We start from the raw sequence: 87,635 nt of genomic DNA, 5'->3' as shown, positions 1-87,635 counted from the left end.
CGCCCGGCGTTGTACCGCGGACCTGTGCCGTGCCCGGCCTTGTACCGCTCTCGGCTGCTCGGCCTGACCTGCCTGCGGAGACACGCCACTCGTCGCCGACCGGGGTGTCGCTGTCGCTCAGCGGTGCCGTCGGCCTCCGGCCGGTTCGCGCCCGGCGTTGTACCGCGGACCTGTGCCGTGCCCGGCCTTGTACCGCTCTCGGCTGCTCGGCCTGACCTGCCTGCGGAGACACGCCACTCGTCGCCCACCGACCGGGGCGCCGCCGTCGCCCAGCGGTGCCGTCGTCCTCCGGCCGGTTCGCGCCCGGCCTCGTACCGCCGACCTGTGGCGCGCCCGGCATCGCGCCGCCGTACCCGTGCCGCGCCCCGCCGAGGGCCGGCGTCCCGATTGCCGTCGGGCCAAGCCTGACCGCCGGGTCCACCGCCCTACCAGGCGGTCGACCGCCGGTCCCCCGCCCGGAGCCGGTACACGACGGAGCGGCGCAGCGGGCCCTCGGGGACCCCGGGGTCGTCGAAGTCCGCGCCCGGGTCGTGGGACATGCCGAGGCGGTCCATCACCGCCCGGGAGCGCAGATTGCCGGCCGCGGTCACCGCGAGCACCTCCGCCAGGCCCAGGCTCTCGAAGCCGTACGCCACCACCGCCCGCGCGGCCTCGGTGGCGTAGCCATGCCCCCAGGCTGGGCGGGCCAGCCGCCAGCCCGCCTCCACGCCGGTGAACGGCATGCCGTCCTCCACGGGATCCAGCCCGGCGAACCCGATGAACTCACCGGTAGCGGTGGTCTCCACCGCCCACCACCCCCAGCCCCGCCGGTCCAGGTCGGCCTGGAAACCGGCCACGGACGCCTCGCTCTGCTCCCGTGTCAGCACGTCCGGAAAGTACGCGCGGACCACCGGGTCGGCGTTCATGGCCGTCCACGGGACCAGGTCGGACGCCCGCCAGCCGCGGAGCACGAGACGCTCTGTTCGCAGTTCGGACATCACGCGAACGTACCGGGGAGCGGCCGGCCGGAGCGAGCCGTTTACGCGACCCGGTCCGCCTGCCCTCCGGCGTGTGGAGCGGTTCATCCGCGCCCGCCGGGGGAACCTGGCGGGATGGACGCAATCGGAAGGCCGGGAGGGTCGTGACGTCACGCCGGGCGGGCCACCGGGACGGCGAGGAACCAGGGAACGACGAGGCGGCCGGCACACCGGTACCCGCGGAGCCCGACTTCCCCGCCGCCGTCCTGCGCGCCCTCGGCGCAGGCGTGCTCACCCTCGGTCCCACCGCCCGGATCACCTCGGTGAACCCCTGGGCCGAGCAACTGCTGGGACGGTCGGAACAGGAGATGCTCGGCCACGACGCGCACGACCTCCTGCACCGGCACGCCGACGGCAGCCCCGTGCCGCGCGAGCGGTGCGCACTGCGCAGCCCCCTGCACGGAGTCGCCGCCGAGGAGGGCAGCGACGAGTTCTTCCAGCGGGCCGACGGCACCACGGTCCCCATCATCTGGGCCGCCACCCCCCTCGTCCGCGAGGGACGGCAGGAAGGGCTGGTCCTGGTCTTCCACGACTTCAGCCTCCACCGCAGCGCCGCCGAGGAGACCACGGCGCGGACCACCGCCCTGGAGGCCCTCACTGCCCAGCTGCACCTGGTCGCCGAGATCTCCACCGTGCTGGTCCCCACCGAGCGGACCTCCACCACCCTCCGGCGTCTCGTACGGCTGCTGGTGCCGGAACTGGGCCAGTGGGCGGCGGTCGACGTCTACCCGGGTCAGTCGGACGTCCTGGAACGGGTGGCCGTGCGCAGCAGCACCCAGCCGGACCGGGCCAGACCACTGCGCGGGCCGATGACCTCGCTGCCGGACCAGGCCCGCGCCGCGCTGACCCTGCTGATCAAGGGCGACCGGCCCGTCCCGCTGAGGGCCGAGGAACTGTGCCGGGACCCGGAGCACCCGCTCGCCGCCACCCACCGGGTGCTCTTCGAACGGCTCGGCGGCCACGCGGCCGTCGCCATCCCCCTGCGCACCCGGCAGCGGTCCTACGGAATCCTGACCGTGGCCCGCGCCGGGGAGCGCCCCGCGCACACCGAGGCGGAGGTCGCCCTGCTGGCCGACATCGGCCGCCGCGTCGGACTGGTCCTGGACAATGCCCGCCTCTACCACGAGCAGCAGAACGTCGCCGAGACCATGCAGCGCCAGCTCCTGACCCCTCTTCCACAGGTCGACCACCTCAGAATGGCTGCCCGCTACTGGCCCGCCGAGAGCGCCATGGAGGTCGGCGGCGACTGGTACGACGCCTTCCTGCTCGGTGACGGTGTCATGGCCCTGGTCATCGGGGACGTCGTCGGGCACGACCTGCAGGCCGCCGCCCACATGGCCGAGGTCCGCAACATGCTGCGCGCCCTCGCCTGGGACCACCAGGAGCCGCCCAGCGTGATCATGCGACGCCTGGACGAGGCCGTGACCAATACCAGCGACGCGCCGATGGCCACCCTCGTCTTCGCGCGTGTCGAAGGCGCCGAGGGCGGCCCCTGGCGGCTGCACTGGGTCAACGCCGGTCACCCGCCGCCCCTGCTGATCACGAAGGACGGCGGGACCCGCTTCCTGGAGGGCGGCCACGGCCCGCTCATCGGCATGAGCGCCACCCTGCGCCTCGGCCTGGACTGGCCCGACACCCGCGAGGAACTGCCGCCCGAGAGCATCCTCCTGCTCTACACCGACGGTCTGGTCGAGAGCCGCGAGCGCCCGATCGACGTGGGCATGGACCAGCTCCGCCACCACGCCGGCGTGCTGGCCCGGCGGCTGGACAGGTGGAGCGCCGACGACTTCTGCGACGAGCTGCTCGCGCGCATCGCGCCCCGCGGTGACGACGTCGCCCTGCTCGCCCTGCGCCTGCCCGCCGTCGGCATGGGCGCCCCCGGCGACACCGAACCGCCCCCGCCGCCCCAGTCCGGGCACAGCGAGGCCACCCCCGACCGTGCCGCGCCCGGTTCCCGCCGCCAGGAGGCCGAGGTGCGGGACCCGACCCAAACGGATCCCGAGGAGTAGCGGCTCAGGCGGGCGGGCGGGCGCGGGTGACGGGCCGTCGCAGGACGACACCGGGTCCGCACCGGCCCAACTGCACTGCCGCCGGAGCCCGTTCGCGCCGCACGGAAGAGCATCCGCGACACCCGAACGGACGGGGCGTTCACCCGGCTGAGCGGCCCCAGTGGTGCGAGACGGACGGCAGGCTGACGGTGATTCACGTCGGGGCCGGGTCACCTCAGCTGACGAAGCACCAGCTGCCCGGTCGTGACGGAAGGAACCTCAGATGCGCTCTGCTCGCATTCTCCTGACCACGGCGGCGGCCTCGGCCGTCTTCGTCCTCGGCGCTCCCGGCGCCTACGCCGCGGTCGGTGGCGACTGGGACCACGACGACTCTTCGTACAGCAAGGAGCACGACAACGGAAGCAAGCAGGACGGGCCGCGCGGCGGAATGCACACCGGCGGTGGCGCGCTGGCCGCGGTGAGCGAGGGCGACTGGAACCACGACGACTCCGGTAAGGAGCACGACAAGGGAAGCAAGCACGAGGAGCCCCGCGGCGGCATGCACACCGGTGGCGGTGCGCTGGCCGCGGTGAACGAGGGCGACTGGGACGGCGGCGGCCGCGAGTCCAAGGAAGGCGGCTCGCAGACCTACAAGCAGAACGAGGGCGAGAGCTCCAGGGGCGGCGGCGACCACGAGAAGCCGCACGGCGGGATGCACACCGGCGGCGGCGGACTGGCCACCCCGACCACGACCGCGGGCGGGCTGGCCGTCCTGGCCGTCGCCGCGACCGGTCTGTACGCCGTCCGACGCAAGAAGTCGGCCAACGGAGTGGCGTAAGCCGTGCCGGGCGCGATAGCAGCCGGGCCGCCACCCAGGAACCACGGGGCGGCCCGGCTCGCCCGCGCCCACCTGTCCGCCCTGCCGCCGTGCCCCAGTGAGGTCGTCCCCATGCCCCTCCCCCCTTCCGCCCCCGTCCCCACCCCCACCGACGACGAGACGACGGCCAATCAGGGTTCCCGCTCCGGCTGGATGGTGCTGTGCGCCGTGGCCCTGCTGATCCTGGCCGTGAGCCTGGTCGGCGGCAACGACACGTCCGCCGACTCCTCCCGCCCTCCGCTGCCCGCCCAGCCCGGCACGACCGCCTCCTCCGCCGCACCCGCGACCGGCGCGGCCGTTTCCGCCCTGCCCCGGTCGAAGCCCGTACGTCTGCTCATCCCGGAGATCTCCGTCGACGCGCCCTTCACCGACCTCGCCATCGATGCCAAGGGCCAGCTCCAGCCGCCGCCCGCCGGCGACACCAACCTCGTCGGCTGGTACGCCAAGGGCGTCTCCCCGGGCGAGAAGGGGACCTCGATCATCGCCGGGCACGTGGACACGAAGACGTCGGCCGCCGTCTTCGCCCGCCTCGACCAGCTGGACAAGGGCGACAAGTTCCAGGTGGAGCGCGCGGACGGACGCGAGGCGACCTTCGTGGTCGACAGCCTGGAGACCTTCGCCAAGGACGAGTTCCCCAGCGAGCGCGTCTACGGCGACGCCGACCGGCCCGAGGTACGGCTCATCACCTGCGCGGGCGACTACGACCACAAGGTCAAGGACTACACCGACAACCTGGTCGTCTTCGCACACCTCACCTGAGACCGCGCGAACCGGCCGTCCGGGGCGCCGGTCACCCGCGCAACGCACACGAGTCGCGCGCCGTCGGGGCCGGGCACAGGATCGAGGCAAGCCGGCGTCGCATCACCGCGGCCGACGTACAGTTCCGCCCCCGCGAAGGAGATGTGCGCAGGATGACCACCACGCCCACCCCTGCTTCCGAACCGCTTGCCTCCGAACAGCTGACGCGACAGCTGTCCCACCAGGTCTCCCAGTCCGTGTTCGACGGCTCCCGACTGCGGGTCGTCCTGCTGGTGGAGGTCTACGACGGAGCCCAGCAGCAGTTCCTCGAGACGTACGAGAACCTGCGCAGCCACGTCGAGTCCGTCCCCGGGCACATCGGCGAGCAGCTCTGCCAGTCCATCGAGAACCCCTCCCAGTGGCTGATCACCAGCGAGTGGGAGAGCGCGCCGCCGTTCCTGAACTGGGTGAGCAGCGAAGAGCACGTGCGGATGGTCAAGCCGCTGCACAGCTGTGTGCGGGACACCAGGTCGCTCCGCTTCCACGTGGTCCGCGAGACCGGCCACCAGGCCAGCGGTGCCGAACCCGCCCGGGGCGGGCTGCAGGCGTCGCCCCGCGTCGGCGACGGCGTCATCCGGCACGCGCTCACCTTCACGGTGAAGCCGGGCAGCGAGGAGTCGGTCGGCAAGATCCTCGCCGACTACGCCTCGCCCGAGCCGCGGGTGGACGACACCACCCGGCTGTGCCGCACGTCCCTGTTCCTGCACGGCAACCGGGTGGTCCGGGCCATCGAGGTGCGCGGCGACCTGCTCGCGGCCCTGCGGCACGTGGCGGAGCAGCCCGAGGTGCGGGCCGTCGAGGAGGCCATCAACCCGTACCTGGAGCAGGACCGCGACCTCGCCGACCCGGAGTCCGCCCGGGTGTTCTACACGCGGGCGGCGCTGCCCGCCGTCCACCACGTGACCGCGGGGGAGCAGCGGGGCGACGCACAGCGGCACGCGCTGTCGTACCCGGCCCGGCCGGGCTGCGGCATGCGGCTGGCCGAGCTGCTCGCCGAGCGCGACGAGGCGGCGGCCAAGGATCCGGCCAGCCCCGTCCTGTGCAGCACGATCTTCCAGCGCGACGACGTGGTGGTACGGCTGGTCGACGTGCGCGGGGATCTGCACGGGGGCGATCCCGCGGTGACCCTCGGTCTCCCGGACCCCGGCCGGGTGTCCGAGCTGACGACCCTCCTGGACGGCTTCACGGACGCCGGTTTCCCGACCGGCGGCGGACTGGTCCGCGCCCTCGAAGGGGCCCGGATGGAGCTGGTCACCGACCGGCGCGCGCCGGACGCCTGACCGGCCCGCACTCACGCGTCGGCCGCCGGACCGCAGCACAGCGGTCCGGCGGCCGACGCGTGCGCGCCCGCTGGTCAGCTCACTCAGGCACGGTGCAGTCGAAGGCGTGCAGGTACGGGTTGACCGGGCGGATGTCGTCGATGACGAGGCCCGCGTCGGTCAGCCGGCCGACCATGCTGTCGGTGGTGTGCTTGGCACCGCCGACGTTGAGGAGGAGCAGCAGGTCCATGGCGGTGCTGAACCGCATCGACGGGGTGTCGTCGACGAGGTTCTCGATGACGACGACCCGCGCACCGGGGCCGCCGGCCGCCATGACGTTGCGCAGGGCGCGGGCGGTGCTGTCGTCGTCCCACTCCAGGATGTTCTTGATGACGTACACGTCGGCCCGCACCGGGACGGCCTCGCGGCAGTCGCCCGGCACGACGCGCACGCGGTCCGCGAGCGAACCGCCCTCGCGCAGCCGGGGGTCGGCGTTCTCCACCACCCGCGGCAGGTCGAGCAGGGTGCCCCGCATGGCCGGGTACTTCTCCAGCAGGCTCGCCACCACGTGCCCCTGGCCGCCGCCGATGTCGGCGACCGAGCCGCTGGCCGACAGGTCGAGGAGCGCGGCGACGTCCTGGGCCGACTGCCGGCTGGACGTCGTCATGGCACGGTTGAAGACCTCGGCCGACTGGGGCGCGTCCTCGTTGAGGTAGGTGAAGAACTCCTTGCCGTACAGACCCTCGACGACGTTGGAGCCGGTGCGCACCGCCTCGTCGAGCAGGGGCCAGGCGTCCCAGGTCCACGGTTCGGTGCACCACAGGGTGATGTTGCGCAGGCTGTGCGGGTCGTCCTCGCGCAGCAGGCGGGACATGTCGGTGTGCGCGAACGTCCCGTTCCTGTGCTCGGTGAAGACGCCGTAGCAGGTCAGGGCGCGCAGCAGCCGGCGCAGCGGCTTGGGCTCGGTCTTCACGGCGGCCGCGAGGTCCTCCACGGCCATGGGGCTGTCGCCGAGCGCGTCGGCGACGCCGAGCCGTGCGGCCGCGCGGAGGGCGGCGGCACATGCCGCCCCGAACACGAGCTCCCTCAGCCGCATGGGCGGGGGCGGGGCAGTCTGTGCGGTCGTCATGCGCCGCTTTCCTTCCTTCTTCGGTCCACGGGTGGTTACGGCCGGCTCAGCACAGGCCCGCGGGCTTGGAGGCGCCGCAGGTGTTGCCAGTGAAGGTGTTGCTCTTGGCGGTGTCGCCGGTCCCGGCGTCGACCAGGTCGGCGGGGGAGTTCTTGCTCAGCCGGTTGCCGTTGACCTCGTTCTTCGCGTTGGCGGTGCCCACCATGCTGGCGGCCAGGACGATGCCGCCCGACATCGACGACTTGCCCGCGTTGCCCGCGACCGTGTTGTCGGCGACCAGGACCTTCTCGACGCCGGTCAGGACGATGCCGGAGCCCTGGAGGGCCTCCAGCCGGTCGGTCTTCGGGCAGGACTTGTTGTTGCGCACGACCTGGTTGTCGCGCACGACCAGGTCGCCGGCCTTGGGGGTGTTCTCGTCGCCGACGACGAACACGCCCGCGCAGTTGCCGGTGATGTGGTTGTCCGCGACGGCGAGGTTGCGCAGGCGCCGGACGGTGACGCCGATGCGGTTGCCCTCGAGCCGGTTGTGCGCGACGAGGGTGCCCTCGGTGTCGGCGGCGCCTTCCTCGGCCTTGATGTTGTTGGCGAGGAAGATGCCCGCGTCACCGTTGTCGCGGGCGGTGTTGCCGCGGATGATGCCGTGCACGGACCGCTCCTGGGCGATGCCCCAGACGCCGTTCTTCACCGCGTTCACGTTGCGCACCGTCAGCCCGTCGGTGGCCATGGAGAACACACCGGTACGGGTGAACCCGGTCACCGTGAGGTCGGAGACCGTGATGCCCATGACGTTCTTGTCCTTCGTGCCGATCACACAGATGCCGTTGCCGCCCTCGGCACACGTGTTGTCGGCCGCCTTCTCGGTGCTGGGCTCGATGACCGTGCCGCGGCCCATGCCCCGCAGGGTGAGACCGGGGGTGCTCACCTTGACGCTCTCGCGATAGGTGCCGGTGGTGACGAGGACGGTGTCGCCCGACTTGGCGGCGTCCACCGCCTTCTGGATCGACTCTCCGGGGTGGACCAGGTGGGTCATGGGAACGGAGGAGGCCGGAGCCGCACCGAGTCCCGTTCCGATCATCGCTGCGGTGCACACGAGGTACACGACATGGCATTTCTTCATATTCCGAAAGGTATGCCTGAAATATTCCCCGACGGCTGGGATGAGCCATCCGACGGCGTGTCATGAGCGGGCGCTGAACCGGTGGTTGCCGGGCACAAGGCGTACGTGATCTTCATGTCGGCCACCCGGGGAGGAACCACCGTGACCGTGCCCGAACGCCGTGTCCGCGCCAGACGCGCAGGGCGTCGCTTCGACCTCCGGGCGACCACCGTGACGTTCGGTCTCGCCGCCATCGCCCTGGTCCTGGTGGGGTGGGTGGTGCGCATGGCGTTCGACGTGGCGCAGCGGCGGCCGGCCTGGCTGTTCGTCCTGGTGCTCGGTGGGGTCGCGGCCGTCCTCCTGCGCCGGCGCGCGCGGAGCCGGCATCTCGCCGGGCGGACGGTGCTCCGTACCACCGACGCCCTGGCGGCGGCCACGGCGACGGCACTGGACGAACTGGAGGAGGGGCACGCGGCGCAATGCGTGGAGTACGTGCACGGCGAGGAGAGCACCGAAGTCGTCCCCGTCGAGCACGAGAAGTTGGACCCTTACGAGTTCGAGGAGGCGATAGCCGGCCTGTGCCGGCGGGACGGCTGTGCCGGCGTCGAGGTCGTGGGCGGGGCGGGCGACCTGGGCGCCGACGTGCTGGCGGTGGCGCCCGACGGCCGGCGGGTCGTCATCCAGTGCAAGCGCTACAGCGAGGACAACAAGGTCGGCTCCCAGGACCTCCAGCGCTTCGGCGGCACCTGCTTCACCGTGCACGAGGCCGACCTGGCCGTCCTCGTCACCAGCACCGACTTCACCGCACCGGCGGCCGAGTACGCCGAGCGGTGCGGAATAGTCTGCGTGGACGGAGCGTGGCTGCGCGACTGGTGCGAGGGGAGCGGACCGGCGCCCTGGGAGCTGCCCGGGACCGGGCAGGACGGGACGGAGCCGTCCGGACGGGCGTCGTTGTGAGCCGGGCGGCCCACCCGCCCCCGGTCGGCGGGTGGCGCCGGGTTTCCGCGCCGCGCGGTGGCAACCTGAATGGCATGGGCAAGACCGCGCTGATCGTCATCGACATGATCAACACCTACGATCACCAGGACGCCGACTCCCTGATCCCGGCCGTGGAATCCGTACTGCCCCAGGTGACCGGCCTGCTGGAGCGGGCGCGGCGGCAGGGCGTCCCCGTGATCTACGTCAACGACAACTTCGGGGAGTGGCGCTCGCACCACGGCGAGATCCTCGACAAGGCCCTCTCGGGCCCGCACTCCCGGCTCGTCGAGCCGCTGAAGCCGGACGAGTCCTCCCTCTTCGTGGTCAAGGCACGCCACTCGATCTTCTACGAGACCCCGCTGACCTATCTGCTCCACCAGCAGGGAATCGACCGGCTCGTGCTGTGCGGGCAGGTGACCGAACAGTGCGTGCTCTACTCGGCGCTGGACGCGCACATCCGCCATCTGCAGGTCATCGTGGCGCGTGACGCGGTCGCCCACATCCACGCCGACCTGGCGGACGCGGCGCTGCGGATGATGGAGCGGAACATGGGCGCCCGGGTGTGCGACAGCGGCGAGTTGTGGACGTGAGCAGACCCGCCGCCATGGCGTGAGCCGGCCCGCCGCCACACCGTGAGCGGGACGCGCGCCCGCCGTCAGGTCCGCAGGCTGCGCACGGGCAGGACGACCTGCGCCGCCGTGGAGAGCGTGTCCTCGTGGTTGGCGAAGGCGGCGACCGCCGCGGCGTCGCCGGGCTCGCCGCCGGACCAGGGGCGGGTGGCGAAGACGAGGCAGGCGTACCCCCGCTCGTCCACCGCCGCCCGCCACTGCGGGGTGGGGACGAACTGGGCGTTGACGCCCGGCATGGTGAGGGCCGCCGCACCCGGTACGACGAGCAGGCCGACCGGCAGGTCGGGCAGGACGGTGCCGTCGAGGACGGTGTCGCCGCCCACCGCGATTCCGGAACGGCTCAGCAGCCCCTCGACGGCGGCCGGGGTCGCGTCCGGGCCGCCCTCCCCGTCGCCGAGGGAGCAGGCGAGGAGGAAGGGGACGTCGCCGTCGGGCGTCTCACGGCTCCAGGACATGATGACGAGCGTGCCGAGGTCGGCGGTTCGCAGGGGGCGCGGGTCAGCGGAGATCGAAGTCACCGCGAAACCGTAAGCGCGCGCGGGGACGCACCCGCCCGGCCGTCACCCGACTGGACGACACCCTCGCGTTTCTTCACACGAACGAGGGGCGTTCGACGGCCGGTCGGTGCCGCGACAGCCGGCCACGCGCGCCGCCGAACGCGGGTGCGCGCACCTCTCCTCCTCCGCGTGATCTCCACGGTCTCCGCGGCCCGCGAGTCGCCCACGCGCACGGCGGGCGGGGTGAGTCGGTGCCCCGACTGGCCCAAGACGGGGTGGTCTTGGGCGGCAACGGCCGATCACGTGGTGTAACAGTCGTCTTATGATCTGTAGACGAAACGATCGTCAGAGCGACGTGCGCGGTTCGCGTGGCCGCAGGATCCGCACCGCGGCGCTGGCCCTGGTCGCCGCCACCGCCCTCGGCGCGACCGGCCAGGCGGTCGCCGCGCCGTCGGCGCCCTCGCGCACCGACTGGGACGCCATCGCCGCGTGCGAGTCCAGCGGCAACTGGCAGGCGAACACCGGCAACGGCTACTACGGCGGCCTGCAGTTCGCGCGGTCCAGCTGGATCGCGGCCGGCGGCCTCGAGTACGCCCCGCGCGCGGACCTCGCCAGCCGCGCCGAGCAGATCGCCGTGGCGGAACGCCTGGCCCGGATTCAGGGGATGGGCGCCTGGGGCTGCGCCTGAGGACGACCGCCGTCCGCGCCGCGTTGACCGGGGTAACCCGTGGGCGTGCACTTGCGGCCGATCACCGCCGCCCCCGTTTCCCCCGGGCGGTGGACGGGCAGTGCCCCGGCGGGGGAGCCGAGTGGCGGCCCCGGACCTCGCGTACTCCGATACGCCCGGGGCCGCACTCGCCCCCTCGACCCCCGGCCGACGGTGGGCCGTTCGCGGGCGGTGACGTCCAGGGCGGGCCACCGTCGCGGCCGTGTCATGTTCCGGAAACGCGCCGCCCCGAATAGGCCGACCAGCGGCCGTCGCGCCGGGCCACCGTGATGTCCCGGCCGAAGCATTCGGTCAGCAGGGAGTCGGTGAGGACCTCGTCCACCGCCCCCCGGGACAGAATCCGGCCCTCGCGCAGCAGCAGCGCGTGGCTGACCGCCGGGAACAGTTCCTCCAGATGGTGGGTGACCGTCACCGTGGCCAGCTGCGGCCGCCCCTCGGCCAGTTGGTGCATCGCCTCGACGAGGTCCTCGCGGGAGGGCAGGTCCAGCGCGTTGAACGGCTCGTCCAGGAGCAGCAGGGCCGGGTCGGCCATCAGCGCCCTGGCGATCAGGACCCGCGCCCGCTGCCCGCCCGAGCACACCCCGTAGGGCCGGTCGGCCAGTTCCTTGACGCCCAGCTCGGTCAGCAGTTCGCGCGCCCGGACGCGGACCTCGTCGTCGTACGTCCGCCACAGGGGCTGGACGGTGCCGCTGTGGCCGGTGAGCACCACCGCGTGGGCGGTGAGGTCCTGCGGCACCCGCTGGGCCGAGTTCACGTGGCCGATGCGCGCGCGCAGCTCACGGACGTCCACCCGGCCGAGCCTGCTGCCGAGGACCTCGACCGTGCCCGTGGTGGGGTGCATGAGCGCGCCGAGCAGCCGCAGCAGGGTCGTCTTCCCCGCGCCGTTGGCCCCCAGCAGCGCCCAGTGCTCGCCCGGCCGGACCGTCCACTCGACGCCGTCGAGGATCAGCTGGTCCGTGGTGAAGCGGCGCACGCTCACGTCCTGGAGCCGCAGCACGGCCGCCGCGTCCTCGTCGGCCTGGGAGCTGGCTGTCTGGACGGTCATGCGGTGACTCCTTCACGCGCGGGGCACCTCTCGGTCACGCCGAACACTAGATGTACTCACCACGCTCCCGCCGGACCGTCCGCTTCCTGGACGGTGGGCCGGCACTCAGGACGCGGATGAGTTCCCGTACTCATCCACGGCGCCGGGCCCGGCTCCTATCGTGGCGTCGTCGGTGGGACACGAGGGGGAGCCATGGGGCGTCGGTGCCTTGAGCGGGGGAGCGGACGGCGGCGGACGGGACGCGTCGGCGGCGGGCTCGTCGCCGTGCTGGTGGGGCTGCTCGTCACCGGCTGCTCGGCGTTCGACACCGACGACGACGTACGGCGGGCCCGGGAACTCGCCGAGGAGTCGTACCCCGGGGAACTCGAGGTCGTCGACGCCCGGATCCTGTTCCCGGAGACCACCGGCTCGGAGGTCACCCTGTCGGTCGCCGACGACCCGGACGCGGCCGTCAGGTTCCGGGTGGACGCTGCGAAGGACCGCTGCGACGGCGCCCCCGACTGCACGGACGCCCTGCGCAAGGCGGTGGACCGGGCCAGGCGGGAGGCCGGACAGCTGCGCGCGATGCGCGACGCCTTCGACGGCTGCGGGCATCCGGTCCTCGCCACGGACGAGAGGCTGACGGCCCCGTGGATCGAGGCACGGTTGACCGAGCAGACGGTGGACGACGTCCTGGCCCGCGTCGGTGCCTGCGTGCAGCGCTGGGTCACCGCCCGCGCGGAGCGGGATCCCAGTGCGGCGCCGACGTGGGTCACCGTCGACATCGCGGCCCCGGGCACGGCGCGGGACCTCCCGGCGGCGAAGAGCACGTTGCCCGCCGTCCTGCGGTTCACCCATGGCCCCCGGCTCGCCGCCCTGGCGCACGATCCCTACTACGTGGCGTCCTACCCGGTCGGCAGGGACGCGGACCGCACCGTCGACACCGCCTCGGCCGGCCTGCGGATCGTCTCGCCCTTCGAGGAGAGGCAGGCCTTCTCCCGGCGGATCGACGCGTCGGTCCTGTCAGCGCTGCGCGCCACGTACCCGGACGCCGTGACGAGCGGCGGGGCGGGCATGGGGGTGTGGCGACTGGAGCCGGGGACCATCCGCCGTATCCGCGGGTACGTGCTGTTCTGCGAACGGCCGCCCGCCGACGGCAAGCAGTGCCTCGGGGACCTGGCGGCTCTGGTCACCTCGGATCCCAGGGGCCGCGACGCCGAGGTCGTCCGGGTGCTCACGGACATCAGGGACGAGCACGGGGTCCTGCGCCTGCCTCCGCGGTGAGGGGGTGGGCGCAGGACCGGCGCCGCAGGGCGGGAGGCGTCAGACGCCCGCCACCGACTGGATCCAGGAGCGGTAGGCGGTCACGTTGGTGTACGCCGTGGTGGACTGCCGGTCGCTGGTCGAGGCGACACCCACCTGGACGCCGCCGGCCGTCATCGGGCCGCCGGAGTCGCCGCCCGCGGTGATGCCGTTTATGGGACGGGCGCATATCGCCTGGCCGTAGTAGGCGTCGTAACAGCCCTGGGTGACGCTCACGTCGGCGACCTTGAGGTACTGGGACTGGCAGTTGATCTCCGAGCCGCACCGGGAGGTCGCCCCCCAGCCGTAGACCTGCACGGTCTGGCCGACCCGCACCGTGCCGGGCCGGCCGAGCTGTGCGTAGGTCGCGGAGACGGAGCGGTCGAGCCGGACCAGCGCGAGGTCCGCCGAGGGGCTGGTGACGGTCTGTACGCCATTGGCGACCGTGCCGCCGGAGCCCTGGTCGAGACTGCCGATGCGGAAGGCGACGTTGCCGCCGCTGACGCAGTGCTTGGCGGTGAGGATCCAGGTGGGGGAGATGATGGTCGAGGTGCAGGTCTGGGCGCCGTTGGAGAACAGCCTGGCCGCCCAGGGCGCGTTCTGCGCGTAGCCGCCGCCGATGATCGGCTGGGGGCCGCCGTCACCGGGCCGGGGTTCCACCGCCGAGGCGGTGGGGGCGAGCGCCAGGGCGGACAGCAGCGCGGCCACGAGAGCGGCCAGCACGGCGGGGACGAGTCTCGTTGTTCGCAAGGCTCCTCGATTCCGACGACACGCGTCTGGAGGCGTGATGATGTGGGGGGGCGCCCACAGCATGTCGGGCCCGGTGCCCGGCCGAACAATCCCGGCTTCGCATAACGTCGTGTTATGCCCGGGGCGGGGCCGGCCGGTCGTACCGCGGTGTTCCGTGGAGCGAACAGGTCCTAGCGGAGCAGCAGTTGTACGAGGGCGACGGTGCCGACCGTGACGACCAGTGTCCGCAGGACCGCGGGGCTGAAGCGGCGGCCCACCTTGGCGCCGACGTAACCGCCGAGGCCCGAGCCGACCGCGAGGAGCCCGACGGCGGCCCACTCGAAGTCCGCGGCGAAGAGGAAGAAGACCGCGGCGACGGTGTTGACGAGGGCGGAGAGGACGTTCTTGACGCCGTTGAGACGTTGCAGGGGTTCGTCCAGGAGCATGCCCATCAGGGACAGGTAGATGATCCCCTGGGCGGCGGTGAAGTAGCCGCCGTAGACGCTGGCCAGCGTCAGGCCGATCAGGAGCAGCGGACCGCCGTCCCGGCGGGGCGAAGTGCCGGTGCGGGCCCGGCGGCGCTGGACCAGCCTGCCGATCTGCGGCTGGAACGCCACCAGCAGCAGGGCCAGGCCCACCAGGACCGGCACGATCGTCTCGAAGGCGTCGGCGGGCAGCATCAGCAGGAGTGTGGCGCCCGCGAGGCCGCCCAGCAGCGCTCCGCAGCCCAGTTTCAGGACGCGCCGGCGCTGCCCGCGCAGCTCCTCTCGGTAGCCGATGGCCCCGCTGATGGAGCCGGGAATCAGGCCGAGCGCGTTGGAGACGGTGGCGGTGACCGGCGCGAGCCCCGTGGCCAGCAGCACGGGAAAGGTGATCAGGGTGCCGGAGCCGACGACGCTGTTGATGGCGCCGGCCCCCACGCCGGCCGCGAACACCGCGGCCATGGCCTCCGGTGTCACCCCGTGCCGCCCCGAGCCGACCCCGTACTCGGCCGGAAGGTGTCTTGTGCATCTTTCACGTGGCCGACTGTACCCACCGGTCCGATCCACGTGTTTGCCGGTCCCAACCGGTCCTGTTCGGGCACTTCTTGACGTCAATTCACCTGATCATGCGGTGATACGATCACCGCGTTTGCGGAGCGGGCGGATGGGTGAAAGACGGCATCCCCGACGTAAAGGGCAGCCCGGACAGCTGCCCCGGTGCGGGCAGTCCACCGGACCGCCCGCACGGACGGGAATTCAGCAAGCCGGCTGTCAGTCGCCTGAAGAGAGTCTTATGACGGAATACACAGGGAACCCCTTGCTCTGGGTCGCCCTCGTCGCCCTCGTCGCCGCCGCCGTGCTCATCAACCGCCAGCGCAGGGCGGCACGGGCGTTGCGGCAGCAGATCCAGGGGCTCAGGGATCACTACACCGAGCTGGAAAGCGATTACGGGAAGTCCGTGCAGGCCGCCCAGGAGCGGGCCGAGGACGAGACGAAGACGGTGCTGAAGTCCGCCATGCGGACCCTTCAGGGCCTCGCCGCGGAGCAGCAGCTGGTGCTCTCCCGGCTGCAGACCAAGTACGGCGACTCGGCCCTCCTCCAGGACCTGCTGGAGATCGACCACACCAACTCGCAGTTCGGCCGGCGGGCCCAGTCCATCGCCGTGCTGTGCGACGGCTGGCTCGGCGGACGGCGCGACACCGCATCGGTCTACGACGTGGTGCGCAGCGCCCAGGGACGCATCCGGCACTTCCGCCGGGTGGACATCCTCTCCCAGGTCGACTTCGGCATCACCAGCCGGGCCGTCGAGCCCGTCGCCCTGGCCCTCGCCGAACTGCTCGACAACGCCACCAGCTACTCCAGCCCGGACACCGTCGTCGAGATCAACATCCGGACGGTGCCCAAGGGCATCTGCGTCGTGGTCGACGACGCCGGTGTCGGCATGAGCGACGAGGAGCGGGCCCGCGCCGACAAACTGCTCGCCACCGAGCGCGCCTCGGGTGTGGCGGGGCTCGGCAACCCGCCGCAGTTCGGTTTCGCCGTCATCGGCCTGCTGTGCGAACGATTCGGTTTCGAGGTGTCGGTGGACTCCTCCTCCCCCTACGGAGGTGTACGGGCGGTGGTCCTGCTGCCGCACGAACTGCTCACCGCGATGCCGGAGAAGAAGGCTCCCGCCCCCGCCCCGGCCGCCCGCGGTACGGCCCGGCCGGTCCCGGACGGCGGGCCGGAGGCCGCGCTCGCCTCCTCCGAGACCGGCGACGGCCTGCCCCGGCGCCGCCGCAAGCGGCCGATGGCCATCGTGCCCGGCAGCGCGTCCACCCCGCGCGCGGCGGGCCGCTCGGACTCCGAACAGGCACAGGTCATGGGTGCCTTCCAGCGCGGAACGCAGTCCGGCCGGGGCACCGAGCCGGGCAGCCCGGACGACGCCGGCCGGACGAGCGAAACACCTGGTGCAAGCAGCGAAGGACATGAGGTCTCGTGAACGACGATCTGTCATGGATGCTCGACAGCGCCCTGGAGATTCCAGGCGCCCTGCACGCGGTCCTGATATCCGCCGACGGCCTGCTGATGGCCCGGACGCAGGACTTCGACAAGGACGACGCCGACCGGGTCGCCGCGGCGATGAGCGGCGTGCAGTCGCTCAGCCGCACCCTCGCCTTCTTCTGTGAGGACCCCGGCCACACCTGGCGGCAGACCCTGGTCGAGTTCGACGGTGGCTGGGTCTTCCTGATCTCCGCCGGCGAGGGCGCCTACCTCGGTGTCTCCGCGTCCCCGGAGGTGGACATGGCCGACATCACCTTCCGGATGCAGCAACTCGTCGCCCAGCTCGGCAAGCGGCTGACGACACCGCCTCGCGAGAACCTGGGCGCCCGCTCGTGACCGGCCACGACGGCTGGCAGCCCGAGGCGCCGGAATTAGTACGGCCGTACGTCATCACCAAGGGGCGCGGCCTGCCCGACGAGGACGACCTCTCCCTCATCACCCTGGTCACCGCCTCCGCCGACCCGCAGCAGCGGCCGGCCCGGCTGTCCCCCGAGGAGCAGAGCCTGCTCGACCTCTGCTCCGCCGGCTACCTCTCGGTCGCCGAGATCGCCGGACACACCCACTTCCCGCTGGGCGTCGTACGCATCCTGCTGGCCTCCCTGATGGAGGGCGGGCACCTCACGACCCGTCCGCCGGTGGCCCGCGCCCGCCTCGCGGACCGAGAGATCCTGGAGGAGGTGCTCAATGGGCTCCGCGCCAAGTTTGGGTGAGCGCGACTACGTACGCGAGGGAGCGACCCAGACGGCGGTCAAGATCCTCGTCGTCGGCCACTTCGCGGTGGGCAAGACCACCCTCATCGGCTCCATCTCCGAGATCGAGCCGCTGTCCACCGAGGAGACGATGACGCAGGCCGCCGAGCCGGTCGACGACCTCAAGGGCGTCCAGGGCAAGACCACCACCACGGTCGCCATGGACTTCGGCCGCCTGACCATCAGCGACCGCGTCGTGCTCTACCTCTTCGGCACCCCCGGCCAGCAGCGCTTCGTGCAGATGTGGGAGGACATGGCCCGCGGCGCGCTCGGCGCCCTGGTCCTGGTCGACCCCGAGCGGCTGGCGGACTCCTTCCCCGTGATCGACCTCATCGAGCACTACGGGCTCGACTACGCCATCGCCGTCAACCACTTCGACGGCACACCGCTGCGCGACGAGCGGGCGCTGCGCGAGGCGCTCGACCTGCTCGATGACACCCCCGTCGTCACCTGCGACGCCCGCGACGAGAAGTCCTCGGCCGCCGCACTGACCACCCTCGTCCGCTACTTGCTGGACCGCACCCGCTAGGAGCTGGGAGCAGACATGAACGCCCACGACACCGCCCCGGTGCCGCCGCCCGGCTGCCCGGCCCACGGCTCCGGTGCCCGGGTGCCGCTGCACGGGCCGGAGTTCGCCGCCGACCCGCAGGCGTACTACGACTACCTGCGCCACTACGGGGCCGCGGCCCCCGTCGAACTCGCCCCGGGGGTCGAGGCGACCCTCGTCACGGACTACGCGGCAGCACTCCAACTGCTGCAGGACTCCGGCACCTTCCGCAAGGACGCGCGCCGCTGGCGGGCCTTCAACGAGGGCAAGGTCAGCCCGGACAGCCCGGTGGCGCCGCTCCTGGCCCACCGGCCCAACTGCATGTTCGCCGACGGAGCCGACCACCTCAGGCTGCGCCAGGCGGTCACCGACAGCATGGCGCGGGTGGACACCCGCCGGCTGAGCCGCAGCACCGAGCAGATCTCGGGCTACCTCATCTCCCAGTTCGCCGCCCGCGGTTCGGCCGACCTGCTCGGGGACTACGCCAAGCAGCTCCCGCTGTTCGTGTTCAACGAACTCTTCGGCTGCCCCGCCGACATCGGCGACCGCGTGCTGTTCGGCATCTCCGGCATGTTCGACGGCGTCAACGCCGAGAAGGCCACCGCGGTCCTCTTCCAGGCGGTGGGGGAGCTGGTCGCGCTCAAGCGGCGCAAGCCCGGCGACGACGTCACCTCCTGGCTGATGCGGCACGAGGCCGCCCTCGACGACGAGGAGATGGTCCACCAGCTGGCCCTGCTGCTCGGCGCGGGAGCCGAGCCCCTGCGCAACCTCCTCGGCAACACCCTGCACCGGCTGCTCACCCACGAGCGGTACGCGCGAGAGGGCGGTCTGATCGACGAGGCGCTCGACGACACGCTGTGGGAGAACCCGCCCATGGCCAACTACGCCCCGCACTACCCGGCCGCCGACACCGAACTGGCCGGACAGCAGCTGCAGGCGGGCGACCTCGTGCTGGTCAGCTTCGCCGCGGCCAACACCGGCCCCACCCTCAGGGCGTCCCGCCAGGCGGGCAGCAACCGGGCGCACCTCGCCTGGAGCGCGGGCCCGCACGCCTGCCCGTCCAAGGAACCGGCCCGGCACATCACCGTCACGGCCGTCGAGCACCTGCTCAACGAGCTGCCCGACGTCGAACTCGCCGTTCCCGAGGACAGCCTGACGTGGCGTCCGGGGCCCTTCAACCGGGCGCTGGCCACGCTGCCGGCCAAGTTCACCCCGATGCGCCCCGCACGGCGTGCCGAACCGGGACAGGCCGCCGCGGCGGCCGAGCGGGAGAAGACGGCGAACGAGGCCCGCCCGGCCGAACACAAGGGCATGTGGAGCCAGTTCCTCAACTGGCTCACACGGTGATCTGCGCAACACCTCCCCAACCCGCCCCATTCGCATGAAGATTGAACGGCACGGGTAGTGAGCAACGCGGTACTCACGTTGCTTACGAGTCAAAGGAGGTGTCGTGGACCACATATCCACGAACGCCGCATTCCCGGCGCCGGACCCCCTGATACCCGCCCCCCGAGGCGGGTATCGCTTTGTGCGGCTCAGGCCGGGGACGGGCCGCCGGTGACCGCCGCACCGACGGGCACGGGCCCGCGGCGGACACCGACGCTCGGTTCCCTCACGGGTGGTCAACTGCGAAGACTCGGGGCGGTCGCCGGCCTGTCCCGGGCCGATGTCGAGACCTACGCACAGGTCCTGACCGAGTCACTGGGCGGGGTGGCCGACCGGCCGCTGAGCCTGCCGCCGCCCACCCGCACCTTCCTGTCCGACGACCACACCCCCGTGGAGTTCTCCCTCTCCTTCCGACCGGACGCGGCACCCTCCATGCGGGTGCTCGTGGAACCGGGCTGCGGCGCAGACAGCCTGGCTCACAACGGCCGGGTCGGACTCGAGGCGATCCGGACCATGGCGCGGCGCTGGCACTTCGCCACCGACGTGCTCGACGAACTCCGCGACCTGTTCCTGCCGGCCGCTCCGCAGGGCCCCCTCGCCCTGTGGTGCGCTCTGGAGCTGAGGCCCGGCGGCGTACCCGGGGTCAAGGTCTATCTGAACCCGGCGGCAGGCGGGAAGGAACGTTCCGCCGCGACGGTGCGCGAGGCCCTGCACCGGCTCGGGCACCGGCAGGCCTTCGACAGCCTGCCCCGGGGCGCCGGACACCCGTTCCTCGCCCTGGACCTCGGGGACTGGGCGGAGCCCCGCGCGAAGGTCTACGTGCGGCACGACAACCTCACCGCCGGCCAGGCCGGGCGCCTGTCCCGGATGGACTCGGGTCCCGGGCCCGCGGCGGTCGAGGGATTCTTCCGCACGGCGGCGGGACTGGGCCCGGACGCGACGGGGCTCGGCGGGCGGCCCGGCCTGTCCTGCCACTCCTTCACCGACACCGGCACCGCACGGCCGAGCGGGTTCACCCTGCACATCCCGGTCAGGGACTACGTCCGGCACGACGGGGAGGCCCTGGCCCGGGCGTCGAGAGTGCTGCGCCACCACGGCATGGACGCCTCCGTGCTCGACCGCGCCCTGGCGGCCCTCACCGAGCGGCGGCCCGAGGACGGGGTGGGCCTGATCGCCTACCTGGCCCTGGCCCACCAGCGGGACCAGCCGCCGCGCGTGACGGCGTACCTCTCCTCGGAGGCGTACGCGGTGCGGCCGCCGGCCGTGGAGACCGCCCGCCAACCGCTGCCGGTGCCCTGACCGGACCGTCCGCACACGACAGGGCTCCCGGTGCGATCCACCGGGAGCCCCTGGTCACGGTCGTGGCCGGGCGCCGTCGCGGACTGCGCGAGGCGCCCGGCGGGACACTTACACGGGCAGCGACTCCCGGAACTCGGCCAGGTACGGGCCCACGTCGACCTGGATCGAGGCACCCTCCGTCCGGCCGTAGCGCTGGACGATGCCGGTGAGGTACGCGCCGATCTCCTCACGCATCTCCTGGACCGGGGGCAGTGCGGCGACGCCGTCGACGATCCGGGCCACCCACTGGGCCTGGGCCTCCACCAGGCGGGTGATCGCGCCCACCGGCCGCACCAGTCCGACGAAGTACAGACCGGGCCGGTCCGCCGGGACGACCCGTCGGTACAGCTCCACCGAGCCGTCCGCCGCCACCGGGCAGCCGGCGGGCAGGAACGGGAAGGTCATGTGGAAGCCGGTGCAGTAGACGACCGCGTCGGCGGTCTCCGCACTGCCGTCGGTGAACACGACCCGGTCGCCGTCGAACGAGGCGATCGCGGGCTTCGGGGTCACCGCCCCGTGCCGGATCCGGCTGAGGATCTCGTCCGAGAGGGTCGTCGCGGAGGAGAAGACCGGGTGGTCGGGCTCGGGCAGGCCGTAGTCCGAGAGCCTGCCGCGCGCCACCAGCAGGGCCTGCTCCACCCACTGGCGCCGCTCGGCGAAGGACATCTCGTTCCACCACGGGGCTTCGGCGATCTCGTCGACCGACATGCCGAAAAGCTGCTTGGGCACGATGTGCAGTCCCCGGCGCACGGACAGCAGGGTGCGCTCCGCGTGCCGGGAGAGGTCCGCCGCGATGTCCACCGCGGAGGCGCCGAGACCCACGACGACGACGCGCCGGCCGGCGAAGTCGCCGCCGTCGCGGTAGTCGAGGGAGTGAAGAATCGTTCCGGCGAAGGAGTCGGCACCGGCCGGAAGGGGATCGGGCAGGGCCGGGTCGGTGTGGTGGCCCGAAGCGACGACCACCTGCTCGAACCGCCGCGAGGCCTGCGCGCCGTCCGCGCCCCGGCTGACGACGGTCCACATGCCGTCCGGGTCCCGGCGCACGGACACCACCTCGGTCCGCGGCTCGACGTGGCCGAGCAGGCCCGCCCACTCGGCGAAGGACCGCAGGTAGGCGGCGACCTGGTCGTGCCGCGGATAGAGCGGGTACGAGGAGGGCATCGGGAAGTCCGCGTAACCCGTCAGCTGCTTGGCGGTGTTCAGGTGCAGGGTCTGGTAGCCCGGGCCCCGCTCGCCGGCACCGGGCCGGCGCCAGATCCCGCCGACGTCGTCCGCCTTCTCCAGGCAGACGAAGGAGATGCCGCGCTCCTTCAGGGCGTGGCCCACCGCGAGCCCCGACAGGCCCGCACCGATCACACACACACGCACGAGATGTCCCCCAGGATCTACTCAACCTCCCCCGATCACGCACTTACTGCCCATCCGTGTCTTCACGCACACCGGAGCGACCGAGGAACAGACGTGTCGGTGATCACGTTTCACGTACCCCGCAGGTCCCACACCCGGCGGATCTTGCCGAGCGAGCGCTCCAGGGTCTCCGGCTCGACGACCTCCACCTCGACGGTGACGCCCACGCCGTCCTTGACGCCCTGGGCGATCGCCCCCGCGGCGGCCTCGCGCTGCTCGGGTCCGGCGTCGGGCCGGGCCTCGACCCGTACGGTCATGTGGTCCATGCGGCCGCGTTCGGTGAGCCGGATCTGGAAGTGCGGGGCGACGCCGGGCGTGCGCAGCACGATCTCCTCGACCTGGGTGGGGAAGACGTTCACCCCGCGCAGGATGATCATGTCGTCGCAGCGGCCGGTGACCTTCTGCATCCGGCGGAAGGCGGGACGCGCGGTGCCGGGCAGCAGCCGGGTCAGGTCGCGCGTGCGGTAACGGATGACCGGGAGCGCCTCCTTGGTGAGGGAGGTGAAGACGACCTCGCCCTCCTCCCCCTCGGCCAACACGGCATCCGTGAGCGGGTCCACCACCTCGGGGTAGAAGTGGTCCTCCCAGACGTGCAGCCCGTCCTTGGTCTCGACGCACTCCTGCGCAACGCCGGGGCCGATCACCTCGGACAGGCCGTAGATGTCGACGGCGTGGATGTCCATGCGCTCCTCGATCTCGCGCCGCATCTCCTCGGTCCACGGCTCGGCGCCGAAGATGCCGACCTCGAGGGAGGTGCTGCGCGGGTCGACGCCCTGCCGCTCGAACTCGTCGAGCAGGGTGAGCATGTAGGACGGGGTGACCATGATGATCTCGGGACGGAAGTCCTGGATGATCTGCACCTGACGTGCCGTCATGCCGCCGGACGCGGGGATCACCGTGCAGCCGGCGCGTTCGGCGCCGTAGTGCGCGCCGAGGCCGCCGGTGAACAGGCCGTAGCCGTAGGAGATGTGCACCTTGTGGCCGGGGCGGCCGCCGGCGGCGCGGATCGAACGGGCTATGACGTCCGCCCACATGGACAGGTCGTCGTCCGTGTAGCCGACGACGGTGGCGCGGCCGGTGGTGCCGCTGGAGGCGTGCACGCGCCGCACCTCGGACATCGGCACGGCGAACATGCCGAAGGGGTAGGTGTCCCGCAGGTCCGCCTTGGTGGTGAAGGGGAACCGGGACAGGTCCGCCAGGCTGCGGCAGTCGTCGGGGCTCACTCCGGCGGCGTCGAACTTCTTGCGGTACAGCTCCACGTTGTCGTAGGCGTGGCGCAGGGTCGCGCGCAGCCGGTCCAGCTGGAGCTCGCGGAGCTGCTCACGGGACAGGCGCTCGGCGTCGTCCAGCAGGTCGTGGGGGAGTGGCTCGCCCGGTCGGGGTGCCGGGGCCGCCCCGGTCGTCGGCTCAACTCTCATCGCGACTCCTTCGTCGTCGTGCCCGGCGTCTCGCGCGCGGTGTCGTCCCCGGTGCCGCGGCCGCCTCCGCTGTCCACGGGCGCAGCGGGCGAAGTCGTCGCCGGCCGCGGCGCGTCGTCGCGCGCGCTGCGGCTGCGCCCGCGGAACTCCGCGATCAGCTCCTCGCCGCGCCGCACGCTCACGTCGTAGATCCCGCTGCGCCCGTAGCGGGCGCGCTCCTCGGCGCGGGCCACGAGCACGTCGCCCTCGCGCGCGGGGGCGACGAAGACGATGTCGGCGCCGGCCGCCACGGTCACCGGGCCGTGGCTGTTGCAGGCGCAGGCGAACGCGGTGTCGGCGAGCAGGAAGAGGAAGCCGCCGTGGGCGATCCGGTGCCCGTTCACCATCGCCGGGGTCACGGTCATGCGGAGCACGGCGGTTCCCTCGCCGTGCTCCATCAGCTCGATGCCGAGCCCCCGTGAGGCCTCGTCCGCGCAGAACATCGCCTCCGTGGGCGTCTGCTCAGTGGACTGCGACACCGTACCCACCATCCCTGTCTCCCGACCGACCATTCGGTTAGCGCGCGGCAAGGCCAAGTAATCCAGCCACGCGGCGGCGCTGTCAAGAGTGCGACCGGTGGCGGCCCGGCTCTTGCCCGGCGCGCGGAAACACGTCACACTGATACCGAACGAATGGTCGGTTGGGAAGCTGGTGACGATGACCACGACACACGCCGCCGAGGCGCCGCCCCCGGACGCGCCGGACGGACTCCAGGAGCACTTCGACGCGACGATCGCGCGCGACCAGCGCGTCGAGCCGCGGGACTGGATGCCCGACGGCTACCGCAGGACGCTGATCCGGCAGATCGCCCAGCACGCGCACTCGGAGATCATCGGCATGCAGCCCGAGGGCGAGTGGATCACCCGGGCGCCGTCCCTGCGGCGCAAGGCGATCCTCTTCGCCAAGGTCCAGGACGAGGCCGGCCACGGCCTGTACCTGTACTCGGCCGCCGAGACCCTCGGGGCGGACCGCGAGGACCTCACCCAGCGGCTGATCGAGGGCCGCCAGAAGTACTCGTCGATCTTCAACTACCCGACCCTCGGCTTCGCCGACGTCGGCGTGATCGGCTGGTTCGTGGACGGCGCCGCGATCTGCAACCAGGTGCCGCTGTGCCGCAGCTCCTACGGACCCTACGCGCGCGCGATGGTGCGCATCTGCAAGGAGGAGTCCTTCCACCAGCGGCAGGGCTACGAGCTGCTGATGACGATGATGCGCGGCACCGCCGCCCAGCGCGAGATGGTCCAGGACGCGGTGAACCGCTGGTGGTGGCCGTCCCTGATGATGTTCGGCCCGCCCGACGACGCCTCACCCAACTCGGCGCGGTCGATGGCCTGGAAGATCAAGCGGCACAGCAACGACGAGCTGCGCCGGCGCTTCGTCGACATGACCGTCCCGCAGGCCGAGAAGCTGGGCGTCACGCTGCCCGACCCCGAGCTGCGCTGGAACGAGGAGAGCGGTCACCACGACTTCGGCACCCCCGACTGGGACGAGCTGATGCGCGTCATCAAGGGCGACGGGCCCTGCAACGACCGGCGGATGGAGCGGCGGCGCACCGCCCACGAGGAGGGCGCCTGGGTGCGCGAGGCGGCCACCGCCCACGCCGCCAAGCAGGCCGCCCGCGCGAAGAAGGGAGCGGCGGCATGAGCGCCGTGCAGTCCGGGAAGCAGGGCTGGCCGCTGTACGAGGTCTTCGTACGCGGCAAGCGCGGTCTCAACCACGTCCACGTCGGCTCGCTGCACGCCGCCGACGACGCCATGGCCCTCACCCACGCCCGCGACCTCTACACCCGGCGCAACGAGGGCGTGAGCATCTGGGTGGTGCGCTCCGAGCACATCGCCGCCTCCACCCGCGACGAGAAGGACCCCTTCTTCGCGCCCAGCGCCGACAAGGTCTACCGCCACCCGACCTTCTACGACATTCCCGACGACGTCCCCCACATCTAGGAGCAGGGCATGAGCGACGACCACGTCTACCTCACCCTGGCCGAGGGGCACGAGGACGACACCCGCTGGGCCTACGGCACCGGCTTCGAGGACCCGCTGCACGGCGTCGACACCACCGTGCCCGAGGGCGTCGACGCCGGTGAACTGGCCGCCGAGTGCGTGGCGCTGGCCGACGACGCCCTGGTGAGTGCCCAGCGGCTGGCCGAGTGGGTCACCCGGGCGCCGGAGCTGGAGGAGGAGGTGGCGCTGGCCAACATCGGCCTCGACCTGCTCGGTCAGGCCCGCCTGCTGTACTCCCGCGCGGGCCAGGCCGACGGCACCGGCCGCGACGAGGACGCCTACGCCTACTTCCGCGACGCCGGCGACTTCCGCAACGTCCGCCTGGCCGAACCGCCGGGCGGAGACTTCGCGTTCGCGGTCGTGCGGCTGCTGGTGCTGTCCAGCTGGCGCCTGGCCCACTTCCGGCGGCTGAAGGCCCACCCGGACCCGGTGCTCGCGGCGGTCGCCGCCAAGGGCGTCAAGGAGCTGACGTACCACCGGCAGTACGCCGCCGAGTGGTGCGTGCGGCTGGGTGACGGGACGGACGAGTCGCACCGCCGGACGCGCGCCGCTCTGGACGAGGTCGCCCCCTATCTGGGCGAGCTGCACACGGCGTACGACGTGCGGGACGAGGTCGCCGACGACCTGCGCCAGGTCACGGAGGCGGCCGGACTGACCCTGCCCGTGTACCGTCCACTGCCCGGCTCGGGCCGCGCCGGTGAGCACACCGAGCACCTCGCGCCGCTCCTGACCGAGCTGCAGGGCGTCGCCCGAGCCCACCCGGGGGCGACATGGTGAGCCGGGGCCCCGCACTCCTGGACGCCCGCCGCGCCCGGCACGTGGCCGAGCAGGTGCCCGACCCCGAGCTGCCCATGCTGACCCTCGCCGACCTCGGCGTCCTGCGCGACGTCGAGGTCTCGGGGGACGGCACCGTGGTCGCGAGCCTGACCCCCACCTACTCGGGCTGCCCCGCCATGGCGGAGATGCGGGCGGACGTCGCCGCGCGGCTGCGCGAGGCGGGGTACCCGCGCGTGGAGATCCGCACCGTCCTGGACCCGCCCTGGACCAGCGACTGGATCACCGAGTCCGGCCGCCTGAAGCTCGCGGAGCACGGCATCGCCCCGCCCGGAGCCGCACCCAGCGGTCCGGTCTCCCTGGTCCTGTCGCCCACCCGGCCTGCGGTGCCCTGCCCCCGCTGCGGGTCGGCGGACACCGAGGAGACCTCCCGCTTCGCCGCCACGTCCTGCAAGGCGCTGTGGCGCTGCCGGGCCTGCCGCGAGCCGTTCGAGTACGTCAAGGAGATCTGATGGCCCCGACCGCCCCCGTCCCGGCGGCCCCCGTCCGCACCCGCCGCCGGCCCGCCTTCCACACCCTGCGCGTCGCCGCCGTCGAGCGGCTGTGCGCGGACGCCGCGGCCGTGAGCTTCGAGATCCCCGACGAGCTGGCCGGGGAGTTCGCCTTCGCGCCCGGACAGTCGCTCACCCTGCGGCGCGAGGTGGACGGCCGGGACGAGCGCCGCTCCTACTCGATCTGCGCACCGGCCGGTGCGGCGCCGCGCATCGGGGTGCGGGTGGTGCCCGGCGGACTGTTCTCGGCGTGGCTGGTCGAGGACGTGCGGCCGGGCGACACCGTGGAGGTGATGGCTCCCACCGGCCTCTTCACTCCCGACCTGACCTCCCCCGGCCACCACGTGCTGATCGCGGCCGGCTCGGGCATCACCCCGATGGTCTCCATCGCCGAGTCGGTGCTCGCCGCCGACGACCGCTCCACCGTCACCCTCTTCTACGGCAACCGCCGCACGGACACGGTGATGTTCGCCGACGAGCTGGCCGACCTGAAGGACCTCCACCCGACCCGCTTCCACCTCGCCCACGTGCTCTCCCGCGAGCCCCGCGAGGCCGAGGTGCTCTCCGGTCGCCTGGACGCCGGACGGCTCTCGGCGCTCATCGGCTCCCTGCTGGACGTGGAGCGCGCGGACCACTGGTGGCTGTGCGGCCCGCAGGGCATGGTCGCCGACGCCCAGCAGGTCCTGGCCGGCCTCGGCGTCCCGGCGGAGCGCGTCCACCGGGAGCTGTTCTACGCCGACGACGAGCCCGTCCGGGAGGTCCGCCACGAGGAGAGCGGCCCCGAGGGGCCCGTCAGCGAGGTCACCGTCACCCTGGACGGCCGCTCCACGACCTCCCCGCTCTCCCGCGAGCGGTCGATCCTCGACGGGGCCCAGCAGACCCGCCCCGACCTGCCCTTCGCCTGCAAGGGCGGGGTCTGCGGAACCTGCCGGGCCCTGGTCACCGACGGCAGTGTCGACATGCGCCGCAACTACGCGCTCGAGGCGGCGGAGGTCGACGCGGGCTACGTCCTGACCTGCCAGTCGTACCCGGTCTCCGAGAAGCTGACCGTGGACTACGACAGCTGACCCCGGCGCGGCCCGCGCGCCCTCAGGCGGGGTTGTCGCCGTGGGTGAGGGTCTCCCAGGCGACGAAGAGGTTGTTCGTGCCGGAGGGGCGGGTGCGCTCGGTGAGGGCCTGGGTGTTGGTCATGGCGAAGCCGAGGCGGTTGTGCATGGCGTTGTAGCCGACCTCGGTCACCGGTCCCAGGCCGAGGTTGAGCCGTCCCCCGCACAGCCAGCTCGGCGCACCCGCGCCCTGCTGGTACTTCGCCTGGAAGCCGAGCGCCTGCCGCAGCCGCTCGCCGACGTCGGTGCCGTAGAGGTCCTGGCCCTGGATCCGGCTGGTCTCGGCGACGTGCGAGATGGACGAGATGCCGTATCCGGTGTGGGTGAAGTCCCGGCAGGTCTCCTGGGTGAGGCCGGTGACGAAGGTGGACTGGCCCTGCCAGTAACCGACGATCTTGTCCCGGGTGTTGAGGTTCTGGCTCGGCACCGTCCTGGGCAGGGCGCCGTCGGACTCCAGGTAGACGTACGCGGCCGTGCGGGTGCGGAACTTGCCCATCGCCTTGTCGTAGGACGCCTTGTCCTCCAGGAAGACGGAGATGCCGACGGCCGCCTCCATCATCGTCAGCTCCCAGTTGCCGTTGGAGTTGGAGCCGTTGATGATCTTGGGCAGATAGACGTCGCGGAGCATGGTGGCGAAGCGGCCCGAGTTCGCCCAGGTGCCGCCGTACGTGTACTTGATGATCTCGGCGGCCCTGGGCCACGAGGAGCCCGCCCAGCCGGTCTGCAGCGGCGCGTTGCTGTTGGTGTGGTCGCGGATCACGGCGGACCAGGCGTCCATCAGCTCGATGGACTTGCGGGCGTAGCGCTCGTCACGGGTGACGTACCAGGCCAGCGCGTTGGTGTAGGCCGCGATCGCGTCCTCGCGCTCGTCGGTGCAGCCGTAGTTGGGGTTGGAGTAGGAGCCGCACTCGACCACCGCGCGCGGCTTCGGTGTGCGGTTCAGGTCGGCGTACCGGCTCGCCATCATCTGGTCGAAGGCGCCCTTCCAGGGCTGGGCCCCGGCCTGGACCTCGGCGCGGACGAAGTCGAGCTGGCCCCGGGAGACGGTGACCCCGGGGTGCGTGAATGCGGCCGGTGCGGCGTCCGCGCGGGGAGCGGTCGAGCCCGGGCCGGCGAGCAGGGTGCCGACGAGGGCGGCGGTGAGGGCCGCGAGGAGCGCGGTGCGGGATCTGCGGTGACTGCGCGTGGGAGCAGAGGACATGTGGGGGGTCCATCCGTTCGTGTATGTGAACGCTGAATGTCTTTCTGAACGTTCGACTGGGCCGTGACGATAGGTAGAGACCAATGGGGCGTCAAGAGGCCACGCAGGAATGCGGGAGCGTCCGGCCCGGCGGAGGCGGGCGAACACTATGAACGCAACGGCGGAAGGGGTGGCTCCGGCTCCGTCGTGTTCCTAACATCCCTGCTCGCAGCGCAACTTCGCGCCGTTCCCCAGCAGCAGAGCACGTACAGGAGCCGCACCTTGCCCACACTCCACGCTCCCGCGCACGACGCCGGGCCCGCCCGCCGCAGAAGCCGCCCGGCGGTGGTGGCCGCCGTGCTCGCCGCCGTCCTCCTCGGCACCGCAGGCAATGTCTCCGCCGCTCCCGCGCGGAGCGCGGAACAGCCCGCGGGCGGGCGGCCGGTGGCCGCCGACTGCCCGCCCGCCCTCGCGGACAAGGCCACCTGCTACACCGGCCAGGACGCCGACGGCGCCTTCTACACGATGGCCGTGCCCCACCGCTGGAACGGATCCCTCGTCGTGCACGCGCACGGCGGCCCCGACCTCGGCGACGCCTCCGACCCGTCCCGCAGCACCGAGGACCTGGAACGCTGGGCGGTGATGGTCGACCAGGGATACGCCTGGGCCGGCTCCTCCTACCGGCGCGGCGGCTACGGGGCCCGCATGGCGGCGGCGGACACCGAGAACGTACGCCGCCTGTTCACCGACCGTTTCGGCCGGCCGGAACACACCTACCTGCACGGCCAGTCCTGGGGCGGGAACGTCGCCGCCAAGGTCGCCGAGACCTACGGCCGGCGGCCCGGCGCCTACGACGGGGTGCTCCTGACCAGCGGCGTCCTCGGCGGCGGCTCGCGTGGCTACGACTACCGCGTGGACCTGCGGGTGGTCTACCAGTACTACTGCCACAACCACCCGCGCCCGACCGAGCCGCAGTACCCGTTGTGGCAGGGCCTGCGCCCCGGCTCCACCATGACGACCGCCGGGCTGCGCTCGCGCCTCCAGGAGTGCACGGGCTACGCCTCCGACCCGGCGGACCGCACCGCGCTGCAGCAGCGCAACCTCGACGACATCCTCGCCGTCACCGGCATCCCGGAGCGCACCCTGGAGTCGCATCTGCGGTTCGCCACCTTCACCTTCCGGGACATCGTGACCGACCGGCTCGACGGCCGGAACCCCTGGAGCAACCGGGGGGTGCGCTACACGGGTTCGCACGACGACAAGGCGCTCAACGCCGGTGTCGAGCGCTTCTCGGCCGACCGCACCGCACGCCGGGACCTGTCCTTGGACAGCGACCTCACCGGCAGGGTCTCCCTCCCCGTCCTCACCCTGCACGCCATCGACGACCCGACGGCCTTCGTGGAGCACGAGGCGGCCTACCGGGCCACACTCCGGGGGGCCGGCCGGGACGGGAACCTCGTCCAGACGTTCACGGACGAGCACGAGCACAGCGCGCTGAGCGACTCCGAGTACGCCAACTCCCTCTCGGCGCTGGACACCTGGGCCCGCACCGGCCGCAAGCCGAGCCCGCGTTCGATCGCCGCCTCCTGCGACACCTTCGACGCGACCTACGGCGACGGCTGCTTCTACGACCCCGGCTTCCACCCCTCGCCGTACGCCTCCCGGGTGCGGCCCCGGCCGGGCGGCCTCACCTGGCCCGCCATGACGGCCGCGCAGGAGAGGGCGTGGAGCAGGATCGAGGGCGTCGGGATCGCGCCCTAGCCTCTCTCCGCCAGCACCGCCCGGATCACATGACGGGCGTTTCCGGCCATCGCGGGGTTGGTCCTCCGGTAGTGCGGCAGGGCGATCAGCGCCTGGGAGAGGGTGCGGCCCCGGCCGCGCCGCCAGGTCGCCGCGTCCACGCCGAGTGCCTCCCGGAAGACCTCCCTCGCGCCGGCCGGCAACAGGTTCCACGCCGGGAAGAGGTCGCAGGCCGGATCGCCCACGCCCATGCACCCGAAGTCGATCACCCCGGTGAGTCTGCCGCCGGTCACCAGCAGGTTGCCCGGCATCAGGTCCGCGTGCAGCCAGCGGGGCGGCCCGTCCCAGGCCGGGGAGTCCAGCGCGTCCTGCCACACCTCGGTCAGCGCGTCGCAGTCGACGCCCTCCCCGGGCAGGGCGCGCAGTTCGCCGAGCGCGGCCCGCGTCGACTCGTCGAGCGTGGCGAGCGGCCCGCCCCGGTACGCCTTCGGCGCGTGAGGCAGGGTGATGCTCCGCATCGCCGTCACGAACCCGGCCAGATCCTCCGCCAGCGACACCGGATCCGTCAGCCCCCCCGGCCTCGGGGATCTCGCCGGGCAGCCACCGGTAGACCGACCAGGGCCACGGGTAGCCCTCGGCCGGCTCGCCTTCCCCGAGCACCTCGGGCACGGCGGTGGGCAGCAGGGGCGACAGCCGGGGCAGCCACTCCCGCTCCGTCGCCACGTCCGCCACGCCGCCCCCGACCAGCGGCAGCCGGACGACCATGTCCTCGCCCAGCCGGTACATCGCGTTGACCGTGCCGCCGGAGGGGTGGCGCCTCAGGGGCAGCCCCGCCCAGTGCGGGAACCGGCCTTCCAGCAGCCGCCGTACGAGACGGTCGTCGAGGTCGTACGGGCCCCGGCGCCCCTGCCCTGAACTCATGGGCCTCATCCGACCCTTCGACGCGCACGGCCGTCAACCGCTTTCCCGGCCGACGAGCGCCGCTCCCGCCGCCGTGCCCGCCGCCGTCAGCAGAGCGCCCGGCAGCGACCACGTGGCCAGGGGCCCCGCGACGGCCGCCCCCAGGGCGAAGGCGGTGATCTTGAGGCTCGCCCCGGTGGTGAAGATCTGGCCGCGCAGGTGCTCGGGGGACTCCCGGTGGCGCACCGCGAAGAGCGCGGTGAGCTGCGGACCCTCGCCGATGCCGAGGACGAGTGCGGCCACGAGGAGCGCGGCCGGCCGGCCCGTCGCCGCCAGGGCCAGTGCCGCGGCCTGGACCAGCGCCGCGAGCCGGACGATCGTGTCCGGGGCGACGGCGCGCGGATGCCGCGCGAGGACCGCGTTGGCCGCCAGGGACGAGACCGCCGCGCAGGCGAACAGCAGGGCTCCGCGCCCGGCCCCGCCGAGAACCCGCGCGCCCAGCAGCGGGACGCAGGCCGTCAGCATGCCCTGCGCCGCGCAGCAGACGACCGAGACGAGGGTCGCCCGTGCCAGCGGCGGGCGCCGGACGATGACGCGGAACCCGGCGGCGAGAGCGACGGCCACGGGTGCCTGCCGTCGCTGCGGGGCCGTGCCGGTGCGCGCGGGCAGCCGCCACGCGACCGGCACGGCTGCGGCGACCAGTGCCGCGGCGACCACGACCCCCGTGGAGGCACCCAGCGCCTCGGCCGCGCCGCCCGCGAGAGCCGGACCCGCCAGGCTCGCCGCGCCGAAGGTCATCGCGTCCAGCGCGTTGGCCCTGGACAGCCGCTCCTTCGCCGCCACCCGGGGGAGCTGCGCGGTCCAGCCGCCCGACAGCGCCGGACCGAGCAGCCCCGTGACCACCGCGAGCAGCACGGTGCAGGCCGTCGGAAGGCGGCCGAGCCCCGCGAGGATCGCGGTCAGACCCGCCGCGTACAGCGCGAGCGCGCAGGCCAGGAGGCGGCCCGGCTGCACCGCACGGTCCAAGAGGGCCCCGAGCACCGGTCCACCGGCCGCGGCGGCGACCGTGATGCCCGCGAGCAGCGACGACGCGCCCGTCGCCGATCCGGTGAGGGCGAGCCCGGCCAGCAGCAGCGCGGGACCCGACATCTCGTCGCCGGCGCGCGCCGCCATGGCCCCGGCCAGGTAGGAGCGTACGGAGTAAGGCTTCGGCACCGGGCCGACGTTACGGAGGTAACTCAAAACTCCGCAATATGCGTTACATTCGGCCGATGCCCTCTCGTGCCGCTCCTCCCACTGCTCCCGGCTCCGCCGATCCTCCCGAAGGCGACTGGTCCACCAGGCACTCCGTGCTGTCCACGGCGCGGCGCACCGCCGCCCTCGTCAACGTGCTCTCGGGCGGCCCTCCCGGCCCCGGCTCCGCCCCCGAGCCCGACGCGGTCGCCGACGTGCTGCGCGCATACGGCGAGAGCGGTCCCGTCGCCCTCACCTCCACGGATGTCGACGGGATGCGCGCGGCAGCCGTCCTGCTGCGGGAGGTCTTCGCGGCGGACTCCGCAGACGCCGCCGCGCACGTCCTGAACCGCCTCCTCGAGGCGCACACGGGGGCGCTCCGGCTGACGTCCCACAAGGGCGGGACGCCCTGGCACCCCCACCTCGACGGCGGTGACGACGCGCCGTGGCCGGAATGGTTCCTGGCCTCGTCCTGCATGGCGCTGGCCGTCCTGGTCTGGGACCGCCAGCGCCCACCCGGCAGGTGCTGTGCGTCCGGTGCCTGCCGCAACGTCTTCATCAGCCAGGGCAGCGGTCCGGAGCGCCGCTACTGCTCACGCCGCTGCGCGACCCGCGAGCGCGTCGCGGCGCACCGGCGCCGAGGCTGACGGGTACTCAGACGCCGAACTCCGAGGACGGGATTCCGAGCGCCGTGCACGCCTCGCGGACCGCGTACTGCTCGGACTGCTCGAAGGAGCCGTCGGCCCCGGCGACGACCATGCCGGTCTGGACGACCGCACGGGCCTCCGCGGGCTTCTTGGCGGCCTTGGCGATCACCTGCAGCGCCTCGGCCCTGCCCTGCTCGAAGTTGCCGAGGAGCCGGTCCACGTGCTGGTTGAACCGCTGGCGGAGCTGGTCCGCCGGGAAGTTCTGCAGGACCTCGTTGGAGACGATCAGCTCCTCCACGCGCTGCCGCTCCGACGGCTCCACCCGTCCGTCCGCGGCGGCGACCAGCGCGCACATGGCCATGCTGGCGTCCCGGTAGGCGCCGCTCTTGAGTTCGTTCTTGGCCGAGGCGAGCTGGGACTTGAACATCCCGATCAGCTGGGCCCTGGAACCGCCGGAGGACGAGCCCGGCCTGCCGCCCCCCAGAGGTCCGTGCGGCCCCTGTCCGGAGCCGCCCCCTCCCCGAGTGCCCTGGGACTGCTGGAAGGTCTTGGCCTGGTCCTTGATCTTGTCCCACATCGCCACTCGTGCCACCCCGGCTTCTGTCGCTGGTATCGGTCTGTCCTCGGCCGCGATCTCCCGCGGTCACCACGATGAACGCACCCGGGAACCAGCGGGTTCCCGAAAGGCAAAGAAAAGGCAAAGCGGCTTGGCGGTCCGCCGCTACTGGGGCGCCGGACGGGCCCGGTCCTGGTCCGGGGCGCCGGTGTGCCGGCGGCAGGACGCGTCGTGCCGTGTGCCCACAGAGGTCCACCACCGCTCGCAGCAGTCGTCGTGGACGGGGACGCGGACGGCGGGGCCGGTGCACTCCGGGCCGTGCACGGCGCCGTAGGAGTGCCGCCAGAACGCGCAGCACGGTTCGAGACCCGCACCGAGCCGCCGGCGCGGGCGGGGACGGGCGAGGTGCTCGGCCCGCAGTGCCAGGGCGAGGGCGCGCCGGTGCAGGGCACTCTCACGCGCGGCGCACCAGGCGAACACGGCGGCGGCGTACAGGCCGGGCAGGGCGAGCCAGGGATGGTGGGCGGCCGCGTACCCGGCGGCGGCGAGAAGGAGTACGGCGGCGGCACGGCACGCGCGCGCGGTGCGCAGGCTCGGCGTCACAGGGAACTCCCGTAAGTCGGCGGGGGAGAGGGCCTCGGGCCATCCGTATGCCCCCGGTTCGCCGTCCTACGTCTTGAGAACAAATCCGTTGCGGTCACCCACCGCGGTCCCCGACCCTGCTTCTCATGCCCCCTGCCGACCTGCGGCCGGCCACGCTCGCCGACGCCCCCGCCATCACCGGACTCCTCAACGAGATAGACCGGATCGAGATCGGCCGGCCCGAGACCGACCAGCACACCGTCGAAGCCGACCTGAAGCACCCGCGCACGGACCCGGCCCGGGACTCGTGGCTCGCCCTCGACGGCGGCCGGCCGGTGGCGTACGGGCTGCTGTGGGACGAGTCCGGCGGGGAGCGCGTCGACATCGACCACTACGTGCTGCCCGACCACCAGCAGTCCGGGCTGCGCGTGCTGGTGGCCATGGAGACCCGCGCCCTGGCCGTGGCGCGGGCGAACGGAGCGGAGCGCGCCGTCGTCCACCTCCACCTCAACTCCCGGCCCACCACCGACACCGCGCTCCTCACCGAGCGCGGCTGGAGCGTCGTGCGCACCCACCACGTACTGCGCCGCACACTGGACCCGGCGGCCGACCGCCTGCCCGCGGCCCCGGCGGGCGTGCGGATGCGGGCGTGCGCCACGGAGGCGGACCGCGTGAAGGTGCACGAGCTGCACCAGCGGTCGTTCGCACAGCACTTCGGCTTCCAGCCGCGCGAGTACAGGCAGTGGCTGGACGACATCGGCGCCGAGGCGCTGGACTGGTCCCTGGTGTGGATCGCCGGCACCGACGACCTGGGCGACGCCGGATTCCTGCTGGCCCGGGACGACCGCGAGGCCATGGGCTGGATTCGCAGCATCGGGGTGCTGCGGGAGGCCCGGGGCCGGGGCCTGGGCGGCCTCCTCCTGCGCCACGCCTTCGCGCACTTCGCCGCGCGGGGCCGGGACACGGTGGGCCTCGGCGTCGACACCGCCAACGCGACGGGCGCCCCGCGGCTGTACGAGCGCCACGGCATGACGCTCCACTTCGCGGTCGACACCTGGGAGGCCGTGCTCGCCTGAGGGCACCGGCGGCAGACTCCAGTGCGCGCGGGGGACCGTCAGGGGCGGCTGCCCCGCCACGGACTCAGGACCGCTCCTGAGCGTGGTGGCCCAGGGCCGCGCTGCGGCTCGTCGCCAGATGACGGAGTACCAGTTCCTGGACGCGGTCCACATCGCGTGCCGCGATGGCCTGGTAGAGCGCCTCGTGCTCCAGGGCGACGGCGAGCAGGTCGTCGTGCTGGCCCAGGAGCCAGCGCAGCCGGCTGCGCAGGACCCGCTCCAGCTCGTTGAGCAGCTCGTTGGCGGCCAGGGAGACCACGGTCTCGTGGAAGTCGGCGGCCGCCCGGCGGGCCCGGACCGCGTCGTTCGCACGGGCCGCGTCGAGCTCGGCGTCCACCGTGGCGCGCAGCCGCTCCAGCCCCTCCCGCGTGTGCCGTTGGGCGGCGAGCCGGAACCCCAGGGTCTCCAGGCCCGAGCGGACCTCGTCCAGGTCGGCGATGTCGCTCGTGGTGAACTCCCGCACCACCGCCCAGCTCCGCGGCCTCGGTGTCACCAGACCCTCCGAGACCAGGATCTTCAGGGCCTCGCGGACGGGGAGCCGGCTGACGCCGAGGGACTCGGCCAGCTCCCGCTCGACCAGGCGGCTGCCCGGGCCCCGCACACCGTCGATGATCTCGTCGCGCAATCGCCGCGTGACCCGCTCGGACTCGGGCATGAAGCCCTCTGACGCAGCCATCGCCGTCCCTCGTGTGTCTTCCCGTTCCCGGCACGCCGACCGCGCCGTGCGGAGCGGCGGTCGGGCGGCCCGTCAGAATACCCCGGAGGCCGCGGGCGGCCGGGGCGGGACGGCGCGGCGACGGGTCAGCCCGCCCGCGGGGGCCAGTTGACGATCCGCTTGGGACGCGGGCGGGCGTAGGTGCGCACCTTGGACGTGGACAGGCCGAGCCGGACCAGGGACTCCGCGACCGTCACGGCGGCGGCCACCCCGTCGACCACGGGGACACCCGTACCCTCCACCACGCGTTCGGCGAGACCGGCCATGCCTCCGCAGCCCAGGCAGATCACCTCGGCCCGGTCGTCCTCGACCGCGCGGGCGGCCTGCTCGGTGATGGCGTCCACGGCGGCCTGCTCGTCCCGCTCCAGTTCGAGCACGGCGAGCCCGCTGGCCCGCACCGAGGCACACCTGGCGATCAGTCCGGCCACCTCCAGCCGTTCCTCGATCAGGGGGACCGTACGGTCGAGGGTCGTGACGACGGAATACCGGCGGCCCAGGTACTGCGCGGTGCTCGCCGCCGCCTCGGTGATGTCGACGACGGGCACGTCGAGCAGTTCCTGGAGCCCCTCACGCCCGTGTTCGCCGTACCCGGCCTGGACCACCGCGTCGAACGGTTCCGGATGGGCGCGGACGGCCTCCGTCACCGCGACCGCGGCGAGGTAGCTCTCGTAGTTGCCCTCGACGGACTCCGCGCCGAAGGCCGGCGTCAGCGGCACGATCTCGGTGCCGGGGGACGCGGCGTCGGCGGCCTGCTTGCCGATCGCGTCGGTGATGGACTGCGTGGTGTTGACGTTGACCACGAGGATGCGCATGGGGGCCTGGGCCTTCTGCTCGGACGGAGTGTCCCGCGACGGGGCGGGGGCGGGCGGTGCGGGGCTATTCGGCGGCGACGGCGATGGCCTCGCCGTCCACGTCGCGGATCGGCGCGGCACGGTCGGCGACGACCGCGTACACCGCCGCGGCGATGATCGCGCCGACGAACCAGGAGAAGCCGGCCGCGGCGTGGAAGAAGGGGACGAGGGCGACGACGACGGCGATGGCGGCGCCGGGGACGAAGGCGGCGACGGCACGCGGGTTGTAGCCGCGGCGGTAGTGGTACTCGGCGCCGGCGTCCTCCGTGTAGAGGGCCGGTACGTTCACGCGGGACTTCCGCAGCAGCCAGTAGTCCGCCATGATCACGCCGAACAGCGGCCCGAGCAGCGCGCCGAGCCCACCGAGGAAGTAGTTCACGACGACCGGGCTGTTGTAGAGGTTCCAGGGCGTGATCACCAGGCCCAGGACCGCGCTCACCAGACCCGCGCGGCGGAAGTCGAGCCGCTGCGGGAAGAGGTTGACCAGGGCGTAGATGGGCGCGACGAAGTTGGCCAGCAGGTTCACCGCCACCGTGAGGGCGATGAGGCAGAGCGAGGCGACGGCCAGCAGGAACATGTTGGGGATGGTCCTGACGATGTCCGTCGGGCTGGTGATGACGTGCCCGTCGAGGGTGAACTGCGCCCCGCTGAGGACCGCCACGATGACGGCGAAGAAGAGCATGTTCAGCGGGATGCCGATCACGTTGCCGCGGACGATGGACCCGCGGCTGCGCGCGGACCTGGTGAAGTCGCAGAAGTTGAGTACGAACGTCCCGTAGATGACCACCCACAGGGCCGCGGCCTGGAAGACCTGGAGCCACATGGCGCCGCCGGTGAGCGGATCGCCGACGGACACGGAGACCGAGCCGTCCGCCCGGACGAACATCCACACCGCCAGCGCACACATGGTGAGCAGCGTGGTGGGGGCGGCGAAGGCCATGTACCGGCGGATCATCTGCATCCCGTAGCTGACGATGAGCACCTGGACGGCCCACAGCGCCAGGAAGGTGATCCAGCCGAGCGTCGACTGGCCGAGCAGGGAGTTCGTGTCCAGGGAGGCCAGGGAGGGGAACATGGCCACCAGGAGAGTGCTCAGCACGGCGGAGGCCAGATAAGTCTGGATACCAAACCAGGCGATGGCGACGGCACCTCGGACGGCGGCCGGAACCTTGGCTCCTCTGATGCCGAAGGCGATGCGGCTCATGACGGGGAACGGGACGCCCGTCTTGTGGCCCATGAACCCGGACAGCGTGAGCAGGAGGAAGAGCAGGACCGAGGCGAGCGCGAAGGCCGCGAGGATGCCCCACACGTTCAGCCCGAGGGCGAACAGTCCGATGGCGAAGGCGTAGTTGCCGAGGCTGTGCACGTCGTTGGCCCACAGGGTGAAGACGTTGTAGGCGCCCCAGCGGCGCCCTTCCCGCTTCGTCGGGGCGAGGTCGTACGTGTAGAGGCCGGAGCTGGTGGGGGTGCCGCCGGTCCGGGTGGACGGGCGGCGGTCTTCCAGGGCAGTCATACGGGACTCCTGGGTGCAGGTGCGGGGAGTTGGAGGCTTTCACGAAGCGGAAGCGGCTTTCCGGTGCCCAGAACGTAGTTTTCGCCAAACCGCACCGTCAACAGGTCTGCGGCAAATGGAATACCATTTTTGGCCCTGTTGACAGCCCTGCGGGCCGTCCCTATCTTGACGGCCCGTCATTACATCGATGGAAAGCGATGTAAAGAGCTGTGGAGAGGACCCCCACGTGCTTCCCGGCCCCTCACCCCGTCCGCCCGCCCGCCTGGGCCTGCTCGTCGCCGCCCTGCTCGGCCTCGTCGTGGGCCTGCTGCCCGGACTCGGCGCACCGTCCGCCGCGGCGCCGGCCGCATCCGAACCCCGGGCCGCGGCCGCCGGCGCGTTCCGCAACCCGCTCAACACCGGACCCGACCCGTTCGTGACGCACTGGAACGGGAACTACTACCTCACCACCACCCAGGGCGACAGCATCAGGATGTGGCGCTCACCGTCCCTGGGCACGCTGATGACCGCCGACCCGGTCACGGTGTGGACGGACACCGCCCCGTCCCGCAACCGCAACATCTGGGCCCCGGAGTTCTACCGCTTCGGCGACCGCTGGTACCTCTACTACACGGCCGACGACGGCGTCGACGACCACCACCGGCTGTACGTCCTGGAGTCGGAACGCGACGACCCGGCCGGTCCCTACCACTACAAGGCCGAGCTCGCCCCGCCCAACCACGCCGACGACTTCGCCATCGACGCGGGCATCCTGCAACTCGGCGGCCGGCTCTACCTCGCCTACAGCGGCATCAACCAGTACCAGCACAACGGGATCAACATCGCCCCGATGTCCAACCCGTACACCGTCTCCGGCGACGCTGTCGCGATCGACGCCGCGGGCGGCTGCCCCGAGGTGCGGGAGGGCCCCGAGTTCCTCTACCGCAACGGCCGCGCGTGGATGACGTACTCCACCTGCGACACGGGCAAGCCCGACTACCAGGTCTGGATGATGTCGATGCCGCTGGACGCCGACCCGCTGGTGCCGGGGAACTGGCGGCAGCACCAGGGAGCGGTGTTCTCGCGGGCGGACGACCGGGGCGTGTTCGGGCCCGGCCACCACGCCTTCTTCACCTCCCCGGACGGGACCGAGGACTGGATCGTCTACCACGCCAAGACCACTTCGGTGAACACGTACACCAACCGCACCACCCGGGCGCAGAAGTTCACCTGGCGGGCCGACGGCACCCCCGACTTCGGCCGTCCGCTCGCGATGGGCGCCACCCAGGACCTGCCCTCCGGCGACCCCGGCTCCGGCAACTACTGGATCAACGACGACGGCCGCGCCGGCGGCCCGGGGAGCGTCACCTACACCGGCGCCTGGAACTCCGGGACGGGCTGCGCCACGCAGTGCTTCTGGAGCGACGACCACTTCAGCGACCGGGCCGGCGCCACGGCCACCTTCTCCTTCACGGGCACCCGGATCGCCCTGCTCTCCGTGAAGGACACCGGCAACGGCTACGCGGCCGTCAGCATCGACGGCGGGCCCGAGCAGCGGGTGGACCTCCACAACCCGATCCGCGTCGGTGAGGCGGTGCAGTACGTGAGCCCACGGCTCGCGAACGGCGGCCACACTCTGCGGATCAGGGTGACGGGGGAGCACAACGCCCAGTCCGGGGCGTCCTTCGTGAGTGTCGACCGGGCCGAGGTCTACACGAACTGACCCCTTCCCCGGCCGGCCGGCACCGGTCCGTCAGGCCCGCCCGTGGCCCTCCGTGCTCTCCCTCAGGACGAGTCGGTGGGCCACGATGCGGTCCTGTGGCGCCTGCACCCCCGACTCGACGCCGTCCGGAGCCGTGGCCTCCTCGATGCGGTGCTGGAGCAGGTGTACGGCGACCTTGGCCACCGCCGCCTTGTCCGGGGCCACCGTACTCAGCGTCGGGACGCTGAACCGCCCGCCCTCCACGTCGTCGAAGCCGAGCACGGCGACGTCCTCGGGCACCCTGACCCCGTGCTCGTGCAGGGCGCGCAACGCACCGAGTGCCAGCTGGTCGTTGAGGCAGAGCAGCGCGTCGGGCCGCGCACCCCCCTGGAGCGCCCGCGCCACGGCCCGCGCACCGTCGGGCATCCGGAAGGAGCCGACCGGCAGCAGCGCGGCCGGATCATAGGGGAGGCCGGCCTCCGCCAGAGCGGCGCGATAGCCCCGGGTGCGGGCCTGGGCCGTCCCCAGACCCGGGTCGTCGAGCCCGCCGAGGGCGAGTATCGCGCGGCGCCCGAGCCCGATCAGATGGCGGGTCGCCTCGCGCGCGGCACCCTCGTTGTCGATGGCCACATGGTCGGCGCCCTCCTCCAGCAGCTCCCCGAGCAGCACCGTGGGCGGGAAGCCCGTGCGGTCGCGCAGGTCGTCGGCGGTCAGGGCGAGCGGGCTGAGGATGATCCCGTCCACGAAGGTGGAGCCGAACCCGGCCAGCGCCGCCAGCTCGTGCGCGCGGTCGGCCCCGGACTGGTGGATCAGGACGGTCAGGGACCGCTCCTCGGCCTCGCGGATGACATGCCGGGCCAGCTCAGCGAAGTACGGTATGTCCAGTTCCGGGACCACGAGCGCGATGATGCCGGTTCTGCCCTTGCGCAGGTGACGGCCGGCCAGGTTCACCCGGTAGCCGAGGTGTTCGATGGCCTCGCGCACCACCTGCCTGGTCCGGTCGGAGACATGGGCGTAGTCGTTGATGACATTGGACACCGTCTTCTCCGAAACGCCCGCATGACGTGCGACGTCCTTGATCCTGGGCCGTGCCACCGAGACCTCCCTGCCTCCTCGTGCGCGCCGACCGAGTCTATGTCCCGGTGCGTGGGAGGGGTTCGGCGCAGGTCCACTTCCACTCAGCTCTTTACAGCCAATGTACATCGATGTAAAAACTAGCCACCGCATGAGCTCCGGCCGTCGAAAGGTCCGCGATGAGTTCCCATCTGCCTGCCCAGGGGGTGCCGGCCGGGTCCGACCCGGTCCCCCGCCCCAGCCGCCGCCGGTTGCTGCGCAACGCCATGGCCGGGGCGGGAGCCCTGCTGGCCACGGGCCCGCTGTCCGGCTGCGCCTCACCGGCCTCCGCCTCCGGGGCGTCCTCCCTGAGCGTCTGGGACCTCTTCCAGGGCGGCGACGGCATGCTCATGGACGACATGATCGGCGCCGTGTCCAAGGGCGCCGGGGGAGCCAAGGGCTTCGAGGTCGACCGCACGATCCTCGACTGGGGCCCGTCGTACTACACCAAGCTCGCCATGTCCGCGGCCGGCGGACGGGCCTCCGACGTGGCCGCCATGCACCTGTCCCGGCTGGCGGGATACGCGCCCGGCGGCCTGGTGGACGCCTTCGACCTGGACCTGCTCGCCGAGTACGGCGTCACGGAGAAGGACTTCACCCCCGCGGTGTGGTCGCGCACCCGGCACGAGGGCACCGTCTACGCGATCCCGCTGGACGTCCACCCCTTCATCGTGTTCTACGACAGGAAGGCCGCGGAGAAGGCCGGGCTCCTGGACACCTCCGGCGAACTGGCGCCCATGGGCTCGCCCGAGGCCCTGCTGGAGGCGGGCAAGGCCCTCGCGGAAGCCACCGGGGAGGCGGGCATCCTCTTCGGCCACGTCACCGACACGGCACAGAACTGGCGCCTGTTCGCCGGGCTCTACGCGCAGACCGGCGCCGCGTTCGACCTGCCGGACGGCGGCCCCCCGAAGATCGACGTCGACGCCGCCGTACGCGTCGTCACCCTCATGACGCGGCTCTTCGACGGCAGGACCAACCCCAACAACCTGGACTACAACGGCGCGCTGGCCGCCTTCACCAACGGCCGCGGCGGCATGGCGATGCTCGGCGAGTGGGAGCTGCCCACGCTGAAGAAGTCCGGTGTCGAGCTGGGCGCCGCACCCTTCCCGCAGGTCTTCGACAAGCCGGCCGTCTACACCGACAGCCACAGCTTCGTCCTCCCGCACCAGGACAGTCCCGACCCGGCCCGGCGCCGCGAGGCCCACCGGTACGTCGCCCAGATACTCAAGCAGAGCCTCACCTGGGCGAGCGCCGGCCACATCCCCGCGTACCAGCCCGTCCTCGCGGAGCCGGAGTACGCCGCCCTCAAACCCCAGTCCTCCTACGCCGACGCCGCGAAGGTGGCGGTGCTCGACCCGCCCAACTGGTTCGCGGGCGCCGGTTCCAACTTCCAGAACCGGATGTGCCAGCCGCTCCAGTCGGCGCTGCTGGGCAACACCACCCCCGAAAAGGCGGTGCGGCAGATGGTCCGCGAGGCGGACACGCTGCTGAGCCAGCCCAACCCGGTGGCCTGACCAGCGAAAGGAGTGACCGACGTGACCACCACCGCACCCCTCGGCGCCGAGGAGCAGACCGGCCCGCCCGCTGTTCCCGAGGGCGGCCGCCGTACCGCCCTCGGCCGCATACGCAGCGGCAACGGGCTCGTGTTCGTCCTGCCGTTCCTGCTCGTGTTCGGACTCTTCATGGTCTGGCCGATCGTGCAGGGGCTCTGGATGAGCTTCACCGACAGCTCGCTCGCCCTGCGCGACACGCACTTCGTCGGCTTCGACAACTACACCGAGGCGTTCGGCGACCCCGACGTGTGGAGCAGCCTCGGCAACACCGTCTTCTTCACCGTCGTCTCCAGCGTCCCGCTGGTGCTGGTCGCGCTCGCGATGGCCCTGCTGGTGCACAGCGGACTCGCCGGGCAGTGGGCCTGGCGCCTGTCGTTCTTCGCGCCCTACCTGCTGCCCGTGACCGTCGTGACCATGATCTGGACCTGGCTCTACCAGCCGGAACTCGGCGTGGCCAACCAGCTCCTCGACACCCTCGGGGTGGAACCGGTCGGCTGGCTGTCCGACGAGTCGGTGGCGATGTGGTCGGTCGCCGCCCTCACCGTCTGGTGGACGGTCGGCTTCAACTTCCTGCTCTACCTCGCGGCGCTCCAGTCCCTGCCCACGACCTTCGACGAGGCGGCGGCGCTGGACGGGGCCGGCGCCTGGCGCCGCCTGTGGTCCATCACCCTGCCGCAACTGCGCAGGACCACGGGACTGGTGGCCATGCTCCAGGTCCTGGCCTCCCTCAAGGTCTTCGACCAGATCTACATCCTCACCAAGGGCGGACCCAACGGCTCCACCCGCCCCGTCCTCGAGTACGTCTACGACGTGGGCTTCACCGGCTACCGCCTCGGCTACGCCTCCGCCGTCTCGTACCTCTTCTTCGCCCTGATCGTCGTCGTCTCGCTCGTGCAGCTCCGCCTCTTCCGCCGGGAGGACTGACCGTGTCCGCAACCGCCACCACTCTCCGAACCCGGCGCCGTCCACCCCGCGAAGCGGCCGGATCGCCCCTGCTCCTCGGCCACGGCAGGCTGCCCCGCGCCCTGGCCGGAACCGCGCTCGTCGTTCTCGCCGTCCTGTGGCTGGTGCCGTTCGTGTGGGCGATCATCACCTCGGTGCAGAGCGAGGAGGACATCAACACCACCGGGCTGTCCCCGTTCAAGGGCGCCTTCACCCTGGACGCCTACCAGCAGATACTCGAACGCGGGAACGTCACCGTCTGGGCCTTCAACAGCTTTCTGATCTCGGCCCTGGTCACGCTGATCACCGTCGCGGTGTCCACCCTCGCGGCGTACGGCTTCTCCCGCGGCACCTTCCGCGGCCGCCGCCTGCTGCTCGGCGTCACCGTGGCCGCCATCATGGTCCCGCCGCAGCTGCTCGTCGTGCCGCTGTTCGACCAGATGACCCTGTTCAACCTGGTCGACACCTACGCGGCGGTCATCCTGCCCCAGGTCGTCGCGCCCATGATGGTGTTCATCCTCAAGCGGTTCTTCGACGGCATCCCCAAGGAGCTGGAGGAGGCGGCCCGCATCGACGGCGCCTCCGAGTACCGGGTCTTCCGGTCGATCGTCCTGCCGCTCTCACGGCCGATCGTGGCCGCGGTGGCGATCTTCGTCTTCATCGGCGCCTGGAACAACTTCATGTGGCCGTTCATCGTCACCAACGACCCCGACCTGATGACCCTCCCGGTGGGCCTGGCCACCGTGAAGGACGCCTACGGCATCCAGTACGCGCAGTCCATGGCCTCCGCGCTGCTGGCCGCCCTGCCGCTGATCGTGGTCTTCCTCCTCTTCCAGCGCCGCATCGTCAACTCCGTGGCCACCACCGGCCTCGGCGGTTCCTGAACCCCCACAGCTGTACCCACGGGCTCGGCGTTCGCGCGCCCGGCCCACCGATCGACTGGAGCATGTGTGCCCACTCACTCCGTACCGCGCCCGGAGTACCCGCGACCGCAGTTCGTGCGCCGCGACTGGCTCAACCTGAACGGCGCCTGGCAGTTCGAGACCGACCGGGGGGACAGCGGCCTCGAACGCGGTCTGCTCGACCGCGAGCTGCGTGAGGAGATCCTCGTCCCCTTCCCGCCCGAGTCCGAGCTGTCCGGCATCGGCGACACCGACTTCCTGGAGGCCGTCTGGTACCGGCGGGCCCTGACCCTGCCGGCCGCCTGGGCCGGACGCCGCGTACTGCTGCACTTCGGCGCCGTCGACCACGACACCACCGTATGGGCCGACGGCAGGGAGGTGGCCCGGCACCGCGGCGGGTTCACCCCCTTCACCGCCGACCTCGGCGACATCGCCGGGGCGGGGGAGGAGGTCGTGATCACCGTGCGGGCCCGCGACCCCAAGTCCGGTCCGCAGGCTCGCGGCAAGCAGGCGATCAAGTACGCCAACCACGACTGCAACTACACCCGGGTCACCGGCATCTGGCAGACCGTCTGGCTGGAGCCCGTCCCCGAGACGCACCTGCGCCGCCCCCGGATCACACCCGACCTGGCCGGCTCCGCCTTCCACCTGGAACTGCCCCTGTCCGGCAACCGCCCGGGGTACCGGGTGCGCGCCGTCCTCAGCGACGCCGACGGCGAGGTGAGCCGCGCCGAGGCCCGCGCCGACCTCGACCTCGCCCCGCGTCTGCACCTGCCGGTACCGGACGGCCGGCGGCGCGAGTGGGGGCCCGAGGACCCGCACCTGTACGACCTGCGCCTCGAACTCCTCGACGCCGCGGACCAGGTGGTCGACAGCGCCGAGAGCTATGCCGGACTGCGCGCCGTCGGCCTGCGCGGCAAGGCCGTCCTGCTCAACGGGCGGCCCGTCTTCCAGCGCCTCGTCCTCGACCAGGGCTGGTACCCGGACGGGCTGATGACCGCCCCGACCGACGAGGCCCTGGTCAAGGACATCGAGCTGGCCATGGCGGCCGGCTTCAACGGCGCCCGGCTGCACCAGAAGGTCTTCGAGGAGCGCTTCCTCCACCACGCCGACCGCCTCGGCTACCTGGTCTGGGGCGAGTTCGGCGACTGGGGCTGCGAGGTCGGCGGCTCCTCGGGCGACAACCAGAGGCCCGACGCCTCCTACGTGGCCCAGTGGCTGGAGGCGATCGAGCGCGACTACTCGCACCCCTCGATCATCGGCTGGTGCCCGCTCAACGAGACGTACCAGAAGCTCCACGACCGCGTCACACAGCTCGACGACGTGACCCGCGCGATGTTCCTGGCCACCAAGGCCATGGACACCACCCGGCCGGTCGTCGACGCCTCCGGCTACGCCCACCGGGTCGCCGAGACCGACATCTACGACTCCCACCACTACGAGCAGGACCCCGCCGCCTTCCGGCAGTTGATGTCCGGCCTGGCCAAGGACGCGCCGTTCGTCAACGCCCACGAGAGCGGCACCCCCTACTCCCTGCCCTACCGGGGACAGCCGTACTTCGTCAGCGAGTTCGGCGGCATCTGGTGGGACCCCGAGGCGGCCGCCGACCGCTCCGGCGAGGACCGCACCGTCTCCTGGGGCTACGGCGAACGCGTCCGCAACGAGGACGAGTTCCACGAGCGCTTCAGCGGACTGACCGAAGTGCTGCTCGGCGACCGGAACATGTTCGGCTACTGCTACACCCAGCTGACCGACGTCTTCCAGGAGCAGAACGGCATCTACCGCTTCGACCGGGGCGAGAAGCTCGACATCGCCCGCGTGCGCGCCGCCCAGCTGCGCCCGGCGGCCATCGAGGAGCCGGAGGACTAGCCGGCGCCGGGGCCGGAGGCGGTGCTCCGCCTCCGGCCCCGCGCACTGAGGTCAGAAGGGACGGTCGCCCTCGACGGCGACGCGTTCGGCGACCCGCCGCTCGCTCCCGTAGTCACCCACGGCGTAGTGCTGGGTGGCCCGGTTGTCCCAGAAGGCCACGTCACCGGCCTGCCAGCGCCAGCGCACCTGGTATTCGGGCACGTGCGCCTGCTGGAAGAGCAGGCGCAGCAGGCGGTCGCTCTCGTCGCGGTCCATGCCGGTGATCCTGGTGGTGAAGGACGTGTTGACGAAGAGCATGCGCCGGCCCGTCTCCGGGTGCGTGCGCACCACCGGGTGCTCCACGGGCGGGAACAGGTCCTGGTGCGGCAGCAGCCGCTCGGGCCCGTAGAACCGCGCGAAGCCCGGGATGAAGTCGTGCACGGCGCGGGCGCCGTCGATGCGGTCCCTCACCTCCCGGGGCAGGTTGTCGTAGGCCGCGGCCATGTCCGCCCACATCGTGTCCCCGCCGAACGGCGGTACCTCGCGCAGCTGGAGCACCGCGCCGAGCGCGGGCCGCTCGCGGAAGGTGACGTCGGTGTGCCACACGTTCTCGTACGTCGGCACCGACCCGGCCCCCTTGTCGAACCGGACGACGTCGTCGCCGGAACCGGTGGCGAGCAGCGGGTTGGTCTCCAACTCGCCCCAGTTGCGGGCGAAGTCGCGCTGCTGTCCGGAGGTGAGGTGCTGAGCCCGGAAGAACAGCACCTTCCACTCCAGCAGCGCACGGTTCAGCTCCTCGCGCAGCGCGGGAGTGAGCGGACGAGACAGGTCGACGCCGCGGATCTCGGCGCCGACGGTGCGCGCCTGCGGGGCGACCTCGAAGTGGGTGTAGGGCCGGTCCTCCCACCCTTCGGGCAGGCGGCGCAGGATGCGCCGGCCCTCGTACATCCCGTCCTCCGGGATACGTGCTTCGCGCAGGACGGTGCTCGGGCCGGCGGCCGTGACGGTCATGGGAGTCCTCCCCTTGGACGACGGATACGCGTGGAAGTCCGGCCAGGGGGCGACGGCGCGCGAGACGCCGCCGGGTGGCCGGGGACAGCAGGTGTGACGGTGCCCCGGGCCGTGGGCCGGAGCGAATGTCCGACGGGGTCAGGACGCCACGGGCGCCGGGCCGTCGGTGGGAGAAGGGCCGTTAGAGGCCGGAACGCTCACATCCGGTGCGCTCGGGCACGCGGGGACACTCCGCGATGGTGCCGAACCGGTATGTGGTCATGCCAGCGATTGTGTGATCTTCTTCCGTCCGTGTCAACGGGGTCAGGGGTGGTACGGGACGAAGGGGCGCAGATCGTCGCCCTCCGGCTGGACGACCCCGTAGCTGCTCTCGGGCACCTTGTTCCACACGCCGGGCAGGTCGCCCAGGGGTTCCGACACGATGAGGCGGCTGTTGTCGGACGCGTCCTTCAGGAAGGGCAGCCCCGGATGCAGCGCGCGCAGGCTCTCCACCCGGCTGCTGTAGTAGAGCGAGCGCGACCGGCCCTGGCTGGAGTAGCGGAAGGCCCACAGCCGCCGCCCGTCGGTCACGGCGACCGTCATCTGCAGCGGGAACTCCACGCCGTGCTCGTGGCCGATCTCCTCCACCAGGTCCGTCATCCGGGCCACGGCCGCGGGAGGGTCGTCCTCCAGGCCGAGCGTGAGCGCCAGGTAGAACATCATCTCCGAGTCCGTCGACCCCTCGATGTCGAGGAAGAGCCGCGGATCGACGGCCCGGGGCGAGGTCGCGGCGCAGCCGGTGGAACTCCGCGATCGCGCCGTTGTGCATCCACATCCAGCGGCCGTGGCGGAACGGATGGCAGTTGGTCTGCTGCACGGCGCTGCCCGTCGAGGCCCGGATGTGCGCGAAGAACAGCGGGGAGCGGACATGGCTCGCGATCTCCCGCAGATTGCGGTTGCTCCAGGCCGGCCCGACCTCCCGGACGATCGCGGGGGTCGCCATCTCCGGCCCGAACCAGCCGACGCCGAACCCGTCCCCGTTCGTCGTCTCCACGCCCATACGCGCGTGCAGGCTCTGGTCGATGAGCGAGTGCTCGGGCTGGTACAGCAGGGACTCCAGGAGTACGGGTGTCCCCGAGTAGGCGAGCCATCGGCACATCGCTCCGTCGCCTCCCTGGTGGCCTGCGGCGCCCCGGACGTCAGTCGACCGGCCAGGTGTGGACCGGGGCGTTGAGGTGCATGTAGTCCATGTACTGCTGGGTCATCCGGCGCAGCGCCTCGTGTCGGCCGGGTCTGGCGCCGGCATCGATGTGGTGGAACATCTCCTTCTGCCAGACCGCGCCGTTGCGTCCGGTGACGCAGCGCTGCTCGATGATGCCGAGCAGCGGTTCCCGCCAGGCGGAGTCCATGCCCGACAGCTCCAGGCCCCGGTGCGCCAGCGGCAGCAGCCTGCGCAGGACCAGTTCGGGCACGGTCACCTCGCCCACGCCGGGCCAGTACAGGTGTGCCTCGATGCCGTGCCGGGCGGCGGTGTGCAGATTGTCCTCGGCGACCGAGAAGGACATCCGCGACCACACCGGCCGCTCCTCCTCCACCAGGGCGCGGGTGAGCCCGTAGTAGAAGGCGCCGTTGGCCAGGGTGTCGGCGACGGTCGGGCCCGCGGGCAGGACCCGGTTCTCCACGCGGACGTGCGGCTTGTCGTCGGCGACGGCGTAGACGGGCCGGTTCCAGCGGTAGATGGTGCCGTTGTGGAGGGTCAGTTCGCCCAGTTCGGGGGTGTCGCCGCGGTCGAGGGTCTCGGCGGGGTCCTGTTCGTCGCACAGCGGCAGCAGCGCCGGGAAGTAGCGCAGGTTCTCCTCGAACAGGTCGAAGACGCTGTTGATCCACCGCTCCCCGAACCACACCCGGGGCCTGACCCCCTGGGCCTTGATCTCCTGGGGCCGGGTGTCGGTGGCCTGTTCGAACAGGGGGATGCGGCTCTCGTGCCACAGCTCCTTGCCGAGCAGGAAGGGCGAGTTGGCCGCGAGGGCGACCTGGACCCCGGCGACGGCCTGGGCGGCGTTCCAGTAGTCGGGGAACTCCTCCGGCGCGACCTGGAGGTGGAACTGGGTGCTGGTGCAGGCCGCCTCGGGCGTGATGGTGTCCGCATAGGTCCGCAGGCGGTCGACGCCGTCCACCTCGATGTGCAGGTCCTCGCCCCGGGCGGCGAACACCTGGTCGTTGAGGAGCCGGTAGCGCGGGTTCTCCGACAGGGCCGCCTCGCCGACGTCGGCCTGCCGCAGCGTGGGGAGGGTGCCGACCATGATCAGATGGGCACCGACCGACGCGGCGCGGTCCTCGGCGTGGTTGAGGGCGGCTCGGATCTCGGTCTCCCAGGCGTCGGGGCCGCCCGCCGTGAGCTGCCGGGGCGGGATGTTGATCTCCAGGTTGAACCGGCCCAGCTCGGTGGACCAGGCGGGGTCCGCGATCGCTTCGAGCGCGTCGCTGTTGCGCATCGCCGGTTCGCCCCGGTCGTCGACCAGGTTCAGCTCGATCTCCAGGCCGACCTGCGGCCGCTCGGTCTCGAACCGGGACTCGCGCAGCATCTGCGCGAAGGCCTCGAGGCACTCCTGCATCTTGATCCGGTACCGGCGGCGGTCCTCGCGGGTGAAGACCAGCGCCGGGACGTCCCGTCCCATCGGTCCTCCCGGGGTTGCCTTCCTCGGACGCTCCTCCACCCCAGCGTCGCACCACCGGGCGCACCCCACCAGACGAGACGGAACGGGGGCCCGCCGCACCGTGTGCGGCGGGCCCCCGTCGGTTCCGGTCCCCGTGGGGCTGATCAGGCCTTACAGCTTGCCGGACGCGCGCACCGTGATCTTCGCCGAGGTCTTGCCCGTCGGCGAGGAGCCGTAGCCCTCGATCTTGTCGACCACGTCCGTGCCCTCGACGACCTTGCCGAAGACGACGTGCTTGCCGTCCAGCCACGGGGTGGCGACGGTGGTCACGAAGAACTGCGAGCCGTTGGTGTTCGGGCCCGCGTTGGCCATCGAGAGCAGGTACGGGCCGGTGTGCTTCAGCTGGAAGTTCTCGTCCGCGAACTTCTCGCCGTAGATGCTCTTGCCCCCGGTGCCGTTGCCCGCGGTGAAGTCGCCGCCCTGGAGCATGAACTGCGGGATCACACGGTGGAACGGGGAACCCGCGTAGCCGAAGCCGTGCTCGCCGGTGGACAGCTCGATGAAGTTCTTGGCGGTCTTGGGGGTGACGTCCTCGAAGAGCTCGAAGACGATGCGGCCCGCATCCTGGCCGTCGATGTCGATGTCGAAGTAAACCTTGGAATTGCTCATCGCACCATTGTGACCTGTGACCCCCGGTGATGCCGAACCGGCTGCCCGTTCAGCGTGTGGCGAGCAGGCCGAGGGTGTCGATCACACGGTTCGAAAAGCCCCATTCGTTGTCGTACCAGGCGACCACCTTGACGTGCCGGCCGTCGACGCGGGTCAGGGACGAGTCGAAGACCGACGAGGCCGGGTTGCCCGTGATGTCGGAGGAGACCAGCGGGTCCTCCGAGTACTCCAGCACGCCGGCCAGCGGCCCGTCGGCGGCGGCGCGGTAGGCGGCCAGCACGTCCTCGCGCGTCACGTCGCGGGCGACGGTCGTGTTGAGCTCGACGATCGACCCCACCGGGACCGGTACGCGGATCGAGTCGCCCGACAGCTTGCCGTCCAGTCCCGGCAGCACGAGGCCGATCGCCTTGGCGGCGCCCGTCGTGGTCGGCACGATGTTCACCCCGGCGGCGCGGGCGCGGCGCGCGTCGCGGTGCGGGCCGTCCTGGAGGTTCTGCTCCTGGGTGTAGGCGTGCACGGTCGTCATGAAGCCGTGCTCGATGCCGGCCAGCTCGTCGAGCACCGCGGCCAGCGGGGCGAGGGCGTTGGTGGTGCAGGAGGCGTTGGAGACGATCGTGTGGGCGGCCGGGTCGTAGGCGTCGGTGTTCACGCCGTAGGCGAGCGTCACGTCCGCACCGCCGGCCGGCGCGCTGACCAGGACCTTGCGCGCGCCCGCGGTGAGGTGGGCGCGGGCGGCGTCGGCCGAGGTGAAGCGGCCGGTCGACTCCAGCACGATGTCGACGCCCAGCTCGGCCCAGGGCAGCCGGGCCGGCTCGCGCTCGGCGAGCACCTTGATCCGGTGACCGTCGACGACCAGGGTGTCGCCGTCGACGGTCACCGGGCGGCCGAGGCGGCCGGCCGTCGAGTCGAAGGCGAGCAGCCGGGCCAGGGTGGCGGGCTCCGTGAGGTCGTTGACGGCGACGACCTCCAACTTCGTGTCGCGCTCCAGCAGCGCACGCAGCACGTTGCGCCCGATGCGGCCGAATCCGTTGATGCCGATGCGAGTCATGAGTGGTGTGTCCCTTCGTTCGCCACCAGGTCCTTCCCCTTCAGACTCGCGCACGCCGTCCGCGCACGGCAGCGGCGCGAGTGCCACGGTTCGCAAGGATCACGCCAGGCCGGCACGGGAGCACGCCGGGCGCGGGGACACGCGGGACACAGGGCACGCCGGACACGAGGGGCCACGCCGGGCAGGGGCGGCGCGTGGGGCGGCTACTCGCCCTGGGCGAAGGTGCGCCGGTACTCGCTGGGGGTGGTGCCGAGGATGCGCTGGAAGTGCAGCCGCAGGTTCGCGCCGGTGCCGAGCCCGACGTCGGCGGCGATCTGCTCGACCCCGCGCTCCGAGCGTTCGAGCAGCTCACGGGCCATGTCGATACGGGCGCGCATGATCCACTGCATCGGCGTGTACCCGGTGTCCTCGACGAAGCGCCGGGAAAGGGTGCGTGCGGACACGGCCGCGTGCCGGGCCAGCGCCTCCAGGGTGAGCGGCTCGTCGAGCCTGCGCAGCGCCCACTCGCGGGTGGCGGCGAACCGCTCTCCCAGCGGCTCGGGCACGCTGCGCGGCACGTACTGGGCCTGGCCGCCGCTGCGGTAGGGGGCCGCCACCAGCCGCCGGGCCGCGTGATTCGAGGCGGCCACCCCGAGGTCGCCGCGCAGGATGTGCAGGCACAGGTCGATGCCGGAGGCGGCACCCGCGGACGTCAGGACGCTGCCCTCGTCCACGAACAGCACGTTCTCGTCGACCCGCACGCGGGGATGCTTCGCGGCGAGGGCCCGCGTGTAGTGCCAGTGCGTGGTGGCCCGCCTGCCGTCGAGCAGGCCCGTGGCGGCGAGCGCGAACGCACCGGTGGAGATGGCGGCGAGCCGGGCGCCCCGGTCGTGGGCCGTCGTCAGCGCGTCGACGACGGTCCGCGGCGGGTCGTCGACGTCGGGGTACCGGTAACCGGGCAGGAAGACCACGTCGGCCCAGGCCAGGGCCTCCAGGCCGTGGGCGACGTGGTACGACAGGCCGTCGCCGCCGGTCACCAGGCCCGGTGCCGCGCCGCACACCCGTACCTCGTACGGCATGCTCGCGCGCGTCGTGAACACCTGCGCCGGGATGCCGACGTCGAGCGGTTTCGCGCCTTCGAGCACGAGGACGGCGACGCGGCGCAGGGGGGAGGACGGCACGGCAGAAGCGTACGCGGGGGAGCAGGGGGATCAGCTCAGGCCGAGGACGCTCATCGTGTGCTCGGCCATGCGCCGCTCGCCCAGGGCGTTGGGATGGACGGGCACGAGGCCGCGGCCGAACAGGAGCGGTTCGATCCAGCGGGTGCCCGGAGCCGCGCAGGCGTCGTGGCCCTCGGAGACCTCGGAGAAGTCCACGTACGTGGCGCCGGTCTCCTCGGCGGCACGCCGGACCGCGTCGTTGAGGTGCGCCTGGATGGCCCGCAGGTAGGGGACGTCACCGGTGGCCACCGGCAGTTTGGCGAAGCAGGACGGGTCGGCGCCGGCCGGGGTGATCCACGGGTAGCCGAGGGCCGCCACCCGCGCGCCGGGCGCCTTGGTGCGTACCGCGCCCAGGGCCGCCTTGAGCGCGGGGTATGTGCTGGCCTCGATCTCGTCGTCGAAGGACGTGCCGTGCTCGTCCTTGCAGGGACTGCCCTTGCCGCCGCTGAGGACGCCCGCCGACCCGCAGGCCGTGATGGCGTTGATGAACGTGCTGTTGTCGTTGCCGCCGATGGTGAGGGTGACCAGGTCCGTGCCGGCGCCGAGCGCGTCCAACTGCGGGGCGACACCCGGGTATTGCGCCCGTGTGAAGTCCGAGGTCCGGGCGGCGCCGCAGGTGACGTCCTTGAGGTGCGCGCCCGTCGCGGCGGCGATGACGTGGGGGTAGTTGGCCGTCGAGCGCAGGCACAGCGGGCTGGTGAGGTCGACGGGCAGGACGCCGGAGCCCGCGCTGTAACTGTCCCCGAGGGCCACGTAGTCGAGGGTGGCGGGCGTGGCGTGGGCGGTGGCGTCCGTGAGGCCGAGGGCCAGGGTGCCGACGGCGGCTGCTGTCGCGGTCATGACACGGCGAAGGGCGTGCTTCGGCATGCGTTCTCTCTTCCCGGAGGGGGCGGCAGCGGAGTTACTGATCAGTTCTACTTTTAAGTAATGTGCAGGGCCGTTGACTTCAAGTCAACGTTGTTGACGGGACTTCTTGCAGCCGTGCCCGGCGCCCCCGGCCGGGCACGGTCCCCTGCCGCCGAGCCCTGGCCGGGCACGGTCTCCGTCTCCCGTGCGGACACCGCGGCGCTTCGGGCCCGCCGGGTGCGCGGCCCGAACAGGCTCAGCGCGATCGCGCCGGCCAGCCAGGTGCCGGCGATGAAGTAGAAGACGCTCCGATATCCGTGCGCGTTGTAGAGCGCCGCCACGATCAGCGGCCCCGCGGCGTTGGACAGCCGGCCCAGCCCGTACGACACGCTGGTGCCGAGCGAACGCCCGCGCGTGTCGAAGAGTTCGGGCGAGTAGGCGTAGCCGAGGGCCGTGTAACCGCGTTCGAAGAGGTTGACCAGGAAGCCGAACACGACGATGAGCACCGGGTTGAACGTGAGGCCGTACAGGAGCCCGCACGCGGCGATCAGCGTGCCGAACGCGGCCAGGCACCACCTGCGTTCGAACCGGTCGGTCACCAGGGCCGCCAGGTACGAGCCCAGCGGCGCGCCGACGGTGGTCAGCGCCACGTAGAAGACCGACTTCTCGACGCTGAAGCCCTCCTTGGCCAGCAGGGTCGGCGCCCAGCTCGAACAGCCGGAGAAGCCGATGGTCTGGGTGACCCACAGGACGGTGAGCAGCAGTGTCGGACCGGCCGGCGGAGGCCGCCGGACCACAGGACGTCCGACCGGACGGCCCCCCGGGCGGGCCGCGGCTGTTTTAGAGTGACTTCCGCCAGTGCGCACGACGGACCTGTGAGGTACCCACCAGTCATGACGACCGAAACGTTTGAGTTCCAGGTAGAGGCACGTCAGCTGCTTCAGCTGATGATTCACTCCGTCTACTCGAACAAGGATGTCTTCCTGCGCGAGCTCGTCTCCAACGCCTCCGACGCGCTGGACAAGCTGCGCCTCGCCGCTCTGAGGGGCGACGCACCCGACGCCGATGTGAGCGACCTCCACATCGAGTTGGAGGTCGACAAGGACGCCCGCACGCTGACCGTGCGGGACAACGGCATCGGCATGTCGTACGACGAGGTCACCCAGCTGATCGGCACGATCGCCAACTCGGGCACCGCCAAGTTCCTCCAGGAGCTGAGCGAGGCCAAGGACGCGGCCGGGGCCGACGGGCTCATCGGCCAGTTCGGCGTCGGCTTCTACTCGGGCTTCATGGTCGCGGACGAGGTCACCCTGGTCACCCGGCACGCGGGCGAGACCGGGGGCACCCGCTGGACCTCGCGCGGTGAGGGCACGTACACCCTGGAGCGCGTCGACGAGGCCCCGCCGGGCACCGCGGTCACGCTGCACCTCAAGCCGGCCGACTCCGAGAACCAGCTCCACGACTACACCTCCGCCTGGAAGATCAAGGAGATCGTCAAGCGGTACTCGGACTTCATCACCTGGCCGGTCCGGCTGCTCCCGGAGGCGGGCGAGGCGAGTGACGGCGCCGAGGCCGGCGAGGCCGAGACGCTCAACTCGATGAAGGCCCTGTGGGCACGCCCGCGCGACGAGGTGTCCGACGACGAGTACCACGAGCTGTACAAGCACATCGGCCACGACTGGCGCGACCCGCTGGAGACGATCCGGCTCCAGGCCGAGGGCACCTTCGAGTACCAGGCCCTGCTCTTCGTGCCCTCGCACGCCCCGCACGACCTGTTCACCCAGGGCTACCAGCGCGGCGTCCAGCTCTACGTGAAGCGTGTCTTCATCATGGACGACTGCGAGGAGCTGCTGCCGCCCTACCTCCGCTTCGTCAAGGGCGTCGTCGACGCACAGGACCTCTCGCTCAACGTCTCCCGCGAGATCCTCCAGCAGGACCGCCACATCCGCATGATCCAGCGGCGCCTGACCAAGAAGGTCCTCGCGACGGTCAAGGACCTCAGGACCTCCGCGCCGGACCGCTACGCCACCTTCTGGCGCGAGTTCGGCGCGGTGCTCAAGGAAGGCCTGGTGACCGACTCCGAGAACCGGGACGCGATCCTCGCCGCGTGTTCGTTCGCCTCCACCCACGACGCCGAAGAGCCCACCGCGCTCAAGGACTACGTGGAGCGGATGAAGGACGGACAGGACGACATCTACTACATGACGGGCGAGTCCCGGCAGGCCATCGAGAACTCCCCGCACATGGAGGCGTTCCGGGCCAAGGGCGTCGAAGTCCTCCTGCTCACCGACGCCGTCGACGAGGTCTGGGTCGACGCGGTGGGGGAGTACGAGGGCAGGACGCTGCGTTCGGTCGCCAAGGGCGAGATCGACCTCTCGGGCACCGAGGCGGAGAAGAGCGACGCCGAGAAGGAGAAGCAGGGCGAGGAGTACGCGGGGCTGCTCGGCTGGATGACCGAGCACCTGGGCGAGGACGTCAAGGAGGTCCGCCTCTCCTCCCGCCTCACTGTCTCGCCGGCCTGCGTCGTCTCCGACGCGGGCGAACTGACGCCCGCCCTGGAGAACATGTACCGGGCGATGGGCCAGGAGGTGCCCAGCGCCAAGCGGATCCTCGAACTCAACCCGGAGCACCAGCTGGTGAAGACCCTGAACCGGGCCTGGACCGACCGGCGGGACCGCGTGGAACTCACCGAGACCGCCGAACTGCTGCACGCCCTCGCGGTGCTGGCGGAGGGCGGCCGGCCCAAGGAGCCCGCCCGGTTCGTGCAGCTGATGGCGGACCGCCTGGAGCGCACTCTGTAACCGGCCGGAAGGACACGGAACCCACGCCGTCCGCCATCCGCATGGCGAGACGGCGTGGCATCCGGAGCACACTCCTCCGTATCTTCGTACGCATGTATGCCTCGGCTCCGCTGCTGTGCCTCGCGCTCTTCGCGTGCTCGGCGTGGTGCGTCGACGACGGCCTCTGTCGCCGCTGACCCTCCGGACCGGCCGCGCCCCCGCGCCCCCGCGCCGCCGGTCCGCCCGCGTCCGCCGTCCCCGCGCACACCACCCCGGAGATTCTTCCGTGACCACCGCACCCCCGGCCGGGTCCGCCCCGGCCGCCCCGCCGCGCGCGCCCACCTCCCTCTTCGCCCCCTCACCCACCTCCGCGGCACGCCCCGAGGCCCCGCCCCTGCCCCCGGTGCGGCGAACGCCGCTCGCCGTCTCCGGGCTGCTCGCCGCCGCCCTCACCGTGTACGTGTGGTCCGCGCACGGCGCCAAGCCCGGCGTGCTGCTCCTGCTGGGCCTCGGCCTGGGCGTCGCCCTCTTCCACTCCCGCTTCGGCTTCACCTCCGCCTGGCGGCAGCTGGTCGCCGTCGGCAACGGGACCGGGCTGCGGGCGCACGCCCTGCTCCTCGGCACCACTGCCACCCTGTTCGCACTGGTCATCGGCACGGAGACCGGATTGTTCGGCTCCCAGCCCGCGCCGTCCGCCGGACCGATCGGCATCGGCCTGTTCGCCGGCTCGGCCCTCTTCGCGATCGGCATGCAGCTGGGCGGCGCCTGCGCCTCGGGCACCCTCTTCGCGGTCGGCTCGGGACAGACGTCGATCGTGCTGACCCTGGGCGGCTTCGTCGCGGGCGCCACGCTGGCCGCCTGGCAGTTCGACCTGTGGAAGGACCTCCCGGCCTGGGAGCCCGTCGTGCTGTCCGAACACATCGGCTGGTTCGGCTCCTGGGGCGTGACCGTCGCCGTGCTGCTCCTCGTGGTGCTGGTCAGCCGGCGCGTCCAGGCCCGGCGCAATCCGCCGCCGCCCGGTGCCGTCCCCTCGGCCCGCCGGGCCGCCGTCCGAGCCGTCCGCGGTTCCTGGCCGCTCGCCGTCGGCGCCGTGGCGCTGGCCGTGCTCGGCGCGGGCGTCCTGCTGGTCTCCGGCGGCGCCTGGGGTGTCACCAGCGCCTTCAGCCTGTGGGGCTCGGAACTGGTCGGCGCGCTCGGCGGCCACCCGGAGAACTGGACCTGGTGGCGGCAGTCCGGCAACGCCGAGATGCTGGCCGGCCCGGTGCTCGCCGACAAGACCAGCCTCACCGACATCGGCATCATGATCGGCGCGGCCGTCGCCGCCTCGCTCGGCGGCACCTGGGCCCTGCACCGGGGCATCCCCTGGCGTACCGCGCTCGCTGCGGTGCTCGGCGGCGTGCTGATGGGCATCGGTGCCCGGCTGGCCGGCGGCTGCAACATCGGCGCCTATCTGGCGGGCATCGCCTCGGGCAGCCTCAGCGGCTGGCTGTGGGGCGCCTTCGCCCTGGCCGGCACCTGGGGGTGGGCCTCAAACTGCGGCCCCTGTTCGGCCTGGGCAACCCCAGGCCGGGCGACGGCGTCTGCTGACGGGGGACGCCCGTGCGGCACAGGGGTCAGGCCTGCGCCGCACGGGCCGCTAGGGGGTGCCGTCTCCCAGTGGTGCGGGCCGGTCCGTGGTGGTGACCCGGGCGACGGCCTCCAGGGTCAGGGCGCGTCCGTGCGGCTCACGGGCCAGGGCGCGGTGCAGCGTCAGGCCCTCGATGAGGGCGTCGAGCTGGCGGGCCGTGTCCGGGTCGAAGTGCTTCTCCAGGTGGACTCGGCTGCGGCGCATCCACTCGTGGGTGAGCTCCCGGTAGGCGGGCTGGCGCGCGGCGAGCGTGTACAGCTCCTGGGTGAGCACCAGGTCCCGCTGGCTCTCCTCCGACAGCTCGTGCACGAGATCGGCCACCGCCTCGCGGGCCTGGTCGCGGTCGGCGGCAGCGCCCAGGTGCTCGTCGAACACCGCGACGATGTGGTCGGTGAACCGGCCGAACGCCTCCCGCAGCAGCTGGTCGATGCCGCCGAAGTGGTACGTCATCGAGCCGAGGGGGACCCCCGCGCGTGTCGCGATCTTCCGGTGGGAGACGCGTGCGATGCCCTCCTCGGCGATCAGGTCGAGGGTGGCCGCGAGGATGCGCTCACGTCGCTGCGGATCCGTGTGTCCGGTTGCCATGGGAGCAGGCTTACACGTTCCGCACCGGCCGGGCAGGGTTGCCGACGGCCACGACGTTCGCCGGAACGTCCTTGGTGACGACCGCACCCGCGCCGATCACGGCGTTGTCCCCGATGGTCACGCCCGGCAGCACGATCGCGCCCCCGCCGAGCCAGACGTTGTCGCCGACGACGATGGGCCGGGCGGCCTCCAGCTTGTCGCGCCGGGGTTCGGGCTCCAGGGGATGCGTGGGGGTGAGCAGCTGGACGTTCGGCCCGATCTGGCAGTCCTCGCCGATGGTGATCGCGGCGACGTCCAGCGCCGTCAGGTTGTAGTTGACGAAGGTGCGCGCCCCGACGCTGATGTTGCTGCCGTAGTCGACGTACAGCGGCGGCCGCACATGGGCCTCGGCACCCAGGGAGCCGAGCAGTTCGGCGAGGAGCGGCCGCGCGGAATCCGCGTCCTCCGCGTACGCCGCCTGGTAGCGGGCGGCCAGCCGCACGGCCCGCTGCTGCCTGCGGGCGATCTCCGGGTCGTCGGCGACGTAGAGGTCGCCCGCCAGCATGCGTTCGAGGTTGGTGCGGGAGTCGCCCGCGAAGTGGTCCGTCGGCATGCGGCCGATCGTACCCCGGTAAGCGTACGAACGTACACTCCTTGCCGTGTGCCGCCCGGTCGTCCCGCTCAGGGCCGCCGGGGCCGGAGCACCCCGCCGCACACGAGGACGAGCAGCCCCGCGAGCGGCACCACCAGCAGTCCGACCCGCAGACTCGTCGCGTCGGCGACCAGCCCCACCACCGGCGGGGACAGCAGGAAGCCCAGCCGCATCAGCCAGGAGACGAGGGTCAGCCCCGACCCGGGCTTGAGACCGGGCAGTTCGTCCGCCTCGTGCATGGCCGCCGGAACCAGGGTCGCCACCCCGAACCCGGCGGCGGCGAACCCGAGGACCGTGCCGGGCACCGTCGGCACGGCCAGCGCCAGGCCCATGCCGACCGCGGCGATCAGGGCGCCGGAGCGGGCCACCCCGCGCTGGCCGAAGCGGTCCACGAGCCGGTCGCCGACGATCCGGCCGACGAACTGCGCGCCGACCAGGGCGACATACCCCGACGCGGCCAGCGCCGCGGTCGCGTGCAGGGAGTCGGAGAGATAGAGGGTGGCCCAGGACATGCCCGCGTCCTCGACGAGGGTGCCGGCCGTGGCGATGAGGACGAGCGCGGCCAGTACCCAGCCGGTGCGCGGGCCCGTCGCCGTGACCGGCGCCGGCGATGTCGCGCCGTCCTCGGTGTCGGTCTCCCCGGCCGGCCCGGCGTCGGTCTCGGGGCCCGGCAGGCAGTACCGCAGGGCGACGCAGGCCGCGACCGCGAACACCGCGGCGGAGAACAGCAGGTGCGGGCCCCGCGAGACGCCGAGCGCGATCGCGGCGGCGGCCATGGAACCGCCGGTGACCGCGCCGATGGACCAGACGGCGTGGAAGGAGTTGATGACGGAACGCCCGTAACGCCGCTGCACCCGCAGCCCGTGCGCGTTCTGTGCCACGTCGGTGAACGCGTCCATCGCACCGGCCAGGAACAGTGCTCCCGCGAACACCGCCACCGAATCCGCGAGCCCGGCGGCGAGGATGCCCACCCCGGTCAGCAGCGTGCCGCCGACCGCCACCCGGGCCGAGCCGAACCGGCGCACCAGTATCCCTGCGGCGAGCCCGGCCGCGATGGCGCCCGCCGGGAACGCCGCCACGGCCAGTCCGTAGGCGGCGTTCCCGATGCCGAGGTCCGCCTTGATCTGCGGATACCTCGGCAACAGGTTGGCGAACAGGGCCCCGTTGGTGAAGAACAGGACGGCGACGGCCACGCGAGCCCGCCGATCGGCCAGGGCGGGCCGGCGCAGTACGTCAACAGTCATGCGCGGGAGCCTACCGTTGGAATGTACGAACGTACACTCCGGGTCTCGTGCGTGGCGCCGTGAGGCTGGGGCGCGTTGCACCCCGGCCGCATCGTGAGACGGACCCCGCTGCGGGAATGGCGGGAAGCGGGGCACCGTTGACACCTGTCGTGCCCGACTCCTCCCCACGGCCCGCGGCCGGCCGCATGCCGCTCGCCGTCTACATCCTCGGCCTGTCCGTCTTCGCGCTCGGCACCAGCGAGTTCATGCTCTCCGGGCTCCTGCCGCCCATCGCCGACGACATGGACGTGTCGATCCCGCAGGCCGGGCTGCTGATATCCGCGTTCGCGATCGGCATGGTGGTCGGTGCTCCGCTGCTCGCCGTCGCCACCCTGCGGCTGCCGCGCAAGACCACGCTGGTCGCCCTCATCTCCGTGTTCGGCCTCGGCCAGGTCGCGGGTGCGCTCGCGACCAGCTACGAAGTGCTGTTCGTCTCGCGGGTGGTGAGCGCGCTCGCCTGCGCCGGCTTCTGGGCCGTGGGCGCGGCCGTGGCCATCGCCATGGTGCCGGTGACCGCGCGGGCCCGCGCGATGGCCGTGATGATCGGCGGACTGTCCATCGCCAACGTCCTCGGCGTCCCGGCGGGCGCCTTCCTCGGCGAGCACCTGGGCTGGCGGTCCGCCTTCTGGGCCGTGGGCGGCGCCTCCGCCGTCGCCCTCGCCGGCGTGGTGACCCTGATCCCCCGCATTCCGCTTCCCGAGCGCCGGCCCCGGCTGCGGGGCGAGCTGGCGATCTACCGGGACCGCCAGGTCTGGCTGTCCGTCGTCGTGACCGCCCTCGCCGCCGGCGGCGTGTTCTGCGCCTTCTCCTACCTCGCCCCGCTGCTCACCGACGTGGCCGGGCTGGCGGACGGCTGGGTCCCGACCGTGCTGGCGCTGTTCGGCGTCGGCGCGCTGATCGGCACGACGATCGGCGGCCGGGTCGCCGACGCGCACCTGTTCGGCGTACTGCTCTCCGGCATCACCGCATCGACGGTCCTGCTGGCCGCCCTGGCGCTGTTCGCGTCCAGCCCCGCCGCCGTGATCGTCCTGTCGCTGCTGCTCGGCGTCTCCGCCTTCTACACGGCGCCCGCGCTCAACGCGCGCATGTTCAACGTCGCAGGCGCCGCGCCCACCCTCGCCGGGGCGACGACGACCGCCGCGTTCAACCTGGGCAACACCGGCGGCCCCTGGCTCGGCGGCACGGTGATCGACGCGGACCTGGGGTACGCCGCCACCGCCTGGGCGGGCGGGGCGATGACCCTGGTCGCGATCGCCTTCGTCGTCGTCTCCCTGCGGCTGCACGGCCGGTCGCGGGTCGTGACGGGCGCCATGGCCGCCGAACCAGCGGACGCGGGCCGGGCCCAGCGCGTGTGACGCCCCGTCAAGTCATGAATGACTCACGGGAGTTCCACAGGCTTGGCGTACGATCATCCGTAAGGGCGGGGTCGTAGCACAGAGGTAGTGCGCCGCGACAGCATCTCGGAGGACGCCGGTTCGAATCCGGCCGCCCCGCCCCCTCTCGCCCCACGCGCGTCCAACCCGGACCGGGCGCCCCCGTCAACGGTCCGTGGGCCCCGCGGCCGCCCTGGCACACCGCTCGGCCAGCCCGGCGAACGCCTCCCTGAGCGCCGGCGGGCCGACGACCTCGACATCCGTGCCGAAGAGGCAGAAGGCGGCGGCGAGCGAAGGCCACGACCAGGAGCCCAGCGTGAGCCGGCAGCGGTCCGGGCCGAGCGCCTCGACGGTCCCGTCCCCGGCGTGCGGGGAGACCGCGGAGGCGGGCAGGCGGAGCACGGCCTCACCGCGGCAGGGCCAGTCGGAGGAGCCGTCGGAGCCGCGGAACCTGCCGGTCAGGAAGGCGGCCACGTCCCTGCCGGGCAGTTCACGGGGGCCGAAGCGGGGACCGGTGGGGGCCCGCGGGGTGATCCGGTCGGCGCGGAAGACGCGCCAGTCCTCGCGGTCCAGGTCCCAGGCGACCAGGTACCAGCGTCCGCCCCGGGCGACGAGATGGTGCGGCTCCACCCGGCGCGGCGGCGGCACGGAGCCGGGCTCGCGGACCGCCGGGTGGGCCGGGGAGTGGTCGAAGCGCACCACCTCGCGGGCGTGGACGGCGGCACTGAGCGCCATGAGGACGCCGGTGTCCACCTGGGGCTGCGGCCGGGGCTCGGACCGTGCGACGGAGACGACGGGGAGGGCGTCGATCCGGTGCCGCAGCCGCGCGGGCATCACCTGGCGCACAGTGGCCAGGGCCCGCGCCGCACCGTCCTCGATGCCGGCGCCGGCAACCGCCGCGGTCCGCAGCGCGACGGCCAGGGCGACCGCCTGTTCGTCGTCGAAGAGCAGCGGCGGCAGCCGCGTTCCGGCGTCGAGCCGGTAGCCGCCGTCGGGGCCCTTCACCGCCAGGACGGGATAGCCCAGCTCGCGGAGCCGGTCGACATCGCGGCGCAGCGTGCGCGCACTGACGTCCAGCCGCTCGGCCAGCACCGCACCGGGCCAGTCCCGGCGGGCCTGGAGCAGCGAGAGCAGGGACAGCAGCCGGGCCGAGGTCTTCTGCATGACCACCATGCTCCCGCACATAGCGGCCACAACCTGACCGCTACCTCGAGCAGAGTGGGCGCAGCGGGGCCGGACCGGCCCCCACGGCCGGCCCGCTCCCGTGGGCCGTTGCGCCGATTCCCGCACGTTCCACGAGGCAAGGAGCCCGTCGTGACCGCCAAAGCCGTGACCCACCTGAACTTCCGTGGTGACGCCCGCGAGGCACTCACCTTCTACCGGTCCGCGTTCGGCGGGGACGTGACCCTGGTGACGTACAGGGACGCCGGCGGCGTCCAGGACCCCGCCACGGCCGACCAGGTGATGTTCGGCCAGGTGTCCACCGCCGACGGCCTGGCCGTGATGGCCTACGACGTACCGTCCGACCTGCCCTACGACCGGGGCGAGAACGCCTTCTTCGTCTCGGTGCGCGGCGAGAGTACCGAGGAGATCACCGCGTACTGGGAGAAGCTGACCGACGGCGCGACCGTCCTGCGGCCCCTGGGCACCGCCCAGTGGGCGCCCCTGTACGGCATGCTGCGGGACCGGTTCGGCGTCACCTGGGTCCTCGACGTGGTGAGCGAGTACAACGCGTGAGCGTGCTCGACGCCCGGTCGCTGAACCGGGCGGCACTCGCCCGGCAGCTGCTGCTCGACCGCGCGGACCGTCCGGTTCTGGACGCCCTCGCGCACCTCGGCGGTATGCAGGCACAGGAGCCGCAGGAACCCTTCGTCGGACTGTGGTCGAGGCTGCGCGACTTCGCCCCGCGGGTGCTCGACGACCTGCTGACCGGGCGCCGGGCGGTGCGCACCCACCTGATGCGCCGCACCGTCCACCTCGTCACCGCCGAGGACGCACTGGCCTGGCGCTCCCGTCACGACGCCATGCTGCGCGGACGCGTCCTCGGCACCTACCGCCGCGAGCTGCAAGGGGTGGACCTCGGTGAACTCGCGGCGGCGGGCCGGGCGGTGCTGGCCGACGGCGAACCACGCTCGATGCCCGAACTCGCCCGGGCCGTGGCGGGGCGGTGGCCGGACGTGGGACACCGGCCGCTCGGCGAGATGCTGGTCGCCGCGCTGATCCCGATGGTGCAGTTGCCGCCGCGCGGGCTGTGGCGCACCAGGGCCGGGGTGCGCAACGCCCCGGTCGCGGCCTGGCTGGGCCGCGAGGTCGACCCGCCGGCCCCGCCGGGCACCGATCCGGTCGGTGCCGCGCTGGTACGGCGGTACCTGGCCGCGTTCGGACCCGCCGCCTCGGCGGACCTGCGCGCCTGGTGCGGACTGGCGGGACTGCCCGCCGCGGTCGCCGAGGTGCGCGGGGAGCTGGTCGCCTTCCGCGACGAGCGCGGCCGGGAACTGCTCGACCTCCCCGACGCACCGCGACCCGACCCGGGCACTCCGGCCCCGGTGCGGTTCCTGCCGGCGTTCGACAACGCGGTGCTCGGCTACCAGGACCGCGGTCGCGTCATCGACGACGCGCACCGCGGCCTGTCGGTCACCGGCGCCCGGTTCGTCCTCGTCGACGGCAGGGTCTCCGCGACCTGGACCGTCGAGGACGGCACCGTGGCCGTCACCCCGCTGCGACGGCTCACCCGGGCCGAGCGCGCCGAGGCCGCGGAGGAGGGGCGGGCCCTGGCGTCCTTCCTCTCCGACGGCGACGGCGATCGCATCCGGGTCGGGACGGCGCCGCCCTGAGCCGGGGGCTCGGAGCGGCCCGTCCCGACGGGGTCAGGCGGCCGCCACGACGTCGGCGACCACACAGCTGACGTTGTCGGGGCCACCGGCTGCGTTGGCGAGGGCGACCAGCCCCCGGACGGCCTGCTCGGGCTCCCCGGCGCCGGCGAGCACCCGGCGGACCTCTCCGTCCGGCACCACCGTCGGCAGTCCGTCGGAGCAGAGCAGGTAGCGGTCCCCGGGCCGGGCGTCGTGCAGACGCACGTCGGCGGTGGCGTCGGCACCGGCGCCCAGGGCCCGCACCAGCATGGACCGCTGCGGGTGGGAGGCGGCCTCCTCCGGGCCGATGCGCCCTTCGTCGAGCATCGCCTGCACCACGGTGTGGTCGTGCGTGATCCGGAACAGCTCGTCGTCGCGCAGCAGGTAGACGCGGCAGTCGCCGATGTGGACGAGGGCCAGTTGGGACCCGGTCCAGTACATCGCGGTGAGCGTCGTTCCCGCTCCCTCGGCGGCGGCGCCGGCCCGGACGGCGTCGTGCACCGCCCGTCCGGCCTGCTCGACGGCGTCCGCCAGCACGTCGAGGAGGCCGCCCGCCGGGACACCGTCCGCCTCCAGATGCTTGAGCGCCTCGACGGCGGCAGCGCTCGCCGGGGCGCCGTCGTCGCCGAACCCGTCGGCGACGGCGAGCAGACGGGACCCGGCGTAGGCGGTGTCCTGGTTGGTCTCGCGGACCAGGCCGGCGTCGGAACCGGCGGCGTATCGGATGCTCAGGGGACTCGTGGTGGCTGTCATGGCGGGGTCCTCCCGTTCCAGATGACCGACGAGGAAGGCGACCAGGTCGCGCCGTGCGGCGAAGTCGGCCTCGGTCCGTGCCCAGAAGGCGCGGATCTCCCGAGCCGCGGCCCCCGCGTCCAGCGAGCACACGTGCCGGATGCGGACCAGCGGCATCCCCAGCCGACGCAGCCAGGCGACGAGCCGGGCCCGCTCCAGCTGGTCCGGCGCGTAGAGACGGTAGCCGGTGACCGGGTCGACGCGGGCGGGCGGCAGCAGACCCAGCTCGTCGTAGAGACGCAGCGCCTTCGGCGACAGCCGGGACACCTTCGCGAACGCGCCGATGGTCAACAGCCCCATACCCACTCCTCCTCGTGCCGGGCGGGTCGCCCGGTGACACCGATGCTGTGGCCTGCCCCAAGGTGAAGGTCAACCACCGTCCTGCCGTCCTGCCGTCAGTCGCCCGTGAACTGTCCGCCCGTCAGCCGTGGCCCGGCACGAGACGTGTGACGTCGAGGCTTGCAGGCGTCGGCTGCCCGTGGCAACGAAATGCGGCGTACACCCATTTTCGTGATCTACACCCGGGGGAGAGGAGCGCGGGAACGCACTACACCCGACGCAGTACGCCGGTCCAGACCCAGGGTCGGATCAAACGCCGGGAACCCCGGGCGAGCATGGACGAGTACCCCGGTCAGCGCCTCCGCCTTCCCCCCCCATGTGCCGGGTCCTCGTCCTGCCCGTAACCCGACGGATTGGTCCAAAAGGTGGCTACGTTTCTCTATCGACTCGGCCGGAGGGCGTTCCGGCGCCGAGGCCTCGTCGCCCTGCTGTGGGTGGCCGTACTCGTGGGCGCGGGTGTCGCCTCGTCCGCCGCGCCCGCCCCGCCCGAAGACTCCTTCTCCATGCCGGGCACCGAGTCCCAGAAAGCCTTCGACCTCCTTGACGAGCAGTTCCCGGCCGCCAGTGCGGAAGGCGCCACCGCCCGCGTCGTGATCCGCGCCCCAGCGGGCGGGAAGATCTCCGACCCGGCCGGCAAGGCCCAGGTCGGGGAACTGGTGACGGCGCTCGGCGCGGGCCCGCAGGTCTCCTCCGTGGACGACCCGTTCAAGGCGGACGCCGTCAGCAAGGACGGCACGACCGCCTACGCCTCCGTGACCTACAAGGTCAACGCGATGGAGCTGACCGACGAGGCCCGCGACGCGCTCACCGCCGCCACCGACGCCGCGCGCGAGGGCGGGTACACCGTCGAGACCGGCGGCGACGCGGTCGTGGCCGAGCAGGAGATGGGCGGCACCGCCGAGCTGATCGGCATCGGCGTCGCCGCGGTCGTCCTGCTGCTGACCTTCGGCTCGCTGGTCGCGGCCGGCATGCCGCTGCTCTCGGCGATCATCGGTGTCGGCATCGGCATCTCGGCCATCGGGGCGCTGGGCAGCACACTGGAGCTGTCGGCCACGACCTCCACCCTCGCCATGATGATCGGCCTCGCCGTCGCCATCGACTACGCGCTGTTCATCGTCTCCCGCTACCGGGCGGAGATAGCCGAGGGCCGGACGCCCGAGGACGCGGCGGGGCGTGCCGTCGGCACCGCGGGCTCCGCGGTCGTCTTCGCCGGACTGACCGTCGTCGTGGCCCTGTCGGGTCTCGCGATCGTGAACATCCCGATCCTCACCAAGATGGGTCTGGCCGCGGCGGGCACCGTCGGCATCGCCGTGCTGATCGCCCTCACCCTCACCCCGGCACTGCTCGGCTTCGCCGGCCGGAAGGCGCTCAGCCGCAAGGACCGCAAGGCTCCCGCCGGGGCGCAGGCCGCCGCCGGACCGAGGCTCGGCACCCGCTGGGCCCGCTTCGTCCTGCGACGCCCGGTCACCGTACTGCTGACCGCGGTCCTCGGCCTCGGCGTGATCGCCGTCCCGGCCGCGGGCATGGAGCTGGGCCTGCCCGACGAGGGCAGCTCGGCCCCCGACAGCACCCAGCGCAAGGCCTACGACATGCTGTCCGAGTCCTTCGGGGCCGGGTTCAACGGGCCGCTGATGGTCACCGTCGACGCACGCGACGCCGATGACCCGCAGGCCGCCGCCGACAGCGTGGGCGAGAGGATCGGCGGACTCGGCGAGGCTGCGGCCGTCACCCCGGCCAACTTCAACGAGGAGGGCGACACCGCCGTCCTCACCGTGGTGCCCAAGACCGGCCCGAGCGACTCCGACACCGAGTCGCTGGTGCACGACATCCGCGCGTTGTCCGGCGGCATCGAGGCCGACACCGGCGCGACCATGCTGGTCACCGGCGCGACCGCGATGACGATCGACTTCTCGCAGACCCTGGACGACGCGCTCGTCCCCTACCTGGCGCTGGTCGTCGGACTCGCCTTCCTGCTCCTGATGCTGGTGTTCCGCTCGGTCCTCGTCCCGCTCAAGGCGGCCCTGGGCTTCCTGCTCTCGGTGGCCGCGGCGCTCGGTGCGGTGGTCGCGGTCTTCCAGTGGGGCTGGCTCGCGGACGTGTTCGGCGTGGACCAGCCGGGCCCGATCATGTCGATGATGCCGATCTTCATGATCGGCGTGGTCTTCGGCCTGGCCATGGACTACGAGGTCTTCCTCGTCACCCGCATGCGGGAGGCGTACGTCCACGGACAGTCCGCCGCCGACTCCGTCACCACGGGCTTCACCCACGGCGGGCGCGTCGTCGCGGCGGCCGCCATCATCATGATCAGCGTCTTCTCGGGCTTCATCCTGGAGAACGACGCCATGATCAAGATGATGGGCTTCGGCCTCGCGATCGCGGTCCTCTTCGACGCCTTCGTGGTCCGCATGGCCATCGTGCCGGCGGTGCTCGCCCTGCTCGGCACCAAGGCGTGGTGGCTGCCCAAGTGGCTGGACCGCATCCTGCCCAACGTCGACGTCGAGGGCGAGAAGCTCCACCGGGAACTCGGCGACACCGCCGCGCCCGCGGAGCCCACCCGAGAGCCGGAGACGGCCGGAGTCTGACGCCTCCGACCACCGGCATGTCACGCACGGCCCCGGCGACCTGGAATCCCAGGCCACCGGGGCCTTCCGGCTACAGCGCCCCAGCGGCGTCGGTGAGCGCCTGGTCCAGGACGGCCACGCCGCGGGCGATCTCGTCGTCGCTCGCGGTCAGTGGCGGCGCGATACGGAAGATGCCGCCCATGCCCGGGAGCTGGACGATGTTCATGTGCAGCCCCAGCTCGAAGCAGCGCCGGGTGACGTCGGCGCCGAGCCGGTCGGCGCCACCCTCGCCCAGCACCTGGTCCCCCACCAGCTCCATGCCCAGCAGCAGACCCCGGCCACGGACGTCGCCCACGACCTCGTGGCGGGCGGCGAGCTTGTCGAGGCCCTCCCTCAGCGCTGCGCCGAGGGTGCGTGCGCGCTCGTCCAGCCGGTCGCGGACCAGGACGTCGAGGACGGTGTTGCCCACGGCGGCCGGCAACGGGTCGTTGACGTGCGTGGTGAAGAACAGGAACCCGCGCTCGTGCGCCCGCTGTTCGATCTCCGGGCCGGTCAGTACGGCGGCCAGCGGCAATCCCGCGCCCAGCGTCTTGGACAGCGTGAGGATGTCCGGGACGACGCCCTCGTGCTGGAAGGCGTACCAGTCGCCGGTCCGGCACAGCCCCGTCTGGGCCTCGTCCAGGATCAGCAGCATGCCCCGCTCACGGCACTTGTCCGCAAGGGCGGCGAGATAGCCCGGCGGAAGCTCGACCACGCCGCCGGAGGAGAGGATCGGCTCGACCAGGCACGCGGCCAGACTGCCGACCGACTGGGCGTCGATCATCTCGAAGCCCAGGTCCAGCTGGCGGCGCCAGTCCAGTTCGCCGTCCGCGCCGACGACGGAGGGACGGTGGCGGTCCGGCACCGGCAGCGCGAAGTTGCCCGGCGCGGCGGGGCCGTAGCCCTTGCGCCCGGCGCTGTAAGTGGCGTTCGCGGCGGCCTGGGTCATGCCGTGCCAGGACCGGGCGAAGGAGACGATCTCGTGGCGGCCGGTGACGAGCTTCGCCATCCGCACCGCGGCCTCGTTCGCCTCCGCCCCGGTGGTCAGCAGCAGCGCCTTGTCCAGCGGCTCGGGCAGGGTGCCGGCCAGCCGACGGGCCAGCTCGACGACCGGACGGCTGAGCATGCCGCTGTGCAGGTGATCCAGGTGCGCGACCTGCTCGCGCACCGTCGACACGATCGCCGGATGGGAGTGACCGAGGATGGCACTCATCTGACCGGAGGTGAAGTCCAGCAGCTCACGGCCGCTCTCCGTGAACACGGAGGTGCCCGCGGCGCGCACGACCACCTCCGGCGAGAAGGGTGCGTGGCCGGAGTAGCGGATCAGGTGGCGCCCCGCGTCGGCGCCGGAGGTCTCGGAAGGCATGCGTACGACGTTAGGGACGGGCCGCTGCGCGTGTCCATCGCACAGATCCGAAGCAGCTGTGCGGCGGAATCGCACAGCCCGGGGCCGTGCGGCGTACCATCGCTGCGTGCTCAACTCCGGACGACTGCACCTGCTCAGCCGGCTCGACACGCTCGGTACCGTCCGCGCGGTCGCCGACACGCTGCACCTGAGCGCGTCGACGGTCTCCCAGCAGCTGGCGGTGCTGGAGACCGAGACCCGGTGCCGGCTCATCGAGCGGACCGGGCGGCGGGTGCGGCTGACCCCGGCCGGGCTGCTGCTGGCCCGCAGGGGGCGGGAGATCCTCGACCGGATGGCCGACGCCGAGGCCGAGCTGCGCGCCCTGAACGAGGAACCCATCGGCACCGTCCGGCTCGGTGTGTTCCAGAGCGCGATCTACAGCCTCGCCGTCCCCGCGGCGAACCGGCTGGCCACCACCCACCCACACCTGAACCTGGAACTCGCCGAGATGGAGCCGCACGAGAGCGGCCCCGCCCTGCGTTCGGGCGACGCCGACGTCATCGTCACCACCACCGACTACGCCGGCCTGACCTGGGGAGCGGACCTCGAGGTCATGTCGCTCGGCAGCGACCCGGTCGTCCTGGTGCTCCCGCACGGGCATCCGCTGGCCTCCCGCACCGCGGTGAACCTCGCGGCGTGCAAGGAGGAGACCTGGGCCTGCGACCGTCCGCAGTCGTACATGGCGGACCTGACCGTGCGGCTGTGCCGCGAGGCCGGCTTCGAACCCAGGGTGGCCTGCCGGTTCGGCAACTACCTCATGCTGCTGCGGCACGTCGAGACGACAGGGTCGGTCGCCCTGCTGCCCGCCCTCGCCGTCACGGCCGACCACGCCGTCGTCACCCGGCGGCTGAGCCCGCCCGTGCACCGCAACGTCGCCGTCGTGGTGCGGCGCGGCGCCCCGCGGCGCGCGGCGGTCAACGCGGTCATCGCCGCCCTGCGCGACCACCCGGAGATCGATGTCCTGTCCGCCCCCGCCCCGGCTCGTGAGCGCGAGGACCCCGCCCTTGACGACCCCCGCCCTTGACGACCCCCGCCCTTGACGACCCCCGTCCCTGACGACCCGCGTCCCTGACGGCGCGGTCCGCCTTCAGGCGGCGGGGATCCGGCGGTGGAGGTCTTCGCGCATCATGCGGACCGACGACCGGAAGATCTCCGCCTGGTGGTCGCCGAGGAACGCGGTGTGCCCGAAGACCTCCAGCACGACCAGGCCGTGCACGTGCCCCCAGGCGCTGAGGAAGAGGGCGACCGCGGCGGGCGGCAGATCGCCCTGGGCGTGCACGGGCAGTCGTTCCAGGTGCTCCCGGTACGGGGCCGAGAGCGAGGGGACGTCGGCCGCCGCCAGCTGTGCCGGAGTGAAGCCGGCGAACAGCTCGCGCTGGAAGATGGCGCCCATCCGGCGGACCGCCTGCGTGGTCGGCCCCTCGGCCGGTGCCGCGTAGTACCGCAGCGGCGTCCCGTAAAGGAGCTGGAAGCGCTCCGGGTGCGCGATGCCCCAGCCGCGGTAGGCCTCGGCCACCGCGATCAGACGCGGGACGGAGGGATCTCCGGCCACGCTGTCGGCGGTGGCCTGCAGCGCGTCGGAAAGGTCCCCGTACGCCTTGGTGATCAGGGCGGTGACGAGGGCGTCGCGGTTCGGGAAGTAGTGGTAGAGCGCCTGCACGGTCATGCCCAGGCCGCGCGCGACCGCGCGCAGGGACAGGGCCGCGGGTCCGTGCGCCGCGATGTGGCGCTCGGCGGCGTCCACTATCTCCTGGACCGCGGCGGTCCTGCGCCGCTCGCGGAGCGGCACGGGAGCCGCGGTGGGGTGCCGGTCGTCTGTGGACATGCGGCGAGCCTAGGACCGGGCGACCTGATGAGGCATCAAGAACCCGAACAGTGTCAGGTAAATCTCATACTGCCAAAGCCTGTCGCTTCTCACTAACGTCGTCTCGCGGCGACGCCGGTTCCCGTGAGGTCAACTCCGGCCGTGTTCCGTCGTCTTCACCGCAAGCACAAGGGAGAACGTGCGTGTTTGAACGCATAGCCGAACTGGCGATCCGCCGGTCCCGGCTGGTACTCGTGGTCGCCGTCGTGGCCGTGGCGCTCATGGGTGCCGTCGGAGCCGGCGCGTTCGGCAAGTTGAAGGGCGGAGGCTACGACGATCCGGCCTCCCGGTCCACCAGGGCCGCGAAGGCCATCGAGGAGAAGTTCGGCGGAGAGACGAACCTGGTCCTGCTGGTCGGCGCCGCCGAGTCCGGAGTCGACGCGCCGGCCGCCGAGCGCGGCGGCCGGTCCCTGGTGGCGGACCTCAGGGACGACCCGAACCTGGAGAACGTGGTCTCGTACTGGGACACGAAGCAGCCCGCCCTGCGCTCCGAGGACGGCCGCGAGGCCCTGGTGCTCGCCCATGTGAAGGGCGACGAGACCGAACAGCGGGAGAACGCCAAGGCCGTCATCGATGCGTACGCCGGCCCCCACGAGGGCGGGCTCGGCGTCCGGGCCGGAGGCGGCGCCGCCGTCGGCAACGACATGGAGACGCAGACGCCCAAGGACCTCGTGCTGGCCGAGGCCATCGCCGTACCGCTGACCCTCCTGCTGCTCCTGGTCGTCTTCGGCAGCGTGGTCGCCGCCCTGCTGCCGCTGGTCGTCGGGACCATCGCCATCGCGGGCACGTTCGCCGAACTCGCCCTGCTCGGCGGCTCCGTCGACGTGTCCGTGTCCGCGACCAACCTGACCACGGCGCTCGGACTCGGCCTGGGCATCGACTACGCCCTGCTGATGATCAGCAGGTTCCGGGAGCAGCTCGCGACCGGCTCCGCCGTGGACGACGCCGTCCGTCACACGGTGCGCACCGCCGGCCGTACGGTCGCCTTCTCGGCCGCCACGGTGGCCGTCGCGCTCGCGGCGCTCCTGGTCTTCCCGCAGTACTTCCTCCGCTCCTTCGGCTACGCGGGCGTCGGCGTCGTCGCCATCGCAGCCCTCGGCACGCTCTTCGTGATGCCGGCCCTGTTCGTCGTCCTCGGGCACCGCGTCAACAGCGGCCGGCTGCCCTGGGCCGGGCGCGGGCGCACCACCGGCCGGGCACCCCTGTGGGGACGGCTGGCCGGCACCGTGATGCGGCGCCCCGCGCTCACCGCGCTGCCGGTGCTGGCCGTCCTGCTGGTGGCGGCGAGCCCGCTCCTCGGCATCACCCTGGGGACCCCCGACGAACGCGTGCTGCCCGAGGACGCGCAGAGCCGCCAGGTCGCCTCCGTGCTGCGGGAGGAGTTCCACGGCAACGACGACGCCGCCCTGCACATCGTCGTCGACGAGTCCGTGGGCGAGGCGCCGCTGGGCTCCTACGCGGCCGAACTGTCCGGTCTGCAGGGCGTGGTCCGCGTCGAGACCGGCACGGGCACCTATGCGAAGGGCCGTGCCGAGGCGTCCGGTCCGGGCAACGCGGCCCTCAGCCGTCCCGACGCCCAGCGGATCACCGTGGTGAGCGGTCTGGTCCCCCGGTCGGACGAGGCACAGGAACTGGTCGACGAGGTACGCGCCGTCGCGCCGCCCGCCGGGACCGAGGCACTGGTGGGCGGTGGGGACGCCCAGCTGGTCGACTCCAAGGAGTCCATCGGCGGCCGGCTCCCGCTCGCACTGGGCCTGGTCGCCCTGACCACCTTCGTCCTGCTCTTCCTGTTCACCGGCAGCGTCGTGCAGCCGCTGCGCGCGCTGCTGCTCAACGTGATCAGCCTGGGCGCCACCCTCGGCGTCATGACCTGGATCTTCCAGGACGGCCACCTCGCCTCGCTGATCGGCGTCACACCACAGCCGATGGAGGCGTCGATGACCGTACTGATGTTCTGCATCGCCTTCGGACTCTCCATGGACTACGAGGTGTTCGTCACCAGCCGGATCAAGGAGCTGCACGACCGGGGCGCGGACACCCGCACCGCCGTGACCGACGGTCTCGGCCACACCGGACGCATCGTCACCGCGGCGGCCTGCCTGCTCGCGGTGAGCTTCTTCGCCTTCGGCACGGCGAGGATCAGCTTCATGCAGATGTTCGGTCTCGGCAGCGGGCTGGCCATCCTCATCGACGCCGTCGCCGTGCGCGGCGTCCTCGTACCGGCCGCGATGCGTGTGCTCGGCCGCTCGGCCTGGTACGCGCCGCCCTTCCTGCGCAGGTTCCACGCGCGGTTCGGCCTGAGCGAGGGCGGCCCGGCGGCCGCGCCTGCCGGGGCACCGGCGGCGCGGCCCCGGCCGGCCGGGGTGAAGGACTCGTCCGGAGTCTGACCCGTCCCGGCACGATACTCCGCCCGTGTCCGCCTCCCGTCCCCCCGGGAGGCGGACACGGGCGGGGAGCCCGCCGTGCGGGCGGGAGGTCAGGATCCGACGGCCGCGGGACCCTCGGCGCCGGCCTCGCCGGCCGGTCTGAACTCGACGGCGACGACGCCGTCCACGCTCCGGCAGTGCTCCTCCAGGAGCGGGGCGGACACATGGGCCGGGAGGCGGCCACTGAGCACGACATGGCCGTGCGTCACGTCCACCTGCACCGAGGAGGGCGCCAGGCCGAGCGTCCCCACCAGGGCCTCCTCGATGATCTCGGTGCGGATCGCGCGATCCGTGCGCAGGAAGACCCGCAGCAGGTCGCTCCTGCTGACCACCCCCGCCAGCCGCCCGCCCCCGTCGACGACCAGCAGACGTTTGATGCGGTGCCGTGCCATGACCCGGGCGGCGTCCACGACGCTCCAGCTCTCGCGGGCGCACAGCGCGGGTGAGGTCATGAGCCCGGCCGCGTCCGTGGCGTCCGCCTTGCCGGCCGCCGCCGCCCGGGACCACTCGGCGTGCTCGGGGGAACCGTCGGGCTCCCCGCCCCACATCTTCTGCAGGAGGTCCGCCTCCGACACCACCCCCACCGGACGGTTCTCCCCGTCGACGACCGGCACCGCCGTGATGTCGTACTCCAGCAGCAGGTGGGCGATCTCCTTGAACGGTGTGCCGCGCTGCACGCGCACCACGGCGTCGCTCATCAGGTCGCGCACCGTCTGGTGTTTCATCGAGCGTCTTCCCCTCCGCTGCCGGCCCGCGCGGACCGGCGTTCGTCCTTCTCGTCCGTGAAAACGATCGATCGGCCCCGGGAGTGCCCCACCGCCGCGTGGGGACTGACCAGGAGCAGGGCGATGTCGTCCCCCGGAGCGGGTGCGTGCCGGATGAGGGTGTCGGCCATGGCGTCGAGGTCGCCGGGATCGCCGTGCTCCAGGAGCCCGGCGAGAGCCGCGATGGCGTCGTCGAGGTCGACCCCGGGAGCCTCGACGAGTCCGTCGGTGTACAGGGCGAGCACACTGCCGGGCGGCAGCGGGAACTCCAGCGAGGGGTACACGGTGTCCGGCTCGATGCCCAGCAGCAGACCGGGCGGCACGCGCAGGGGCTCGACGCGCCCGTCGGCGTGGCGGAGCAGGGGAGGAGGGTGCCCGGCGAGTGCCACGCAGGCCCGGTGGGTGGCCAGGTCGAGGTGGGCGTAGGCGCAGCTGGTGAACAGGCCGGGGTCCAGGTCGGTGAGCAGGCGGTTGGTGCGGGCCAGGACGTCGCCGGGGGGAGCCCCCACGGTGGCGTGTGCATGCACGGCGGTGCGGACCTGCCCCATCAGGGCCGCCGCGTCGACGTTGTGGCCCTGCACGTCGCCGATGGTGACGGCCGCCGTGTCCGCGTCGAGACGGATGGCGTCGTAGAAGTCGCCGCCGATGCCAAGGCCCCGGGCCGCCGGGAGGTAGCGGGCGGCGATGTCCAGGCCGGGCAGGTCGGGCAGGGTGTGGGGCAGCAGGGCCGACTGCAGGCGGTGGGCGAGGTGGTGCTTGGCGTCGTAGAGCCGGGCGCGGTCCAGGGCCTGCCCCACCAGACCGGCCAGCGAGGTGAGGGCGGCCCGTTCGCCGGGCGGGAAGACGTGGGGCCGCCGGTAGGCGAGAAGGAGGGAGCCGATGGGACGGCCGGAGGCGATCAGCGGCAGCACGGCCCAGGCCACCATCCCGTCCTGGTGCGTCATGGCGGGATAGGCCTCGTGGAGTTCCGCGAACGACGGCCAGAAACCCGGGACCCCCGTGGCCATGACGTCGGCGCCCGGGACGGCCGAGGACAGGGGGAACCCGTCGAAGTGCCTCATGAGTTCCGGGCGGTAGCCGCGCTGACCGACGATCTTCAGATGGCCGTCCTCCGGGACCATCACCACCATGCCCTGCGCGCCCAGGGCCGGCATCAGCTGGTCGGCGGTCTGCTCGACCACGTCCGGCACGCTGACCGCCTCGGTCAGCGTGGAGGCCAGGTGCATCAGGTGGTACAGCACCGTGGCGCGGCTGGGTCCCGTGCTCCGCACCGACCGGGCCGGGGGCGCGTCCGCCTCGGGGCTGCCGGGGACGATGCGGACACTCAGCCCCGTGGCGTCCGGGTACAGCTCGAAGGTCAGCCAGGTATCCGGCGGGCGCAGCACCGTGAAGGCCTGCGGTCTGCGGCTGACCAGCGCGGCCCGGTAGCGGTCCTCCACGTGCGGCACGTCCATCCAGGGCAGCGCCTCCCACGGCAGCGCGCCCATCAGCAGGGACCGGTCGACACCGAGCAGTTCGGCGGCCCCAGGGGTCACGAAGACGAGGCGCCCCTGGAGGTCCAGCGCGCACGAACCGCCGGGCAGACGGTCCACGAACGCGGACAGCTCGGCCGCCTCGACGTGGGAGGACGGGCGCGGGGCCGGCGGCGGCAGGGTCCGGGGGCGCTCCGGCAGCAGCGGTTCGCCGCGGGCGAGTGCCCGCTCCAGGCTGTCACCCAGGCGGCGGCAGCCCGCCCGGACGGCGTCCTGTTCGCCGCTGCTCAGCCGGGCCGGGTGGCTCCCGGCCCACAGCAGCACCAGCCCGCCGCGCACGGCGGCGTCGGAGGCCACCGGCGCGGCCGCGAGGCCGAACTCGTACGGCAGGACGAGCGCCAGCCGCGGGTACTGGCGCGCCATGTCCTCCCGGCCGCCGGCCCACACCAGGCGGCGTTCGCGCACCGCGTCCGCGACGGGCATGGGGTCCCCCAGGCCGACCCGGCGCCACGGGGCGGCCATCTCCTGCGGGACGCCCGTGACCAGGACCTGCCACACGGCGTTCTCGCCCGGCGGCAGTACGTACAGGATCCCTCCGTACGCACCGCTCGCCCGCACCACCGCGGCCATCGCGGAGTCCATCAGCCGTCCGCCCGCGTCCGCGCCGACAGGGCTGCCCGACGCCGGCCACACCGAACATCACCCATATCTGGACACTACGCCCGTCCCGTCGCGACGGCATGCGAGGGCACGGCGGGACGGGCACCGCCGCCGCTCAGTCCCGGTCGCCGCGCCCCTCGGACCTGCGCTTCACATACAGCCGGCCGTCCGCCGGCCCGGTCCACTCCAGCCGTACGACACCGGGCACGGCGGAGTCCGCGAGGCGGGAGGCGTCGGACCAGTAGCCGGCGGCCGGGTTCAGGAAGTACGTCGCCCACAGGTCGCCCCGGTGATCGACGAAGAAGTTGTTGTGACCGGCGCCGACCCCCGCGGTGTACCGCTTCGAGTACGGGCCCTCGAACCGGTCGGCCACGGCGACGATCGCGTCGTACTGGAACTGCACCCGGCCGGTCGCGGGCACGTCGTAGGCCTGGCGGACGGTGCCGTCGGCGTTGACCGAGGTCCGGTCCCAGGCGGCGTGGACGAGGTGGTACTTGCCCTTGTACTTGAACACGTACGCGCCCTCGAGGTACGGCTCGGGGGAGTAGGGGGTCTGCCGGAACCGCGGCAGGTCCGTCGTCGTGACGATGTCCTCCATGTCGTCCCGGAACTTCGCGTACAGGTCGTTGTGCAGCACGAGCCACGCGTCGTCGCCCTCGGTGAACAGGCCGCCGTCGATGTGGTGGTAGGCGCCGGGCTCGATGAACTGCGGGCCCCCGATGAACGAGTCGCCGAAGGGCTTCTCCAGATTCCCCTCGACCAGGCGGTACGGGCCCTCGACCCCGCCCTCGCTCACCAGCATGAACGAGCCGACCTTGCGGGAGTGGTCGCCCATGCACGCCACGATGTACCAGGTGCCGCGGAAGTAGTGCAGCTCCGGCGCCCAGGCCTGGCCGCGCTTGCCGAACTGCTCGTCGTGCCAGTACTCCTGCCAGGGCGCCACGACCGTGCGGCCGGGCCGGTTCTCCCCGGCGAACTCGGGCGACCACACCTTGCCCCGCTCGGCCCCGGGCCGGACCCGGGTCGTGTCGGCCAGCCGCCACGGGCCCTTGACGGAGGGGGCCAGCCACACGAAGATGCCGTCGTTCCAGGGGCCGGCGGCCTCGAGGCCGGGCACCCGGGAGGTGCCCGTGGCGACGTACAGCGGGCGGCCGTCGACGACGAAGCAGTTCACGTAGGTGTCGCGCATCCACACCGTGCCGCGCTCCTTGTCACGGGGACGCAACTCCAGTGGGAGGACGAACGAGTTGTCCTCGCGCGGCCACAGGTCCACCCGGGTGTCCGCCGCACCGTAGGGCTCGGGGTCCGGCCAGTTCCGCGGGTGGCGCCGCGCCGCCCCGGCCGCCGGGGAGGCGGCGGGGGCGCTCGCGGGAGCCGCCTGCGCGGCGCCCGCCGGCAGGGCGAACGCCGCCCCCACACCGGCGGCGCCGGCCAGCAGGGAGCGTCGGTGGAGTCCGTACTCGGCATCGGTCATCAGTCGGGTTCTCCTCGGTCGTCCCCGTCCGGGAACCGGGGGCGGCACACGAGCCGCACGACGGGGGTACGGCGCACAGCATGCGAACGTCCGCACATTTACGTCAACAGGCCGGACGAATAATCTGCTCCCAGCGGCACCGCCAGGCACGGGGCGACCAGGCATTGTGAACGCTTCATTGCATCTTTCCGTCGGAGTGTTGACGGAATAATCGAGCCTCCCTACCTTGACCGGCATGCAGATGCCCAGCGGAGTGCACGCACTGGTCCGGCGGACCCACGAAGAGCGGGTGATGCGTGCGCTGCAGGAGAACGGCGCCATGAGCCGCGGCGAGATCGCCCGGGTCGTGGGCCTGTCGCGCACCACCCTGTCCGAGATCACCGGCAACCTCCTGCAACGAGGAGCCATCGTCGTCGTGGACACCGACGCCTCCCGGCGCGAGGGCAGCGGCCGGCCGGCCGAACGGCTGGCGCTCGACCCGGCGTCGGCGCAGTTCATGGGCGTCGACTTCGGACACCGGCGGGTGCACGTCGTCGTCGCGGACGCCTCCCACGAGATCATGGTCTCGGGCTCCGTCCGCTACGAGGACACCGCGACCTGGAAGACCCGCACCGAACTGGCCCTGGAACTGGTCGACCGGCTGAGCAGCGAGGCCGGAGTCCACTACGGGGCGCTGCAGGGCATCGGCATCGGTGTGCCCGGCCCCTACCCGGCACCGGAGGGAGCCGCCTGGCCCCGCGCCACGGGGGGCGCCACCGTGCTCCGCCCGGCACCCGAAGGCGTCGACGTGGCCTTCGCCGAGCGCTTCGACGCACCGGTGATCGTCGACAACAACACCCGACTGGCCGCCCTGGCCGAGGCGATCAGCGGCGCCGACAGCGTCGCCGACCTGGTGTACGTACGGCTCTCGGACGGCGTCGGCGGCGGCCTCGTCGTCGGCGGCCAGCTGGTGACCGGCTCGTCCGGACTGGCCGGCGAACTGGGCCACGTGACCGTCGAACCGGCGGGCCGGCCCTGCCGCTGCGGCAAGCGGGGCTGTCTGGAGACCGTGGCCTCCGTACCCGGCATCCTCGCCGCCTGCTGGGAGTTCGGTCTGCGCCTGGAGAACCTCGACGACCTCGCCGCCGCCGTGCGCCGTGCGCACCCCGTCGTGGACCGGGTCCTGCGGGAGGCCGCGGGGGCACTGGGGCGGGTGGTCGGCGCAGCGACCATGATGCTGAACCCGGCGAAGGTGGTCGTCGGCGGCGAGATCACCCGGCTGGCGCCGGTCCTCGTGGAGCAGGTCGCCGCCACCCTCGCCGCCGAGATCTTCCCGACCGCGTCGGCCGGGCCCGTCGTCGCCGCGGCCCGGCTCTCCGACGAGGACGGCGCCATCGGCGCGCTCGCCGCGGTCTTCCACAGCTCACCCCTCCTGGCGAGGTACCCCGAGACCGCCGACGTGAAGGGCCGTTCCGATGCACCCGACTCCGCCACCGAAGGAGCCGCCCATGTCCGTCCTTGACAAGCGGAGCGCCGGTCAACGGCAGCCGCAGACCGAGAAGGTGCCCGGGGGCCTGCCCGAGGCCGAAGCGGGCGACGCCGCCGCGGGCGCCGCCAAGTCCGCCCCGGAACCCTCCCGTTCGGGCCGACGAGGGCTGCCGCTCGCCCTGAACGCCGTGTCCGTCGCCCTCGGCATCGCCATCTGGTGGGCCCTCGCGGCCGCCGGGTTCAAGCTGCCGACACCACCGGAGGTCGTCTCCCGGGCCGGCACGCTGATCAGCGACGGGACGCTCGCCGACGACGCCCTGGCCAGCCTGACCCGGGTCCTCGTCGGCTTCGCGCTGGGCACGGCCGTGGCCGTCCCGGTGGGCTTCCTGATGGGCTGGTACGGCATCCTGCGCGGACTGATCGAACCGTGGATCCAGTTCTTCCGTACCATCCCGCCGCTGGCGATCATCCCGCTGGCCGTGGTCGCCATGGGCATCGACGAGACACCGAAGATCTTCGTCATCTTCCTCGCCGCGTTCCTCGCCTGCGTGATCTCCACCTTCCAGGGCGTGGTGAACGTCGACCGCACCCTGATCAACGCCGCCCGGGTCCTCGGCGCGGGCGACGCCACGATCTTCGCCCGCGTGGTGGTGCCGGCCTCCACCCCCTTCATCCTCGTCGGCATGCGGGTCGGCCTCGGCTCGGCCTGGGCCACCCTGGTCGCCGCGGAGCTGATCGCCGCCCAAGAAGGCCTCGGCTACCGCATGCAGAACGCCCAGCTCTACTACGACCTCCCGACCATCTTCGTCGGGCTCATCTCGATCGGGATCCTCGGTCTCCTCATGGACCGCGTCCTCCTCCTCGCCGAACGCCGGCTCACCCGATGGCAGGAACGCCGATGACCAGCACACCCGCCAAGATCTCCGTCCAGCACGTCACCAAGACCTTCTCGCTGGGCCGGGAGACCTTCACCGCCCTGGACGACGTCTCGCTCGACATCGCGAACCACGAGTTCGTCACCGTCGTCGGCCCCTCGGGGTGCGGCAAGAGCACCCTGATGAACATCCTCGCCGGGCTGGAGACCCCCACGGCCGGCCGTGCCCTGGTGGACGGCGCCCCCGTCTCCGGCCCCGGACCCGAGCGCGGCGTGATCTTCCAGCAGTACGCCCTCTTCCCCTGGCTGACCGTGCGTCAGAACGTCGAGTTCGGTCTGCGCACCACCGGCGTGCCCAAAGCGGAACGCCGCGCCAGGGCCGAGCACTTCATCGAGCTGGTCGGCCTGGAACGCTTCGCCGACGCGCTCCCCAAGACCCTCTCCGGCGGCATGCGACAGCGCTGCGCCATCGCCCGCGCCTACGCCGTCGACCCCTCGATCCTGCTGATGGACGAACCCTTTGGCGCTCTCGACGCGCTCACCCGGGTCAAACTCCAGGAGCAGCTGCTGAAGACCTGGAGCCAGGACAGGCGCACGGTCCTGTTCATCACCCACGACGTCGACGAGGCCGTGTTCCTGGCCAACCGGGTCGTCGTGATGGCCGCCCGCCCCGGACGCGTCTACGACGTCATCGACGTCGACCCCGCCATCGTGCGCGACGAGGCCTTCCGGCTCAGCCCCGAGTTCGCCGCGCTGCGCAACCGCGTGTGGCACTCCGTCTACCACCAGGAAGGCCGCACCGCCGCCCTTTCCGGTACTCACTCCTCGACGTCATGACCCGGAAAGGACCCACCGCCATGACACCCGCACTCACCCGCAGAAAGCTCACCACCACCCTCGCCGGCGTGGCCGCCATGGCCCTGCTCGCCGGATGCGGCGGCGGCTCGTCCTCCGGCGGGTCGTCGGACGAGGTCCGCTTCGGATACATCAACGACTTTAACGGCGCCAGCCTCATCGCCATCGCCGAGGCCAAGGGCCTGTGGAAGAAGCACGGTCTCTCGGCGGACGCCAAGGTCTTCACCAACGGACCGCTCCAGATCCAGGCCCTGGGCACGAACAACCTCGACTTCGGCTACATAGGCCCCGGCGCCATGTGGCTCCCCGCCTCCGGCCAGGCCAAGGTCGTCGCCGTCAACACCCTCGGCAACTCCGACCGGGTCCTCGCCCAGCCGGGCATCACCTCGATGCAGCAGCTCAAGGGCAAGACCGTCGCCGTGCCCGAGGGCACCTCCGGCGACATGATCCTCTCCCTGGCCCTGGAGAAGGCCGGGATGACCAAGGAGGACCTGAAGGTCGTCCCCATGGACCCGTCCACCATCGTCTCCGCCTTCTCCTCCAAGCAGGTCGACGGCGCCGGCTTCTGGTACCCGGCAGCGGCGACGATCAAGAAGCAGGTTCCCGACCTCGTCGAACTCGCCAAGAACGCCGACTTCGAGCAGGACGTCTCCTTCCCCACCGCGTTCGTCGCGAGCAACAAGGTGGTGGCCGACCAGCCGGAGAAGACCAAGAAGGTCCTCGCCGTGCTCCGCGAGGCCATGGCCTTCCGCTCCGAGCACAGCGACGAGGCGATCGAGCTCACCGCCGGCAAACTGAAGATCCCCGTCGACCAGGTGAAGGCGGACGCCGCCAACAACAAGGTGCTCAGCGTCGAGGAACTCGACAAGCTGACCGAGGACGGCACCGTCGTCAAGTGGCTGAAGGGCATGAACGACTACTTCGTCAACGCGGGCAAGCTGAAGAAGCCCGTCGACCCCGAGACCTACTACACCGGCGACCTCTTCACGGGAGCGGGCAAGTGACCCAAGCGAACCAGCCCGCCGCCGACCCCGCCGGCCCCGGCAGCACCCGGTCCGGCGCGTCCGGGAAGAACATCCTCTTCCTCATGACGGACCAGCACCGCACGGACACGCTCGGCGCCTACGGCAACCCGCTGGCCCACACCCCCGTACTCGACGAACTGGCCGCCACCGGAACCCGTTTCGACCGCTGGTACACCCCCACCGCCATCTGCACCCCGGCCCGCGCCAGCCTCCTGACCGGTCAGGCACCCTTCCGGCACAAGCTCCTGGCCAACCACGAACGCAACGTCGGCTACCTCGAAGACCTGGCCGAGGACCAGTTCGCCTTCTCCCGCGCCCTGCGCGAACACGGCTACAACTGCGGCCTGTTCGGCAAGTGGCACACCGGCAACCGGCGCACCGCCGCCGACTACGGCTTCGACGGCCCCGACCTGCCCGGCTGGCACAACCCCGTCGACCACCCCGACTACCTCGCCTACCTCGCCGAGCGCGGACTGCCCCCGTACGAGATCAGCGACCGGATCCGCGGCACCCTGCCCAACGGCGGCCCGGGCAACCTGCTCGCCGCCCGGCTGCACCAGCCGGTCGAGGCCACCTTCGAGCACTACCTGGCCACCCGCGCCATCGAGCAGCTGGAGCGGTACGCCGCCGACGCCCACGAGCGCGACCAGCCCTTCTTCCTGGCCCTGCACTTCTTCGGACCGCACCTGCCGTACATCCTGCCCGACGAGTACTTCGACCTGGTCGACCCGGCCGACGTCGAGCTGCCGCGATCGGTCTCCGAAACCTTCGAGGGCAAACCCCCCGTCCAGCGCAACTACAGCGCGCACTGGACCTTCGACACCATGCCCATCGAGACGACCCGCAAGCTCATCGCCGTCTACTGGGGCTACGTGGCCCTCATCGACAGACAGATCGGCCGGGTCATGGCCGCCATGGAGCGGCTCGGCCTCGTGGACGACACCGCGGTGTTCTTCACCTGCGACCACGGGGAGTTCACCGGCTCGCACCGGCTGCACGACAAGGGCCCCGCGATGTACGAGGACATCTACCGCACCCCCGGCCTGCTCCGGGTCCCGGGCGCGCCCGGCGGCCAGGTGCGCGACGAGTTCGTCAGCCTCCTCGACTGCACCGCCACCATCCTCGAACTGGCCGGCCTCGACCCCAAACCCGCCGTCGACTCGCGCAGCCTGCTGCCCCTCGTCAGGGGCGAGACGGTCGAGTGGGACGAGGACATCGTCTGCGAGTTCCACGGCCACCACTTCCCCTACCCGCAGCGCATGCTGCGCGAGGACCGGTACAAACTCGTCGTCAACCCCGACTCCGTCAACGAGCTGTACGACCTGCACACCGACCCGGACGAACTGCAGAACGTCTACGCCCACCCCGAGCAGGCGGAGGTCCGCGGCCGCATGATGCGCAGGCTGTACGACGTGCTGCGCGAACGCGGCGACAACTTCTACCACTGGATGACCTCGATGTACGACGTCGGCGAGGTGGGCCACGACCCCACCCTGAGCGGGCTCGACGAGTCCACGTACAAGGCGTAGCACCGACAAGTCCGCAGCCCGATTCGAGGACCGACCCATGACCCGTGCCCACCGCCCGTGCTGCGCCCCCGCGACAGCACCCGTCGCCGTGCCCACCGATTCCCCCGCGGCACCGGGACCGGCCGCCCGCCCGCGCTCCACCCGCGGCCAGGTGCGCCTGCCGGGCGGTGAGTTCGCGATGGGGGACGCCTTCGGGGAGGGGTATCGGGCCGACGGCGAGACACCCGTCCACACGGTGCGTCTGAAGCCCTTCCACATCGACGAGACCGCTGTCACCAACGCCCAGTTCGCCGCCTTCGTCAAAGCGACGGGACACGTGACCGACGCCGAACGCTTCGGCTCCTCGGCGGTCTTCCACCTCGTGGTCGCCGCCCCGGACGCCGACGTCCTCGGCAACGCCGCAGGCGCCCCCTGGTGGATCAACGTGCGGGGCGCCCACTGGCGCCGCCCGGAGGGCGTCCGCTCCGACGTCACCGGCCGGCAGAACCACCCCGTCGTCCACGTCTCCTGGAACGACGCCGGCGCCTACGCCCGGTGGGCCGGCAAACGCCTGCCCACCGAGGCCGAGTGGGAGTACGCGGCCCGCGGGGGACTGGCCGGCCGCCGCTACGCCTGGGGCGACGAACTGACCCCCGGCGGCCGGTGGCGCTGCAACATCTGGCAGGGCCGCTTCCCTCACGTCAACACCGCCGAGGACGGCCACCTGACCACCGCACCCGTCAAGTCCTACCGTCCCAACGGCCACGGCCTGTGGAACACCGCGGGCAACGTGTGGGAATGGTGCTCCGACTGGTTCTCGCCCACCTACTACGCCGACTCGCCGGCCGCGGACCCGCACGGCCCGGCGACCGGGACCGCGCGGGTCCTGCGCGGCGGCTCCTACCTGTGCCACGACTCCTACTGCAACCGCTACCGGGTCGCCGCCCGCTCCTCCAACACGCCGGACTCCTCGTCCGGCAACCTCGGCTTCCGCTGCGCCAACGACGAGGAGGGCATCGGCGTCAGCGCTGGGTGAGGGTTTGGGGGTAGTCGGTGATGATGCCGTCGACGCCGAGGTTGGTCATGGTGCGGATGGCGCCGGGTTCGTCGACGGTCCAGACGTTGACGGTCATGCCGAGTTGGTGGATGCGGTCGACGAGGGTTTGGTCGGTGACGGTGTGCTGGGGGTTGATCTGGTCGGCCCATTGGCTGAGTTGGACGAGTTCGGTGTCGGTGGGGCGGTCGGCGTCGAGGATGCCGATGGGGATGTCGGGCAGGGCGGTGTGGAAGGTGTGGGCGTCGTCGGTCTGGAAGGACTGGACGGCGAGTTTGTGGTGGGCGAGGGCGGTGTGGAGGTAGTGGGGTTTGCTGCGGAGGTGGGTGGCGAGGTCGGTGGCGATGGTGGTGCCGTATTGGTTGCAGGGGCTGATTTCGGCGAGGAGTCCGGTGTGGGTGTGCTGGAGGTGGTGGATGACGTCGTCGAGGGTGATGAGGGGTTCGCCGGTGTAGTTGTCGTGGTACCAGGTTCCGGCGTCGAGGTGGCGGAGTTCGTTCCAGGTGAAGTCGGAGACGCGGTAGGTGGGGCGGTCGGGGTAGAGGGTTTCGATGTTGGTGGTGCGTTGCATGGTGCAGTCGTGGAAGTTGACGAGTTTGCCGTCCTTGGTGCGTTGGACGTCGATTTCGACGTGGTCGGCGTGTTGGTGGACGGCGAGGTCGATGGCGGCGGCGGTGTTCTCGGGTGCCATGCCGGAGGAGCCGCGGTGGGCGATGACGTCGGGGCCGTCGGTGGTGGCCTGCGCGGTCGTCGACGTCATCGCCAACGCCAGACCACTCAGCAACGCCATCACCACACCGGCGCGCCTCTTGCTCGTGAACTTCACTGGAGCCTCCCGCGTTCGAATAACTCCCTGGAGGCTCCCGGACGGCGGTTACGGGAAGCCTGCCGCGAACCGGCGGGCCCGGGATCGGCCGGTGGAGGGGAGCGCCGAACCGGTCATCGGAGGAGGAGGGGGTGATTGCGCGCATCACCCCCTCCTGCCCCACCCTTCACCGGCCGAGGAGCCCCTGGGGGAGGAGGGACTGCGGGGAGGTGGCCGGATGCCCCACCTCCAGCGATCCGAGGAGACCGTCGAGGAGCTGACCACCGGGAACACCGGCGGACGGGCCGGGCACGGGGGCCGCCTCGGCGACGGGCGCGCAGACCAGCAGAGCGGTGGCCGCGACGGAGACACAGGCGAGCTTCTTGATCATGTCCGTCCCAACGAACGGGGGACCGGGGGGAAACGTTCGCCGTGGACCGACTGGGCCAGTCGGGTTCACCCGCGGACACCGGCCGCGGCACGGCGGAGGCACCGGCGGGTGCTCGCTCAGTCCGACCCGCGCGGCCAGACGAACACCTCGGTACCCGGCCGGCGTGCCGAGAAGCGGCCCGACGGCGAGACCTCCCTCAGCAGACGGCGCAGCTCCGTCTCGAAGGCGTCGAGCCGGGCACCGAAGAGGTGCGGAGCCGAGAACGACATCGAGAAAACCCCGGCCACGACGTCGTCGCGGGTGCGCACCATCGCCTGCCCGCCGGGTACGACATGGCGGTACGGGCCCGCGAACCCC

The 87,635-nt window shown here is 72.3% G+C and carries 77 protein-coding genes, 1 tRNA gene and 4 pseudogenes (1 of these 82 running past the window's edge); 42 read left to right on the top strand and 40 right to left on the bottom strand.

Going from position 1 to position 87,635, the window contains the following annotated elements:
* Window positions 1-425: 425 nt before the first annotated feature.
* Entirely contained in the window at window positions 426-977 is a 552-nt protein-coding gene (locus ACIQFU_RS10215; RefSeq protein ID WP_402550413.1) for a GNAT family N-acetyltransferase, read from the bottom strand.
* A gap of 143 nt (window positions 978-1,120) precedes the next feature.
* Between ACIQFU_RS10215 and ACIQFU_RS10210 the strand changes: the two genes are divergently transcribed.
* From ACIQFU_RS10210 to ACIQFU_RS10195, 4 genes are all read left to right on the top strand, one after another.
* Window positions 1,121-3,025, top strand: coding sequence for a SpoIIE family protein phosphatase (locus ACIQFU_RS10210; protein ID WP_402550412.1), 1,905 nt, complete (start codon window positions 1,121-1,123; stop codon window positions 3,023-3,025).
* Window positions 3,026-3,287: 262 nt separating this feature from the next.
* Window positions 3,288-3,842, top strand: a complete 555-nt coding sequence (locus ACIQFU_RS10205) for a hypothetical protein (RefSeq protein WP_402550411.1) — start codon at window positions 3,288-3,290, stop codon at window positions 3,840-3,842.
* A gap of 111 nt (window positions 3,843-3,953) precedes the next feature.
* Window positions 3,954-4,640 carry a class F sortase gene (locus ACIQFU_RS10200; protein ID WP_402550410.1) on the top strand — a complete coding sequence of 229 codons (687 nt, stop codon included), beginning with the start codon at window positions 3,954-3,956 and terminating at the stop codon, window positions 4,638-4,640.
* Window positions 4,641-4,792: 152 nt separating this feature from the next.
* Window positions 4,793-5,959 (top strand): SchA/CurD-like domain-containing protein, encoded by a 1,167-nt coding sequence (locus tag ACIQFU_RS10195; RefSeq protein ID WP_402550409.1) that lies wholly within the window; start codon window positions 4,793-4,795, stop codon window positions 5,957-5,959.
* 79 nt (window positions 5,960-6,038) lie between these two features.
* On the opposite strand, the gene ACIQFU_RS10190 is transcribed toward ACIQFU_RS10195, so the two are convergent.
* Together ACIQFU_RS10190 and ACIQFU_RS10185 are read right to left on the bottom strand one after the other, a co-directional pair.
* Window positions 6,039-7,067 (bottom strand): methyltransferase, encoded by a 1,029-nt coding sequence (locus ACIQFU_RS10190; protein WP_402550408.1) that lies wholly within the window; start codon window positions 7,065-7,067, stop codon window positions 6,039-6,041.
* A 46-nt stretch (window positions 7,068-7,113) separates the two neighbouring features.
* The gene (locus tag ACIQFU_RS10185) at window positions 7,114-8,184 is read right to left on the bottom strand and encodes a nitrous oxide reductase family maturation protein NosD (RefSeq protein ID WP_402550407.1); all 1,071 of its coding nucleotides are present in this window, start codon (window positions 8,182-8,184) and stop codon (window positions 7,114-7,116) included.
* 141 nt (window positions 8,185-8,325) lie between these two features.
* On the opposite strand from ACIQFU_RS10185, the gene ACIQFU_RS10180 reads away from it, so the two are divergent.
* Both ACIQFU_RS10180 and ACIQFU_RS10175 read left to right on the top strand, forming a co-directional pair.
* Window positions 8,326-9,120, top strand: a complete 795-nt coding sequence (locus tag ACIQFU_RS10180) for a restriction endonuclease (RefSeq protein ID WP_402550406.1) — start codon at window positions 8,326-8,328, stop codon at window positions 9,118-9,120.
* Window positions 9,121-9,194: 74 nt separating this feature from the next.
* Window positions 9,195-9,731 carry an isochorismatase family cysteine hydrolase gene (locus ACIQFU_RS10175; protein WP_402550405.1) on the top strand — a complete coding sequence of 179 codons (537 nt, stop codon included), beginning with the start codon at window positions 9,195-9,197 and terminating at the stop codon, window positions 9,729-9,731.
* 65 nt (window positions 9,732-9,796) lie between these two features.
* Here the strand turns inward: ACIQFU_RS10175 and ACIQFU_RS10170 are convergent, their stop codons facing one another.
* Window positions 9,797-10,288 carry a DUF5949 family protein gene (locus tag ACIQFU_RS10170; RefSeq protein ID WP_402550404.1) on the bottom strand — a complete coding sequence of 164 codons (492 nt, stop codon included), beginning with the start codon at window positions 10,286-10,288 and terminating at the stop codon, window positions 9,797-9,799.
* Between the two features lie 301 nt (window positions 10,289-10,589).
* Here ACIQFU_RS10170 and ACIQFU_RS10165 point away from each other — a divergent pair, with 301 nt between their 5' ends.
* On the top strand, window positions 10,590-10,955 hold the full coding sequence (locus ACIQFU_RS10165) for a transglycosylase family protein (protein WP_402550403.1): 366 nt from the start codon (window positions 10,590-10,592) through the stop codon (window positions 10,953-10,955).
* Between the two features lie 244 nt (window positions 10,956-11,199).
* Here the strand turns inward: ACIQFU_RS10165 and ACIQFU_RS10160 are convergent, their stop codons facing one another.
* Window positions 11,200-12,039 carry an ABC transporter ATP-binding protein gene (locus tag ACIQFU_RS10160; RefSeq protein WP_402550402.1) on the bottom strand — a complete coding sequence of 280 codons (840 nt, stop codon included), beginning with the start codon at window positions 12,037-12,039 and terminating at the stop codon, window positions 11,200-11,202.
* Window positions 12,040-12,231: 192 nt separating this feature from the next.
* On the opposite strand from ACIQFU_RS10160, the gene ACIQFU_RS10155 reads away from it, so the two are divergent.
* Window positions 12,232-13,302, top strand: coding sequence for an SCO7460 family lipoprotein (locus tag ACIQFU_RS10155; protein WP_402550401.1), 1,071 nt, complete (start codon window positions 12,232-12,234; stop codon window positions 13,300-13,302).
* 39 nt (window positions 13,303-13,341) lie between these two features.
* Here the strand turns inward: ACIQFU_RS10155 and ACIQFU_RS10150 are convergent, their stop codons facing one another.
* Both ACIQFU_RS10150 and ACIQFU_RS10145 read right to left on the bottom strand, forming a co-directional pair.
* Window positions 13,342-14,070, bottom strand: coding sequence for a S1 family peptidase (locus tag ACIQFU_RS10150; protein WP_402550400.1), 729 nt, complete (start codon window positions 14,068-14,070; stop codon window positions 13,342-13,344).
* A 170-nt stretch (window positions 14,071-14,240) separates the two neighbouring features.
* Window positions 14,241-14,993, bottom strand: coding sequence for a sulfite exporter TauE/SafE family protein (locus ACIQFU_RS10145; RefSeq protein WP_402550399.1), 753 nt, complete (start codon window positions 14,991-14,993; stop codon window positions 14,241-14,243).
* Between the two features lie 331 nt (window positions 14,994-15,324).
* On the opposite strand from ACIQFU_RS10145, the gene ACIQFU_RS10140 reads away from it, so the two are divergent.
* The 6 genes from ACIQFU_RS10140 (at window position 15,325) to ACIQFU_RS10115 (ending at window position 20,555) form a co-directional block, all read left to right on the top strand.
* Complete coding sequence (locus tag ACIQFU_RS10140) at window positions 15,325-16,512, top strand: sensor histidine kinase (protein ID WP_402550398.1); 1,188 nt, start codon at window positions 15,325-15,327, stop codon at window positions 16,510-16,512.
* Complete coding sequence (locus ACIQFU_RS10135) at window positions 16,509-16,910, top strand: roadblock/LC7 domain-containing protein (RefSeq protein ID WP_402550397.1); 402 nt, start codon at window positions 16,509-16,511, stop codon at window positions 16,908-16,910. The genes ACIQFU_RS10140 and ACIQFU_RS10135 overlap by 4 nt, the downstream gene beginning before the upstream one ends.
* A complete protein-coding gene (locus ACIQFU_RS10130; RefSeq protein ID WP_402550396.1) occupies window positions 16,907-17,284 on the top strand; it encodes a DUF742 domain-containing protein in 378 nt (125 codons plus the stop codon). Before ACIQFU_RS10135 ends, ACIQFU_RS10130 begins: the two co-directional genes overlap by 4 nt.
* A complete protein-coding gene (locus tag ACIQFU_RS10125) occupies window positions 17,259-17,852 on the top strand; it encodes an ATP/GTP-binding protein (RefSeq protein ID WP_061446450.1) in 594 nt (197 codons plus the stop codon). Before ACIQFU_RS10130 ends, ACIQFU_RS10125 begins: the two co-directional genes overlap by 26 nt.
* A 15-nt stretch (window positions 17,853-17,867) precedes the next feature.
* Window positions 17,868-19,217 carry a cytochrome P450 gene (locus tag ACIQFU_RS10120; protein ID WP_402550395.1) on the top strand — a complete coding sequence of 450 codons (1,350 nt, stop codon included), beginning with the start codon at window positions 17,868-17,870 and terminating at the stop codon, window positions 19,215-19,217.
* Window positions 19,218-19,427: 210 nt separating this feature from the next.
* A complete protein-coding gene (locus tag ACIQFU_RS10115) occupies window positions 19,428-20,555 on the top strand; it encodes a tryptophan dimethylallyltransferase family protein (protein ID WP_402550394.1) in 1,128 nt (375 codons plus the stop codon).
* A 108-nt stretch (window positions 20,556-20,663) separates the two neighbouring features.
* Here ACIQFU_RS10115 and ACIQFU_RS10110 read toward each other — a convergent pair whose 3' ends face one another.
* From ACIQFU_RS10110 to paaI, 3 genes are all read right to left on the bottom strand, one after another.
* A complete protein-coding gene (locus ACIQFU_RS10110; protein WP_402550393.1) occupies window positions 20,664-21,962 on the bottom strand; it encodes a flavin-containing monooxygenase in 1,299 nt (432 codons plus the stop codon).
* Window positions 21,963-22,072: 110 nt separating this feature from the next.
* Window positions 22,073-23,419: a phenylacetate--CoA ligase PaaK gene (gene paaK / locus ACIQFU_RS10105; RefSeq protein WP_402550392.1), complete on the bottom strand. Its 1,347-nt coding sequence runs from the start codon at window positions 23,417-23,419 to the stop codon at window positions 22,073-22,075.
* Entirely contained in the window at window positions 23,416-23,949 is a 534-nt protein-coding gene (paaI, locus tag ACIQFU_RS10100; RefSeq protein WP_402550391.1) for a hydroxyphenylacetyl-CoA thioesterase PaaI, read from the bottom strand. Before paaI ends, paaK begins: the two co-directional genes overlap by 4 nt.
* A gap of 166 nt (window positions 23,950-24,115) precedes the next feature.
* Here paaI and paaA point away from each other — a divergent pair, with 166 nt between their 5' ends.
* From paaA to paaE, 5 genes are read left to right on the top strand one after another with little or no spacing between them, the layout of a single operon-like run.
* Window positions 24,116-25,102: a 1,2-phenylacetyl-CoA epoxidase subunit PaaA gene (gene paaA, locus ACIQFU_RS10095; protein WP_402550390.1), complete on the top strand. Its 987-nt coding sequence runs from the start codon at window positions 24,116-24,118 to the stop codon at window positions 25,100-25,102.
* The gene (gene paaB, locus ACIQFU_RS10090; protein ID WP_402550389.1) at window positions 25,099-25,401 is read left to right on the top strand and encodes a 1,2-phenylacetyl-CoA epoxidase subunit PaaB; all 303 of its coding nucleotides are present in this window, start codon (window positions 25,099-25,101) and stop codon (window positions 25,399-25,401) included. The genes paaA and paaB overlap by 4 nt, the downstream gene beginning before the upstream one ends.
* A 9-nt stretch (window positions 25,402-25,410) precedes the next feature.
* Window positions 25,411-26,238, top strand: a complete 828-nt coding sequence (paaC, locus tag ACIQFU_RS10085) for a 1,2-phenylacetyl-CoA epoxidase subunit PaaC (protein ID WP_402550388.1) — start codon at window positions 25,411-25,413, stop codon at window positions 26,236-26,238.
* Entirely contained in the window at window positions 26,232-26,747 is a 516-nt protein-coding gene (gene paaD, locus ACIQFU_RS10080; RefSeq protein WP_402550387.1) for a 1,2-phenylacetyl-CoA epoxidase subunit PaaD, read from the top strand. Before paaC ends, paaD begins: the two co-directional genes overlap by 7 nt.
* Window positions 26,747-27,853 (top strand): 1,2-phenylacetyl-CoA epoxidase subunit PaaE, encoded by a 1,107-nt coding sequence (paaE, locus tag ACIQFU_RS10075; RefSeq protein WP_402550386.1) that lies wholly within the window; start codon window positions 26,747-26,749, stop codon window positions 27,851-27,853. Before paaD ends, paaE begins: the two co-directional genes overlap by 1 nt.
* A 22-nt stretch (window positions 27,854-27,875) precedes the next feature.
* Here paaE and ACIQFU_RS10070 read toward each other — a convergent pair whose 3' ends face one another.
* Window positions 27,876-29,093, bottom strand: coding sequence for an alginate lyase family protein (locus ACIQFU_RS10070; protein ID WP_402550385.1), 1,218 nt, complete (start codon window positions 29,091-29,093; stop codon window positions 27,876-27,878).
* 261 nt (window positions 29,094-29,354) lie between these two features.
* Between ACIQFU_RS10070 and ACIQFU_RS10065 the strand changes: the two genes are divergently transcribed.
* Window positions 29,355-30,833, top strand: a complete 1,479-nt coding sequence (locus ACIQFU_RS10065) for a DUF6351 family protein (RefSeq protein ID WP_402550384.1) — start codon at window positions 29,355-29,357, stop codon at window positions 30,831-30,833.
* Here ACIQFU_RS10065 and ACIQFU_RS10060 read toward each other — a convergent pair.
* Together ACIQFU_RS10060 and ACIQFU_RS10055 are read right to left on the bottom strand one after the other, a co-directional pair.
* Window positions 30,830-31,733: pseudogene (locus ACIQFU_RS10060) on the bottom strand (aminoglycoside phosphotransferase family protein). The gene ACIQFU_RS10065 and the pseudogene ACIQFU_RS10060 overlap by 4 nt on opposite strands.
* Before the next feature lie 33 nt (window positions 31,734-31,766).
* The gene (locus tag ACIQFU_RS10055; protein ID WP_402550383.1) at window positions 31,767-32,927 is read right to left on the bottom strand and encodes an MFS transporter; all 1,161 of its coding nucleotides are present in this window, start codon (window positions 32,925-32,927) and stop codon (window positions 31,767-31,769) included.
* Between the two features lie 56 nt (window positions 32,928-32,983).
* On the opposite strand from ACIQFU_RS10055, the gene ACIQFU_RS10050 reads away from it, so the two are divergent.
* On the top strand, window positions 32,984-33,592 hold the full coding sequence (locus ACIQFU_RS10050) for a CGNR zinc finger domain-containing protein (protein ID WP_402550382.1): 609 nt from the start codon (window positions 32,984-32,986) through the stop codon (window positions 33,590-33,592).
* A gap of 7 nt (window positions 33,593-33,599) precedes the next feature.
* Here ACIQFU_RS10050 and ACIQFU_RS10045 read toward each other — a convergent pair whose 3' ends face one another.
* Both ACIQFU_RS10045 and ACIQFU_RS10040 read right to left on the bottom strand, forming a co-directional pair.
* Window positions 33,600-34,175, bottom strand: coding sequence for a tellurite resistance TerB family protein (locus tag ACIQFU_RS10045; protein ID WP_402550540.1), 576 nt, complete (start codon window positions 34,173-34,175; stop codon window positions 33,600-33,602).
* Between the two features lie 138 nt (window positions 34,176-34,313).
* Window positions 34,314-34,751: a hypothetical protein gene (locus tag ACIQFU_RS10040; protein WP_402550381.1), complete on the bottom strand. Its 438-nt coding sequence runs from the start codon at window positions 34,749-34,751 to the stop codon at window positions 34,314-34,316.
* Between the two features lie 125 nt (window positions 34,752-34,876).
* On the opposite strand from ACIQFU_RS10040, the gene ACIQFU_RS10035 reads away from it, so the two are divergent.
* Complete coding sequence (locus ACIQFU_RS10035) at window positions 34,877-35,806, top strand: GNAT family N-acetyltransferase (RefSeq protein ID WP_402550380.1); 930 nt, start codon at window positions 34,877-34,879, stop codon at window positions 35,804-35,806.
* A 64-nt stretch (window positions 35,807-35,870) separates the two neighbouring features.
* Here ACIQFU_RS10035 and ACIQFU_RS10030 read toward each other — a convergent pair whose 3' ends face one another.
* From ACIQFU_RS10030 to ACIQFU_RS10020, 3 genes are all read right to left on the bottom strand, one after another.
* On the bottom strand, window positions 35,871-36,521 hold the full coding sequence (locus ACIQFU_RS10030; RefSeq protein ID WP_402550379.1) for a GntR family transcriptional regulator: 651 nt from the start codon (window positions 36,519-36,521) through the stop codon (window positions 35,871-35,873).
* A 125-nt stretch (window positions 36,522-36,646) separates the two neighbouring features.
* Window positions 36,647-37,372: an aspartate/glutamate racemase family protein gene (locus tag ACIQFU_RS10025; RefSeq protein ID WP_402550378.1), complete on the bottom strand. Its 726-nt coding sequence runs from the start codon at window positions 37,370-37,372 to the stop codon at window positions 36,647-36,649.
* A 64-nt stretch (window positions 37,373-37,436) separates the two neighbouring features.
* On the bottom strand, window positions 37,437-38,924 hold the full coding sequence (locus ACIQFU_RS10020) for an NCS1 family nucleobase:cation symporter-1 (RefSeq protein ID WP_402550377.1): 1,488 nt from the start codon (window positions 38,922-38,924) through the stop codon (window positions 37,437-37,439).
* Between the two features lie 226 nt (window positions 38,925-39,150).
* Here ACIQFU_RS10020 and ACIQFU_RS10015 point away from each other — a divergent pair, with 226 nt between their 5' ends.
* Window positions 39,151-40,626: a family 43 glycosylhydrolase gene (locus ACIQFU_RS10015; protein ID WP_402550376.1), complete on the top strand. Its 1,476-nt coding sequence runs from the start codon at window positions 39,151-39,153 to the stop codon at window positions 40,624-40,626.
* A gap of 30 nt (window positions 40,627-40,656) precedes the next feature.
* Here the strand turns inward: ACIQFU_RS10015 and ACIQFU_RS10010 are convergent, their stop codons facing one another.
* Complete coding sequence (locus tag ACIQFU_RS10010; protein WP_402550375.1) at window positions 40,657-41,700, bottom strand: LacI family DNA-binding transcriptional regulator; 1,044 nt, start codon at window positions 41,698-41,700, stop codon at window positions 40,657-40,659.
* 158 nt (window positions 41,701-41,858) lie between these two features.
* Here ACIQFU_RS10010 and ACIQFU_RS10005 point away from each other — a divergent pair, with 158 nt between their 5' ends.
* From ACIQFU_RS10005 to ACIQFU_RS09990, 4 genes are all read left to right on the top strand, one after another.
* Window positions 41,859-43,232, top strand: a complete 1,374-nt coding sequence (locus ACIQFU_RS10005; protein WP_402550374.1) for an extracellular solute-binding protein — start codon at window positions 41,859-41,861, stop codon at window positions 43,230-43,232.
* 21 nt (window positions 43,233-43,253) lie between these two features.
* Window positions 43,254-44,195, top strand: coding sequence for a carbohydrate ABC transporter permease (locus ACIQFU_RS10000; RefSeq protein ID WP_402550373.1), 942 nt, complete (start codon window positions 43,254-43,256; stop codon window positions 44,193-44,195).
* Between the two features lie 2 nt (window positions 44,196-44,197).
* Window positions 44,198-45,097, top strand: coding sequence for a carbohydrate ABC transporter permease (locus ACIQFU_RS09995; RefSeq protein WP_402550372.1), 900 nt, complete (start codon window positions 44,198-44,200; stop codon window positions 45,095-45,097).
* A gap of 66 nt (window positions 45,098-45,163) precedes the next feature.
* Window positions 45,164-46,984: a glycoside hydrolase family 2 protein gene (locus ACIQFU_RS09990; RefSeq protein WP_402550371.1), complete on the top strand. Its 1,821-nt coding sequence runs from the start codon at window positions 45,164-45,166 to the stop codon at window positions 46,982-46,984.
* 51 nt (window positions 46,985-47,035) lie between these two features.
* On the opposite strand, the gene ACIQFU_RS09985 is transcribed toward ACIQFU_RS09990, so the two are convergent.
* The 8 genes and pseudogenes from ACIQFU_RS09985 to ACIQFU_RS09950 all read right to left on the bottom strand — a co-directional run.
* Window positions 47,036-47,974: a TauD/TfdA dioxygenase family protein gene (locus ACIQFU_RS09985; protein WP_402550370.1), complete on the bottom strand. Its 939-nt coding sequence runs from the start codon at window positions 47,972-47,974 to the stop codon at window positions 47,036-47,038.
* Window positions 47,975-48,277: 303 nt separating this feature from the next.
* Window positions 48,278-49,112, bottom strand: a pseudogene (locus ACIQFU_RS09980) (class II glutamine amidotransferase).
* A 40-nt stretch (window positions 49,113-49,152) separates the two neighbouring features.
* Window positions 49,153-50,631: a glutamate-cysteine ligase family protein gene (locus ACIQFU_RS09975; protein WP_402550369.1), complete on the bottom strand. Its 1,479-nt coding sequence runs from the start codon at window positions 50,629-50,631 to the stop codon at window positions 49,153-49,155.
* A 150-nt stretch (window positions 50,632-50,781) separates the two neighbouring features.
* A complete protein-coding gene (locus ACIQFU_RS09970) occupies window positions 50,782-51,279 on the bottom strand; it encodes a peptidylprolyl isomerase (RefSeq protein WP_402550368.1) in 498 nt (165 codons plus the stop codon).
* Window positions 51,280-51,328: 49 nt separating this feature from the next.
* Window positions 51,329-52,327, bottom strand: coding sequence for a type I glyceraldehyde-3-phosphate dehydrogenase (gene gap, locus ACIQFU_RS09965; RefSeq protein WP_402550367.1), 999 nt, complete (start codon window positions 52,325-52,327; stop codon window positions 51,329-51,331).
* Between the two features lie 203 nt (window positions 52,328-52,530).
* Window positions 52,531-53,487 (bottom strand): GlxA family transcriptional regulator, encoded by a 957-nt coding sequence (locus ACIQFU_RS09960; RefSeq protein ID WP_402550366.1) that lies wholly within the window; start codon window positions 53,485-53,487, stop codon window positions 52,531-52,533.
* 30 nt (window positions 53,488-53,517) lie between these two features.
* Window positions 53,518-54,393, bottom strand: a complete 876-nt coding sequence (locus ACIQFU_RS09955) for an SGNH/GDSL hydrolase family protein (protein ID WP_402550365.1) — start codon at window positions 54,391-54,393, stop codon at window positions 53,518-53,520.
* 53 nt (window positions 54,394-54,446) lie between these two features.
* Window positions 54,447-55,142, bottom strand: a pseudogene (locus tag ACIQFU_RS09950) (MFS transporter); the annotation flags it as partial.
* Window positions 55,143-55,265: 123 nt separating this feature from the next.
* Between ACIQFU_RS09950 and htpG the strand changes: the two are divergent.
* Window positions 55,266-57,173, top strand: a complete 1,908-nt coding sequence (htpG, locus tag ACIQFU_RS09945; protein ID WP_402550364.1) for a molecular chaperone HtpG — start codon at window positions 55,266-55,268, stop codon at window positions 57,171-57,173.
* 265 nt (window positions 57,174-57,438) lie between these two features.
* A pseudogene (locus ACIQFU_RS09940) lies at window positions 57,439-58,739 on the top strand (YeeE/YedE family protein).
* A 49-nt stretch (window positions 58,740-58,788) separates the two neighbouring features.
* On the opposite strand, the gene ACIQFU_RS09935 reads toward ACIQFU_RS09940, so the two are convergent.
* From ACIQFU_RS09935 to ACIQFU_RS09925, 3 genes are all read right to left on the bottom strand, one after another.
* Window positions 58,789-59,364, bottom strand: a complete 576-nt coding sequence (locus ACIQFU_RS09935; protein WP_402550363.1) for a TetR/AcrR family transcriptional regulator — start codon at window positions 59,362-59,364, stop codon at window positions 58,789-58,791.
* Between the two features lie 10 nt (window positions 59,365-59,374).
* Entirely contained in the window at window positions 59,375-59,956 is a 582-nt protein-coding gene (locus tag ACIQFU_RS09930; RefSeq protein WP_402550362.1) for a sugar O-acetyltransferase, read from the bottom strand.
* Between the two features lie 68 nt (window positions 59,957-60,024).
* Window positions 60,025-61,239, bottom strand: coding sequence for an MFS transporter (locus ACIQFU_RS09925; RefSeq protein ID WP_402550361.1), 1,215 nt, complete (start codon window positions 61,237-61,239; stop codon window positions 60,025-60,027).
* Window positions 61,240-61,424: 185 nt separating this feature from the next.
* On the opposite strand from ACIQFU_RS09925, the gene ACIQFU_RS09920 reads away from it, so the two are divergent.
* Window positions 61,425-62,633 (top strand): Cmx/CmrA family chloramphenicol efflux MFS transporter, encoded by a 1,209-nt coding sequence (locus ACIQFU_RS09920; RefSeq protein ID WP_402550539.1) that lies wholly within the window; start codon window positions 61,425-61,427, stop codon window positions 62,631-62,633.
* Window positions 62,634-62,698: 65 nt separating this feature from the next.
* Window positions 62,699-62,773: transfer RNA gene (locus tag ACIQFU_RS09915), tRNA-Leu, on the top strand.
* 43 nt (window positions 62,774-62,816) lie between these two features.
* Here the strand turns inward: ACIQFU_RS09915 and ACIQFU_RS09910 are convergent.
* Window positions 62,817-63,815 (bottom strand): helix-turn-helix transcriptional regulator, encoded by a 999-nt coding sequence (locus ACIQFU_RS09910; protein ID WP_402550360.1) that lies wholly within the window; start codon window positions 63,813-63,815, stop codon window positions 62,817-62,819.
* A gap of 150 nt (window positions 63,816-63,965) precedes the next feature.
* On the opposite strand from ACIQFU_RS09910, the gene ACIQFU_RS09905 reads away from it, so the two are divergent.
* On the top strand, window positions 63,966-64,388 hold the full coding sequence (locus ACIQFU_RS09905) for a VOC family protein (RefSeq protein ID WP_402550359.1): 423 nt from the start codon (window positions 63,966-63,968) through the stop codon (window positions 64,386-64,388).
* On the top strand, window positions 64,385-65,485 hold the full coding sequence (locus ACIQFU_RS09900) for a winged helix DNA-binding domain-containing protein (RefSeq protein WP_402550358.1): 1,101 nt from the start codon (window positions 64,385-64,387) through the stop codon (window positions 65,483-65,485). The genes ACIQFU_RS09905 and ACIQFU_RS09900 overlap by 4 nt, the downstream gene beginning before the upstream one ends.
* A 33-nt stretch (window positions 65,486-65,518) precedes the next feature.
* On the opposite strand, the gene ACIQFU_RS09895 is transcribed toward ACIQFU_RS09900, so the two are convergent.
* A complete protein-coding gene (locus ACIQFU_RS09895; RefSeq protein ID WP_402550357.1) occupies window positions 65,519-66,595 on the bottom strand; it encodes a MerR family transcriptional regulator in 1,077 nt (358 codons plus the stop codon).
* 404 nt (window positions 66,596-66,999) lie between these two features.
* Here ACIQFU_RS09895 and ACIQFU_RS09890 point away from each other — a divergent pair, with 404 nt between their 5' ends.
* Window positions 67,000-69,216, top strand: a complete 2,217-nt coding sequence (locus ACIQFU_RS09890; protein WP_402550356.1) for an MMPL family transporter — start codon at window positions 67,000-67,002, stop codon at window positions 69,214-69,216.
* A 70-nt stretch (window positions 69,217-69,286) separates the two neighbouring features.
* Here the strand turns inward: ACIQFU_RS09890 and ACIQFU_RS09885 are convergent, their stop codons facing one another.
* Window positions 69,287-70,600, bottom strand: a complete 1,314-nt coding sequence (locus ACIQFU_RS09885; protein ID WP_402550355.1) for an aspartate aminotransferase family protein — start codon at window positions 70,598-70,600, stop codon at window positions 69,287-69,289.
* 106 nt (window positions 70,601-70,706) lie between these two features.
* On the opposite strand from ACIQFU_RS09885, the gene ACIQFU_RS09880 reads away from it, so the two are divergent.
* Window positions 70,707-71,663, top strand: a complete 957-nt coding sequence (locus ACIQFU_RS09880; protein ID WP_402550354.1) for a LysR family transcriptional regulator — start codon at window positions 70,707-70,709, stop codon at window positions 71,661-71,663.
* A 63-nt stretch (window positions 71,664-71,726) separates the two neighbouring features.
* Here the strand turns inward: ACIQFU_RS09880 and ACIQFU_RS09875 are convergent, their stop codons facing one another.
* Complete coding sequence (locus ACIQFU_RS09875) at window positions 71,727-72,464, bottom strand: TetR/AcrR family transcriptional regulator (RefSeq protein ID WP_402550353.1); 738 nt, start codon at window positions 72,462-72,464, stop codon at window positions 71,727-71,729.
* Between the two features lie 182 nt (window positions 72,465-72,646).
* Here ACIQFU_RS09875 and ACIQFU_RS09870 point away from each other — a divergent pair, with 182 nt between their 5' ends.
* Complete coding sequence (locus ACIQFU_RS09870) at window positions 72,647-74,890, top strand: MMPL family transporter (RefSeq protein ID WP_402550352.1); 2,244 nt, start codon at window positions 72,647-72,649, stop codon at window positions 74,888-74,890.
* A gap of 89 nt (window positions 74,891-74,979) precedes the next feature.
* Here the strand turns inward: ACIQFU_RS09870 and ACIQFU_RS09865 are convergent, their stop codons facing one another.
* The 3 genes from ACIQFU_RS09865 to ACIQFU_RS09855 form a co-directional block, all read right to left on the bottom strand.
* Window positions 74,980-75,654 carry a CBS domain-containing protein gene (locus tag ACIQFU_RS09865; protein ID WP_402550351.1) on the bottom strand — a complete coding sequence of 225 codons (675 nt, stop codon included), beginning with the start codon at window positions 75,652-75,654 and terminating at the stop codon, window positions 74,980-74,982.
* Entirely contained in the window at window positions 75,651-77,807 is a 2,157-nt protein-coding gene (locus tag ACIQFU_RS09860) for a SpoIIE family protein phosphatase (RefSeq protein WP_402550350.1), read from the bottom strand. Before ACIQFU_RS09860 ends, ACIQFU_RS09865 begins: the two co-directional genes overlap by 4 nt.
* A 133-nt stretch (window positions 77,808-77,940) precedes the next feature.
* Complete coding sequence (locus tag ACIQFU_RS09855) at window positions 77,941-79,299, bottom strand: family 43 glycosylhydrolase (protein WP_402550349.1); 1,359 nt, start codon at window positions 79,297-79,299, stop codon at window positions 77,941-77,943.
* 235 nt (window positions 79,300-79,534) lie between these two features.
* Here ACIQFU_RS09855 and ACIQFU_RS09850 point away from each other — a divergent pair, with 235 nt between their 5' ends.
* The 6 genes from ACIQFU_RS09850 to ACIQFU_RS09825 are packed head-to-tail and all read left to right on the top strand — an operon-like array spanning window position 79,535 to window position 86,064.
* Window positions 79,535-80,800: an ROK family transcriptional regulator gene (locus tag ACIQFU_RS09850; RefSeq protein ID WP_402550348.1), complete on the top strand. Its 1,266-nt coding sequence runs from the start codon at window positions 79,535-79,537 to the stop codon at window positions 80,798-80,800.
* Window positions 80,787-81,668 carry an ABC transporter permease gene (locus ACIQFU_RS09845; protein ID WP_402550347.1) on the top strand — a complete coding sequence of 294 codons (882 nt, stop codon included), beginning with the start codon at window positions 80,787-80,789 and terminating at the stop codon, window positions 81,666-81,668. Before ACIQFU_RS09850 ends, ACIQFU_RS09845 begins: the two co-directional genes overlap by 14 nt.
* The gene (locus ACIQFU_RS09840) at window positions 81,665-82,477 is read left to right on the top strand and encodes an ABC transporter ATP-binding protein (protein ID WP_402550346.1); all 813 of its coding nucleotides are present in this window, start codon (window positions 81,665-81,667) and stop codon (window positions 82,475-82,477) included. The genes ACIQFU_RS09845 and ACIQFU_RS09840 overlap by 4 nt, the downstream gene beginning before the upstream one ends.
* A 20-nt stretch (window positions 82,478-82,497) precedes the next feature.
* Complete coding sequence (locus ACIQFU_RS09835) at window positions 82,498-83,499, top strand: aliphatic sulfonate ABC transporter substrate-binding protein (protein ID WP_402550345.1); 1,002 nt, start codon at window positions 82,498-82,500, stop codon at window positions 83,497-83,499.
* Window positions 83,496-85,049, top strand: a complete 1,554-nt coding sequence (locus tag ACIQFU_RS09830; protein ID WP_402550344.1) for a sulfatase-like hydrolase/transferase — start codon at window positions 83,496-83,498, stop codon at window positions 85,047-85,049. Before ACIQFU_RS09835 ends, ACIQFU_RS09830 begins: the two co-directional genes overlap by 4 nt.
* A gap of 37 nt (window positions 85,050-85,086) precedes the next feature.
* Window positions 85,087-86,064, top strand: coding sequence for a formylglycine-generating enzyme family protein (locus ACIQFU_RS09825; RefSeq protein WP_402550343.1), 978 nt, complete (start codon window positions 85,087-85,089; stop codon window positions 86,062-86,064).
* Here ACIQFU_RS09825 and ACIQFU_RS09820 read toward each other — a convergent pair.
* From ACIQFU_RS09820 to ACIQFU_RS09810, 3 genes are all read right to left on the bottom strand, one after another.
* The gene (locus ACIQFU_RS09820) at window positions 86,051-86,908 is read right to left on the bottom strand and encodes a glycerophosphodiester phosphodiesterase (protein ID WP_402550342.1); all 858 of its coding nucleotides are present in this window, start codon (window positions 86,906-86,908) and stop codon (window positions 86,051-86,053) included. The genes ACIQFU_RS09825 and ACIQFU_RS09820 overlap by 14 nt on opposite strands.
* Before the next feature lie 166 nt (window positions 86,909-87,074).
* Window positions 87,075-87,278 (bottom strand): hypothetical protein, encoded by a 204-nt coding sequence (locus ACIQFU_RS09815; protein WP_402550341.1) that lies wholly within the window; start codon window positions 87,276-87,278, stop codon window positions 87,075-87,077.
* A gap of 116 nt (window positions 87,279-87,394) precedes the next feature.
* On the bottom strand, window positions 87,395-87,635 hold the final stretch of the coding sequence (locus tag ACIQFU_RS09810; RefSeq protein WP_402550538.1) for a class I SAM-dependent methyltransferase. It continues 602 nt past the right edge of the window; only the last 241 of its 843 coding nucleotides appear in the window; the start codon falls outside the window, past its right edge — the gene reads right to left on this strand; the stop codon is at window positions 87,395-87,397.

It is taken from the genome of Streptomyces sp. NPDC093065 (assembly GCF_044754585.1).
Lineage (GTDB): Bacteria > Actinomycetota > Actinomycetes > Streptomycetales > Streptomycetaceae > Streptomyces.
Note: the sequence above shows the minus strand (reverse complement) of the source record. Positions and strands in the feature narration are given on the sequence as shown.

Bases quoted from the DNA above. Each gene is read 5' to 3' on its own strand.
- ACIQFU_RS10175 (WP_402550405.1), top strand. From the start codon at position 9,195: ATGGGCAAGACCGCGCTGATCGTCATCGACATGATCAACACCTACGAT.
- ACIQFU_RS10020 (WP_402550377.1), bottom strand. From the start codon at position 38,924: ATGACTGCCCTGGAAGACCGCCGCCCGTCCACCCGGACCGGCGGCACC.
- htpG (WP_402550364.1), top strand. From the start codon at position 55,266: ATGACGACCGAAACGTTTGAGTTCCAGGTAGAGGCACGTCAGCTGCTT.
- paaB (WP_402550389.1), top strand. From the start codon at position 25,099: ATGAGCGCCGTGCAGTCCGGGAAGCAGGGCTGGCCGCTGTACGAGGTC.
- ACIQFU_RS10200 (WP_402550410.1), top strand. From the start codon at position 3,954: ATGCCCCTCCCCCCTTCCGCCCCCGTCCCCACCCCCACCGACGACGAG.
- ACIQFU_RS09885 (WP_402550355.1), bottom strand. From the start codon at position 70,600: ATGCCTTCCGAGACCTCCGGCGCCGACGCGGGGCGCCACCTGATCCGC.
- ACIQFU_RS09845 (WP_402550347.1), top strand. From the start codon at position 80,787: ATGTCCGTCCTTGACAAGCGGAGCGCCGGTCAACGGCAGCCGCAGACC.
- ACIQFU_RS10205 (WP_402550411.1), top strand. From the start codon at position 3,288: ATGCGCTCTGCTCGCATTCTCCTGACCACGGCGGCGGCCTCGGCCGTC.
- paaE (WP_402550386.1), top strand. From the start codon at position 26,747: ATGGCCCCGACCGCCCCCGTCCCGGCGGCCCCCGTCCGCACCCGCCGC.
- ACIQFU_RS09855 (WP_402550349.1), bottom strand. From the start codon at position 79,299: ATGACCGATGCCGAGTACGGACTCCACCGACGCTCCCTGCTGGCCGGC.
- ACIQFU_RS10070 (WP_402550385.1), bottom strand. From the start codon at position 29,093: ATGTCCTCTGCTCCCACGCGCAGTCACCGCAGATCCCGCACCGCGCTC.
- ACIQFU_RS09910 (WP_402550360.1), bottom strand. From the start codon at position 63,815: ATGCAGAAGACCTCGGCCCGGCTGCTGTCCCTGCTCTCGCTGCTCCAG.
- ACIQFU_RS09970 (WP_402550368.1), bottom strand. From the start codon at position 51,279: ATGAGCAATTCCAAGGTTTACTTCGACATCGACATCGACGGCCAGGAT.
- ACIQFU_RS09975 (WP_402550369.1), bottom strand. From the start codon at position 50,631: ATGGGACGGGACGTCCCGGCGCTGGTCTTCACCCGCGAGGACCGCCGC.
- ACIQFU_RS09955 (WP_402550365.1), bottom strand. From the start codon at position 54,393: ATGCCGAAGCACGCCCTTCGCCGTGTCATGACCGCGACAGCAGCCGCC.
- paaC (WP_402550388.1), top strand. From the start codon at position 25,411: ATGAGCGACGACCACGTCTACCTCACCCTGGCCGAGGGGCACGAGGAC.
- ACIQFU_RS09860 (WP_402550350.1), bottom strand. From the start codon at position 77,807: ATGGACTCCGCGATGGCCGCGGTGGTGCGGGCGAGCGGTGCGTACGGA.
- ACIQFU_RS10120 (WP_402550395.1), top strand. From the start codon at position 17,868: ATGAACGCCCACGACACCGCCCCGGTGCCGCCGCCCGGCTGCCCGGCC.
- ACIQFU_RS10160 (WP_402550402.1), bottom strand. From the start codon at position 12,039: ATGACCGTCCAGACAGCCAGCTCCCAGGCCGACGAGGACGCGGCGGCC.
- paaK (WP_402550392.1), bottom strand. From the start codon at position 23,419: ATGAGAGTTGAGCCGACGACCGGGGCGGCCCCGGCACCCCGACCGGGC.
- gap (WP_402550367.1), bottom strand. From the start codon at position 52,327: ATGACTCGCATCGGCATCAACGGATTCGGCCGCATCGGGCGCAACGTG.
- ACIQFU_RS09930 (WP_402550362.1), bottom strand. From the start codon at position 59,956: ATGCCGACGGACCACTTCGCGGGCGACTCCCGCACCAACCTCGAACGC.
- ACIQFU_RS10165 (WP_402550403.1), top strand. From the start codon at position 10,590: ATGATCTGTAGACGAAACGATCGTCAGAGCGACGTGCGCGGTTCGCGT.
- ACIQFU_RS10190 (WP_402550408.1), bottom strand. From the start codon at position 7,067: ATGACGACCGCACAGACTGCCCCGCCCCCGCCCATGCGGCTGAGGGAG.
- ACIQFU_RS10195 (WP_402550409.1), top strand. From the start codon at position 4,793: ATGACCACCACGCCCACCCCTGCTTCCGAACCGCTTGCCTCCGAACAG.
- ACIQFU_RS09865 (WP_402550351.1), bottom strand. From the start codon at position 75,654: ATGAAACACCAGACGGTGCGCGACCTGATGAGCGACGCCGTGGTGCGC.
- ACIQFU_RS10005 (WP_402550374.1), top strand. From the start codon at position 41,859: ATGAGTTCCCATCTGCCTGCCCAGGGGGTGCCGGCCGGGTCCGACCCG.
- ACIQFU_RS09925 (WP_402550361.1), bottom strand. From the start codon at position 61,239: ATGACTGTTGACGTACTGCGCCGGCCCGCCCTGGCCGATCGGCGGGCT.
- ACIQFU_RS09920 (WP_402550539.1), top strand. From the start codon at position 61,425: ATGCCGCTCGCCGTCTACATCCTCGGCCTGTCCGTCTTCGCGCTCGGC.
- ACIQFU_RS10050 (WP_402550382.1), top strand. From the start codon at position 32,984: ATGCCCTCTCGTGCCGCTCCTCCCACTGCTCCCGGCTCCGCCGATCCT.
- ACIQFU_RS09935 (WP_402550363.1), bottom strand. From the start codon at position 59,364: ATGGCAACCGGACACACGGATCCGCAGCGACGTGAGCGCATCCTCGCG.
- ACIQFU_RS10025 (WP_402550378.1), bottom strand. From the start codon at position 37,372: ATGCGCATCCTCGTGGTCAACGTCAACACCACGCAGTCCATCACCGAC.
- ACIQFU_RS10155 (WP_402550401.1), top strand. From the start codon at position 12,232: ATGGGGCGTCGGTGCCTTGAGCGGGGGAGCGGACGGCGGCGGACGGGA.
- ACIQFU_RS09825 (WP_402550343.1), top strand. From the start codon at position 85,087: ATGACCCGTGCCCACCGCCCGTGCTGCGCCCCCGCGACAGCACCCGTC.
- ACIQFU_RS09835 (WP_402550345.1), top strand. From the start codon at position 82,498: ATGACACCCGCACTCACCCGCAGAAAGCTCACCACCACCCTCGCCGGC.
- ACIQFU_RS09815 (WP_402550341.1), bottom strand. From the start codon at position 87,278: ATGATCAAGAAGCTCGCCTGTGTCTCCGTCGCGGCCACCGCTCTGCTG.
- ACIQFU_RS09840 (WP_402550346.1), top strand. From the start codon at position 81,665: ATGACCAGCACACCCGCCAAGATCTCCGTCCAGCACGTCACCAAGACC.
- ACIQFU_RS10030 (WP_402550379.1), bottom strand. From the start codon at position 36,521: ATGGCTGCGTCAGAGGGCTTCATGCCCGAGTCCGAGCGGGTCACGCGG.
- paaI (WP_402550391.1), bottom strand. From the start codon at position 23,949: ATGGTGGGTACGGTGTCGCAGTCCACTGAGCAGACGCCCACGGAGGCG.
- ACIQFU_RS09850 (WP_402550348.1), top strand. From the start codon at position 79,535: ATGCAGATGCCCAGCGGAGTGCACGCACTGGTCCGGCGGACCCACGAA.
- ACIQFU_RS10145 (WP_402550399.1), bottom strand. From the start codon at position 14,993: ATGGCCGCGGTGTTCGCGGCCGGCGTGGGGGCCGGCGCCATCAACAGC.
- ACIQFU_RS09985 (WP_402550370.1), bottom strand. From the start codon at position 47,974: ATGACCGTCACGGCCGCCGGCCCGAGCACCGTCCTGCGCGAAGCACGT.
- ACIQFU_RS09895 (WP_402550357.1), bottom strand. From the start codon at position 66,595: ATGGGGCTGTTGACCATCGGCGCGTTCGCGAAGGTGTCCCGGCTGTCG.
- ACIQFU_RS10140 (WP_402550398.1), top strand. From the start codon at position 15,325: ATGACGGAATACACAGGGAACCCCTTGCTCTGGGTCGCCCTCGTCGCC.
- ACIQFU_RS09875 (WP_402550353.1), bottom strand. From the start codon at position 72,464: ATGTCCACAGACGACCGGCACCCCACCGCGGCTCCCGTGCCGCTCCGC.
- ACIQFU_RS10125 (WP_061446450.1), top strand. From the start codon at position 17,259: ATGGGCTCCGCGCCAAGTTTGGGTGAGCGCGACTACGTACGCGAGGGA.
- ACIQFU_RS10185 (WP_402550407.1), bottom strand. From the start codon at position 8,184: ATGAAGAAATGCCATGTCGTGTACCTCGTGTGCACCGCAGCGATGATC.
- paaA (WP_402550390.1), top strand. From the start codon at position 24,116: ATGACCACGACACACGCCGCCGAGGCGCCGCCCCCGGACGCGCCGGAC.
- ACIQFU_RS10215 (WP_402550413.1), bottom strand. From the start codon at position 977: ATGTCCGAACTGCGAACAGAGCGTCTCGTGCTCCGCGGCTGGCGGGCG.
- paaD (WP_402550387.1), top strand. From the start codon at position 26,232: ATGGTGAGCCGGGGCCCCGCACTCCTGGACGCCCGCCGCGCCCGGCAC.
- ACIQFU_RS10035 (WP_402550380.1), top strand. From the start codon at position 34,877: ATGCCCCCTGCCGACCTGCGGCCGGCCACGCTCGCCGACGCCCCCGCC.